Source organism: Arthrobacter horti, assembly GCF_030731045.1.
GTDB classification, from domain to species: Bacteria; Actinomycetota; Actinomycetes; order Actinomycetales; family Micrococcaceae; genus Arthrobacter_E; species Arthrobacter_E nanjingensis.
On the sequence record NZ_JAVALS010000003.1, the window covers coordinates 1 to 110101 of the forward strand.

Genomic DNA, 110101 nt, shown 5'->3' on the forward strand with positions numbered 1-110101 from the left:
GCGCCTCCACACCCGCACGCTGCTCACGGCGACGCGCCTCACGCGCCTGCTTATCGATCATGGTCATCAGTGTCTCCGATCAATCAGGAGCACCGCCCCTCACACAAACCATCTGACACCCTCGAAGTCACCACCACAGCTCATCCGTACGACTTCGGCACGGTCAACCTCACCACGTTTTACTGCGAACTGGTCTCCGGCGAACCGCAGCTCACGGAACACGCCGACGTCGTGTGGCTGTCACCCGACGAACTCGGGAGCCTCGACTGGGCACCGGCCGACATCCCAGCCGTGGAACTGATTCAGGGCGCCCTCGCCAGGAATGGCTGATTTCTACTGGCCGCCCGCGCCACCCGTTCTTGAACAAGACGTGCGGTTCGGGTACCTCGACCGCAGGCTCTCCGCGAGCAAACAATTCAACCCCGAAATTGTCTTCAATTCCGAGGGCAGCACCATGCTGCGCACCCTGCGTCAGAACCTGAGGACGTGCACATCGTTCACGTTCTCAGTGGCCTTCGTATCGCCTCGCGCGATCGCCCTCTTGAAGCAGGAACTCGCCGAGTTCTCAGGCAAGGGACGGATCATCACCTCCGACTACCTGGGCTTCAACTCACCTCACGCATTCTCGGAATTGCTCAATCTCGCCCAGCCGAATGCACTTTCGCAGGCATCGATCGATGTGCGGCTTCACCGCCGAACGGATTTTCATCCGAAGGGCTACATCTTTCATCACACGGAGAATGTGACGGCAGTCCTGGGCAGTTCGAACCTGACCGAGAATGCCTTGGTCCGGAATCACGAATGGAATCTGAAAGTCGCAGCTGGGCATGACAGCGACCTGGCGAGCCAAATTGAAGGCCTTCTCGACAGCGAACTTCACCAGTCTGATGCACTGACTGCTGAGTGGATCGAAGAGTACCGCAAGCACTACGTCCGGCCGCCAGCACGCTCAGGGGGAGGACGTCGTCGTGGACTCACTCCACGAATAGCGCCCCAGGAGGCTGCCTCCGAAGGCCTGCCCGAGGTCATCGAGCCGAATGCCATGCAGCGCACGGCCCTTGAGGCGATCCAAGCGATGCGGATGGATGGCAAGGACAAGGCACTCGTCATTTCGGCCACCGGGACGGGCAAGACGATCCTGTCTGCCTTGGACGTGAGACAGGTCAATCCCCGGCGCATGCTGTTCGTGGTCCACCGGGAACAGATTCTCGACAAAGCGATGTGTGAGTTTCAGCGGGTGCTGAATGTCGACGACGAGGCGCTGAGCAAGCTCGCTGGCAGCTCGAAGCAGTTTGATGCGAAGTACACCTTTGCCACTGTTCAGACGCTCTCGCAGCCGGACGTCCTTAGCCAGTTCGATCCGGACGAGTTCGACTACATCCTGATCGACGAAGTGCACCGAGCGGGCGCAGAGAGCTACCGAAGGGTCCTGGACCATTTCCGCCCGAACTTCCTGCTGGGAATTACGGCGACGCCAGAACGTACCGACGGCACGAACGTGTATGAGCTGTTTGACTTCAACGTGCCGTACGAGATTCGGCTGAATCACGCGCTCGAAGAAGGGATGCTCAGTCCGTTCCACTACTACGGGGTGGCCGATATTGAGCCTGTCGGCGATACGTCCTCAAATAACTTTGCCCAGCTCGCCCGGCTCACGAGCGATGAGCGTGTGGAGCACATTCTCAGTGCGATTTCGCTGTACGGGCAGGCCGGCATCGAGCCTCGAGGTCTGATCTTCTGCAGCCGCAAGGACGAGGCTGCTCGGTTGTCAGAGCTCCTCAATGAGAGATCGCTCCGGGGACGCCGGCTGAGGACGGTGGCGCTCACCGGTGACGACCCGATCGCCCGGCGGGAAGAGCAAGTCAAGCTCCTTGAAGCCGGCGAAATCGACTACATCCTGACTGTGGATATCTTCAATGAAGGTGTCGATATTCCGTCGATCAACCAGGTCATCATGCTGCGGCAGACTCAATCCGCCATTGTGTTCGTGCAGCAACTCGGACGAGGGCTGAGGAAGCACGACGACAAGGAATATGTCGTGGTGATCGACTTCATTGGGAACTACGCCAATAACTACCTGATCCCGATCGCGCTGTTCGGAGACGAATCGCTCAACAAGGAATCGCTGCGGCAGAATCTCATCGCCGCCGAGGAGAGCGGAGTGCTTCCGGGACTGTCGAGCATCCGCTTCGATCAGATCTCACAGGAGCGAGTGCTGCAGTCGATCGTCGATACCAAGCTCGACAAAATGCAGAATCTCAAGGCCGCGTTCGAGTCGATGCAGAACCGTCTCGGAGGTACACCGCGGCTGATGGATTTCTACCGCTTTGAGTCGGTGGATCCGGTGCTGATGGCGACGAAGGAAGAGAACTATCCGCGGCTCGTGGCGAAGATCGTCAAGGAGCCGAGCGGGCTCACCGAAGTGCAGGACCGGCTACTGACGTTGCTATCGAACGAAGTCCTGCCGGCGAAGCGCCTGCACGAGACGATGCTGCTGGAGGAACTGCTGCAGACCGGACGGCTTGAGCTCGCTGACATCCGCAGGCTGTTTGAGGTCGCGGGGATCGCTTCTGGTTCCGCGCATGTGGACAGTGCGATCCGCACACTGACGCTGGAATTCAATGTTGAAGGGGAACGAGACAAGTACCGATACCCGGCTGCGGTTCGTGTGGATGACGGCATCGAGCTGTCATCTGAGTTGGCTGGCAACTACCAGTCTTCGGAAGACTTCGCCGTCGAAGTGGACGATCTGCTCGCGACAGGCAAAACGCTCATCACTGACAAGTACTCAGAGGGCGATCCATTCGTTGTCGGCAAGCAGTACTCACGCAAGGACGCCTGTCGGCTCTTGAACTGGCAGAAGAACCAGATGGGCAACGTCTTCGGGTACAAGGTCGACATCCCTACGAAGAGTTGCCCGATTTTCGTGACCTATCAGAAGGCCGACGATGTCACCGCGAGCACCGACTACGGCGACGAACTGATCGACCCCTCGACGATGCATTGGTTCACTCGCAGCCGCCGCACCCTCAAGAGCGCAGAACTCGCGCCGATTCTCGCGAACGAAGTGGATCTCCACGTCTTCGTGAAGAAGGACGACAACCACGGCACCGACTTCTTCTACCTAGGGCGGGCGAAGTCCTGGGACGCTCGCGACGCACATATGGCCGGGGCCGAGGGGCTGCCAGTCGTCCGAATGAATCTCAATTTTATGAATCCAGTGCCCACAGGGTTCTTCGCCTACTTCTCCCAAAAATTCGATCACTAAAGATACGACGACGAGAACCAAATGATTTACCAGGATCGTGCACGAACTCTGCAACTACTGTCTGCACCTGGATCCTCCATCTCAGTCATCAACCACGCAGCCTAAGGTGCGACCGCGAGTCGGACACGTTTGGAGACTCAACCCGTACTCTGAGGCAAATTAAAGGGCTAGGAGCTCCTTGTTAGGCTCACTGAGCCTGCACAATCGACACGAGTTCCCTCGCAGTACTCATCACCTTTCCTGACGACTGCGAAAACTTCTGAGTGATCTTTACGATCACCTTTACAGACACATCGTTTCCAGCTTCTCGAAGCCTGCCAAGCCTAATAACATTCTGCAGCAAATCATTGGTCGGAACCAGAATGGGTAATGCACTAGCACGTCGCGCGTGATGCAGCCACATCCGAGATTCGGAAATCCGGTATCCGTCAAAGAGCCCTTCAAGAACCTCAGTCTGTTCGATGACACGAGCCGGCGATAAAACAGCCTTAAGTCGGTTTGCTCCACGCTTAGTCAGGCTGACAGGCCGCCGACCGATACCGCGCTGACGAACGGTCCCGCTAATCTCCCAATCTGCGGTGAGTGCAGTCTCAATGGCATTCTTAAGTGGCCTATGCGCACTTGAAGGTAACCGGTGCAGTGCATTCCCAAGAGCTTCGTCTCCAATGTCGTCCGCGTCAGACGCACCTGTGAGCGCGTACGCGACTTCACGGAGCGCGACGGAGTCTGAGGTGTCGCACCTTATGTCTTCGAACAGTGGCTTGGCGCCGATCATCTGGGTGGTTGGAACGAACGCATCTGCGGATTTCAGCACAACGCGGACAGACCCTGGCGATGCGCCCTCAATTAGAAGAGGAAGCCTTGATTTAGCATATCCTTGCACATGCTTACTCGCGGACGAGATCGCATGAACAAGGTTTGAGGTGAAGTCGAGGAAGTGCTTAGCGTCCGTGGTATGCCCGGCGACTCCGCCGCCCTCCAGGTGGAGGTCTAGTTCGGCTTGACGTGGGCCTTGATGGAGATCGAAGAGATCAACTAACTGAGGGTTGTCGCCGATAACGTGACTTCGAATTCGCTCAAATGTCCACAGCCCATCCGTTTCAACCAAAGCTGAAGTGAGAGTAATCCAGAGATCACTTCCTCCGTACGCTCGGAGAAAGTGATCACGGCCGATGTTCAGCATGTGTTGGCGCATGCTCCACGCGCCGAGACTGTCCAGGTCTTGGAGCGGGTCAGGGTATCCTTCGGCGTCATCTTCGTTCCACTCGTCCCAGAATGCGTCAAAGGCTGACCGCGTAGCCATCGAGCATCACCTCCAGGTAACCATGCCCGGGCAGCGCGTGCACAGGGTGAGGGTCTTCATTCTTGACGCTGTTTCTCTGCAGCCAATCGTCCCAATAACCTCGATGAATCAGATAACGGTGATGCAGATTGTTCTCCGGCTGGGTGATAGGGATCGCCTCCCAATCGAGAGTGTAGGAATCGATGCCGTATTTGAACAGGCTACCGTTCTTCCCACGTCCGAGAGAACGGAGCAACCGGACATGCTTCTCGTTGGTGATTGCTCTGGTAAAAGCCTTGTCGAGTACGAATACGCAGTCGATATCGTCGGGCTTACGCTTCCATGAGACGAATGAGCCTCCGATGTAGACAGAAGCTGCTGGCGTGATTCGTCGAACTTGAGTCACGAGCGAAGTGAAGTTGTTCCACAGCAACGCTCGTCGTGAATTGTCCCTGTAGATGGGTGCTTGCACATAGGTCCGGTGAACGTCAGAGAGACTGACCGTGTGACGCCCAAGGGTAGGTGCACCGCCCGAAATCTGCCGCGGAACGTGGGAGCGCTGCAATCCCGCGCAGCTGGCGTCGCTTTGCTCATAGAGCTCCTTAGTCCTCTCCACATCTACAGCAGGGAACACGTCAAGAGCCCGAGCTTCTTCAGTTATTTCCCCCATAGCCAACAAAACTGCTCCTTTGGCCGGCATTACATCTCTACTGGCTAGGTACATTATCGAACATTCTCGGTGCGCGCCCAGGCCGACGGCTAAATTCGTCACCGCCTCACCCCCTTCTCCGCGAGCACCTTCACCAGTTCCTCCCTACCCGCCTCGCGAATCACGTCCGGGTCGCCGACCAGCACCAGGAGGCTCCTCGCCCGGCTCATGCCGACGTACAGCAGCTCACGCGCCCGGTCCATGTCCTTGAACCCGTCCATGCACAGGATCACCACGCTGCGCTCCAGCCCCTTGATGCCCAGCACGTGCCCGTAGAACACCTTCCGGCCGTCGTGGAAATCCCGCCAGTACTCCGCAACGGCGGCGTCCCCGCCGTCGTACGCCTCCTGGTGCACCGGGTGCCGGTGTTTGGTGGTCAGCAGCGCGATCTGGTTTGCCGCCCAGCCCTCCTCCAGCAGGGGATCCACCAGGTCATCCGCCGCACCGATCTCCCCTCCCGCCGCGCAGGCCACGATCCGCACGGGCAGCCCCGTGTCCGTCCTCGGCGTGAACCCCTCCCCGGCGAAGCACGCGAAACTCTCCGCGATCCGTCGCGAATTCCTCAGATTCTCGTCCACATGGATCGGCGCGAACGTCACCACCTGATCGCCCACCGCCGCCACATCCGCCCCGTCCCAGCGCCGGTACACGTCCTGCCGGTCGTCCATGAACGCATATACCTCCGCCCGCGCGGGCTCCTTCACCCAGGACAGCAGCGCCTCCCACCAGGACGGCGCAAGGTCCTGCGCCTCATCCACCACGATCGCGTCGAACTTGTCCGCCGGATCCGCCCACACCCCCAGTTCGCTCAGCCTCCGGGGCATCTCCGCGTCGAAGTACTCCTGCCCCACGCCGGCCGGCACGCCCTGCTGGAGCGCGAACGCGTGGAACTCCCCCGTGAACACCGGCTTCCGGTGCCGCCAGCGGGCCACCTGCCTTGCCAGGTGCTGCCCCAGCCCCTTGTTGTAGCAGAACAGCCCCACCCGTTTGCCGGCCTTGGCCAGCCTCCGCGCCTTCTCCACCGCCAGCCACGTCTTGCCGCTCCCCGCGCCACCCACGAACCTCACGTGCTTGAGCGACCGCGTCGCCGTGAGCAGCAGCTGCTGCTTCTCCGTCAGCCTCTCCTGCGCATCCTCAGCCTCCGACGACGCCGAAGGGTCACCGCTCGCGAACGCCGCGCCGTCGTCGTCGGGCAGTCCGCCCGCGATGAACTGCTCCAGTCGCTCCGCATACGGCGGCGCGAGCGACGAGTGCCCCTTCGCCTCCGCGTGGATCGCCCCGCGGATCCGTTCGGCGAGCGCGTCCCCCGCCAGCTCCGCCTCGTCCAGGATCAGCGCCCGCGGCGTCCCGGCCATCTCCCAGCCCGGCGCCACCGCCGTGTACGGGAATGCCCCCAGGTAGATGATCCTGCTGGTCAGGGGCGTGCCGAGCCGCTGCGACACCATGTTGAGGAAGCCGTGCATCGCCGACTGCGCCTGCGCCACCGGACTCGCGATGCGGTGCTTCCCATTGCGGTCCGCCTGGAGCCACTGCCCGCCGTCGACGCTCACCCGGCCGCCTTTGACCTCCAGGCACGCGATCCCCACGCCCGGCCACAGCACCAGGAGGTCAATCTCGTGCTCCGCGGCGCCGTCGCGCACTTGCACGGAGTGGCAGACCACGACGTCGTCAGGCAGCTGCCGCAGCAGCGTCGCCCAGACGCGGCGCTCGGCGTCGCGCCCCTCGCCGAAGAGCGGTTCCTCCGGAACGGACCTGGCTATGTGTACCCCCTGTGTGACCGGCTCGGTGGTTCCAGTTCTACCGGGCGGGGCGGGCGTTGTCACCGGTGAATGCCGAAATCTGGTGACGCGACCACTGGACCCCTAGGATGGGCTCACACGCCTGGGGGAATTCATGAATCAGCAACAGCACGCTCAAGAGGCCAGACACGTCGCACCGGAGGTCCTCCTGGTGATCAACGACAAGGACGAGATCACTCACCTCGTCTGTTGCCGTGACAGGTCCTGGGAGATCGGCTTTTGCGGAGCCGAGACCGGCCACGTCAATCTGCACGCCGAGATCATCTGCTCCATGTGCATCGAAGTCGTCGGGCCGAAGGCCCTCGAGCAGAACATCTGCCCTGTCGATGATCGTCCATGCCCCGCCGGGGAAGAGTTTGATCGTTTGATCAGGGAGCGGACTTGGGGCTGACGTGATCGTCGACGTCAGTCCAAATTCATGCCGTCAGTCATCCAAGTAGCGCCCTCACCAGCTCCTCCGGCCTCGCCAGCGCCACCAGGTGCCCGCCGGGCACCGCCACCGGCTCCACGCCCACGCGTTCCAGCGCCACGCGACGCTGGAACTCCACCGGGAAGAAACGGTCGTCTGCGCCGCTGATCACCCGGGTCCGCCCCTCCGGCCACCCGCTGAACGAACAGACCGAGCCGAACACGGCCTCCGCCTCCGGTCTCTGGAACGGTTCGCCTTCCGCGGCGACCTCAGGCGCGACGTCGTGCAGGAAGTACTCCTCCAAGCTGAACTCCTCGGGGTACTCGCCGCCGTCGCGCGCGGCCCGCGAGCGCGCCTCCTCCCAGCCGACGTTCCCCCACCACGCACCTGCCGTCTCGCCGGGCTCCGGGATCATCGCGTTGACCAGCACGATCTCGGCCACGCCCGCCTTCTCCCACGCCGCGGCCGCCGTGAAGCCGCCCAGCGACTGCGCCACCAGCACCACGTCCCGCCGCTCCCCGATCGCCTCCAGCGTCAGCTCCACATACTCCGGCAGGCCCGCCGCCGGGTCGTCGCCCGGCAGGTCCACGGCCACCGCCTCATGCCCGGCCGCCTCCAGCAGCGGGATCACACGGCTCCAGTACCAAGACGTGCCACCGGCGCCGGGCAGCAGGATGAAAGAGGTCATGGCTCCATGATGGCCGCGAACGGCTGCCTCCGGAATAGGCGGCCTGCCCAGACAGCACGTCGCGAGGGTCATATCCGCCCAGCCGCGGGCGGACCTGCCATCATGAGCCTGTGACGGATGAAATTCGCATCAATGCCCTCGTGTTCCCGGATGTCACCCAGCTGGACCTGACCGGCCCGGTGCAGTTCCTGACAGGCATTCCCGGCGCCGTGGTGGACCTCGTTTGGCATTCCACCGATCCCGTTCCCACCGACTGCGGGTTCTCCATCCTGCCGACTACCACCTTCGCCGACGCGCGGCCGGCAGACGTCATCATGATCCCGGGCGGTCAAGGCGCCTTCAATCTCCTCGAGGACGCCGTCGCCCTGGACTTCGTCCGCGCCCAGGCCCGAGACGCCCGGTACATCACCAGCGTGTGCACCGGAGCATTCGTCCTCGGGGCGGCCGGCCTCCTGAAGGGCCGCCGCGTCACCACCCACTGGGCGTCCCACGCGATGCTCTCCCACTTCGGTGCGATTCCCGAGCAGGCCCGGGTGGTCCGGGACGGCAACCTCATCACCGGCGGCGGGGTGACCAGCGGCATCGACTTCGCCTTGACGCTCGCTGCCGAGATCGCGGGGCCCGACGTCGCTCGGCGGATCCAGCTCGCCCTGGAATACGATCCTCAACCTCCGTTCGACGCGGGAACCCCGGCCCGGCCGGAGGCCGACCAGGAGTTCGTCGCGTCCTTGATCGCCTCCAACCGGGAGCGTCGCGAAGGCCCGGTGCTCGCAGCCGCGGGACGCAACGCGGGGTCGGATATCGCCCGGTAATCGACCCATGGCAAAAACGCGCCCACCCGTCCTCGGCCCCACCGTGGATGACCAGACCCGCTGCATCCACTACCGGACCCCAGTGGACATCGTCGCCATCAAATTCTTCTGCTGCGGCGACTACTACCCCTGCCACCTCTGCCACGAGGAGACTGCGGACCACCCCACCCGCCAATGGCCCCGGGACCAGCGGGACTCCAACGCCATACTCTGCGGCGTCTGCGGCACCGAACTGACCATCAGCGCGTACCTCGCCACGGAAAGCTGCCCCTCCTGCAGCAGCCTGTTCAACGAACGCTGCCGCCTCCACACGCACCTGTACTTCGAGTGACCGGAACGCAGGGTCAGAACAGCCCAGACCAAACCCTCGCTTCTCACCTGCGACAACACCTATCCTGAGGGCGGGAACTCACTCGCACATCCCGGCCTCCGGGCCCACTCAAGAACAGGGACCATGAAGACTTCACTGGCCGCGGCCTCCGCCGTCGCACTGCTGAGCGCCGGCCTCCTGGTGGTGGCGCCCTCCGCCAACGCCGCCGCACCCACCGCCAAGGTGGCCGTCACAACGCAGCGCATGGCCAAGCCGACCCTCAACAGCACCCAGCTCGGCTGGTACAACGCCGGCCAGACCCTCACCCTCAGCTGCTACTCCCGCGGCCAGGCCGTCACCGGCTACTACAGCCCCTGGCTGCCCAACGGCGGCTTCGACGACTACTGGTACAAGACCAGCGACGGCGGGTTCGTCGCCGATGTGGACATCAACACCAATTCGAACTCCCCCATCACGCCCGCCTGCAACGACCCCTTCACCACGGCCCCCAACCCCAGCGTGACCGGCACCGCCGCCATCGGCCAGGTCCTCCGCGCCAACCCCGGCACCTGGGACCCCGCCGCCACCTTCAGCTACCAGTGGCTCCTGGCCGGTGCCCCCGTCACCGGCGCCACCGCCGCCACCTGGACCCCGCCCGCCACGGCCCTCGGCAAGGCCGTCTCGGTCCGCGTCACCGGAACCCGTCCCGGCTTCGCGGCCACCACCCGCACCTCCGCCGCCACCGCGGCCCTCGGCAAGGGCACCCTGGTCCCGGGCGTGCCCAGCATCGCCGGCACCCCGATCCCCGGCCAGACGCTCACCGCGAGCCCCGGCGCGTGGTCGCCCGCGGCGTCGTACACGTATCAGTGGCGGCGCAACGGCGCGCCGATCACCGGCGCCACCGCCGCCGGCTACCTCGTGGCCGCCGCCGACCTCAACACCGACCTCACCGTCCTGGTGACCGGCACGGCCACCGCCTACAACCCGGCGTCGGCCGTCAGTGCCGCGGTCCGCGTCGGCAAGCAGTTCACCGCCGCGCCCACGCCCGCCATCTCCGGAGGGCTCGACGTCGGCGCGCGCCTCACTGCGACGGTCGGCGCCTGGGCGCCCGCACCGCAGCTCGCCTTCCAGTGGCTGCGCAACGGCGCGCCGATCGCCGGCGCCACCGGCACCGCCTACGTCCTGACCACCGCCGACGCCGGCACCTCCATCACCTTCCGTGTCACCGGGTCCCTCGCCGGATACGCGACGGCGGTCCGCACCTCCACGGGCCTCACAACGCGCGCGCTGCTCAGCCCATCCCCCGTCCCCGTCATCCGCGGCTACATCGCCGCAGGTCAGACGGTCACGGCGATCGCTGGCACGTGGGGTCCGGGCGCCGTGACGCTCAGCTACCAATGGCTGCGGAACGGTGTGCCGATCGCCGGCGCCACCGGCCCCACCCTCGCCCTGAGCAGCGCCCACACCGGCGCACAGCTGTCCGTCCGGGTCGGCGGGACCGCTGCAGGATTCATCCCCGTGACGCGCACCTCGGCCGCGACCGTCGTCGCCGCGAACACGGTGGGGATGCACCCGTACAAGCTGCCGTTCCCGTTCGGGAAGTCCTACACGATCCTCCAGGGCCCGGCCGAGCACGCCCGCGGGCCGCTGCCCGAGTACAACAAGACGGCCGTCGACTTCGGCACCGGATACGGCGCGCCCATCGACGCCGCCGCGAGCGGGCTGGCGGTGTTCGCGGGCGTCGGCTACGGCGGGAACCTGCAGGTGCGGATCGACCACGGTGACAACCGCTGCACCGACTATTCGCACCTCAGCAGCACCACCGTCACGGCTGGGACCCCCATCGCGCAGGGCCAGCTCCTGGGCTACTCCGGCCAGAGCGGCATGGCCTCCGGCCCGCATCTGCACTGGAACGTGGTCTACTGCGATTCCCAGCTCAGCCGCGCTGTCCCGGACAGCCTGGAGATGGGGACCACGTACAGGGTCGGCGCCGTCGCGACAAGCCGGAACGGGTAGCGTTTCCCGGTCCCGCAGTCCGTGCCGCGAGCGTCGGCAGCGGTCAGGACCGTCATTCCGGAACCGTATCGCGTGACTTTCACCGAATCGCGTCACGATCAGCACCACCTGTGCACTTCATCAGTGGGGGTTAGTCCACTCACTGATGAAAGAGCTTCACATGCAGATCGAGCTGATCGATTCCCTTCTCTTCCTGGCCGTGGTCACTGCAGGCGCCCTCGCCATCCTCCTGGTGGTGGTGCTCGTGTACACGTTGACCGCCCTCGGCTATGCCGGCCACCGGGCCGTCGAGGCCGTCCGCCGCCGGACCACGACGACGCCGGCCGCCGCCCCGGCGTTGGACACCGACGCCGTCATGCGGCACGTCGTGGCGCGCTGAGCCCCGGACACCACAACGCGGGGTCACTCATCGCCCGATGAGTGACCCCGCGTTCCGGGGCGTTTCCGGCGGCCCTCCCCCAGGGGCCGGCCGGTCAGGGCAGGTACGCCACTCCGTCGATCTCCACCAGGAAATCGCCCAGGACGGAACCCACCGTGGTCCGGACCGGGAACGGAGCGGGCACCCGCGCCGCGTACACCCGGTTGAACCCGTCGAAGTCCCGTTCCGGGTACTTCAGGTGCACCGTGGTCTTCACCAGATGCCCCAGGTCCAGACCCCTCGCAGCCAGCACCGCCGCGAGGTTGTCCAGAGTCCGTTCCGTCTGCTCTTCGATGGTCTCTCCGACGCACTCGTCCGTCACGGCGTCATGGGCGGTCTGCCCGGCCGTGAAGTAGAAGCCGTTGGCCTCGATCCCCTGGGAGTACGGACCGGACGGCACGGGGGCCTGAGCGGTTGAGAACGACGTCTTCATCACAGCACCTTCGAGAGAAACGACTTGGTCCGTTCGTGGACCGGGGAACCGAGGACCTGCTCCGGAGGGCCGGACTCGACCACCACACCCTGGTCCATGAACACCACCTGATCGCTGACCTGGCGGGCGAACGCCAGCTCATGCGTGACCACCACCATGGTCATGCCCTCTTCGGCCAGGTCCTTCATGACATCCAGGACTTCACCCACCAGTTCCGGGTCCAGCGCGGACGTCGGCTCATCGAAGAGCATCAGCTTGGGCTTCATGGCCAGGGCCCGGGCGATCGCGATGCGTTGCTGCTGGCCCCCGGAGAGCTCCTGCGGGTAAGAATCCCCCCGGTGCCCCAGCCCCACCCGGTCCAGGAGCACCTGGGCCTCCTTGAGCACCTCGGCCCGCGGACGCTTCTGGACCCGGACCGGGGCCTCCAGGATGTTCTCCATCACCGTCATGTGAGGGAACAGGTTGAACCGCTGGAACACCATGCCCGCATCCAGCCGGGCCTGGGCCGTCTGGTCCTCCTTGAGCTCGTACAGCTTGCCGTTCCGCTCGGCGTAACCCACCAGGGAGCCATCCACCGAGAGCCGGCCGGCGTCCACCTTCTCCAGGTGGTTGATGCACCGCAGGAACGTGGTCTTCCCGGAACCCGACGGCCCGATCAGGCACGTCACAGACCCTTTCTCAACCCGCAGATCGATGCCCTTGAGGATCTCCACGGGACCGAAACTCTTCCGGACGCCCTGGGCCTCCACCATGGCGGTACTCATGCCGCACTCCTCTTCCTGCGCTTGCGGGTCTTCCCGGACGTCAGCTCGAAGCCCCGCCCGTAGCGCTTCTCCAGCTTGCCCTGGAAGTAGCTCAGGACGGTGGTCAGAGCCAGGTACCACAGGCTCGCCACGATCAGCAGGGCGATGGTCTGATAGTTGGTCGCGTAGATGATCTGCGCCGAGTAGAGCAGATCGGAGATGGCCAGGACGCTCACCAGGGACGTGCCCTTGAGCATGGAGACCACCTGATTGCCGGTGGGCGGCAGCACCACGCGCATGGCCTGCGGCAGGATGATCCGGCTCATCATGGTGGCACGCTTCATTCCGAGCGCCCGCGCCGCCTCATACTGGCCCTTGTCCACGGATCCGATGCCGCCACGGATGATCTCCGCCATGTAGGCCGCCTCGTTCAGGGACAGGCCCAGGATGGCCGCACCTAGCGGCGTGATGAGCACGTTCGCGGAACCGATCACCCAGGACGGGCCGCCGAACGGAAGGCCCAGGGCGATCACCGGATACAGCGCCGCAATGTTGTACCAGAAGATGAGCTGCACCAGCAGGGGGGTGCCACGGAAGAACCAGATGTAGCCGCGGCTGACCGTGCTCAGCACCGGATTCGCGGACAGCCGCATGACCGCGAGCGCCGTGCCGAGCAGGATGCCGGCCGTCATGGACACCACGGTGAGCAGGAGGGTCAGGCCCGCCCCTGAGAGGATCTGCGGGGCGAACAGGTAGCCCACCACCACGTCCCAGTGGTAGCGCTTGTTCAGCGCCACGTCCGCCGCGGCGAGCGCCGCCACCACCACCAGGATCACTGCCACGGTGATCCGGCCGGGGTAGCGCAGGGGGACCACCGGCATGGACACCTGGTGAGTGGCGGACGACGACGGCGTCTGGCCGGCGGAGGTGACGCCCAGCGCGGTGGCGCTGGCCGCCGTCGTCGGGGCCGCCGTCGTGCCGCTCACCATGGGCACGCCGTGCACGGCGTCTTTCAGCTGATCGCCGCTCATTGGAACTTGTTCACACTCGCTTCGGTCACGGCACCGCTCTGAAGGCCGTAGCGCTTCAGCACGGTGGCGTACGCGTCACTATGGATCACCGTGGCCATGGCCTTCGCCACGGCCTTCACCAGGCCCTGTTCCTTGGCCAGGCCGATCCCCACATCGGCCACGCCGTAGGTGGCCCCGATCTCGATGTCCGGGTTCTGGGTGGCGGCGTAGTTCACGATCGGCGAGTCGGCCAGCACCGCGTCCAGGCGGCCGCTGGCCAGGGCCGAGATGGCCTGGCGCGTGTCCTGGAACTCGCTGGTCTGGATCTTGTCCTTGCCGGCCGTCTGGCAGGCCTTGTCGAAGTCCGGAACGTCCGTGCGCAGCTGGTAGGAGGCGGTCAGGAACCCCACCTTCTTGCCGCACAGGGTCTTCTCCGTCAGGCCCAACGGATTGCCCTTGGCCACGGCCACGCCGCTGCCGAACTGCACGTAGTCCACGAAATCCAGGACCTTGCCACGCTCCGCCGTGGGGGACATGGAGGACACGGTGGCGTCATAGCGGCCGGCCGCGATGCCGGGGATGATGGCGTCGAAGTTGGCCACGGAGATCTCCACCTTCACACCCAGCGCCTCACCGAGGAGCCTGGCCATGTCCGGGTTGAGGCCCACCAGGTCCTGGGTGCCTTCCTGGTAGAACTGCGTGGGCGGTTCGTTGGTGGGGATGGCCACCTTCAGCACCTTGGAGCTCTGGATGGAGGCTGGGAGGAGCGCGGCGGCTGCGGCGTCCTGGGCCAGCGGCGGGACCTGCGTGCTGATCTTGCTGAGGTCCACCTGACCGGCGCCGGTGGCTGCCGGGGCAGGGGTCTGGCTGCAGGCTCCCAGGCTCACCACGAGTCCGAGTGCCACCGCCGCGGGGCCCGCGGCCCTGCGAATTGCTGTGGTCATGTCAGTTCCTTCTGTTCTTCAGCGGTCCGTGGCGGGCCGGAGTGCGGAGGAATCGCGTCCGAAGACGTCGTTCCGGTGGCGGATGAGGCCGGGGCCTTCGTGGCGGAGCTCTTCGATGCTGGAGACGCCCAGGAGGATCATGGTTCGTTCGATCTCCTCGGCGAACATGCCGATCACGTGACGCACGCCGGTCTCCCCGGCCGCGGCGAGACCATACAGGTACGGCCGCCCGATCGATGCCGCGGAGGCACCCAGCGCGAGCGCCTTGACGACGTCCACGCCGCGCCGCACGCCGCCGTCGACAATCAGCTCGAGCCGGCCGTCCGCGCGATGAGCCAGCTCCGGCAGGACGTCCATGGGCGAGGCCATGTGGTCCAGCTGCCGGCCGCCGTGGTTACTGACCTGAACGGCGTCCACGCCCAGCGAGGCCGCGCGGGCCACATCGTCCGGGTTGACGCAGCCCTTGAGCACCAGCTTGCCGTTCCAGCGCAGACGCAGGTCCTCGATATCGGCCCAGTCGGTGGGTTCGTAGCTTCCGGCCAGCAGGCTCTTCCACATGTCAGGGGTGCTGGCGAGCGGTCCGGCGGGGGCCTCGGCCTCCAAGTTGGGGAACGCGATGGCGTCATTGAGCAGGAAGCCCAGCGACCAGCGCGGATGCAGCGCGCCTTCCAGCACGGTGCGGGGCTTGATGGTGGGCGGCGCCGTGAAGCCGTTGCGGTAATCGCGCTCGCGGCGGCCGATGCCCCGGCAGTCCACGTTGACCAGCAAGGCCTCATACCCGGCCCGCGAGACGCGCTCCAGCACGCCGTCCAGCTCATCCTTGTCCACGATGGGTTCGATGTTGAACCACTTGCGCAGACGGGGCGCCGCCTCGGACACCGACTCCAAGGTGGTGGTGCTCAGGTGCGCCAAGCCGTACGGGATCCCGGCGGCCTGGGCCGCACGGGCCACCGCCAGTTCGCCCTGCGGGTGGAAAAGGCGGGTGCCGCCCGTGGGGGACAGCGTCAGCGGCAGGGCGCTCGGGCCGCCCAGCACCGTGGTGTCCGCATGGAGGCCGTCCACGCTGCCCCACTTCGGCAGGAAGCGCCAATCGGAGAAGGACTCGCGGTTCCGGCGCAGGGACGCCTCATCCTCACTGCCGCCGTCGATGTAGTCGAAGATGCTGCCGGGAAGGCGACGGCGGGCGATGCGGCGCATGTCATCCACGCTGAAGCAGCTCCGCGCCAGGCGCTCCTCGAGACTCTTCGCCGGTGCCGGCGCCGCCACCAGCCCGCGGATGTCCTTGACCTTCATGTTTGTGCCACTCCCCTCTTTGCTCCGGCATTCCCGGCGCTTCCCTTCCATGGTGATGCAGCTCACTCGATGGATATATGTGAGTTTTCATGAAGTATCAGGTGTCTGATTGTGGTAATTTCCAGACATGACGGGAGCGGACGACACCTCGGGCGCGGCGGCCGCTGCCGCCGTGACGCTCTACGACTGCCTGCAACTCCTGGGCCCCGGCGTGGTGCATCTGAACCCCGGCGAGCTACAGCTGCGCCGCCCCGTCCAGGACACCGTGATCCTGGACGCGCTGGCCACGCCGGCGTCGTGGGAGAGCCGCCTGGTGCTCGCCATCGGTCTCACACCGGAGGCCGGAGGCTTCCACGACCGCCTCCAGCGGCTTGCCGACGACGGCGCCGCGGCCGTCCTGCTGAAGGCGGCCGGAACTCCCCTGGAGGAGCTGCGGCGGCTGGGTTCCAGCCTGGATCTCGCGCTCCTGGTCATCCCCGACGACGGCGACTGGGCCCACTTCGTGTCCATGGCACGCGCCTCGGTGGCCGGCGCATCCGCCGGGGACACCGCATCCGGGGTACGGCTGGGAGACCTGTATGCCTTCGCGAACGCCCTCGCCTCGATCCTGGGCGGCGCAGTGAGCTTCGTGGACACCCTGGGGCGGATCCTGGCGTACTCCACCTTGGCGGGACAGCCCATCGATGAGATCCGCAGGACCACCACCCTGACCCTGAGGGAGCTGACACCGCCCGGCCTGGACGCCGATTTCCGGGCCGTCTATGGCGCCTCGGGTCCGGTGGAAGTCCCTTCGGAGGACGGGGGCCTGGGGCGCCTGGCGTTGGCCGTGCGGGCCGGAGGAGAGCTGCTGGGCACCGTCTGGATCATCGACCCTGGGCCATCCACCCGCGGCCCCGCCTTGAAGACGCTGGAGCGCATGAGCCCCCTGATCGGGCTGCACATGCTGCACGCCCGCACCGAATCCGACTTCGGAGAACGGCGCAACACGGACCTGATCCGCACCCTCATCGAAGACCCCGAGCACGCCTCTTACGCCGCGGCCCAATTGGGCGTCAGCGGCAGCCGCGGGCTGGCGGTGGGAGCATTCGTCTTCGCCCAGCCGGAACCCGGATCACTGGATTCGCTCCGGGCCGTCCGTCAGCTGGTCCACCTGGTCACCACCGTCTGCCGGATCCACTTCCAGGCCGGCCACGCCGCCGTGATCGACTCCGTGGTCTACGCGCTCCTGCCGGGGAGCGGTGAGTCCCAGCGTCAGACGCACCGGCGGGTGGCGGAGGAGGTGGTCCAGTACGCCCGGACCATCTCGGAGTCGCCGCTCCTGGCCGCGGCCGGGCCCGTGGCGGGGTCCCTCGAAGAGCTGGCGGCCTCACGCGCCGGCGCGGACCTGCTTCTCAGGCTCCTGGGGACCCGGGACGGGTCTGCCACGGCGGTTCCGGCCTCCCGGGCCGCCCTCACCGAGGACCACCAGGCGGAACTGGGCATCCTCCGGGTCGGTGAGTTCCTGGCAGGCTCCGGGCTCACCTCGGATGACCCGCTCAGCCGGATTCAGGCGCACGACGCGCGGCACGGGACCGAGTTCGCGGCCACCCTGTCCGCGTACTTCCAGTGCAACGGCAATATCGCCCGGATGGCGGAGTTGATGCATCTGCACAACAACACGGTCCGGTACCGGCTCAGCCGGCTGCCGGTGGAGGTGGGCGTCGATCTGGACCACGCCCCCACCCGGCTCTGGCTCGCCCTGCGCCTGGCCTGCGCCTGATCCTGATCCTGAATTCCGGCCTCACCCCATCCGGTTCTTGGTCTTGGCCGTTGCCACCGCGGTCCACGGGTCCTCCGGCCACGGATGCTTCGGGTACCGGCCACGCATCTCCGCCCTGACCTGCGCATACGGCCCGGACCAGAACGACGCCAGGTCCCCCGTGACCGCCAGCGGACGCCCCGCCGGGGACAGCAGGTGGAACAGCACCGGCACCCGCCCGTCCAGCAATCGCGGCGTCTCCGCCCAACCGAAGCACTCCTGCAGCTTGACCGCGATGACGGGCTGCTCGACGACGGCGGGGCGCCCGGCGCCGTCGTCCGTCCCACCGTCGGCGGCCGCCTCAGTGCTGCTCGCCGCGGCGCCGCTCACCTCCGACTCGACCGGCGGGTACTCGATCCGCACCCCGCGCCCGCTCGGGACCAGCAGCTCCGCGGGTGCCAGCTCGTCCAGTCGCACGGCCTCCGGCCATGGCAGCAGCCGGCGCAGCGGGTCCAGCAGCTCCACGTTCTTCACGGCCTTCCCGCCGGCCAGCGCCTCGAGCTCCGGCCCCAGCCACTCCTCGGCCCGGTCCAGCAGCGCGGTGTCGGACACGTCCGGCCACGGCTCCCCCAGCACCCGGTGCAGCAGCCCCAGCCTGCGGCGCAGCGCCTCCGCTCCCGGCGAGAACGTCAGGACACCGAGCCCCTCGGCCCGGAGGCCCGCGAGCACGGCGGCGCGCCCCTCCTCGACCGACGGCTTCACCGGCGTGCTCGCCAGGACAATCGCACCCAGCCGCCGGATCTTCCGGGCGGTGACCCGGCCGGCGTCGAACGCGGCCTCCACTGCGTCCGCGAGCAGGTGCCCGGCGGCGAACAGCGCCGTCTCTTCAGACAGTACTGCGGCGGCCCGGATGACGGCACCCGTCCCGGCGGCCTCACGGCCCTGCGCCCGGCCGGCCTCCGCCACCGCGAGCCACTCCTGCCCGGCCAACCCGCTGCCGGACGGCAGGGCGGCGCGGGTCCCCGAGGCCAGGAGGTACACGGGCGCATCACCCGGCACGCGCCGCGCCACCTGGGCCGGGAATGCGAGCGCGACGACGGCGCCCACCTCCTCGCCGCGCGGCACCTCGGCGTCGGCGGCAAAGACGCCGCCGGACACTCCGGCGCTGGCCAGGCGTTCGAAGCGCCGTGCTTCGTCCTTCCACGCGTGGGTATGCGGTTCGGATCCGGAACGGAGCCCGGAGAGGAGTCTTCCCAGGTCGGCGCCGGGCGCGCGGAACTCACGGGCCACGAGCGCGACGGCCTCGGCGGCCGCCCGCGGGCCCAGCAACGCGGCGCCTTCCAGCAATGCGCGGCCGAGCCGGGGATCGGCGGGGATCGCGGCCAGGAGGCGGCCCTCGGTGGTGGGGCGGCCGGCGACGTCGATGGCTCCCAGCGCGCGCAAGGCGCCTACGGCGTCCTTCAGTGCCGCGGCAGGCGGGGCGTCCGGGAGGGCGGTTGCGCCGTCGTCGGCCAGTACGGACGGCAGGGAGCCCCAGCAGGCGAGGACGAGCGCGGCCTCCGTGAGATCCGCGGTCTGGATCTCCGGTGTCGGCTGGGCCGGGGCCACGGCGAATGTGCGCTCGTCGCAGCACCGCACGGCGCGCCCGGGTCCCTGGCGGGCGGCACGGCCCGCACGCTGTTCGGCGCTGGCGCGCGATGCGGCCACCGTGACCAGGCCGTTCATACCGCGGGCGGCGTCGCGCCGGGGTTCTCGGCTGAGGCAGGAATCGATCACCAGGCGCACGCCGGGGACGGTCAGGGAGGATTCGGCGAGGGACGTGGAGACGACGACGCGCGGCCCCTCCCCTGGGCCCCGGCCGGATACGGCGCGGAGCTGCTCGGCCGGGGGTACCTGGCCGTGAAGTTCCAGCACAGTTGTGCCATATCCGCGGGAGCGCAGCCGCTCGGCCACGTGCCGGACTTCTCTGGCGCCCGGGACGAACACCAGCGCGTCGACGTCCCGGCCCGCATCAAGCAAGGCCCGGTGCTCCGCCGCGGCCGTGTCCGCCACATGGTCCAGGAAGCCGCGGGTCACGCCGCGTTCGTCCAGGCGCGGGACGGGCGACGGCGCCCAGGCCTTCTCCAGCGGGTGCAGGGCGGAGGGGCAGTCGATGACGGGCACCGGGCCCGCGTCGCCGCCGAGGAGCGTGGCGAAGCGGGCGGCGTCCAGAGTGGCGGACATGGCGACCACCCTCAGGTCCTCGCGGAGCTGCCGGAGTTCGGCGAGCATGGAGAAAAGGAGGTCGCTCTCCAGGGCGCGTTCGTGGACCTCGTCCAGGATCACGGCGTCCACCCCGGACAGTTCCGGGTCCTTCAGGAGGCGACGAAGCAGGATGCCGGGGGTCACGAACTCCACCACGGTGTCCCGGCCGGCCTGCCGCTCGCCGCGGACCGTGAAGCCGGACCTGGTCCCGAGCGGGCTGCCGTCCAGCGCGGCCAGACGCTGCGCCGCGGCCCGGGCGGCGACCCGACGCGGCTGGGTCACGACGACGCGCGGTGGGCGGGCGTCGTCGTTCTCGTCCGCGAGATCCGCCACCGCAAGATTCGCCACCAACGGCGCCACCAACGGCGGCACCAGCGTGGTCTTGCCAGTGCCCGGAGGCGCCTGGACGACGGCGGCGGGCCCGCCGCCATCCGCCGGCCCGGTGCTCAGCGCGGCGCGCAGCTCCGGCAGAGCCGCGGCGAACGGCAACCCCGCACCGATCACGTCGAGCTCGAACATCCGCTTCCCTTCATCACTTCCCTGCCGCGAAACGCCACTTAATCGCAGTGCTTCGCAACAACACTGTGCTCAAGTGGCGGCTCGTGTCGAATCCGGGCGGCGGACGGCCCCTCAGAGGAGGATGGAGAGCGGGTTCTCCACGCGCTGGGCGAAAGCCGCGAGGAAGCGGGCGCCGACGGCCCCGTCCACGCAGCGGTGGTCCGCGGAGAGCGTGACAGTCATCCGGGTGGCGACGGTCAGCCCCCCGTCCACCACCACGGCCCGCTGCTCGGCGGAGCCGACGGCCAGGATCCCGGCCTGCGGCGGGTTGATGATCGCGGCGAACTCGCGCACCCCGAACATGCCGAGGTTGCTGACCGTGAAGCTGCCGCCGCTGAGCTCGGCGGGCGCCAGCTTTCCGTCACGCGCCCGCTCGGCGTTGTCCGCCAGGGTGGCGCTGAGGGCCTCGATGGACAGCGACTCGGCACCGCGCAGCACCGGCGTGACCAGGCCGCCGTCGATCGCCACGGCCACCGAGACGTCCGACGCGCGGTACCGCACCACGTGGTCGCCGCCCCAGCTGACGTTCGCCTCCGGCACATCCTGCAGCGCGAGCGCCACGGCGCGGACCACCAGATCATTGACCGTCACCTTTCGGGATGCGGCCTCGTTGATCTGCCGCCGCAGCGCCAGCAGGGCGTCCATGGTCACGTCCCGGCTGAGGTAGAAGTGCGGGACGGTGCTCTTGGACTCGCTCAGGCGCCGCGCGATCGTGGCGCGCATCCGGCTGAGCGGGACGCGCTCGGCACCCTCGGGGAGTTCGGTGATAGCCGACGACGGCGCGGCCGCCGGGGCGGGCGCCTCGGCTACCGTCACGGGGGCCGGAGCAGTGGTCACCGGAGCCGGGGCCGCGCTTGCCGCGGCGAGGACATCGGAGCGGACGATCCGTCCGCCGGGTCCGCTGCCCTGCAGAGCGTCCACGGACAGGCCGTGTTCGCGGGCCAGGCGGCGTGCGAGCGGCGAGGCGAAGACGCGGGGCTCGTCGACTGCCGTGAGGGGCGCCGTGGTGACGGGTGCCGGAGCGGCGGGGGCCGCCGTCGTCGGCTCTGCCGCAGGAGCGGCCGCCTCACCCAGCACAGCGAGCAGCTCCGCCTCCGTCTCCTCCGCACCGCCCAGGATGGCGATCGGAGCGCCGACGGCCACGGTGGAGCCTTCCTCCACCAGGAGCCGGCGTAGGATCCCGGAGGCTTCCGCCTCCATCTCCACGCTGGCCTTCTCAGTCTCGATCTCGGCCAGGGCGTCGCCCGCGGACACCGTGTCCCCGGGCTTGCGCAGCCAGAGGGAGAGGACGGCGTCCGTTGAGTCCGCCACGATGGCGGGCATGGTGATCAGTGTCGCCATGGTCAGGTCCTTCCAGCTCAGGCGCCGAGAGCGGCGTCGAGGGCGGTCAGTGCGGCGGCGGCTTCCGCGCGTCCGGCAATGGCGGCGGCCTCCAGCACCTTGGAGATGCTCGGGGAGGCCTCACCGCCCGTGACGCGCTGGATCGGCTGGTCCAGCCAGTCGAAGAAGCGGCGCTGGATCTCATCGGCCAGCCAGGCGCCGTAGGACGTACCCACGGCGCCTTGCTCGGCGATCAGAACGCTGCCGGTCTTGCGGATCGACTCGCCGATGGTGTCCCAGTCCAGGGAGGCGCGGTCCAGCCAGCGCAGGTCGATGACCTCAGCGTCCACACCCGTCTCGTCCACAGCATCCAGCACGGGCTGCACCATGGCCAGGTAGGTCAGGACGGTGTGACGGGAGCCCTCACGGCGGACGGCGGCCTTACCGAAAGGGATCTGGTAGTCCAGGTCCCCGTCCGGGATGGTTCCCGTGGTTCCGTACAAGTCCACGTTCTCCAGCACCACCACGGGGTCCTCCAGGTCCAGGGCCGCGTTCATGAGACCGATGTAGTCGTGCGCGGTGGACGGGGCCACGATCCGCCAGCCGGGTTGGGTGGCGAAGATCCCGGCGGGGTCCATCGAGTGCTGGGATCCGTAGCCGGTTCCCATGGCCACCTTGGAACGCAGCACGAGCGGCATGGTCCCGTCCCCGCCGAACATGTGGCGGGCCTTGCCGATCTGGTTGAAGAGCTGGTCAGCGGCCACCCACATGAAGTCGGCGTACATGAACTCGACCACCGGCCGGAACCTGCCGTCCATGGCCAGGCCGCCGGCCAGGCCGGCGAACGCGTTTTCGCTGATCGGGGTGCCAAGGACGCGCTCCGGGAACGCACCTTTCAGGCCCCGGGTGGCGCCGTTGGTGCCACCCTTGAGCCGGTGGACATCCTCGCCCAGGACCACGACGCGCGGGTCCGTCTCCATGCGGCGGTGCAGAACGTCCGCGATGGCGTCCACGAAGCGGCGGGTGACGACCGGGCCGGCGTCCCCGGCCTCCAGCGTCCGCGCGTCCGCGAGTTCGGAGGCGTCGCCGCGGATCCCGACGTCCGCGAACGACGGCGCCGGCCACAGTTCGGGGCGGATGCTCCGGGCTCCCGGCTTGCCTGCCGGGTCGGTTTCGGTGAGGGCGTCCACGGCCTCCGCCATGGCGTCCCGGGCGGTCTGGGCGAGCTGCTCCAGCCCGGTCTGATCGATCAGGCCGCGAGCTTCCAGTTCGGTCCCCATGCGCAGCAGCGGGTCCCGGGCACGCCATTCGGCTTCTTCGGCCTTGGTCCGGTACCCGAAGGCGCTGCCGGGGAAGGGGCCGTTCTGATGGAAGAAGCGGTACACGTCGGCTTCGATCAGCACGGGGCCGTCTCCGGCGCGGAGTGCCTCGGCGGCTTCCTCCATGGCCAGATGGACGGCGAGTGGATCCATTCCGTCCACGTGCCAGGAACGGATGCCGAAACCCGGTCCGCGCGCGGAAAGCCGCGCCTCGCCGGTCACCTCGGCCACATGGGTGGACACCGCGTACTGGTTGTTCTCGATGAAGAAGCAGAGGGGCAGCTTCCACGCGGCGGCGAGGTTCATCGACTCCAGGACGGAGCCGATGTTCGTGGCACCGTCGCCGAAGTACGTGACCGTGAGGTCGCCGTCGCCGCTGTGCTTCTGCGCCCAGGCGTTGCCGGCGGCCAGCGGGGCTCCGCCGCCCACGATCGCGTTGGTGCCGATGGCGCCCGCCTCGTGCCACTGCAGATGCATGGACCCGCCGCGGCCGTGGCTGAAGCCCTGGTCCAGGCCCAGGATCTCCGCCAGGGTCTTCTGCAGCAGCGACTTCACCTCACCGCTGAGCGGAGCGGCCGGGTCGAAGCCGTCCGGCGAGACGTAGCCGAGGGTCTTGGCCAGGAACTGGTGGTGTCCGCGGTGCGTGCCGTTCACGCCGTCCGTGGCGCGCAGGCCGATGGCGGAACCGACCGCCCCGCCCTCCTGGCCGATGCTCGAATGGGCCGGCCCGTGGACCAGGCCCTGGGAGGCCAGGTCCAGGACGGTCTCCTCGAAGGACCGGATCACCTGGATCTGGACCAGCATGCTCTTCAGCAGCTTCGGATCAGCGGCTGCCCAGTCCTCCGGGGTGGTCCTCAGCTGCGTCCACGGCACCGAGGCGGTGAGGGGCGACGTCGTACTCATGCTTCTCTGCTCCTACGCGATTACTTGATGACCACGGGGTTGACCGGGGCGCCCGAGCCGTTGACGATCTTCAGCGGCGCCGCGGTGTAGAGGAAGGTCCACTGGCCGTCCCGGGCGCAGTCTTCGGCCAGTTCGTCCAGGGCGATGATTTCGGAGAACGCCACGCCCAGGTTCCTCATGAGCGCGTTGTGCAGGGGCAGATCCACGCCGGTGACCGGGTCACGGGTGACCTCATTGGCGATCGTGTCCGTGACGAGGTTGGGGATCTCCATGTCCTGGAACCACTGCACCAGTTCAGGGCTGTAGGTCAGGCCCGGTTCGATGAAGTCCCGGTAGAACTCGGATTCCGGGGTGCGGTAGTAGGAACCGATCCAGCCCGTGCGAACCAGGAGGACGTCCCGCTTCTGGATCTCGACGCCCTGTGCCTGGGCGGCCTCCATGAGGTCCTCATGGGTGAAGGTCTCGCCCCGGTCCAGGACGTCCTTGCCCCGGTGACGGGCCATGTCGATGAGGATGCCTCGGCCCACCACGCCCTTCTCCGCGATGGGGAAGATGCTGGCCTTCTTCACGGCGCTCGTGGTGGTGTCAGCGGAGTAGCCGTTGTAGATCTGGTCGCCGTACCAGACGTGTCCCAAAGCGTCGTACTGGCTGGAGCCCTGGAGGTACATGATGATCATGTCGTCGGCGTATTCCATGTCGCCGTTGTAGTGCGGGCCGTTCCCGGCGAGGTAGTCGCCGCGGTCCATCACGTTGATGCGCTGTGCGGTGCGCCGGCCCGGCCAGATCGGGTCGCCCTCCGGGTTGGCGATCGGGATGCCCAGGGTGAAGGACTTCCCCGAACGGATCTCGCGGACGCCCCGGAGAGCCTCCTCATCGGTCAGGTAGTTCAGGGACCCGACCTCGTCCTCCGGGCCCCACTTCCCCCAGTTCTTAGGGGAGTCCTTGAGCAGGTCCACGAACTTGGGGACCTCGGTGGATACGGCGTTCTGGGTGTTGTCGGACACGGCCCGGCTCCTTTGCTTGGCGATGGTTGTCTGTGCCGCGAGGCCTTCCTCAGAGGCCTCCGCGTGATGTCTGCCACATTCACGGTAAGTGTCAATTGGATCCAATGCAAGTGGATTTCTTCAAATATCCCTCTTGAATCCGCTCGAATGTATCCATTACAGTCCTTACTGAGATCCGAATCACATCAACACCAAGGAGTCCCCATGGTCCGGCCAACTCATCCCCGACGCATCGCCAGCGTCACCGGGGGCGCCTCCGGCATCGGCCTCGCGTTCGCCCAGCGCTGGGTCGACGACGGCGGTGCAGTCGTCCTGCTCGACCTGAACGCCGACGCGTTCGACGACGCCGTCGAGCATCTGGGCGGCCCCGACAAGGCGCGGGGCTGCACCGTCGACGTCACCGACGCGCGGAGCGTCGCCGCCGCCTTCGCAAGCATCGCCGAGCAGGAGGGACGGCTCGACGCCGCGGTGAACTGCGCCGGCATCGCCCGCCCCGCGCCGTCGTCGGAGGTGAGCGATAAGGACTTCGTGCGCCTGGTGGACATCCACCTCCACGGCACGATGCGCGCCTGTCAGGCCGCCTATCCGCTCCTGAAGGAGTCGAATGGATCCATCGTCAACATCTCCTCTGTGGCTGCCTCCTCCGGGATGCCGGCGCGAGCCAGCTACTGCGCGTCCAAGGCCGGCATCGAGGGCCTGACCAGGACTCTCGCCGTGGAATGGGCACCGGACTCCGTCCGCGTCAACGCCGTGGGGCCGGGCTACACGCGGACCGCTCTGACGGAGAAGCTCATGGCGGAAGGGAAGCTGGACGTCTCGCCGCTCGTGGCGCGCACACCGCTGGGCCGCCTCGCGGACCCGCGGGAGATCGCCGCGGCCATCAACTTCCTGGTCTCCGAGGACGCCTCCTACATCACGGGCCAGTCCCTCCTGGTGGACGGCGGCATGACCGTGGACGGGAACTGGTACTGATCATGACCGGAATCCCCGGGCTCGCCGGAACGGAACACATCGGATTCACGGTCCCCGATCTCGAAGAGGCCACCCGTTTCTTCGTGGACGTCATCGGATGCGAGCTGGTCTATTCCCTGGGCCCGTTCCGGGACGACGGGGACTGGATGCAGGAGCATCTCAACGTGCATCCGCGTGCCGTCATGAAGGAGCTCCGCTTCTTCCGGTGCAAGCACGGCCCCAATTTCGAAGTCTTCTCCTACACCTCACCGGACCAGGCCACCGTCCAGCCGCGCAATAGCGACGTCGGCGGTCATCACCTGGCGTTCTACGTGGACGATCTGGACGCAGCGGCCGAATACCTCAGAAGCCGCGGAGTCCGCGTCCTGGGTGAGCCCACGGCGAGCAGCGGGCCGAGTGCAGGACAGCGCTGGCTGTACTTCCTCTCGCCCTGGGGGATGCAGTTCGAGCTGGTCAGCTTCCCCGGCGGCAAGAAGTACGAAGCCACGAGCGAGGTCCTGCTCTGGGATCCCCGGGGCACCGCCTGATGACCGCGATACTGGGGGATGGACCTCCAGGGAGGAGGCCGTCTCACGGACCATGAATTGAGATGCCATGACCAGCCCTACCGTCGCGAGCGTCAGGATCGCTCAGGCCCTGCACGAGTCGATCCTCAGGGGCGAGCTCAAGCCCGGGGAGCGGATCCGGCAAGAGGAGATCGCGGCCGAGTTCGGCGCCAGCCGGCTCCCCGTCCGTGAGGCCCTCCGGCTTCTCGCCGCCGACGGCCTGGTCACCATGGTCGCCAACACCGGCGCCTGGGTCGCCCAGCTGAACCTCCGTGAGGCCACGGAGATCTACAAGATCCGCGAGCGCATCGAACCCCTCGCCCTCGCGGAGAGCATGCCTCGTCTCACCGAGGCCGACATTGACCAGATCTCGGGTCTCGCCGACGCCATCGACGGCGTGGAGGACACGGATTCCTTCCTCCGGTTGGACCGGGAATTCCACCTCGCCACGTACCGTCGGGCCGACATGCCCGCGCTCGAGGCCATGGTTCTGCGGTACTGGAACACCACCCAGCACTACCGCCGCGCCTACTACGAGCTCCCCGGCAGCGGGGGGCACTGGACCATTCACTACGAGCACAAGCTGCTTGTGGACGCCATCCGCAGACGCGACACCGACGAAGGTGAGCGCATCCTGCGCAGCCACATCCGGAGGACCAGGCTCGCCCTGGCCGAGCATCCGGAGATCTTCCCTAAGGATTGACAATGAACTTTGACTTCACCGGCCGTACGCTCCTGCTGACAGGTGCCGCGGGAGGCATCGGCCGTGAAATCGCCAAGCTGTTCCACACCGCAGGCGCCAACCTGGTCCTGGCGGACCTCAATGAGGACGCCCTGCAGGAAGTCGCGGCCGGGCTCGGCGAGGGCCCGGGGCGGATTCTCTGCCGCGCCACCAACGGCGCGGACCCGGAGGACATCGCCGCCACCGTCGGCGCCGCGGTGGACACCTTCGGCGGGCTGGACTTCGTGGTCCCCGCCGCCGGCATCTACCCTGAGCGCGATGTCGAAGACATGAGCGACGACGAGTGGCGGCTGGTGCAGTCCATCAACCTGGACGGTGTCTTCTACCTGCTCAAGCGTGTGATCCCGCACCTCGCCGACAACGCGGCGATCGTGAACTTCGCCTCCGTCGCCGGCCACCGTGGCAGCCGCAGCCACGCCCACTACGCGGCCAGCAAGGCGGGCATCATCGCCCTGACCCGCAGCCTGGCCATGGAGCTCGGCTCCCGCGCCCGCGTCAACGCCGTCTCCCCCGGCACCATCGAAACACCCATGACCATCGGCCTGATCCGCGACCGCGGTGAGTCGATGCTGGCCAACACCCCACTGGGCCGCAACGGCCGCCCGTCCGAAGTCGCGTCCGTCGTCGGCTTCCTCTGCTCCGACGCGGCGTCGTTCATCACGGGAGAGACCGTCCACGTCAACGGCGGGCTCTTCATGGCCGGCTGACCGCCCGCCGCCTTCCCACTTCTCACTTCCCACCGAGGGCACCGCCCTCCTCAGCTCCCGGTCATGCGTCCGGGGGCCATCCCACCACGCCTTCATCCGGCCCCTTCCGGCCGGAAACAAAGATAGAGAGTCATGTCCATGACCACCACCAACATCGCGGCGACCAAGCCGCGGGGATTCTTCAGCCGCATCGGAAACAAGCAATCCTGGATCGCCATGGGCCTGTTGTGGGGCCTGTTCGCCATGAACGGCAATATGCGCTCCTGGGCCATCGGCAGCCTGCAGCCGGCCATCGTCAAGGAATTCAACGTCGATCCCACCACCATCGGCCTGTTCGCCGGGTTCGTCACCCTGGCGCAGGGCCTGTTCGCGATTCCCATCGCGCACTGGTCCGACAAGGGCGGAGCCGGCTGGCGCAGGAAGTACCGGTACATCGCAGTGGTCCTCGCCTACGTGGTCCTGACCATCCTGACCGGCGTGAACATCTTCACCGTCAGTCTCCTGGCCGTCTTCATCCTGCAGTTCCTGCAGAAGGTGTTCAGCGGTGCCGGGGAGGCTCTGGAGGTGACCAATGTGACCGAGTGGTGGCCGGTGGAAAAGCGCGGCTTCGCACAGGGCCTGCACCACACTTCCTACCCGTGGGGCACGTTCATCGGCGGCCTGATCATCGCAGGCATGCTGAGCGCGTTCGGCCAGGATCAGTGGCGCATGGTGTTCCTCATCCTCCCGCTGATCAGCTTGCCGCTGCTCATGATGTTCTGGAAGTTCTCCAGCAAGAAGAACTACGACAAGTTCACCGCGGACACCCTGGCCCGTGGGCAGACGGTTCCGGTCGGTCACGGTGGGGCGGACAAGGTCCCGGCCGGCGCGCTCAAGCGGGCCTTGAAGAACCCGAACGTCATGATCACCTCTCTCATCATGGGCCTGGCGCTGGCGGTGTACACGGGCATCAGCTTCTGGCTGCCGCTCTACCTGGCCTTCGTGGCGAACTTCAACCTGGCGGACACGGCAGCGCTCAGCGTGGTCTTCACCATCACCGGCGGCGTCGGGCAGATCCTCTGGGGTTCGGTCTCCGACAAGCTCGGCCGGAAGCTCACCCTCATCGTCCTCTTCATCTGGCTCGCGATCGCCCTGGTTCTCATGCAGTACATCGGCCTCGGCATCATCGCCCTGGTGGGCCTGCAGCTGCTGCTCGGCCTCGCGACCAACGGCGTGTACCCCGTGCTCTACGCCATGGCCGCGGACTCGATCGAACCGGGCGCCGTGGGACTCGCCATGGGCTTCAACGTGGCGGGTCAGATGATCGCCGCGATCGGGCCCATCGCCGTGGGCGCCTTCATCGCCGCCGGAGGAGGATTCCACGACGCCTCCGGCTACATGGTGGGCCTGTACGTGATGGCCGCCGCGATGCTGCTCTGCGCGGTGCTGATGTTCCTCTTCACCCGCGAGACGATCGGCTGGTTCCGCAAGCGGGACCGCGCCCTGGTCTCCGAGACCAGCTGCCTCCAGGGCCCGCTGCACGCCGGAGCCGAGAGCTAAGCTCTCCCTTTCTCCTTCCGCGAACCGTCATTTTGTCGCAGTGTTTGTGTCAAACACTGCGATCAAGTGGCGGCTCGCGGAGGAGTGGGGGCGGAAGTCTGCGCCCGGCGGAGCGTGGTGGTGGACAGGACCACGATCTTCAGGCCCACCAGCACGCTGCGCAGGCCGAACGCGACCGCCAGCACCGCGGCACCGGATGCCGGGAGCACCGCGCAGAACACTGCGAGCGCCAGGTCCAGGACGCCGCGGAGCAGGTCCTGCCGTCGCGCCTCAGAATGCCCGCGCGCCACCTCCACCAAGCGCGTCGCCCCGCTGGACAGGAACACGAGCGCGGTCAGATACACCAGCACCTCCGCGGGCAGCGGCACGGCGAGCACGACGACGCCGGCCACCACCCAGCAGACGCCCAGCAGCATGGGCCAGAGGCGCCGTCGTCGTGGATCAGCTGAGCGCGCCTCCTGCGCTCTGCCGTCTGAACGCGCCTCCTGCGCGGCGTCCGCGACGTCGTCGAGCCCGGACAGCACGAACCCCACCCCCGCGTACACCTCGATGCGAGTCAGCGCGCTGAGCGGATGGACGAAGAGCCACACACCACCGGCGAGCGAGAGCAGCCCCACCAGGAACACCACCCACCAGGGCAGCCGGCCGACGTGCTTGCGCATCACCCCGGGCAGGGCCCAGAAACGCCGGTGCAGGGAACTCATGGCCCTATCTTCCCCGCGAGAAGACAAAAGTTGCCGCTCACCGTGACGGCAAGCGGCAACTTTTGCGCTCTCGCGGGGAGGAGAGATCAGTCCTCGAAGTACTCGATCCGGGCGCCGATGGAGTTCAGGCGGTCCGCCAGCTCCGCGTAGCCGCGCTCGATCACGTAGATGTTCCGCAGCGTGGACGTCCCGCGGGCCGCCAGCATGGCCAGCAGGATGCAGGCGGCGGGGCGCAGGGCCGGCGGGCAGCCGATCTCCGCGGCACGCCACTTGGTGGGGCCGTTCACGTACAGCCGGTGCGGGTCCAGGAGCTGGACGTTGGCACCCAGGCGGTTGAGCTCCGTCAGGTAGATGGCACGGTTCTCGTAGACCCAGTCGTGGATCATGGTCTGGCCCTGCGCGTTCGCCGCGATGACGGCGAAGAACGGCAGATTGTCGATGTTCATGCCCGGGAACGGCATGGGGTGGATCTTGTCCACGGACGCGTGCAGCGTGCTCGGCTTGGTGGTCACGTCCACCAGGCGGGTGTGGCCGTTGTGCGCCACGTACTCGCCGGAGATCTCCAGCTCCTGGCCCATGTGCTGCAGGAATGCCAGTTCGATCTCCATGAACTCGATCGGCACGCGGCGCACGGTCACCTCGGAATTGGTGACGATGCCCGCGGTGATCAGGCTCATGGCCTCAATGGGGTCTTCGGAGGGGTAGTACTCGATGTCCGCGTTGATGTTGGTGCGGCCTGTGATGCGCAGCGTGGTGGTGCCGATGCCCTCGATGGTCACGCCGAGCATCTGCAGGTAGAAGCACAGGTCCTGGACCATGTAGTTGGGGCTGGCGTTACGGATCACGGTGGTGCCGGTGCGGTGCGCGGCCGCCATGATGGCGTTCTCCGTGACGGTGTCGCCGCGCTCGGTGAGCACGAAGGTGCGGTCCTTGGTGTCCGCGGCGGGCGCCTGCACGGAGTAGAAGCCGGACTTGGCCTCCACGCTGAGCCCGAACTGGCGCAGCGCCTGCATGTGCGGCTCCACGGTGCGGGTGCCGAGGTCACAGCCGCCTGCGTAGGGCAGCTGGTACTCCTCGCGCTCGTCCAGGAGCGGGCCGAGCAGCATGATGACGCTGCGGGTGCGCCGCGCGGCGTCGACGTCCATGGCGTCCAGGTCCAGGACGGCGGGGCGGCGGACGCGCAGGTCGTTGTCGTTCAGCCAGGTGCACTCGACGCCGATCGACGCCAGCACCTCCACGATTCGGTTCACCTCCTCGATGCGCGCCAGGCGGCGCAGCGTGGTGGTGCCGCGGTTGATCAGGCTGGCGAGCAGAAGCGCGACGCCGGCGTTCTTGCTGCTGTTGACGTCCACCGCGCCGCTGAGCTGCTGTCCGCCCTGCACCCGCAGGTGCGTCTGGCGCGGCCTCGCGGGGGTGACGAGCGTGGCTTCGAAGAGGTCCTCGAGCCGGCGGATCATGCGCAGGCTCAGGTTCTGCTTGCCGGTCTCCATGCGGGCCACGGCGCTCTGGCTGGTTCCCAGCTCCTCCGCCAGCTTGCCCTGCGTCCAGCCCTTGTCGCTGCGCGCGTCGCGGAGCCAGGAGGCCAGGTGATCCATCGTCTCAGTCATGGGCTCGAATATATCAGATATGAGTTACGCACCTCGCTTAGCCGTCATACCGGCGCGCCCTCGTGGGAAATTTGGGATACCTGAGTCGATTCGCGCATATTCTGCACCCCCGCCGACGCGCCACACGAAACCATCGCAGGAAACACCGGGGGCCGGTGGGAGACCCCCGTCTCCCACCGGCCCCCGGCTCGCCTCAGGCGTGCTGTGCGCTCAGGCGCTCAGGCGTTCAGCGCGGTGTAGTACGCCGCGGCTTCCTCGCCCAGGACACCACGCTCGATGGTGACCTCATCGCGCAGACCCACCAGGTCCAGCAGCTTCTCCACACTGTAGCCACCGGGCGCCTCGATGCCGGGCACGGACTGCACGGCGATGACGAAGTGCCGGATTCCGGCGTTCAGCAGCGCACCGGCGCACATGGCACACGGCTCGAAGCTGGTGATCAGCGTGGAGTCGGACAGGTCCAGGCCCCACTGCGCGTTCGCGGCACGGACGGCGGCCAGCTCGGCGTGAGCCGTGACGTCCTGCGTGCTCTCCACCGAGTTGCGCACCACGACGGTCCCGCGCGGGCCCGTGATGACGGAGCCGTAGGGGTGATCCCCGGCGGCCTCGGCGATCCGGGCCTGCTCAAGGGCCTGGCGTACGTGCTCTTCGTGGTTGGTCATATCTCTCCTTGGGGTGCGTGTGATGAATCAGGCTGCGACGGCGCGGTCGAGGCGACCGCGCGAGATGATCGCGATCTGGCCGAGCGCAGCCTGCAGCTCTGCCTCGGTATCGGCGCTGATCCGGCGCTCGAACTCCGCGAAGATCGAGTCCTTGGTGTGGCCGCGGACGGCGATCACGAACGGGAAGCCGTGACGCGCCTGGTAGTCGCGGTTCAGCGTGGACATCCGGGCGAACTCCTCCGGGCTGAGGGAGTCGAGACCGGCACTGGACTGCTCACCGACCGACTCCACCGTCATCTCGCCGGCCTGGGCCTCCTTGCCCGCCAGGGCGGGGTGGCCGTTGAGGAAGTCGAGCACCTTCTGGCGGTCCGCGGACTCGACGACGGCGAACATCGCGCGGTGCAGCGCGTCGACGTCGGCGAACGGCCGGGAGTCCCAGGCCGCCTCGGCGACCCACGGGGAGTTCTCGAAGATGGGGCCGAGGACGGCGACGAACGCCTCCCGGTCCATCGCATTGACGTCGTTCAGGGTGGTCTCGGTCATGAGTTCGTCTCAGCTTTCTTGGTGTCGGAGTTACCGCCCCGCCGGCTCTTCGACGGGGATGGAGTCGGCGCCGGCCTTCGGTGCCTCACGGAACTTGGGGACCAGCAGCAGAATCAGGATCGTGGCGCAGATCTCCACGCCGGCGACGATGAGAAGACCCGGGGCCAGGCTACCGGTGGAGTCCTTCAGCGAGCCGAGCATGTACGGCGCGCCGAAACCGGCGAGGTTGGCGATCGAGTTGATCAGGGCGACACCACCGGCGGCCGCAGCCCCGGCGAAGAAGCGGTTGGGCATCTGCCAGAAGACCGGGATGGCGGACATGGTGCCGACCAGTGCCAGGGCGAGGCAGGCGATGGCGCCGAGCGGGCTGACGGTGATCAGCAGGGCCGCACCGGCCAGACCGAGAGCGCCAAGAGCTGCGGAAACGGAGGTCTGGACCCGGGATTCGCCCGTGCGGTCCGAGATGAACCCGGCGCAGATCATGCCGGCGGCGCCCAGCAGGTTGATGCCCGCCATGATCCAGCCGACCACCAGCGGGTCCTTGAAGCCGACCGTGGCGACCAACGAGGGACCGTAGAACGTCAGCGAGGAGTTGGCGGCGATGATGCAGAAGAAGATGAGGATGAAGAGCCAGATGGTCTTGCCCTTGAGCGCGGCGAGCATGCCGTGCTGGCGACCCTCGGCGTGCTCTTCCTTGTCCAGTTCACCCTGCACGAAGTCACGCTCGGCCTGGGTCAGCCACTTGGCGTGATGCGGGCGGTCCGTCAGGTAGAAGAGGGTGGCGATGCCCAGGATGATCGACGGGATGCCTTCGATGATGAAGACCCACTGCCATTCGGCCAGGCCGGCCACGCCGCCCATGCTGGTCATGATCCAGCCGGCGAGCGGGCCGCCGACGACGCCGGCGAACGCGGAGGCGGACATGAACATGCCGAACGCCTTGGCCCGGCGGTTGGCCGGGAACCAATAGGTCAGGTACAGGATGATGCCGGGATAGAAGCCGGCTTCGAAGACACCGAGCAGGAAGCGCAGGCCGTAGAAGATCTCCGGCGTGGTGGCGAACATCATCAGGATGCTGACGACGCCCCAGCCGAGCGTGATACGCATGATCGTCTTCTTGGCGCCGATCCTCTGCAGGAGCAGATTGCTCGGGACCTCGAAGAGGAAGTAGCCGATGAAGAAGATGCCGGCGCCCAGGCCGTAGATGGCCTCGCTCCAGCCGAGGTCGTCCAGCATGCGGAGCTTGACGAAGCCGATGTTGACGCGGTCGATCCAGGCGACGATCCAGAGCAGCATCAGGAACGGCACCAGCCGGAAGAAGACCTTCCGGTAGATGCTCTCAGCGAGCGCGGGAGTGACCGCCGCGGTCTGAGGTGTGGACATGGAAATCTCCTTTGATTTCCCGGGACGCCTCCGCGTCTCGGTTCGGAGCAGGCGCACCCACCAGGCGCCCACTTTCACGATCCGAAATATAAATTCCAGAAGCGCGAGTGATACCGGAAATCTACAAGGAGGTGGAAAATGAATTCAAGTTACCTGTGTCACATTCAGCGCCGGGTATACCAACCGGACGCCTCGATCAGCGCCCTGACCAGCGGAATCACAAGGTTCCGCGCCCGCAACATGGCATACCATCTGAGCGCCGTCACAGACGGCCGTTGACCCCGGAGGGACCCCGGGGAGAGCCCCGCGGGGGCCGAAACCGGCAGGCGGCGTGCCGTCAGTACACCACGTGCCAGGCGCCGGTGAGCAGCGAGGTGCCCACGGCGAGGCCCGCCAGCAGGACCGCCCCGAGCAGCACCCAGGCGTCCGCCCGGACCATCCTCGACGGCCGGGCCCAGCTCCGGGGGCCGGCACCGAAGCCGCGGGCCTCCATGGTCACGGCCAAGCGGGACGCCCGGCGGATCGACTGGACCAGGAGCCCGAAGCTCTGACCCAGCTTGGCCCCGATCCCGGCCAGGAAGCCACCCGAAGACCCGACACCACGGGCCCGGCGCGCCATGCCGATGGTCTGCCACTCCTCCACCATGAGCCCCACCAGGCGCAGCGCAGCCAGGGTCCCCAGGACGAAGCGGTGCGGAAGGCGGGCCAGCTGCGCCAACGCATCGGCCAGCTCGGTCGGTTCCGTGCAGGCCATCATGATGACGGCGGGAAGCGCGATCGCCAGACCACGCAGCGCGAAGCCCACGCCCAGCAGCAGCGAGTGCTCGCCCATGGTCCAGATCCCCACACTGAAGATCAGCGGCCCCTTGTCCGGCGCCAGGACGGCCGTGCTCCAGCCGCCCAGTAGGGCTCCGCAGACCAGTGGCCAGGCACGCAGCCACAGCGTTCGGAGGTTGAGTCCCGCCAGCGGCAGCACCAGCAGCTCGCCGAGCACGGCGATCCCGGCGGACAGCCAGTCGATGGACCACACCAGCGCCACCGTGATGACCACCAGCGCACCGAGCTTGGCGAGCGGGTTCACCCGGCCGAGCAGCGGCTGAGCCGCGCGCGCGGAGGCATACGGGTCGACGGCGGCCGCCGTCGTCGTCGGTGCGGATACGGCACTCATGCGCCTTCCTTTCCCACGGTGACGGACCGCTCAGCCGTGGCGGGGGAACCCGCAGCGAACTCGGAGGCGCCGAGCGCGCGGGTGAAGTCGGCGTCGTGCGTAACGGACAGGACCGCGACGCCGTCGGCGAGCAGCTCCAGCAGCAGCGAGCCGAGCTCCGCCCAGGTGTTGGCGTCCTGCCCGAAGGTCGGCTCGTCCAGGATCAGCAGCCGCGGGTGGGCGGCCAGGACGGTGGCCACGGAGAGCCGGCGCTTCTCGCCGCCGGAGAGCGTGTACGGATTGGCGTCCACCAGGTTTTCGAGACGGAGGCGCTGCAGGAGCTCGTCCACGCGGTCCTCGCCGCGGCCCAGCTGCCGTGGCCCGAAGCGCAACTCGTCCAGGACGGTGCCGGTGACGAACTGGTGCTCCGGTTCCTGGAACACGGTGCCGATCCGGGTGATGAGCTCCTTGGCCCTCCAGCGGTGCGGTTCGGGGTGCCGGGGCACTGAACCGCCCGCGGCCAGCAGCGCCTGAGAGCCGACGACGGCGCCACGCACCGGGGCGAGCAGGCCCGCCAGGGTGAGGGCCAGGGTCGATTTGCCCGCCCCATTGGGGCCGGTCACGGAGAGCGCCCGGCCAGATTCGAGGGTCAGGGAGACGTCGCTCAGCACCGGGGCGGGAGCCTTGGAACCGAAGCCCCGGCGCATGGCGGCGGCACGGCTCACCGCCAGGTGCCGGGCGTCGAGGAGCGTTTCGCCGGCGCCACGTGGCGCGGTGCCTTTCAGGGCCGGCACCCGGCCGGGCACCCAGACACCCTGGGCCGCGAGGGAATCCCCCCGCGCGTCCAGCACGGCGGACGGAGGCCCGGAAGCAACGACGCCGGACGGACCGGCACCCGTGGAACCCTGACGCCCTGAACCCAGCACCACCACACGGTCCACCACGTCCTTCCAGACCTCCACGCGGTGCTCCACCACCAGGAGCGTGGCCCCCGTGGCGGCGACGGCGCGGATCACGGCGTCGCGGACCTCCAGGACGCCGGCGGGGTCCAGATTGGCGGTCGGTTCGTCCAGCAGGACCAGGCCGGGCCGCATGGCCAGGACGCCGGCGAGCGCCAGCCGCTGCTTCTGACCGCCGGAGAGCGCGTGGGTGGGGTGGTCGAGCGGCAGGGAACCCAGCCCGACGTCGTCGAGCGCCTGCCGGACACGGCCCCAGATCTCCGCCGGCGCAACGGCGAGGTTTTCGGCGCCGAAGGCGACGTCGTCGCCCACCCGGCCCAGGATCACCTGGGTCTCCGGGTCCTGCTGCACCAGCCCGGCGCGGCCGCGGGCTTCCCGCGGCGAGCGGCCGTCCACCAGCAGCGCGCCGGTCTCATCGGCGTCGTCGTCCTCGGAAGAGCCCAGCACCCCCGCCAGGGCGTGCAGCAGCGTGGACTTGCCCGCGCCGGACGGACCGAGCAGGAGGACCTTCTCCCCCGGCTCGATGTCCAGGTCCAGGCCCGCGACGGCGGCGCGGCCGCGGCCGCCGTGCCGCCAGCCCCAGCCGCGGGCGGTGACCCTGGCGGGCCGGACTTCCGTGGACGTCATCGGATCAGCGGAAGGCGGGCTCGGAGCCGGCCTTGCGTGACGCGAAGGCGGACAGCGCGCCGGTCTTCGCCAGGCCGCGGGTGGCCAGCCAGGACAGGGCGCCGGCGATCACGGCGCCGGAGAGGATGCAGAACACGGTGTAGAGGGCCTTGGAACCGCCGTCCCACTCGATGTTCCAGCCCCACGGCATGAAGTTGTCGTTGATGGAGCAGCCCAGGCCGGCCAGCGCGCCGGAGAGGATCCCGACGGGCAGGTTGAACTTGCGGTAGAGGAAGATCGCCAGGGCGATCTCCGCGCCGAGGCCCTGGATGGCGCCGGAGGCGAGAACGGTGAGGCCGTACTGGGAGCCCATGACGAGCTCGGAGCAGGCCGCGATGACCTCCACGAACAGGGCCGCGCCCGGCTTGCGGATGATGAGTCCGGCGAGGACGCCGGGCAGCAGCCAGCCACCGACGTAGAGGCCCCCGCCGGGAGGGAAGGCCGTGGTGAAGGCGGTGATCAGGTTGGCGCCCTGGTCCCACGCCCAGAAGATCACACCGCCGGCGACGGCGATCAGGGCCGCCACCACGATGTCCACCACGCGCCAGTTGCGGCGCGTCGCGATTGCCTGAGTAGTCATGTCATCCTCCTGGGATTTCAGGAGGGGAGGTGCCTGGCGGCACGTTCTGAGATGCTCGACTCCCTATCGCCGGTACTAACCGGATCAGGTTCGAGGGTCTGCGGTTGTTCCGCACTCTCAGCGCCCACTCACCTTGCGGCGGCGGCGCTCCCCTGTCGTTTCTGGTGCAGCCCAGTTTATACCCGCGCCCGGGTCCGCGGCGGGGCCTGGGCGTCACAATCCGCGGGGCGGGGCTGGGGCGCCGCGGGGCGCCGAGTCAGGAACCGGAAGAGATTCGCTGCCGCAGCGGGGCGGACCGGGCTTCCTGGAATCCGGCGAGCACCATGACGGCCACCGTGCCGGTCCCCCAGACGGCGATCACGAGCCCGGGCGGCACCGAGTCGCCGCCGTCCCCGGCCGCGAGCGCGCAGGCGACAGCCACCGCCCCCAGGCACTGCCACAGGACCATGACCATGAGCGGGATCCGGGACACCACTTTCGACGCCGAAGCCGCCTCCCGGTCCGTGATGCCCGGCGCCTCTGCGGCCGCGTCCTCCCGGGTCCAGCGCCTCAGCCGTCTGGCCGCCAGAACGGACATCACCGTCAGCGCGGCCAGGACGATGCACAGACCCAGGGCGGACAGGGACAGCCCCCAGACGAACTGCCCGTGCAGGGACGCCTCCTTGCCGGGTGAGAACGTCAGCGTCTGCGCGGCCGCGCCGCGGCCCGGCTTCCTGATGATCAGTCCGGCCACGGTCAGCAGGCCGCCCAGGCAGGCCACGACGACGCCGGACATCGCCACCCTGCCCGACATCCGGATCCCGGCCCGCCGTTCAGTGGGGCGACCGGGGCCTGCGCTCGCGTGCGGACGGTCCGCTGCGGCGTCGTCGGCGGCGGCACTGTGGTCGGCTGCGGCGTCGTCGGCGGTGCTCGCAAGGGAGGCCTTCGAGCGCGCCCGATCCGGTCTCCGCGCAAGCCCGGCTGCGATGAAGAACAGCAGGGAGGCCGGGGGCAGAAGCAGCGTGAAGATTCCCATCAGCGCACGGACTCCCGCCGCTACGGTCTCTGCCGGTCCTGTCCGGAAGAACTCGTCCGCCAGGACCTGGCTCGTGACCATGGCGCACAGCGTCAGCGGAGCCGTGAGGAGAAGCCCCATCGCCAGGGTCTTCAGCGCCGCGGACATCAGGCGGGAGAACGGGACCCGTGGCTCCACGGCGGCGTCGGTCATGAGACAAAACTACAACGACAGGACGAACCCGGGCCGCCGACGTCTGCGCGACGACCGGAGGCGCCGCGTCCGGAGTTCCAGGTTTGGGATCCCATATGAGAACGATTATTAACAGTCGGTTATTACAGTTGCTATGTTCACCATTCTTTGACCGTGCCCCAGGTCACTTCCTACAGTTTCAGCACCTCGCATATTCATTTCTCGGACCGTGACCCGGGCGGCTGGCAGCACGACGATCTTGAGGCGTCACCCACCCGGTTCCGAGCCGCGCACAGTGTTCCGCGGCTTTTCGAGAAATCCCCTCTCACTTCCCTGAAGCAGCCCGGTATGCCGGGCCACAACCCGGAGTCAACCATGTCCTCTTCCGTGGAATCCCCACAACCCTCGGCCGCCGCGTTCCGGCCCGAGGAACGCGACCGCACCTTCCGCAAGGTGATCTTCCGCCTGGTCCCGTTCCTGACCCTCGTCTGGTTCCTGGCGTGGATCGACCGCGTGAACGTCGGCTTCGCCAAACTGACCATGATCGATGACCTGCACTGGTCCGAGGCCATCTACGGGGCCGGCGCCGGAATCTTCTTCCTCGGCTACTTCTTCTTCGAGGTGCCCAGTAATCTGCTGCTCCAGAAGATCGGCGCCCCGAAGACCATCATGCGGATCGCCCTGGGCTGGGGCGTGGTCTCCGTGCTCATGGCCTTTGTTCACGACCCGTGGCAGTTCTACGTCCTGCGCTTCCTGCAGGGCGCCTTCGAGGCCGGCCTGCAGCCCGGCGTCATCCTGTTCCTCACGTACTGGCTGCCCGCACACCGCCGCGGCAAGGCCATGGCGTTCTTCATGTCCGCCTCGGCCATGTCCCTCATGATCGGAAGCCCGCTGGCCGGTTTCCTCATGAACGCCTTCAACAATGTGGGCGGCCTGGCCAACTGGCAGTGGCTGTTCATCGTGGAGGGCATCCCCTCCGTGATCGTCGGCATCCTCGCCGTGTTCGTCCTGACCAACAAGCCCGCCCAGGCCAAGTGGCTGAGCGAGACGGAGAAGGAGCACATCGCCGCCGAGCTCGCTCAGGAGGCCGAGGTCCTGGGGCACCGCGAGCACAAGTTCTGGAGCTCTCTGCGCAAGCCCAGCTCCTGGGTCCTGATCCTCACTTTCTTCTGCATCGTGGCCGGCAACGCCACCCTGACCTTCTACGGCCCCAGCCTGGTCCAGGCCGTGGGCGTCAAGGACGTCACCACGCTCGGCTGGCTCATGTCCGTGGTCTACGCGTTCGGCTGGCTCGGCATGATCGGCAACGGCTGGCTGTCCGACCGCAAGCGTGAATCCCGCTGGCACACCGCCGTCGCGGCCGGCCTGGGCGCTCTCGGCCTCCTGCTGGCCTCCGTGTTCCTGGGCCAGCACAGCCTGTTCGGCGTGGTCGCCGCGCTGTCACTCTCCGCCGCCGGCACCATGGGAGCCATCCCGGTGTTCTGGAACCTGCCCGCCAAGTTCATGAGCGGCACGGCCCTGGTGGCCGGCGTGGCCGTCATCAACTCCGTGGCCAACCTGGCCGGCTACTTCGCCCCGCAGCTGCTGGGCACCCTGAAGTCCACCACCGGCGCCTACACGGGCGGCCTGGCCATGATCGCCGCCGTGGAAGCCGTGGCCGTCCTCCTGGTCCTGCTCTGCATCCGCAAGGACCAGACCGCCGCCCCGGTCCAGGACCTCGAGGCCGCCGACGTCCACTGACACCGGTTCGCCCGCCCCGGCCACGGCACCCCGGCCCCCCGCACAGGGGAGCCGGGGCGTTGTGCGTTCACCGCCGCGCCGCTGCGCCGCTGAAACAGCTGGTTTCCGCTGAGACAGTGGGTTTAAACCACTGTTTCAGCGGAAACCAGCTGTTTCGCCGGACCAGGGCCGAGCGGGTGCCTCAATCGAAACGGACGGCGTTCCACTCCAGCAGGCGCGGAGAGGCCAGACCCTCGAGGACGAACGGGTCACCCGCGATGAACCGCTCCGCGTCCTCCCGGGTGGTGAAGACACCCATGGATCCGCCGGCACGGTCCGGGGTGAGGAACGGCCCGAGCGCGATGAGCCCACCGCCCGCGGCCTGGAAGTCCCGGTAGTAGGCCTGGTGCCGCGGGAAGACGTCCAGGACACGGGCCCGGTCCGCGCCCTCGCGCAGGGTGTACAGCACGACGATCTCCATGGGCGGATCGTACCAACCGGCACCGCCGTCGTCGCCCTCTTGCCGAAACAGCGGGTTTCCGCTGAAACAGTGGGTTTAGACCACTGTTTCAGCGGAAACCCGCTGTTTCAGCAGGGCCACGAAGGCCGGCAGAGCCACGAGAGCCGCGAGCGCCCGGAGGGCCGGTTCCAGGGACGGTCAAGAGCCGGCCACGCATGCCCCATTCTCAGCATTTTCTGAGACTTTCTTCACTCAATGCAAGATTGCACTCCGTGCACCATGGCGCGTAGCATGGAACCATGAGTTCCACCACCCCCGACGCGGCCTTCGTGCGCGCCGGGACCCCCGTGGAGGACCGGGAAGAGAAGACCTCCCGGCGTGAGCTGAACAAACTGGCCACGCGCGCCGCCATCATCGAGGCGGCCGTGAACCTGCTTTCCGAGCACGGACTCGGCGGATTCACGGCGGAGGACCTGGCGGACGCCGCCGGCATCTCCCGCCGGACCTTCTTCAACTACTTCCCCAGCCCGGAGGCCGCCCTGGCCGCCACGGTCCAGATCTTCCTGGACGGCGCCATCGAGGAGTTCCGGAACCGCCCCCACCAGGAAAGCGTCCTGGACTCCGCCATCGCCGCCGTCACGGCCCTCGTGGAGCCGGGCGCCCTGTCCCGGATGGCCCGCGTCTGCCTCCTGACGGAGAACCAGCCCCAGGTCCAGCGCTGGCAGCTCATGGCGTGGGACGAGGCCACCGGCAAACTCAGCGCGGCCGCCGTCGAACGTCTGGGAACCGAAGCGGACCCCTTCTTCGTCAGAACCATGGTGGGCGCCATCATCGGCGCCGGGAAAGCCGCCATGGAGTTCTGGCTGGAGCACGAGGCACCCCGCAACGGTGAGGTGACCGACGCCCACAGCGCAGCCCTCAGACGGCTCATCACGCAGGCCCTGCAACACCTCCGCAACGGCTTCGCCTGAGCACCCCTGACCACCCATCCTGCCCACCGGCACCAACGGCATCGACAAAGGCATCAGACCATGGCACTCCTGCTCTACAGGCTCGGCAAGTTCTCCTACCGGCACCGCTGGTGGGTCCTTTCGTTCTGGCTTGTCGCCTTGCTGGCCGTGGGCGGCTCCGCTCTGGCCTTCCACGGCAAGCTCACCAACGACTTCAAGATCCCCGGCACCGAGACCCAGCGCGTCCTGGACCACCTCAAGGACGCCCTGCCCGAGGCGTCGGGCGGCACGGGCTCCGTCGTCTTCCAGACCTCGGACGGCAAGGCGTTCACGGATGACCAGAAGAAGGCCGTCGAGGACGCCCTGACCGGTCTCAACGGCAAGAACCAGGTGCAGTCCAGCGTGGACCCGTTCGCCACCCAGGCCCAGGTGGACGCCGGCCCCGGCAAGCTCGCCGACGCCAAGAAGCAGCTCGACGCGGGCAAGGCGCAGCTGGACGCCACCAACGCCCAGCTGGATGACGCCAAGAAGCAGCTGGACACGGCGAAGCAGCAGCAGGCCGCCGCGCAGGCCTCGGGCGCGAACATCCCGGCCGCTCAGGCCGCCGCCGCGGCCGCGCAGATCGCCGCGGCGCAGAAGGCGTACGACGACGGCCGGGCCAAGGCCGACGCCGCCGGCAAGGAACTGGCCTCCCACCAGGCCGAACTGGACGTGGCCCAGCGCAAGGCGTCCGCGGCGCAGGGCATCCGCTTCGTCTCCAAGGACGGCGCCACGGCCGTGGCCCAGGTGTCCTTCAAGGTCGCCCTCTCCGCGCTCTCCACGGAGGACCGCGACCAGGTGGTCAGCACCCTGGAGGCCACCCAGTCCAAGGGCCTGAACGTCTACCCCAGCAAGGAACTCTCCGAGGACCTCGGCAGCCTGGCCGGCCCCGGCGAGATCATCGGCCTGTGCGTGGCCGTCCTGGTCCTGATCATCATGCTCGGCACCCTCGTGGCGGCCGGCCTCCCGCTCCTCATGGCCATCGCGGGTGTGGGCGTGGGCGTGGGCGGCACCTTCGCCCTCTCCGGCGCCATCCAGATGAACAGCATGACCCCCATCCTGGCCCTCATGCTCGGCCTGGCCGTGGGCATCGACTACTCCCTGTTCATCGTCAACCGGCACCGCGGCCAGCTGCTGGCCGGCATGGAACTGGAGGAGTCCATCGGCCGCGCCACGGGCACCAGCGGCAACGCCGTGTTCTTCGCCGGCGTCACCGTGGTCATCACCCTCGCGGCCCTGGCCGTCCCGGGGCTGCCGTTCCTGACGCTGATGGGCCTGGCCGCCGCGGCCACCGTGGCCGTCGCGGTCCTGGTGTCCCTGACCCTGACGCCCGCCATGCTGGGCTTCCTCGGCCGCCGGGTCGCCACCAAGCGCGCCTGGGCGCGCGCCGCCGCCTCGGAGGCGGACCCGGACGCCCACACCCTGAAAGAGAACGACGCCGCCGGCCGCGGCTGGGGCGCGTGGGTCACCAAGTGGCCGTGGCTGGCCGTGCTGCTGGCCGTCGTCGTGCTCGGCACCGTGGCGCTGCCCGCGAAGGACCTCCACCTGGCACTGCCCGACGGTGGCTCCGAGCCCGCCGACTCCGCCGCGTACAAGGCGTACGCCGCGATCGGCCAGTCGTTCGGCGACGGCATGAACGGGCCGATCGTGGTGGTGGGCGAGTTCCCGGCCGGGCTGAGCGACCAGGACGCCGCCCTCAAGCAGCTTGACGTGGCGGACAAGCTCCGCTCCGTGCCCGGCGTGGTGGCGGCCGTGCCGGCCCTGCTCAGCGACGACCACCAGACCGCCCTGTTCCAGGTCATCCCGTCCAAGGGCCCGGCCGATCCGGACACCGTCAAGGTGGTCTCGGACCTGCGGGCCGAGGGCGCGCAGATCCAGAAGGACCTGGGCGTCACCATCGGCCTGACCGGGCAGACCACGGCCAACATCGACGTGTCCAACAAGCTCGTCGAGGCCATGCCGGTGTACCTGGCGATCGTGGTGGGGCTGTCCCTGATCCTGCTGCTCCTGGTGTTCCGGTCCGTCTGGGTGCCGGTCCTGGCAACGCTGGGCTTCCTGCTCTCGCTGGCCGCGTCCTTCGGCGCCGTGGTGGCCGTGTACCAGTGGGGCTGGCTGGGCGCCGTGTTCGACGTCAGCCACCCGGGACCGGTGCTGAGCATGCTCCCCATCATCCTGATCGGCGTGCTGTTCGGCCTGGCCATGGACTACCAGGTGTTCATCGGCTCCGGCATGCGGGAGGCGTACGCCCACGGCGCCGAGGCGAAGAACGCCGTGCGGATCGGCTTCCGGCACGCCGCAGTGGTGGTCACCGCCGCCGCGATCATCATGACCAGCGTGTTCGCGGGCTTCATCTTCAACCACCTGACCATGGTCCGGCCGCTCGGCTTCTCCCTGGCGTTCGGTGTGCTGCTGGACGCGTTCGTGGTCCGCATGACCCTGGTCCCGGCCGCCATGCGGCTGCTCGGCGCGCGCGCCTGGTGGCTTCCGGGCTGGCTGGAGCGGATCCTGCCCGACGTCGATGTGGAGGGCGCTCGCCTGAACCAGGCGGCCGTCGTGGCGGTGGCCGCCGAGGCCGGCGCCGGCGTCGTCGTGGACTCCGGGGAGGACGACGCGCCGTCCGCCGGCGGCAAGCGCGCCGCCGTGGAGGAGCCGGAGGAACCTGCGGCGCTGACCGGTTCCCACGCGCTCATCCAGGCGCCCGACGCCACCCCCACGGAGCTCGGTTCGCCCATGCCGGGCGGCCGGCGCGAGGCCCGGCAGCGGGAGCGCCTGATCGAGACCGGCATGATCCCGGTGGTGTCCGCCCCGGAGCCGTCCGAGGAGGACGAGGAATCGGACTCCGTCGGCGCCGGACGCTGACGATCCCGTGGGGCCCTGCCGGATGCGGCGGGGCCCCACGGTTTTGACGGAGCGATGCCCCGCGCCTTGTAGGCTGGGGCAGGAACGTCAGCCACTCCCTGAGGAGACAGCATGCAGCTTCTGTTCAAATTGCTCGGCACGGCCGTCAGCATCGGCGCGGGCCTCCTCGGTTCCAAGCTGGTGAACGCCGGCTGGGAGAAGGCCACGGGCAACAAGCCTCCGCAGAAGGGCGACGACGCCGAGGCCAGCCTGCGCGGCGCCCTCGCCTTCGCGATCATCTCGGCCACGGTCAGCGCGGCCATCCAGGTGCTCACCAGCCGCGGCACCCAGCGGGCGATCGCCAAGTTCAACAAGACCCGGGACATGGTCTAGCCGCACCTTCGCCCGCCCCCCTGGTTTAGTGCGCCCCGTCTCCGTGCGCTGAGCAGTGCTGCTGGCCGCCGTAGACCGGGACCGGAGCGGCGTCGACGGAGGCGTCATGGACCACCTCGCCGCCCACCAGGGTGAGGTCCGCACGCTGCTCCAGGAGGGCGGCCGGGTCCTGCTCGTGTTCGTAAAGGTTGGAGCTCCAGGCCACCAGGTCCGCCTGCGCACCGGCCTTGATGACGCCGAGCTCGTTCTCCGAGTGCCACGCCCAGGCGCCCTCGGCGGTGTAGCCCCGCAGGGCCTGGTCCAGGGTGAGACGCTCCGCCGGGGTCCAGGCGTCCGAACCGTCCAGGCCGGCCCGGGTCAGCGCCGAGTAGAAGCCCACCAGCGGGTCCATCTCCCCCACCTGCCAGTCGCTGGACAGTGCCACGTGGGCGCCGGATTCCACGAGGGAACGGAACCGCCAGGCGCGGTCCCAGCGCTGCTCGCCCACGTTCTCCATCCAGGTGCCCGCCACCAGGTCCGGCGAGCAGTGCCGCGGCTGCATGGCCGCCGTGACGCCGAGCTCCCGGAAGCGCGGCAGATCGGCCGGGTCCAGGCATTCGACGTGTACGATCCCGTGCCGGCGGTCGCTCGTCCCGTTGGCGCGTGCGGCGTGCTCGATCGCGTCGAGCGCCAGGCGGATTCCACCGTCGCCGGTCGCATGCGTGTGGGTCTGGAAGCCGAGCCGGTCCAGCTCGGTGACGATCCTGGTCAGCTCGCCGAGGGCCGCCGAGGGGTGGCCGCGATGACCGGGGCGGTTGGCGTAGTCGTCCAGCATCCAGGCGGTGTGGGGCTCGATCACGTCGTCCGCGTAGAGCTTGATGGGGCCCAGGCGAAGGCGGTCATGGGACGGCCCGTGATCCACGGCGTCGCGGAGCTCACGGCGGAAGGCGTCATCGGCGTCGACGGGGTGGAAGAGCGCCGCGATCACGCGGGAGGACAGCTTGCCCTCGCGGATGGCGCGGTCCAGGAGGGGCACCTCGGCGAGCGGGACCTGCGGCTCCACCACGGTGGTGATGCCGGTGGCGGTGGCCATTTCCAGGCTGGAGAGGAACTTCCGGTAGCGGCGGTCCGGGGAGTACATGGGGATGTCCCGCTGCAGCCCGGCCAGGCCGGCCGTGGTCATGGCGCTCGTGTAGAAGTCGGTGACCCAACCGGTGGGACGGCCGTCGGCGTCACGCTCTGGATTGCCCCAGGGGATGTCCCCGCCATCGCCGATGCCCAGCACGCGCAGTGCCGCCTCGTTGAGCCAGACGGAGTGCTGGTCGTAGGTGGTGACGAACACCGGGCGGTCCGTCAGCCCGGCCAGATCCCGGGCGTTCGGGCGGCGACCAGAGACCACGGAGTAGACCGCGTTCTCTGCGCAGATCCAGTCCAGTTCGGGGCGGCGGTCGGCCAGTTCCTTGATGCGGCGGCGGACTTCTTCGAGCGTCTCGGCACCTTCGAGGCTCACGGCATCAGCGTCGAAACCGAGCAGGAGGTGGTTGTGCGAGTCGATGACGCCGGGGGTGAGCAGCGCGCCGTCGAGGTCTCTGGTGTGCCGGGCGGCAGGGGCGTCAGCGGCGCTGCCGACGTAGCTGATCCGGCCGTCCGTGACCCCGACGGCCTCGGCCCAGGGCTGGGCGGGGTCGAAGGTGCGGACGGTGGCACGGGTGAGGAGCAGGTCGAGCATGGGAGTCCCGTCAGGAGGTCGAAGGAGTTTTTTGACGCTATTGTCAAAGAACTCCTCCAGTGGAACATCACCGCTCTGCTAACGTCAAGGCATGGCCCGGCCCAGCACCCAGACAGCGCGACGCGAAAAGCTCGTGGCGGCCGCCCTGGACGCGGCCTCGGAGCGCGGTCTGCGCTCCATCTCGATGACCGACGTCGCGGCGAAAGCCGGGCTGACCAGGGGCGCCGTCCTCTACTACTACGAAGACCTGGATGAGCTGCTGGTGGAGGCGCACCGCGCCGGCGTCGCGCGCTTCTGCGACGCGAGAGACGACGCCGTCGCCACCGTTCCGGACCCGGCCTGGCAGCTCGCGGAGGCCATCCGCCGCGGCCTGCCGAGCGGCCCGGACGACGCCCTGATGCGCCTGCTCTACGAATTCGACGTGCTGGCCGGCAATTCGTCCCTCCACCACGAGCTGGTGGAGGGCATGTACCTCCGGCAGCTCGCCACCTACCGCGGTATCCTGGAACGCGGCATCGCCAGCGGTGACTTCACGCTGCGGCTGCCGGCGGACACGCTCGCCATGAACCTCGTGGCACTCGAGGACGCGTACGGCCTGCACATCACCGCCGGGAACAGCCTCATCACCGTGGCGTCGGCGGAACAGGCCATGCGCGACGCCGCGGCCGCCCTGGGCGCGGCGCCTAGGATGCTGGAATGAACGAACTCGTGCTGACGGTCGTCTTCGGGGCGATCTTCCTGTATCTCCTGTACTTCACCATCAGGGCGGGCGTCCGCGACGGGATCAAGCAGGCCCGCCGGGACGACCGCGACGCGGACTCGGTGCTCTGACACCGTCACCTCGGCGCCCCGCCCCGCTCCCTTTCGCGAGACGGCACTTAATCGCAGTGTTTGCGCCAAACACTGCGATTAAATGGCGTTTCGCGGGGGCGTGGGAGAGGCCTACTCCGCCGTCTTCTTCTCACCGGCCTTGGCGACGACGGCGGCCAGCTCGTCTTCGCTGAGCAGCTCCGGGTGCCGGTGCTTGGTGCGGTAGCCGGCGCGGCTGATCATGTGCGCGGAGATGGGCACGGTGAGCAGCTGGAACAGCCAGGCCAGCAGCAGTACCGGCCACACCACCCAGGTGCGCAGCTGCAGCCCAAGCGCCACCAGGACCAGGAACATGCCCAGGACCTGCGGCTTGGAGGCGGCGTGCATGCGGCTCATGAGGTCCGGGAACCGCACCATGCCGATCGCGGCGCCCAGGCTCAGCAGGGCGCCCGCGGCCAGGAGGATCCCACTGGCCACGTCCACCACGGAATCCCAGTTCTCAGCGGTCATCCTCAGTCTCCCTCCGCCCGGTGCCGTCGTCCGGCACACTCCGGTCCTGCACGAACCGCGCCACGGTCACGGACCCGATGAAACCCACCACGGCCAGCGAGATCACCAGAACCAGGTTGTTCAGGTTCCTGTTGACCGCCATGTCCAGGAGCAGTGCCGTCACCACGATGCTCAGCAGCACATCGGAAGCCAGCATGCGGTCCAGGAGGGACGGCCCCTTGGCGATCCGGTAGATGGCGGCCGCGGCGGCCAGGCCCAGTGCCACCTCCGCCACGGTCACGAACACGGGGTTGATCATGCCTGCACCTTCCCGGCCTGTTCCGCCTTCTCCGCCTTGAGCCGCAGCACTTCGGCCTTGGACCCCATGATCAGGATGAGCTTGGCCTCGATCCGCCGCACATCGGCCCTGACCTTCGCAGCGTCCTGGGGCGTGTGCACATTGAGCGCGTGCAGGTAGAGGGTGGAGGTGGAACGGTCCACGTCCACCACCATGGACCCGGGGATCCAGGAGCTGACGTGCCCCACGGCCGTGAGGATCAGGTCCGAATGGCTGCGCAGCGGAACACGCAACACGGCATTGCGCACCTTCGGCCCCTGAACCAGCGCCACCCAGGTGACCTGCAACGATGCCCACGCCGTCCGGCTCAGGACCTCCAGCGTGAACAGCGCCGCGCGAGGCACGTTGAATCTGCCGGACAGCTGCACGGGCGGCAGATAGAACACGCGCGTCACGGCGAGCGCCAGGAGCGCCCCGAAAAGCAGCGTCCCCGGGCTGAAGTCCTGCCACAGCACGGCCCACACCAGCACCAGCCAGATGAGGAGCGGGATCTCCTGCAGGAGGCGGATCTTGCGGCGGTGCGGGCTCATCGGGCACCTCCTTCAGCGGCCGGCGCTCCAGGAACTGCCGGCACCACCGCCTGCTGGCCCAGCACGGCGTGGATGTACGCGTCCCGGTTGAGCATCTGCGCGGCCGAGCGGTCGGCGACGCCGAACAGCGGCCCCGCGAACACGGTGAGCGCGACGCCGAAGACCACCAGGGCCGCTGTCGGCGCCACCATGCCGCGCGGCATGAGGCGGCGCGCTGCCGCACCCGTGGCGAGGAGCTCCGGGGCCGGGTCCTCGGCGTCGTCCGTGGTGCGCCAGAAGGCCCGGTTCCACACACGGGCGATCGCCAGCAGCGTCAGCAGGGAGGCGAGGACGCCGCCCACCACCAGCACCATCGCCAGCCCGGTCCCCTGGGCCACACCGGCCTGCAGGAGGCCCAGCTTGCCCAGGAAGCCGGAGAACGGCGGGATGCCGGCCAGGTTCATGGCGGGCACGAAGAACAGCACCGCCAGGAGCGGCGAGAGCTTGCCCAGCCCGCCCAGACGGTCCAGCGAGGAGCTTCCGGCCCGCAGTTCTATCAGGCCCGCCACCAGGAACAACGAGGTCTGGATGGTGATGTGGTGCGCCACGTAGAACACGGCCGCCCCGAGCCCGGCCGCGGAGCCGAGCGCCAGCCCGAACACCATGTAGCCGATGTGGCTGACCAGGGTGAAGGAGAGCAGACGCTTGATGTCGTTCTGGGCGACGGCGCCGAGGATGCCCACCACCATGGTCAGCAGCGCCACGATCATGAGCGGCTGGTTCAGGGTGTCACCGGGGAACAGGAGGGTCTCCGTCCGGACCATCGCGTACACGCCCACCTTGGTCAGCAGGCCCGCGAACACGGCGGTGACGGGCGCGGGTGCGGTCGGGTAGGAGTCCGGCAGCCAGAAGGACAGCGGGAACACGGCGGCCTTGATGCCGAACGCCACCAGCAGCATGACGTGCAGAAGCGTCTGGATACCGGGGTCCAGCTGGGCCAGCTTCCCGGCCAGATCGGCCATGTTCACGGTGCCCGTGGAGGCGTAGATCATGGCGATGGCGATCAGGAACAGCAACGAGGACACCACGGACACCACCACGTACGTCACGCCGGCCCGGATGCGCTGCTCAGTGCCGCCGAGCGTCATGAGGACATAGCTGGCGGTCAGCAGGATCTCGAAACCCACGTACAGGTTGAAGAGGTCGCCGGAGAGGAACGCGTTGGAGACGCCCGCGATCAGGATGAGATAGCTCGGATGGAAGATCGAGACCGGGCCGTCATAGCCGGACTCGCTGGCACCCTGGGCCGAGGCGTAGATCAGCACGCACAGGCTCACGGCGGATGACACCACCAGCATGAGCGAGGAGAACGCGTCCACCACCATGACGATCCCGAACGGCGGGAACCAGGCGCCCAGCCGGACGGCGGTGGTGCCGCCGTCCCAGCTGGAGGCCAGGAGGAGCGATTCCAGCGTCAGCGTCAGGGACAGCACGGTCACGCTCACCGCGCGCTGCGCCCGCGGGTGCCGGATGAGGGTGAACGCCAGCGCCGCGCCCAGGATGGGCAACAGGACGGCCAGCGGGGCGAGGTGCGCGAGGTTCATGCCCGGCCCCCGTCCACGCCGCGGCTTCCGCCCTCAGGGGGCGCGACGACGCCGCCCGCCCCCTTGGAGGGCACTGCGTCGCTGGAGGGCACGACGGCGGCCGCCGCGGCGCCGTCGTCGGCCATGCCGCCGTCGTGCGCGTCACCGCGGCCATCCGCGCCGCTGCCGAGCGGGAACTCGGTGGTCTCGTCCGGGATGGGGGCGTCATCCTCGGCGTCGAAGCTGGGGGTGTTGGCCACTTTCCGGTCTTCCGTGTCGTCCGCGATGACGTCCTGGCGGCCCAGGATCCAGGTGCGGTAGATGATGCCGAGCATGAACGCCGTGACCGCGAAACTGATGACGATCGAGGTCAGGATCAGGGCCTGCGGGAGGGGGTCGTTGTAGTCCTTGGGGTCCGTGCCCTTGGTGAAGAGCGGGGCGAGCCCGGCGTAGCCGCCCGTGACCAGGATCAGGAGGTTGGTGGCGTTGGCCAGGAGCATGAGCCCCAGGGTGACGCGGGTGAGGCTGCGTTCCAGCAGGAGGTAGATCCCACAGGCGTAGAGCACGCCCATGATCAGCAGGAGGGTCATATTGGCACTCAGGCCCGTCTCAGCGCTCATCGTGCGGCCACCTCGCTTTCCTCCTCGAGTTCCACATCGATCTGGGCCCCGAAACCGCGGAGCACGTCCAGGACCAGGCCGATCACCACCAGGTAGACCCCTATGTCGAAGAAAGTGCTGGTCACGAACTTCACGTCGCCGAACACCGGCAGGGTGAAGTGCAGGATGGCCGCTTGGAACACGTTCCCGCCCAGCAGGAACGGCGCCAGTCCGGAGACGGCGGCGAGGGCCAGGCCGAGGCCCAGGACCAGGCCGGGGCTCATCCGCAGCGCCTCCGCGAGCTCGAAGCGGCCACCGGCCAGGTACCGGATGGTCAGCGCCATGCCCGCCATGAGGCCGCCCGCGAAGCCGCCGCCGGGCAGATTGTGGCCGGCGAAGAGCAGGTACACGGAGAACACCACCATGGTGTGGAAGATCAGCCGCGTGACCACCTCGAAGAGGATGGAACGGCGCTCGGGCGCCAAGGTGCGGCCGGCCACGAGCCACGGGTTCCGCCGCACGCCACCCACCGTGCTCGGCGAGGCGCCGAAGCGGCGGGCCGTGGCCAGTGCCGCGGCGGCCAGTGAACCCGTCGGCTGCTTGGCCACACGGCCCACACTGCCGGTCTCCACCCCGGCGCTGCGGCCCAGGCTGTGCCCGATCGAACGGACGAAGATGAGGCTGGCCACGCCCGTGGCGGCCAGGGCCAGCACGGAGATCTCGCCGAAGGTGTCCCAGGCCCGCAGATCCACCAGGGTCACGTTGACCACGTTCAGGCCGCCGCCCTGCTCGTAGGCGAGCTTGGGGAAGTCCAGGGAGATGGGAGTGGCCACGCGGGCGTCCGCGGCGAACAGCGCGAACACCACCATGGCCGCGCCGAACGCCAGGCCCAGGACCACGCGGATCACCCGGTACCGGCCGCCCGTGCGGTCCCGCAGTTCAGGGGGAAGGCGGCGCATGGCCAGCACGAACGCCACCAGCGCCACGGTCTCCACGAGCATCTGGGTCAGGGCCAGGTCCGGCGCGCTCTGCAGGGCGAAGATGAGGGCCATGCCGTAGCCGGTGACGGAGACGAACAGGACGGCCATGAAACGCTTGTTGGCCTTGACCGCGCCGAACGCGCCCACCACGATGCCGAGGCCGATCAGCCACTGCAGCGGCGAGCCCGGGTCGATCCAATAGAGCTTTGACGGGATGGGCTTCCCGTTCCAGAGCAGCACCCCAACGGGTACGGCCACGGCGACGGCGAGGATCACCACGAGGTAGAAGAACAGGGAACCGCGCTGCGTGCGGCCCGTGACCCAGACGGCCACATCGTCCAGGGCGCCGATGACGTTCTGGTAGGCCTTGTCCGCCTCCGGGATTTTCGGCAGTGACGACTGGAACCGGCTCACCGCGTCCCGGCCCCAGACCAGCAATGAACCCACCAGGAAGGTCACGGCGGTCAGGCCCAGGGCCGGCGTGACGCCGTGCCAGAGTTCCAGGTGGCCGGCGGAGGTTCCCCCGTGACCACCGGCGTCACCCGGCGCGCCCGCTGCGAAGAGCGCGGCGTACGGCTGGATCCAGGAATCCACCGGTGCCGGCCAGACGCCGTAGACCACGCTGAGAACGGCCAGAAGGGCGGGTGCGGCCAGGAAGGAGAAGCGGATCGGCTTGAACGGGGTGGGCGGAACGCCCGGTTTCATGGCGAACGCGCCCCATATGAACCGCGCGGAATATGCGAACGTGAGTATGGATCCGAGCACCATGCCCGCCAGGACCACCGGCCCCCACGGCGCATGGCCGGCTTCTCCGGCCCACTCCACGAACGCCGTGAACACGCTCTCCTTCGCCACGAACCCCGCCAGCGGCGGGATGCCCGCCATGGACGCCGCGGCGACCACGGCCACCACGCCCAGCGCCCGGGAGGAGCGGAAGACGCCGGAGAGCTTGCCGACGTCGCGCGTTCCGGTCTGATGGTCGATGATGCCCACCACCAGGAACAACGCCGCCTTGAACAGGCCGTGGGCGAGCAGGAGCCCCAGCCCTGCGAGTGCCGCCTCCGGCGTTCCCAGGCCCACCACCATGGTCAGGAAGCCCAGCTGGGACACGGTGCCGAACGCCAGGATGAGCTTGATGTCCTTCTGCCGCAGGGCGCGGTAGCCGCCCACCAGCATGGTCGCCAGGCCGAGCGTCAGGATCACCGGCAGCCAGCTGTCCGCGCCGGACAGCCCGGGAGCCAGGCGCGCCACCAGGTAGATGCCCGCCTTCACCATCGCGGCGGCGTGCAGATACGCGCTCACGGGGGTGGGCGCGGCCATCGCGCCCGGCAGCCAGAAGTGGAAGGGGACCAGCGCGCTCTTGGTGATGGCCCCCACCAGCACCAGCACGACGGCGACATTCAGCGCCGCCATCGCGGCGCCGTCGTGTGCGGCCAGCAAAGCCGGCGCCCGCTCGAGGAGGCCGGAGACGCGGCTGGTGCCCGTGAGCTGGGCGAGCATGATGAGCCCGATCAGCATGGTCAGGCCGCCGGCCGTGGTCACGATCAGCGCCGTGAGGGCCGAGCGGCGGGCGGAGATCCTGGCGCGCGCGTAGCCGATGAGCAGGTAGGACAGGATGGTGGTCAGTTCCCAGAAGACGAACATCAGGATGAGGTCGTCCGCGGTGACCAGGCCGAACATGGCGCCCGCGAAGGCCAGCAGCTGGGCGCCGAAGCTCCCCAGGTTCGCGTCCTTGTCCTTGAAATACCGGGCGCAGTAGGCCAGGACCAGCGCACCGACACCTAAGACCAGCAGGCACATGACCCAGGAGAGCGGGTCCATCCGGAACGTCAGATCCAACTGGAGCTCCGGGATCCAGTCCACATGTTCCGTCAGGCCCTGGCCGTAGGCGGCGGGGTACTGGAAGATCAGCCACACGAACGCGGCGGCCGGTGCGGCGGCCAGCACGTAAAACGCGTTCCTGCCCATCCCTGCGAAGAAGACGGGCGCCAATGCGGCGACCGCGAAGAGGGAACAGAGGACAAGAATCACGTGGTCTTCACCTTCCGGTGTCGCCGGCCGCGGGCAGTCCTGTCGTCCGGAATGATTCCTTGAACAGGTGTCTTTCCATTTTATCAAGTGGATGGTTTCGAAATGATTTCGTCGCCTTTCCGACCCGATGGACCGCTACCATTCGTCCTATGAGCGCCGATGCCCTCCCGCCCGCCCTGAGCGACACCGCCGTCCTGGAACCCCGCAGGCAGCGCAGCATGGTGCTGGCCTGGGCCTCGTGGGACTGGGGCTCCGCCTCCTTCAACGCCGTGATGACCACCTTCGTCTTCACGGTCTACCTGACGTCCTCAGCGTTCGGCGGGCAGGACCACGCCTCCGGCGTGCTGTCCGCCGGCTTCGGCTTCGCCGGGCTCGCCATCGCCCTGCTGGCGCCCGTCACAGGTCAGAGGGCCGACGCCGGAGGGCGGAGGAAGCTCTGGCTGGGTGTCTACAGCGGGGTGGTGGTGCTGCTCATGGCGCTCTGCTTCTTCGTCCGGCCCCAGCCGGAGTACCTGCTGTTCGGCGTCATCCTCATGAGCGTGGGGCACGTGTTCTTCGAGCTGGCGGGCGTGAACTACAACGCCATGCTCACGCAGATCTCGACGCCGGCCACCATCGGCCGCGTGTCAGGGATCGGCTGGGCGGCGGGCTACGTGGGCGGGATCGTGGCGCTGCTGCTGGTGCTGCAGCTCTTCATCCAGCCGGCCTTCCACTGGTTCGGCGCCAGCACGGACGATTCGCTCAACATCCGGCTCGTGGCCCTGTTCTCCGCCGTGTGGTTCGGGCTGTTCGCACTGCCCGTGTTCTTCCGGATCCCCGAGCCGCCCAAGGTGCCGGCGGAGGCCCGGATCGGCTTCCTGCAGTCCTACGTCCTGCTGTTCCGGCGGATCAAGGCCCTGTATCGCAAGGCGCCGCACACCATTTATTTCCTGCTGGCCAGTGCGGTGTTCCGTGACGGCCTGGCGGCGGTGTTCACCTTCGGCGGCGTGATCGCGGCCGGGACCTTCGGGTTCCAGCTCAAGGAGGTCATCTTCTTCGCCGTCTTCGGGAACGTGGTCGCCGCCGTTGGCGCGATCCTGGGCGGGTTCCTGGACGACCGGATCGGGCCGAAGCGCGTGATCGTCCTGTCCCTGCTGGGGCTCCTGGTGGCCGGGACCGCCATCCTGGTGCTCGGCAACGAGACGTATTCCCTGGGCGGCATGCAGTGGCACGGAACCCTGACGTTCTGGGTGTTCGGCCTGCTCCTGTGCCTGTTCGTCGGCCCGGCCCAGGCCTCCGCCCGGGCATTCCTGGGACGCCTGGCACCCGACGGCGAGGTCGGCGAGCTCTTCGGCCTCTACGCCACCACCGGCCGGGCGGTCTCCTTCCTGGCGCCGATGCTTTTCAGCATCTCGATCGCCATCGCCTCCCAGCTGGTCCCGGCCGGGCAGGCACAGCGCTGGGGCATCCTCGGCATCATGGTGGTGCTCCTGGCCGGCCTCCTGGTCCTGCTCCCGGTCAAGGCTCCGTCTTCCTCCCGTTGAGTGCTCAGTTGTGGCGGCTTAAAGCGGTCAAATCCCGCCACAACTGAGCAGTCAACACGGGTGCCGGGCCAGATTCTCCACATGCCGGAAGTCTCGAGGGATCTCGCACCGCCCAAGCTGGTCCCATGGCCGGATGAGAGCGCACCGACTGCCCGAACAATTCCGGTCCGGATCCTTCACCACCGTCGAGGCGGACGGCGCGGGCCTGTCCCGGAGCCGTCTGCGGGCGAGCGACCTGGACGCCCCGTCACGGGGTATCCGCGTGCCGCTGCGCGACGATTCATCATTGCTTCAGCGCCTCCGGGGCTACACCGCGCTGGATGACGCCTCGGTCGTCTCCGAGCTGACAGCGGCACGCGCGAGAGGTATCTCGCTTCCCCCTTGGGTGGACGACACCATCCATCTCTCACGCACCAAGGGAGGAACGCACCCTCGCCGCGCCGGCGTCGTCGGGCACCGAACCCTGCTTCTGCCGGACGAGGTGGAGCACCTCGACGGCGTAAGGATCACGTCGCCGGCCCGGACCTGGCTGGATCTGGCGCACCATCTGCCACTCTGGGATCTCGTGGCGGCCGGAGACCATCTGGTGAACGAGCATGGCCCGGACCATCCGCATCCGCGCGAAGCGATCTGCACCCTGGAACAGCTCCGCCGCACCACGATGGCTCACCCGAAGAAGAAGGGCAAGCGCAACGCACTGGCTGCACTGGACCTGATTCGCGTCGGTGCGGACTCGCCGAAAGAGACCGAGATGCGCCGGGTCCTCATGGATCACGGGATGCCCGAACCGACGCTCAACGTCGTCCTGTACGGGGAGTGGAGCAGGCCTGTCGTATGGCCCGACGTCGCTTACCCCGAGTTCCGGATCAGTCTCCAGTACGACGGCAAGGTCCACGGCGAGGAGCAGCAGTACGAAAGGGACATCCGACGGGCAGCCCTTACCGCGGAACTCGGCTGGGAGGAGGTCCGTGTGAGCGCTGGGGACCTTCGGGGAAAGTGGCCCTCCATGATGCCAAAGGTCCGCCGGGCGCTCCTCCGCGCAGGATGGACGGAATGAGCCGGTTGAGTGCTCAGTAGTGGCGACTTGTGGGGCGCCGAAGCCGCCACAACTGAGCACTCAACGTCGGGTGGAGAGGACTAGGCTGGAGTCATGCACGTGGAAGAAACCGAACTCCCCGGCCTCGGGGTGCGGAAAGACTTCATGACCGCCAGCGGACGCAGGATCGGCGTGGTGGTCCACCGTGATGGCACCACGGAATTCATCCTCTCCACCTGGGACGACCCGGACACCTGCCAGGCCTCCATCCCGCTGACCAGCCAGGAGACCACCACCCTGGCCCAGCTGCTGGGCGGCCAGCTGATCGTCAACCAGCTCACGGAGGAGCACCGTGACGTCCCGGGCATCGTGACACGCCAGTTCTCCATCCTGCACGAGTCCCCCTTCCGCGACCGCCCCATGGGCACCGCGTCGATCCGCACGCGCAGCGGCGTGTCGATCGTGGCGATCATGCGGGAAGGCGAGGTGATCCCGTCCCCGGGCCCCGACGTCGTTCTCCACGCCAGTGACCTCCTGGTCGCGGTGGGCACTCTCGAAGGCCTGGACAAGGCCGCCGAGATCCTCCGCAAGGGGTAGGAGTGGACCAGCTCGCCCTGACCCTGATCGAGCTGGGAGGCGTGGTCTTCGTCCTCGGCCTCCTGGCCCGCCTCGCCGGGCGCATCGGCATGTCCCCCATCCCGTTCTACCTGCTGGGCGGCCTGGGCTTCGGCGCAGGCGGCGTGATCCAGCTGGGCGGCATCCGCGATTTCAGCCACCTCTCCGGAGAGATCGGCGTGATCCTCCTGCTGCTGATGCTCGGTCTGGAATATACGGCGGACGAGCTCTTCACGGGCTTGAAGAAGTCCTGGAAAGCCGGTGTGATGGACGCCGTCCTGAACGCCATCCCGGGCGCCGCCGTCGCTCTCCTGCTCGGCTGGGGCCCCGTGGGCGCGCTGGTGATGGCGGGCGTCACCTACATCTCGTCCTCCGGCATCGCCGCCAAGACCCTGACGGACCTGGGCCGCCTCGGCAACCGGGAGACGCCCACGGTCCTCTCCGTCCTGGTGTTCGAAGACCTGGCCATGGCCGTCTACCTGCCCATCCTGACCGCCACACTGGCCGGCGTCGGGTTCTTCGGCGGGCTGCAGGCCGTGGCGATCGCGCTGGCCGTGATCAGCGTGGTGCTCCTGGTCGCCATGAAGCACGGCCACCGGGTCTCCGCGATCGTGCACAGCGAGAACGCGGAAGTGTTCCTCTTGACCGTCCTGGGCGCGGCCCTCCTGGTGGCAGGCATCGCCTCCGCCCTGCAGGTGTCCGCCGCGGTGGGCGCGTTCATGCTGGGCATCGCGATCTCCGGCGCCACGGCGCACAACGCCACCCGGATGCTGGAACCGCTGCGGGACCTGTTCGCGGCCATCTTCTTCGTGGCGTTCGGCCTGAGCACGGACGCCACCACCATCCCGCCGGTGCTCGGCTGGGCACTCCTGCTGGCCCTGGTCACCACGCTCACCAAGATGGTGACGGGGTGGTGGGCCGCGGGGCGTGCCGGGATCGGCAAGCCGGGCAAGGTGCGCGCCGGGGCGGCGTTGGTGGCCCGTGGCGAGTTCTCGATCGTCATCGCGGGCCTCGCCGTCACCTCCGGTGCGGTGCCGGCGCAGCTCGCCGCCCTGGCCTCGTCCTACGTGCTCATCATGGCCGTCCTGGGGCCGCTCATCGCCCGCTACATCGAGACCTGGGCCAAGCCGTTCATCCGCCCGCGCAAGGCGGCCGTGGCGAACGCGGGTGGAGCCACCTGAGCCTCAGGCGGTGACCGCGTCCCGCCCGGTGGAAGGCGCGACGGCGGCCGGGCCGGCGGCGTCGTCCATCACCGTCGACTTCCCGCGCAGCAGCCCGCGGATGCGCCAGGCGGCCACGATCGCGAGCACGCTGAACGCCAGGTGCATGCCGAGGAACACGTCGCCCAGGCCGGAACCGAGCAGCAGACCCGCGATGAGCGGGCCGGCGGCGGAGAACGCCGTCTGCAGCGCACCGACCACGCCGAGCGTCTGCCCCACCATGCCCGCGGGTGCCAGCGACGCCGTCAGCGGGCTGAGCACCGGGCTGTAGACAGTCTCACCCACAGCGAACACGCCGTATGTCAACACGAACAGCGCGGGCGCCACACCCGGCAGGAACTGCGCCGTGGACAGGATCAGCCACGACAGGACCCACACGCCGCCCACGGCCATGAGCAGGACGGGCGCGGAACGCTTGGCGGTCAGGCGCACGACGACGAGCTGCAGCGCCACGATGACCAGGCAGTTCACCGCGGCGGCCGTGCCGATCACGGACGGTTCGGCGTGCAGCACCGTGAGGGCGTAGGCGGGGAGGCCCGATTCGAACTGGGCGTAGAAGCCCAGTGCCAGGGCGATGGTCAGTACGGCGGTCCAGCGCATCGCCGGGGTGGCGAAGATGGTCCTCAGAGCACCGCGGCCGCTGCCGGGGGCCTCGTCCGGGAAGTCCGGGCTCTCCAGCTCCGCGCCGGCGGCCACCTGCGCCGGGAGCCATCCCGCGACGGCGATGAGCGCCGAGGAGATGACGAAACCGGCGCCCGCCATGAGGAAGCCGGCGGCCAGACCGTCGGGACGCCCCAGGTCCACCACCAGGCCGGCCAGGAAGGCGCCCGCGGCCATGCCGAGGGACTCACCGGTGAACTTGTAGGCGAAGACCTTGCGGCGGTCGCCGCTGGAGGACCACTGCAGCGCCAGGACCTGCTTGGCCGGCACGGACGCGGACAGCCCGAGTCCGAAGGCGAGCATGCCGAGCAGGAACGGCACGGGGCTCTGGACGAACATGAGTGATCCGACCGCGACGGCGCCGAACAGCTGTGCGACGACGGTCACCGCCACCGGGTTGAAGCGGTCCGCCAGTCGTCCGGCCAGGGGCGAGGCGACGAGCGCGCCGAGGGAGAAGAGCGAGGAGGCACCGGCTGCGGTCAGAGCGCCCCAGCCGCGCGTGTCCGCAGCGTACGCGTACTGGTACGGAAGCACGGCTCCCCAGCCGAGCGAACCGATGGCGGACGCGAGAATGAGCAGTTTCGCGCGCATGAGGGCACCCCCTTGGATCCGGTGGACGACGCCTGCTGAACGAAGTGCGGCCACCCTCCCCGGTCAGGATGAGAGCGGCATCACTTCTATTTCGACGTCTAATATTTCGATGTCGAAATATTATCAGATGGAAGAACCGTGGGAGGATGATTTTCATGCCCGCACAGCAGTCCAGCGCCCAGGAAGAGCACCGCAAGAGCGTCGCGGCGTACGTCTCCGCGGGCGGCGAGGAGACCGTGCAGCGGGTCATCACGGCCGTGCAGTCTCTCAGCCGGAAGCTGGACCAGTGGTACGCCCGGCAGCTTGCGGACCTGGACCTCTCCGCCGGCGAGTGGGGCGTGATGACGGCCCTCGTCAAGGCGAAGGAGCCCCTCACGCCCACGCAGCTGGCGGATCTGGGCAATGTGGCACCGTCCTCCATGACGCACCGCCTGGACAAGCTGGCGGAGCGGGGGTTGATCGAGCGCACCCCGGATCAGAGCAAGCGGACCCGTGTGTTCGTGAGCCTGACGGAGGAGGGCCGGCAGCTGTTCACCCTGGCCATCCAGGGCTCCAATGTGGTGGAATCGGACGTCCTGAAGGACCTCAGCCGGCCCGAGGTGACCGAGCTCGCCCGCCTCCTGGAGGTCGTGATCGCCCGCCTGGACGACGTCGACGCCTGAGGTTCCGCGCGCCGTCGTACGCCCCAGGGCAGCGCTCTCAGTCCTCACCGCGCGAGGCCGCCACGGTGGACGGCAGTTCCAGCAGGACCACCAGCAGGACCATGACGACGGCGGCCGCGACGGTGGCGCCCACCGTCGTCTCGCCGGGGACCAGGGCGCACGCGGCGAGCGCGGCGGTCAGGCCCAGGAAAGCGACGCTGAGGTTCCGGGGCAGCGACTTGCGCAGCGTGATGAACCACGTGGTGGCGAGGAAGAGCGCCACGGGGACGGTCAGGGTGGCCGCGGCCGCCGCGGTGCTCAGCGCGGACTCCCCTGAGACGACGTCGATGGCCACCTCGATGCCCGCGGAGAAGGACGCCGCCACGGCGAAGATCACGTAGTGCCCGTAGCCGAACATCAACCCGTCCCGCATGTTCCCGAAGTGCTCGTGATGCTCGCGGGAGAAGTAGACCCACCACATACCGGCGGCCAGGACCAGGGCACAGCCGGCCAGCGGGAGCAGCGCTTCCGAGCGGTTCTGGTGACCCGCGGCGTCGATGACCGCCGTGGTGGAGGCCAGGATCGACTCGCCGAGCACGATCAGGGTGAAACAGCCGTACCGTTCCGCGATGTGCTGCGGGTGCCACGGGGTGTTCCGGGACAGCTCGGCCAGCACGGGCACCATGACCTCGGCGGCCATCAGGATCAGGAAGACCGGGATCCCGCCCTGGCCCGGAAGCGCCAGGCGGGCCACCCAGAAGACCTGGACCAGCGTGATGCCGCCCGCGTACCGCAGGGCGGTGGACCGCAGCGCCGGGTCGGAGAACGCGGCCCGGAGCCACTGCAGCACCATGGAGATGCGCATGATGACGTAGCCGAGGGTCATCACCAGGAAGTCCTGGTGCTCCATGGCCTGGGCGATGCCCGCCGTCATCACCAGGGCCCCGCCCATCTGGAGGATGGTCAGGACGCGGTAGAGCCAGTCATCCGTGTCGAAGGAGGTGGCGAACCAGGTGAAGTTCATCCACGCCCACCAGATGCCGCAGAAGACCATGGCATAGACGCCCACCCCGGCCGCCGCCTCACCGGCGGCATAGAAGTGGTGCAGCTGCCCGGAGACCGTGGACACCGCCACCACGAAGACCAGGTCGAAGAACAGTTCCAGCGGGCTGGCGGCCCGGAACGCCTCCCGGGGATCGCGGGCGCGCATGGGCCGCAGGCCGAGCTGTTCCGCGGTCATCGCTTCTCCTCAGATTCAGTGGTCACGGGCGCGAGTATTCCACCTGGCGCCCCGCGGGAGAAGCCCGGCCGTAGGAGGGCATACGTAGGCCGTGGTCCCCGCCACGCACGGTGGGAACCACGGCCGGTGGCTTTTCAGGCGAAATTCCCCAGCTCCAGCACCAGCCCGCCGGGCGTGCGCACGAAGGCCGCCCGCTGGCCCCATTCGCGGTCGGCCGGCTCGCGCAGCGTCTCGGCACCCGCGGTGACGGCCTGCTGGAAGGCCGCGTCGACGTCGTCGGCCACGAAACTGAGCACACCGGTGATGCGGTCCGCCTCCGCGGCCGCCAGCGGCTGGCCGGGCAGGTGATTCCCGGCGGCCTCGAGGGTGCCGAAGGCCAGTTTGGTGTCGCCCGTGGCGACTTCCGCATAGCCTTCCCCGTACACCTGTGCTTTCAACCCGAAGGCGGCGGTGAAGAACTCGGCGACGTCCTTGGCGTTGGAGACGTAGAACATGCTCTTGGCGTAGCGCATTGGAAACTCCTTGAAACCGATACGGGCGTTTCCCGCATTCACCCTCTTGACGCCGGTGCCGCCGCGAATGTGACATGGCCACGGGGATTGTTCCGAAAAGTGCGGTCACATCGGCGTGCGCTGAAACGTCAGAAGGGCATGAACACCATGGAGAACGAGCTGGAGCTCGCCACGCGTTTTGAGCACGAGCGGCCCCGCCTGATCGGGATCGCCTCACGGATCCTCGGGGCATCCGGGCCCCTCGGCGCCGAGGACGCCGTCCAGGAGGCCTGGTTCCGGCTGGCCCGCACGGCGGAGCCGGAGATCGAGAGCCTGCCCGCCTGGCTGACCACCGTGGTCAGCCGGATCTGCCTGGACGCGCTGCGCTCCCAGGCACGGCGCGATTCGCTCGCCGAGCAGCTCGCCGACCGTCTGGACGAGGCCATTCCGGGTCCGGAGGAACAGGCCCAGCTGGACGATTCCCTCAGCGTCGCACTGCTGGTGGTTCTGGACACGCTGAGCCCGGCCGAGCGGGTGGCGTTCGTCCTGCACGACCTGTTCGGCGCCCCCTTCGAGGACGTCGCGGCCGCCACGGGCCGCACCTCCGCCGCGGCGCGGCAGCTGGCCAGCCGTGCCCGACGGCGCGTGCGCGGGCAGGCGCCCATGGTCACCACGGAGGCGGACGACGACGCCGGCGACGCCACCGCGCGGGCCCCGCGCGACGTCGTGCTCGCCTTCATGGAGGCCTCCAAGGGCGGCGACCTCGCCACCCTGGTGAAGCTCCTGGACCCCGAGGTGGTCATGACCTCGGACGACGCGGCCGCCGCGATGGGCTCCCCCGCCCTCAAGCTGGGCCGCGACGAGGTGTCCGGATTCTTCAACGGCAAGGCCAAGGCCGCGCGCTTCGCGATGCTGGGCGGCGAGCCGGGCCTGGTGTGGCAGTACCGCGGCGTGGTCCAGGTGGCGTTCACGTTCCAGCTGCGTGGCGGCGTCATCCACGCCGTCCGCCTGATCGGGGACCGGGAGGAATTGGACCGCCTGACGGCCTGACTGCGCGTTGACTGCTCAGTTGTGGTGGCTTCCAGGCGGTATATCCCGCCACAACTGAGCACTCAACGGAGAAGGTCAGCGCGTCGCGCGGGCGAGCAGCTCCAGGATGTGGCGGTACGGGCGGCCCGTGGCGCGGGTGAGGCCGATTTCGCAGGTCCGGTTGGAGGAGACGTATTCGGTGAACGGCCGGCCCCGTTCCCGTTCCGCCGCCTCGATCCCGGCGGCCTCCGGAACGGTGGCCGCGGCGGTCAGCTCGGGGTGCAGCAGGCCGCGGTCACCGGCGAAGGCGCAGCATCCGGCGTCGAGTGGGGTGAAGACGTCCCCCGAAACGTGCCGGGCGATCGCCTGCAGCTGCGCCGTGGTCCCGGCGACGGTCCCGGAACACGTCGGGTGCAGCGCCACGGACTCCACGGGCGTGCGCACCGGCAGCCGCGGCAGAAGCCCCGCCGCGAACTCCACCGCGTCCACCACGCGCAGCCCCTCCCCCTCCGCGGCGGAACGCAGCATGACGGTCAGCCCCTCCGCGCAGGAGGACGCGTCGACGACGACGGGCAGCCTGCCCCCGTCGGCGGCCTTCAGGAGCGCCGGGATGACCAGGGAGCGCATGTGCTCCCAGCCGGCCGTCATGCCCTTGGACTTCCAGGGGGTGCCGCAGCAGAGCGAGCCGAGCCCCTCCGGCGTCCTCAGCGGGACACCCGCCCGTTCGCAGAGCTCCAGGAACGCACCCGACGCGCCCCCGGTGTGGCCGCCCTCCTCCGGGCCGAACATCGTGCCGATGCAAGCGGAGAACAGCACCGCCTCCGCCCGGTTGTCGTCCCGCACGGGACGCCGCGCACCGCCGCCCGGCAGGCCGCCGTCGTACGCCGGGATGCCGTCGCCCAGCAGCTTCCGGGCCACCACCGTGGCACCTTCGACGGGCGCCGCGGGCAGGGCCTTCGCCACACTGAGAGCCGCGCCGCCCGCGCGGCTTGCGGCGCCCCAGGCGTGCGCGGCACCGTTCCAGGCTGCGGATTCGACGGCGCCCGCCTCCTGGGCGCGCAGGCGGCGGACCAGATCGCCCGTGTTGATGCCCACGGGGCAGGCCGTGCCGCACATCCCGTCCGCGGCGCAGGTGGAGACGCCGCTGTAGTCGTAGCCGTCCATGATGGCCCGGGCGAGGTCCTCGTCCCCGGCGGCGCGGGGTGAGGGTCAGGGTGCGGGAGGGGCAGACCGGCTCGCAGTAGCCGCACTCCACGCAGCGGTCCACTTCCTCCTCCACCGTGGGCGCCGTCTTGAGGTGGTCCAGGTAGGAGCGCGGGTCGTCGGAGAGGACGGCGCCCGGGTTCAGGATGCCGTGCGGGTCCGCGAGCCGCTTGATCTCCTGCATCACCTGGTACAGCTCGTCCCCGAATTGACGCCGCACGTACGGCGCCATGATGCGGCCCGTGCCGTGCTCGGCCTTGAGAGTGCCGCCCGCGCCGAGCACCAGATCCACCAGGTCCTCCGTGAACTCCTCGTAGCGGCCGGTGTCCGTGCCGCCGCCGAAGTCCTCGTTGAGCATGAAGTGCAGATTGCCGTCCTTGGCGTGGCCGAAGATCACGGGCTCCCGGTAATGGTGCCGGGCCAGGAGCGCGCCCAGGTCCTCCGTGGTCCGGGCCAGGCGATCCACGGGGACGGCCACATCTTCCAGGAGCTGGTTGGTGCCGGAGGGCCGGGCGCTGGCCACGGTGGAGTACAGGCCCTTGCGGACCTTCCACAGGGCGGCGCGTTCGCCCGCGTGCTGGGTCATGCGGACGGGACGGACCAGCCCCAGGCCTGCGAAGAGGCCTTCCGCGTCGCGTTCCCGCTGGTCCAGCTCCTCCGGGCCGTCCGCCGCGAACTCGACCAGGAGCGCGGCGGGGTTCTGGCGGGGCGAACTCAGGTCCAGCGACGTGATCTCCTCCGGGCAGCCCGGCAGGCGGGAGGAGACCCGCAGGGAGACGGTGTCCAGGAGCTCGGCGGTGTCCGTGCCGGCGGCCACGAGCCCCGGCACGGCGCCCGCGGCGTCCCGGACGCCCGGGAACACCAGCAGGCCCGTGGTGACGTGCGTCTTGACGGGGACGGTGCCCAACACGGCCTCGGCCACGAACGCCAGGGTTCCCTCGGAGCCGATGACCAGGTGGGTGAAGATGTCCAGCGGATCCTCGAAGTCCAGGAAGGCATTGATCCCGTACCCCATGGTGTTCTTCATGGAGAACTGGTGCCGGATGGTGGCCACGGAGTCCGCGGAGGCGTGGATCCGGCGGCGCAGGCGCAACAGGCCCTCGTGGAGGTCCGGCTCGCGGAGCGCGAATTCGGCCCTGGCCGTCGGCAGGGCAGAGTCGATCATGGTGCCGGACGCCAGGACGAAGCGCATCGAGCGCAGCGTCCGGTACGTGTTGGCCTCCGTGCCACAGTGCATGCCGGAGGAGTTGTTGGCCACCACGCCGCCGACGGTGCAGGCGATCTCGCTGGCCGGGTCCGGCCCGAGCGCCCTGCCGAAGCGGGCGAGACGTGCGTTGACCGCGCGCACCGTGGCTCCGGGCTGGACGCGGACCGCTGCGCCGTTCTCCAGCACCTCGATGGCGCCGAAGTTCCGGCGGGTGTCCGCCAGCACGCCGTCTGTGATGGCCTGACCGGAGAGGCTGGTGCCGCCGGAGCGGAAGGTGACGGGCGCGCCCCGGCGGGCACAGGCGGCCAGGAGGCCCGCGATCTGCGCGTCGCTGGAAGGCGTGACGACGACGTCGGGCACCAGCAGGTAGTGCGAGGCGTCATGGGCGCGGGCGTACCTGTCCAGTGGCCGGGTGCTGACGGCCTGCTCGCCCAGGAGGGTGGCCAACTCAGCGGCGAGGCCGGGCGGCGGCGCGGTGGCACTCCGGGGTGCTTTCCAGGGTCGGCTCATGGACGGCGTCCTTCCACTCGCGGGGCGGGGAAACGGCGCGGCACGCCGACCACCCTGTGGTCTGACCATAGTAAGGTCGGGCCTCCTTCCGCTCTTCCACCCCTCCGCCCCGTTGAGTGCTCAGTCGTGACGGGATGATCCGGCCGGAAGCCACCACTACTGAGCACTCAACGGCCGCCGGAGGGGCTACCGTCAGTGCTATGGAGAACACCTCGCCTTCGGGCACCACCCCGGACCATTCACCCCGCAGCGTCCGGCCCATCGAGGAGACGGTGCACACCGACTTCCGGCATTCGATGTCCTACGGCAGCTACCTGGACCTTCCGCGGCTGCTCAGCTCACAGCACCCCGTCAGTGTGCCGGAGCATCACGACGAGCTGCTGTTCATCATCCAGCACCAGACCAGCGAGCTCTGGCTCAAACTGGTCCTGCACGAGCTACTGGAGGCCCGGCGGCTCTTCGGCGAGGACAGCCTGGGCAAGGCCCTGAAGTGCATCGCCCGGGTCAAGGCCATCCAGCGCACCATGACGGAGCAGTGGAGCGTGCTGGGAACCCTGACGCCCCGCGAATACGCCCAGTTCCGTGGCTTCCTGGGGAACTCCTCCGGTTTCCAGTCGCACCAGTACCGTGCCGTGGAGTTCCTCCTGGGCAACAAGAACCGCGGGATGCTCAAGGTCTTCGAAAGCGATCCGGAGGCGCACGCCCTGCTCAGCGGGCTCCTGGCCGAGCCCACGCTCTACGACGCGTTCCTGGCCCTCGTGGCCCGCGCCGGCTACGCGATCCCGCTGGACATCCTGGACCGTGACGTCAGCGAGCCCTGGGTCTTCCGCAAGGACCTGGTGCCCGTGTTCCAGAAGATCTATGAGGCCGAGGACACCCCGTGGGGCCTGTACGAGGCGTGCGAGGACCTGGTGGACGTGGAGGACAACTTCCAGGCCTGGCGCTTCCGCCACCTGCGCACGGTCCAGCGGACCATCGGCTTCAAGGTGGGCACGGGCGGCTCCTCCGGCGTGGACTTCCTCAAGCGCGCCCTGGACCTGACGTTCTTCCCGGAGCTGTACGCGGTCCGGACCGAGATCGGTTCCTGAGACCGGAAGGCCGGGTAAACGGAAGGCCTCAGCCCAGGCGGTCCCGGAGCGCCTCCAGGTGCTCCGGGCCGATGCCGCAGCAGCCGCCGATCAGCCCGGCGCCCTGCTCCTGCCAGCGTTCCGCCCAGGCCAGGTACCCCACCGGGTCCAGGTCCTCGCGGAGCTCGTCCAGCCCGTCGTTCGCGGTGGCGTCCTCGGGCTGGGGCGGGAAGGCGTTGGCATAGACGCCCAGCTCCAGCTGCGCCCCGAGCCGTTCGACGGCGGTCCGGGCCTCGGTCAGGGCCGCGCCCATGACCTCGGGCCGGCTGCAGTTGAACAGCAGGGCGGCGGCACCGAGTTCGACGGCGGCCACGGCGGCGTCCGCCACGCTCTCACCGGAGCGGAGGACGGCGGGTCCGCCGGCGTCGTCGTCGCGGAGGGTGAAGGACAGCCAGAAGGGCTTGCCGTCCAGGGGAAGCCCGGCCCGGATGGTGCGGGCCTCCACGATCGAGCTTTGAGTCTCCGCGAGCCAGACGTCCACATGCTCGGCCAGCCCGGCGACCAGTGGCGCAAGCACCTCCTGTGCCCGGGCGGCGTCGAACAGATCCGGCCGGTAGGAGCCGAACAGCGGCGGCAGGGAGCCTGCCACGCGGACGCCGGCCACGCCGGCGTCGTGCGCTGCCGTGGCGGCGGCGCGCGCCAGACGGCCGGCCCGTGCGGCGAGCGTCCCGGCGTCGGCGGCGAAGCGCTCCTCGCCCAGGTGGAAAGGCACCAGCGCATAGCTGTTGGTGGTCACCACGCGCGCACCGGCGCGGATGAAGTCGCGGTGGACGGCCTGGACGTGCTCCGGGGCCTCGATGAGGGCCAGGGCGGACCACTCGGGCTGCCGGAACGGGGCGCCGCGGCGCGCCAGTTCGCGGCCCATGCCGCCGTCCAGGAGGGTGACGGTCATGCTCAGATGTCCGTGCGGTGGAAGTTCAGGTGGCTGCGGCTGGGGGTCGGACCGCGCTGGCCCTGGTACCGGTTGCCGTACTCCTGGGAGCCGTAGGGGTGCTCCGCGGCGGAGGTCAGGCGGAAGAAGCAGAGCTGGCCGATCTTCATGCCGGGCCAGAGCTTGATGGGCAGGGTGGCGACGTTGGAGAGTTCCAGAGTCACGTGGCCGGAGAAGCCGGGGTCGATGAAGCCGGCCGTGGAGTGGGTCAGCAGTCCGAGACGGCCCAGGGAGGACTTGCCCTCCAGGCGGGCGGCGATGTCGTCCGGCAACGTGACCGTCTCATAGGTGGAGCCGAGCACGAACTCGCCCGGGTGCAGGATGAACGGCTCGTCCCGGTCCACCTCCACCAGGCGGGTCAGCTCGGGCTGCTCCAGCGCCGGGTCGATGTGCGCGTACTTGTGGTTGTCGAACAGCCGGAAGAACTTGTCCAGCCGCACGTCCACGCTGGACGGCTGCACCATGGAGGCGTCGAAGGGGTCCAGGGAGATCCGCCCGGACGAGAGTTCGGTCCGGATGTCGCGGTCAGAGATCAGCACAGGGTCAAAAATACCGTACGGGGCCGCGGCGGACGAAAGGCGGGAGGGTCAGGCGACCTGCTGGGACGGGGTGTCCAGGACGGCCTTGAGGCGCTCCACCTGGAAGACCTCCTGCTCCAGGAGACGGTGGGAATCGCGCCAGTAGAAGCGGCGCAGACCGCGCGGGGTGAAGTCGAGGGCATAGCGGACGCGGGTCGAGTCGCCCTCGGTGCTCAGGTAGAAACCGCCACGAGCGCCCACCGGGCCGTACAGCACGGAGAACTCCAGCTCGGCGCCGCTGCGCGAGTTGGTGATGCGGTAGGTGCCGGGGATGATGCTGCTCTGGCCGGGGTAGTACGACTGCTGGTAGACCGCGCCGACCTTGCCGGGCGCCCCGCCTCGCAGGACCACGGAACGCAGCCCCTCGCGCCACAGCCGGTTGTTGGCGCCGTCGGCCAGGAAGTCGAACACCGTGAGGGCATCACAGTGGACCAGCACGTCGCGCGAAGCGTGAACCACGGCCGGTCCCCTTTCCTGTTGAGCCAGCTTTCCTGTTGAGCCATCGCGAACCGTGAAAACAGGTCGCGAGCACAAAAAGACTACGGTTCACTTTCAGCTTCAACCAGCTTTGGCGGGCAGGTGTGACCGAATGGTTATGAGGTGAAGGGCCGACGGCGGGGGCGCGGGTGCGGATTCGCACAGGCCGGGATGCTGCGCTAAGCTGGCTTCCGTCTCACCCCCTAATACGGGTGAAGCGACGCGGGCGTAGCTCAATGGTAGAGCGCTAGCTTCCCAAGCTTGATACGCGGGTTCGATTCCCGTCGCCCGCTCCGATGGAAGGCCTTCACTCACCGGGTGGGGGCCTTTTCGCATTCCCGGCCGCGCGCCGTCGTCGTGCGTTGAGTGCTCAGTTGTGGCGGCATTTTCGCCCTCGAACCCACCACAACTGAGCACTCAACGTGGAGAACAGACACGAAAAGGCCCCCTCCTCGCGGAGGGGGCCTTTTCAGCCTCAGGCAAGCAGACCCTCAGAGGGTCACGGTCTTACCAGGAAGACTTGGTGATGCCCGGCAGCTCGCCCTTGTGGGCCATGTCGCGGAAGCGGACACGGGAGATGCCGAACTTCTGGAAGGTGCCACGCGGGCGGCCGTCGATGGCGTCGCGGTTGCGGACGCGGATCGGGGAGGCGTTGCGGGGCAGCTTCTGCAGGCCCAGGCGGGCCTCTTCGCGGGCCTCATCGGTGGCGTTCGGGTCGACCAGGGTCTTCTTGAGCTCGAGGCGCTTGGCCGCGTAACGCTCAACGATCACCTTGCGCTGCTCGTTGCGAGCGATCTTGGACTTCTTAGCCATTTTTAGCGCTCCTCTCGGAATTCAACGTGCTGACGGACAACCGGGTCGTACTTCTTCAGGACCAGACGGTCCGGGTCGTTACGACGGTTCTTGCGGGTGACGTAGGTGTAACCCGTGCCGGCCGTGGACTTCAGCTTGATGATCGGACGTACGTCCTTGTCCTTCTTTGCCATTAGAGCTTCACCCCACGAGCCAGAATCTGAGCGACGACAGCATCGATGCCGCGCTGGTCGATGACCTTGATGCCCTTGGCGGACACCTGAAGGGTGACGTTACGGCGCAGGGACGGAACCCAGTAGCGCTTCTTCTGGATGTTCGGGTCGAACCGACGCTTGTTGCGGCGGTGCGAGTGCGAAATGCTGTGCCCGAAGCCCGGCTCGGCCCCAGTCACCTGGCAGTGTGCTGCCATGATCGACTCCTCGATGTTTTGCGAACACGGGACGGTGTTCCATCCCGGGCGCCGCCGCTGCGTCCGCACACACGTCCCCGTAAGGGACGTATCCGGCGAAAAGAGAAATGGCTGACTTGAGCCCCTAACTACCGGCGAGCTAGACCGTTAGGTCCGCTGCAAGCCGGAGCAATCAGGCACACTTCACACAACTGAGCGCCTATCAAGTCTACCGACGCCCGTCAATTAAGGCCAATCGGCGTGTTGGAACCGGTTCAAGCGCACGACGACGGCGGCCCGGGCCGCGCTTTTCACTCACCCAGCGTCGGATCAGCCCAGCGTCGCGGCGTCCACCAGCTGCGGGTAGCGCGGGCTGAGCCCGTCACCGGAGGAGGTGCCGGTCAGCCGGCGCTTGATCCAGGGGAGCGCTTCGGCGCGCGTCCACTCCGCGTTCGCCTTGAGCTGGTCCAGGCGCGGCACCGGAGGAAGGGCCGGGAGCTCCGGCGCCTGGAAGCGGCCCGCGGTGGCGGAGGGCACCTGGCGCCCCGTCAGCCGGTGGAACACGCGCTCCGCCATATTGCCGTGGCCCAGGGCGGACATGTGCATGCGGTCCTCACCCCAGAACCGCCAGTCGTGGTATTCGTCGAAGCGCCAGTAATCCACCACGCGCGCACCCAGGTCCTCGGCGATGCCCCGGACCAGTTCGTTGTACACCGCGGTGCGGCCGCGCATGGTCCCGAACACCTTGGAGGAGCGGGCGTCGAAGCCTGTGAAGAGCAGCACTTCGGCCCCGGAGTCCCGCAGCCGGGCTACGGCCCGCCGGTATTCGGCCAGGAGCGCGTCCACGTCGATGCGCGGGCGGAGGATGTCGTTCGCTCCGGCGTACAGGGTCACCAGGGTGGGCTTCAGCGCGAGCGCCGGCTCGATCTGCTCGGCCAGGATGCCTCGCATCTTCCGCCCCCGGATGGCCAGGTTCGCATAGCCGACCGCGCTGGAAGCCGCAGCGTCCCCGGCAGCGGCGGTGCCGCCGTCGTCGCTCATGGACTCCTGGGCGAGCAGCAGCGCCAGGCGGTCGGCCCAGCCGCGCACGCCGTTGGGCCGCGCGGGGTCGACGTCCCCCACGCCCTCCGTGAAGGAATCGCCCAGGGCGACGTAACGGGTGGTGAAGTCAGGCATGCCGCCCCTCTCCGTCCGGGGAGCGCAGATCGTGGTTCTCACGCAGGATCCAGTGCTCATCGTTCAGCCGCGCCACGATCCGCTCGCCGATGCGCGCCAGATCCTCCACGTCCTGCTCGTCCAGGGCGTCGAACACCAGCTCGCGCACCACGCCCACGTGCTCGGGGGCCAGGCGTTCCAGCGTGGCGAGCCCCTCATCCGTCAGGTGCGCGACGGTCACGCGGGCGTCCTGCGGATGCTGTTCGCGCTCCACCCAGCCCCTGCCCTGCAGCTTGGTCACCACATGGGACAGCCGGGAGAGGGACGCCGAGGTGCGTGCGGCGAGTTCGCTCATGGGAAGGTACCGGCCCGGCGATTCGGAGAGCATTGCCAGCACGTTGTAGTCGAAGAGGGAAAGCCGGCCCCGGCCGTTCAGATCCGTGTCCAGGGCGGCGGGGAGCAGCGTGCTCATGCTCACCAGGGCAAGCCAGGCACGCCGTTCGGCAGGATTCAGCCACCGCACGTCCGTCATACAGGAGAGTTTAGTCCGGCGCGCGGACAGTGTTCGGCCTACCCTGGAGGCATGATCGTGGTGTCTCTGAGCTACAAAGTCCCGCTTGACGTGGTGGAATTCCACAGCCCGGCCCACATGGAGTGGGTGAACGACGGCTACGCGAAGGGCCTGTTCGTGGCCTCCGGCCGGAAATCCCCGCGCACCGGCGGCATCCTCCTGTCCACCGCCACCCTGGAGGAGGTCCAGGCCGCCGTGGAGCGCGACCCCTTCAACGTCAACGGCGTGGCCGCCTTCGACATCGAAGAGTTCGTGCCCACCCGCGTCGCCGAGGGGTACGAGGCGCTGTTGCCCGTCACCGAGTAGGCGAAGCGTTCCTCCGCCGGCAGGCCCGTCTCCGGGTCCACCCGGCTGAGATGCGGCCAGCGGGCCTGGAGCGCATCGCCGCTGGAGACTCCCCGCACCTTGCGCAGCAGCCACGGCGAGAAATCACGGCGCAGCCACGCGGCGTCGTCCCTCAGGCGTGCGCCCAGGCGCGGGATGTCCCGCGGCACCGGGCCGGGTTCCGCCGCCGGCCCGGGCACACCCAGCACCTCCAGGACCTTCGCGGCCATGTATTCGTGGCCGGCCGGGGACATGTGCAGCCGGTCCGGGGCCCATAACGCGCGGTCCTGGAACCGTTCGAAACACCAGTAGTCCACCAGCGGGCAGTCCAGCTCCCGGGCGATCCTCCGGACCCGCGTGTTGTAGACGGCGTTGCGCAGCTTGAGCGGCTCCAGCAGCGGCGAGAGGGGCACGTTGTAGCCCGTGAACAGCAGCACCTGCGTGCCGGACTCCCGCAGACGCACGACGGCGCGTTCCAGCCTGTGCAGGAGGGCCGGCAGGTCCAGCCGGGCCATGAGAAGGTCGTTGCCACCGGCGTAGAAGCTCACCAGGGTGGGGTTCATGGCGAGCGCCGCATCCACTTGATCCGCGATGATGCGGTCCAGGCGGCGGCCGCGGACGGCCAGATTGGCGTAACGCGTGGCCGGATCGAGGCGGCTGAGCTCCTGCGCCGTGCGGTCCGCCCAGCCGCGGACGCCGTGCGGGCGTCCGGGTGCCGTGTCGCCGACGCCTTCCGTGAAGGAATCGCCCAGGGCCACGAATCGCACCGGAGAGGCGGAGTCCAGGATCATCCCGCGTCCCGCTCCCCCGGCTCCAGTCCCGGCGCTGCGGCGAGCCCGCGCTTCTCGGCCTCCAGCCGGCGTCGTACCAGCTTGCGCAGACCTCCCTTGCGCGGCACCTTCACCGGTTCCGGGAAGCGCGGCTGCAGCGTGTCGCCCAAGGTGACGCCGCGGAGCTTGCGGCGGAAGAGCGGCAGGACCCAGTCGTGGACCCAACGCCGCTGCGCGGCCTCCCACTCGCGGAGGCTGCGGCGGCTCAAAGGGTCCCAGTCCTTCTCCTTGATGCGGTGCGGGACGCCGAGCTGCTCCAGGACGCGGGCGGCGAGGTACTTGTGGCCGGCCTTGGACATGTGGAGGCGGTCCGTGTCCCACATGCGGGGGTCCGCGTAGGCGTCGAAGCACCAGTAGTCCACCAGGACGGCGCCGAACTCCTCGGCGATCTCGCGGACGCGCTGGTTGTAGTACGTGTTGCGCTTCTTGAGGGGTTCCAGGAGGGCGGAGACCTTGACGTCGTAGCCGGTGAAGAGAATGAGCCGGGCGCCGGTGCCCGCGAGTTCCTCCACCAGGTCCCGGTACTCCTCCAGGAGCCGGTCCATGTCCGTGCCGAGGTCCAGGATGTCGTTCCCGCCGGCGTAGAGGCTGATCAGGGTGGGTTTCATGGCGAGGGCGGGTTCCAGCTGCTCGTCCACGATGTGCCGCAGGCGCTTGCTGCGGATGGCCAGATTGGCGTACTCCCAGCCCGGTTCGGCCTTGGCCAGCTTCTCCGCGACGCGGTCCGCCCAGCCACGGACGCCGTTGGGCATGAAGGGGTGGCGGTCCCCCACGCCCTCGGTGAAGGAATCCCCCAGGGCGAGGTACCGGCGCACGGTCTTCCGCTCGGTCACAGTGGCAGGCTAGTCCGTTTGAAGAACGGGGACGGAACGCGGGTGGAACCGGAGGGTGAATTCGCGGAGGGCAAGAACTGCGCGCAGACACGGCGGCCCCCTCCGGTGAAACAGTGGGTTTCCGCTGAAACAGTGGGTTTAAGCCACTGTTTCAGCGGAAACCCACTGTCTCAGCAGGACACCCTTGACGGTTCGGGACCTCGGCTCGGCCGGCTGGCAGTCCCAGGAGCATCGTCGCTCTCCTAGATTGAAGACCAGCGGTCCGATACTTCGCGGGCCAGAAACCACCAAGAAAGGCAGCCCCATGGAGAAGAAGATCGCACTCGTCACCGGAGCGTCCTCCGGCATCGGCGAAGCCACGGCGCACAGCCTGCGGAAGGCCGGCTTCACCGTCTACGCGGCCGCCCGGCGCGTCGACCGGATGACAGCGCTGGCGGACGACGGCGTGAAGACTGTCTCGCTGGACGTCACCGACGATGGGTCCGCGCGCGCCGTCGTCGAGCAGATCATCGCGGTGGAAGGCCGCCTCGACGTCTTGGTCAACAACGCCGGCTACGGATCCTACGGCGCCCTGGAAGAAGTTCCGCTGAGCGAGGCGCAGGCGCAGCTGGACGTCAACGTCCTCGGCCTGGCCCGGATGACGCAATTGGTGCTGCCGCAGATGCGCGCCCAGCGCTCGGGCCGGATCATCAACATCAGCTCCATGGGCGGGCGTTTCGCCGCCCCGTTGGGTGCCTGGTACCACGCGAGCAAGTTCGCCGTGGAGGCGCTGAGCGATGCGCTGCGCATCGAAGTGGCGCCGTTCGGAATCGACGTGGTGGTCATCGAGCCGGGTTCCATCCGGACCGAATGGGGGGCGATCGCCGCGGGCAATCTGCAGGCCGTCTCCAGCGACGGCCCGTACAGCGCCCTGGCGGCCGCTGTGGGGACCACCCTGGCCAATACCTCCCGGCCCGGCGCCCGCATGACCTCCGGCCCCGGCGTCGTCGCCCGCGCCGTGGCGAAGGCGGCCACCACACGCCGCCCACGCACCCGGTACCTGATCGGCTTCGGGGCCAAGCCGGTGGCGGTGCTCCGCAGGCTGCTGCCGGACCGCGCGTTCGACGCCGTCATCACCCGGGCCTTCGGCGTGGGCGTGTGAGGGGAACCGCCGGGGCGGCGAGGGGCCGGTCCGTCTCAGTCGAGCACCTTGCCGTGCCGCCAGTAGCCCATGAACGCCACCTGCTTGCGGTCCAGGCCGACGTCGCGGACCAGGTACCGGCGGATCTCCTTGACCACGCCGGCCTCGCCCGCCACCCAGGCGTAGAACGGCAGCGCACCGGACGGGGCGCCCGGGACGCGAGTCGCCTTCACCTCGGCCGGGTCCAGGAGCTGGGGCGTGTCCCACAGGATCTGGGTGTCCACGTCCACCTCGGCGGGCTCGGCGCCTGCACCGGCCCGTGCCGCGTCCGGACCGCCGAACAAGCTGTGCCCGGGCAATGGCACCGCCCGTCGCACCGCCTCCTGCAGGACTTCGCCGTGCGGCCGCGCCCGGCCCCGGGACGCACCCCGCGCCAGCCACGTGATCTCCACGTCGGCGTCCGTCCGCACATCCTGGAAGTCCCCGGCCTCCGGCACCTCCAGGAACGCCTGCCCGCTCAGATATGCCGGCAAAGACTCGAGAATGGCGCAGATCGCCGGCACCGCGGTCTCGTCGCCCGCCAGCAGGATCCGCTGCGCCAGACCCGGCCGCCACTCGATCCCGCCGTACGTCTGGGCCGTGATGCAGTGCGCCGCGCGGTTGTTCGGCCCGATCACGGTCATCCGGTCCCCCACCTGCGCCTCCGCTGCCCAGGCGGCCGCGGGCCCGGCCGCGCCGTGCACGCTCGCACCGTACCCCCCGCCGTCACGCCCCGCGCCGTCGTCCCTCACCCCGTGCAGCACGAAGTCCACATCGATCTCCGGGTACGCCGCATCCAGCCGCGCCGCCCGCACCGAGTAGGTCCTCATGGACCCGCGCACGTCCTCCGGCAAGGCCAGCCATTGCCGGTACCAGCCGTCATCCACGGCGTCGATCACCACCGGCTCACCCCATCCCCCGTCCACGCGCGGCGGGATGATGAGCTTGATGCGCGTGTCCAGCAGCTCACCGTGCACGCCGAACTGCCGCAGGCTGTAGCCGCCGAAGGTGATGCGCCGGTAGTCGACACCCACCTCCCGCACCGCCGTCACCCGGACCGGGAATGCGATGGCCATGGGCTCGACGGCGGCAATGCCGGCCGCACTCTGGGTGCCGCTCATGCGGGAACCTCCTGAGGGTTGAGACTGTGATGCCGGCCGATCGGGACGATCAGCGGCGTGCCGGACACGGGGTCCACCAGGACCTGCGAGGACAGCCCGAACACCTCGGACACCAGCTCCGGCGTGAACACCTCACGGGACGGACCCTGCGCCACGATCCGCCCCGCCTTCATCGCCACCACATGATGGGCGTAGCGGGCGGCCAGGTTCAGGTCGTGCAGGACGATCGCCACCGTGGTCCCGCGCCGCTGGTTCAGCTCGGTCACCACGTCCAGCACCTCCACCTGGTGCGCCAGGTCCAGATACGTGGTGGGCTCGTCCAGCAGGAGCACGTCCGTCTCCTGGGCCAGCGCCATCGCGATCCACACCCGCTGCCGCTGCCCGCCGGACAGCTCACTGACCGGCCGCTCCGCCAGCTCCGCAGTCCCGGTGACGTCCAGCGCGCGCTGCACCGCGGCGTCGTCGTCCGCGTCCGCCCCGCGGAAGAAGCCCTGGTGCGGGTAGCGGCCGCGGCCCACCAGCTCGCGGACCGTGATGGCGTCCGGGGCGAGCGGGTGCTGCGGCAGCAGGCCGAGCTCCCGCGCCAGCTCCCGGGCCGGCCGGGCGTGGATGTCCTTGCCGTCCAGGCTGACCACGCCGTTCGCAGGCTTGAGCAGCCGGGACAGGCCGCGGAGCAGGGTCGACTTCCCGCACGCGTTGGCGCCCACGATCATGGTGATCCGCCCCTCCGGCAGGGTCAGGTGCAGGTTCTGGACGATCGCCCGGTCCTGGTACTGGAGCGTCAGGCCCCGGGCGTTCAGCTGCGGCATCATGCCACCTTTCGTCGGGTGCGGCCCGCCGGAGAGACCAGGAGCCAGAGCAGGAAGGGGGCGCCGAGCGCGCCGGTGACGATGCCCACCGGCAGCACCGAGCCGCCCAGGAGCAGCGGCGCGACGTTCGCGCCCACGAAGTCGGCAACGAGGACGACGACGGCGCCGCTCAGTGCCGCCGCCAGCAGGCCTGCGCGGGGGTCCAGCTGGCGGGCGAGCGGCAGGGCGAGGAACGCCACGAACGCGAGCGGTCCCGCCGCAGCGGTGCCGAAGGCCGCGAGCGCGACCGCCACCACGAGGAGGCCGAGCCGCACCCGGGAGACGTTCACGCCCAGGCCGGCCGCGGCGTCGTCGCCCAGTTCCAGCACCCGCAGCGGGCGGGCCAGGAGGGCCAGCGCCGGGACCAGGGCGAGCATCGCGACGAACAGAACCGTGATGCGGTCGCCGGAGGCGGGGTTGAGGGAACCGGAGACCCAGAGGAGGACGTCGGAGGCGGTGCGGATGTCCGTGCGGGACATGAGGAACTGGACCACGGCCTGGAGCGCCGCGCCCACCCCGATGCCGGCCAGGATGAGGCGGAGACCGGCACTTCCTTCACCCCGGGACAGCGAGTGGATCAGCAGCGCCACCAGCAGCGCGCCCACCAGGGCGGAGAGGGACGCTGTGATGCCCCTCGCGCCGAAAAGCACGATGGCTGCGACCGCACCGGCGCTCGCCCCGGAACTGACGCCGATGACGTCGGGACTGGCCAGGGGGTTGCGCAGAAGGGTCTGGAAGGTGCCGCCGGACAGCCCGAACGCCGCGCCGGCGAACGCCGCGAGGACGGCCCGCGGGATCTTGGTGTCCAGGACGATGAAGCTGGCCCCGGGGATGCCGCGTTCGCCGTTGAGGTGGCGGGAGACGATCGTGATCAGGTCCGGGACCGTCACCACGTAGGAGCCGAGCAGGACGGACGCGAACACCAGGAGCGGCACCAATGCCGCGAGTGTGAGGGTCAGGGGACGGATCCGCATCAGACGCCCACCCCCTTGCCGCGACGGAGCAGGGCCACGAAGACGGGCGCGCCCACCAGCGCGGTGAGGACTCCGGCCGGGATCTCGCCCGGCAGCAGGATCACGCGGCCCAGGACGTCCGCCACCAGGACCAGCGCGGGCGCGGCCAGGAGCGTGGAGACCAGGAGGCGGCGGTGGTCCGGTCCCGTGAAACGGCGCAGCGCATGCGGCACCACCAGGCCCACGAAGCCGACCGGCCCCGCGATCGCCGTGGACGCGCCGCACAGCAGCACCACCGCGACGCCGGCCGCCACCCGCGTGAGCCCGACGCGCTGGCCGAGGGCGCGCGCGGCGTCGTCGCCCATCGCCAGCCCGTCCAGCGGGCGGGCCAGGCCGAACGCCAGGAGGACCCCGGCGGCCAGGAAGGGCAGAGCCGGGAGGACGGTGTCCCATTCGCGCGCGGCCACGCTGCCCAGTTGCCAGAAGCGGAACCGGTCCAGGGTGTCCTGGTGGGTCACGAGCGCCGCGTTCATCAGGGAGTACAGCCCGGCGGAGAGCGCCGCACCGGACAGGGCCAGGGCCAGCGGCGTGGGGCCGGAGGCGCCTTGGGCCCGGCTCGCGACGCCGGCCAGCACGTACACCAGGACCATGCCGGCGGCCGCGCCCAGGAACGCCACCCACAGATACGCGCCCACGGACGCCAGGCCCAGGAACTGGATCCCGAACACGACGGCGCACGCCGCCCCGGCGTTCACACCCAGGATGCCGGGGTCGGCGAGGGGGTTGCGGGTCACACCCTGCATGAGCACACCGGACAGGCCGAGCGCGGCCCCGACGACGACGGCCAGCACCGTGCGGGGCATGCGGGACAGGACCACGGCCTCGTCCCCCGTGCCGCCGGCCGGGGCCCCAGGTGCCGCCGGGGCGCCGCTCAGCGCCCGGCCGAGGGTGTCCAGGACGTCGGGCAGCGGCACCGCGCGGGCGCCCACCGCCAGCGACGCGAACGCCGCCGCCAGCAGGACCGCACCCAGGATCAGCGGGAGCAGGATGGCCCGCCCGGCGGAGGCACCCCGCCGTCGTCGCACATTCCGGCCTCCCCCCGGCCCGCGAAGTAGCAGCTGACGCCCTGAAAAGCCCGTTTTAAGGGCGTCAGCTGCTACCTCGCGAGGGGCGTGGGGAACCCGCTGCTCCTGGGTGAGGGACATGGGTTACTTGCCGGCCTTCTGCGCCGCGGCGGCGAGCTGGTCCAGCACGTTGTCCAGGGCCCAGGGCAGGCTGAGCGGCGAGGACGCGGAGAGGGAGAGGGTGACGGTCTTGTCCGCGAAGGCGACGAGGGCGTCGTTCTTGATGGCCGGGATCTGGCCGAGCAGCGGATCCTTCTTGATGGCGTCCGTGGTCTTGTCATCCGGGACCCAGGTGACGAAGACGTCGCTGACCAGCTCGTTCGCCTTCTCCGCGGACCACGGGATGAAGAACTCCTTGCTGCCCTTGGCCTTGTCCGCCACCACGGGCGCCAGCGTCATGCCCGTGGCGGTGAGGAAGCGCGGGCGGTTGTCGCTGGCGGTGTAGACGTTGACGCCGTCGCCCTTGCCGGGCTCCAGGTTGCCGAAGATGAAGCTCTTGCCGGCGATGGCCGAGTGGGCGGCAGCCTTGTCCTTGATCTGGGACTCCACGCTCTTCACGAGCCCGGCGGCCTCGGTCTCCTTGCCCATCGCCTTGCCGATCAGGGCGGTGGCCTCCTGCCACGGGGTGCCCCAGGCGAGTTCCGGGTAGGCGATGACGGGGGCGATCTTGGAGAGCTTGTCGTAGTCCTCGCGGCTCAGGCCCGAGTAGGCGGCCAGGATGACGTCCGGGCTGGTCTTGGCCACCTCGGTGAAGTTGATGCCGTCCGCCTCGGAGTACTGGGCGGGGGCCTTGGCGGAGCCGAAGGAGGCGCCGAGCTTCTCCAGGGCGGCGTCCTTCCACGGGCTGGAACCCTTGTCATTGCCGCCCCATTCGATCTTCGGCAGACCCACGGGGACCACGCCCAGGGCGATCGCGATGTCGTCGTTCACCCACGCCACGGTGGCGACCCGCTGCGGCTGCTTCTGAATGACCGTCTCGCCGAAGGCGTGCTTGACGGTCACGGGGAAAGTGCCGCCGCTCACGGCCGGAGTCCCGGCGGCGTCACCGTTCGCGGTCCCCGTGCTGCAGGCGGCGAGCACGACGGCGGACAGCGCCGCCGCTCCGAGGCCGGCCCCCGTGCGGAGCAGGGTGCGGCGGCTGGGCTGGGTGAAGTCGGTGGACATGGGTCTCCTCATGGCGCGGCGTGACGTACTTAGGCAAGGCTAAGCTACTTTCTGGTGAAATACGTTAAGGTTTTATCACCTAATGCCAGGAGTGGTGCAAGTCGGGCCGGGCGACTCCGCGGTTCGAGCTCCCGCGCAATCTCTTGCTGAGACAGCGGGTTTCCGCTGAAACAGTGGGCTTAAACCACTGTTTCAGCGGAAACCCGCTGTTTCGGCGGGGGTGGGCCGCGGGGGCCACGGTCTCAGCGGACGGGTCACGGAGGCGAGGGCTCCGGGCCGAGCGCGCGACACCCGCGCTACACTGGGAAAGTCGGAAATGACACTTTCACGCCCCGGAGACCGGGCCTTTGAGGAGGCGAGCATGCGTACCAGCACCGTGCCGTGCGCCGCGGATCGCGGGGTGGCCGTTCTGGCCTGCTGCGCACCCGGGTCCTCCCTCACCCTTCACTGAACCGCCGTCACGGTTCCCTCCCGGGCATTCGTGCGCCTACAGCAGCGCGCCCGGCAACATCATCCCGCGGCGGTTCCTCACCGACTCGTGAAAGTACCCACAACCATGCAGCAACTCAGCGCCCAGAAGATCCGCGCGTCGTTCATCAACGCCAGCCGCTCCGAGACCTCCAAACTCAACCTCCCCAAGGATTTCGACTCCCTGGACTGGGAAAACCTGGACGTCCTCGGTTGGCGGGACCCCAAGATGCCCCTGCGCGGGTACCTGGTGTTCCCCTCCGGTGACGGCCTAGTCACCTCCGTTCTGCTCCGCGCACCCGAGGGCGGCGCCCGGAAGAACCGCTCCGTCCTGTGCGAACTGTGCCGCGCCGTGCACGCCAAGAACGACGTGTTCCTCTGGGTGGCGCGCCGCGCGGGTCAGTCAGGCCGTGACGGCAACACCGTGGGGACGCTGATCTGCGCCGATTTCGTGTGCAGCGCCAACGTCCGCGTGGAGCCGCCGAAGAATGAGATCAATCCGGACCCGGCGGTCGTGGTCCTGGACCGCATCGCCGGCCTGAAGGAACGCGCCCGGCTGTTCCTGGACCGGGTGCAGGGCCTCTAACCGGCAAACGCCCCGGCCAGGACGCTGAAACAGTGGGTTTCCGTTGAAACAGTGGTCTAAACCCACTGTTTCAACGGAAACCCGCTGTTTCAGCGGAGGAACCCGTCAGGCGCAGGTCCGGCAGGCGCAGGCCAGGCGGGATCCCGGGAAACGGGGTCCCCGTTCAGCGCGTCGCGAGCCGCCGGAACACCGCCGGCGCCAGCACCACCAGCAGGCCCACCGCGGCTCCGATGACGGTGTCGATGAACCGGTCGTGCAGGAGCGTGGCCGGTTCCACGCGCGCCATCAGCAGGGAGGACAGCAGAGCCAGCGGCGTCACGCAGACCTGTGCCAGGAAGTACTGCCGTGCGATCAGCAGCTCGGCCCCGAACTGGCAGATCGCGATCAGGATGACCATCACCCACGCCTCCGGGCGCACGGCCACGATCACCCAGAGCAGTCCCAGCCCCACCACGGTGCCCAGCACACGTTGCAGGCCCCGGGTCACGCGGTGCCGGGTGGAGTGACCCACCAATGGCACCACGGCGGCCACCATGGCCCAGTAGTTGTGCCCAAAGCCCATCGCCTGGCCCACGGACGTCGCCGCCCAGCCGGCCAGGGCGGGCGCCACGAGGTACCCGATGGACTCCACCCACACCATCCGCCGCTCAGCCGGCGCCACCCGGATCCGCCGCACCCGGGCCAGTTCCTTCCAGCTCAGCGGCGTCCGGTGGGAGGCCCTGACCCGGGACAGGACCCCGATCCCCAGACACAGGGCGATGACCAGCACGGAGGTGAGCATGGCCTCCCACAGCGGCGGCTGATGCGGCACGGACGCCACCGCGGCGAAGGCGAAGATGTAGAACAGGGAGCCGGCTGGCCGCAGATGCCAGAGACCGGCGATGATCGAACACGCCCACGCCACCACGCTGGTCGCGGCCACGCTCATCCACGGGTCCAGGGCGCCTCCGGGACTCAGCCGCGCCACCAGGGTGGCCGCCAGGAGCACGGCGAACATGAGCAGCCCGGCCCTGGCCTGGGTCACCAAGCGCATGCGATGCGGCTCGTTGCGCCCGTAGATCCCGGTGAACGCGGAGAAGTTGGCGAAGATCGCCAGGTCCAGCCGGCCCGTCAGCGTCAGGATCAGGAGCGGCAGGAACAGCCCCAGCGCCACGCGCGCGGCGGGCAGGTGGTCACGCCGCGCGGGGCCGATGCTGAACAGCGTCTCCCGGAGGAAGCCGACGACGGCGGCACCCGCACCGTCCGCACGAGGGCGGCGGGCGCCGTCGTACGCTCCGTCCGGGGCGGCACCGCGCGTCACGAAAGGCCTATTCCGCCGCGGCGAGCTGCCCGCAGGCGCCGTCGATCTCCTTGCCACGGGTGTCCCGCAGCGTGGTCGGCACACCGGCGGCACGCAGGGTCTCGACGAACTGGTCCTGGATCTCCGGCTCGGAGGCGGTCCAGATGGAACCGGGCGTCGGGTTGAGCGGGATGGGGTTCACGTGGACCCAGCCGCGGCCACGCTGGTTGAGCTTCTTGGCCAGTAGGGCGGCGCGCCAGGCGTGGTCGTTCATGTCCTTGATGAGCGCGTATTCGATGCTCACACGGCGACCGGTCTTGCGGAAGTAGTCGTAGGCGGCGTCCAGGGCTTCGTCAACGTTCCAGCGGCTGTTGACGGGGATGAGTTCGTCGCGCAGTTCGTCGTCCGGGGCGTGGAGGGACAGCGCGAAGGTCACGGGGACCTCCTCGTCCGCGAGCTTGCGGATGGCCGGGACCAGCCCGACCGTGGAGACCGTGATGTTGCGGGCGCTCATGCCCAGGCCCTGCGGGACCGGGTCGGCGAAGCGGTGCACGGCGGCCATGACGCGCTTGTAATTGGCCAGCGGCTCACCCATGCCCATGAACACGATGTTGGTGACGCGCTCCTCGTCGTGCTCCTTCTCGCCCAGCGCACCCTCGGCGATGACGCGGTTGGCGGCCACCACCTGGTCCACGATCTCCGCCGTCGACATATTGCGCGTCAGGCCCGCCTGACCGGTGGCGCAGAACGGGCAGTTCATCCCGCAGCCGGCCTGCGAGGAGACGCAGAGGGTGATGCGGCCGGGGTAGCGCATCAGGACGGACTCCACGAGCGCGCCGTCGAACAGCCGCCAGAGGAACTTGATGGTGTTGCCGTCGTCCGTGCGGAGGCGGCGGACCTCGGTGAGCAGCGGCGGGAACAGCTCCGAGACCAGGTCCTCGCGGCCGGCCTTGGGGAGGTCACTCATGTGCTCGGGGTCGGTGGTCCAGTGCTGGAAGTAGTGCGTGGAGAGCTGCTTGGCGCGGAATGCGGGCAGGCCGAGCTCCTTGAGCTTCGTTGCGCGCTCGTCCAGGGTCAGGTCCGCGAGGTGCTGCGGCGGCTGCTTCACGCGCGGCGACGCGAACTGCAGCAGCGGGCGGCCCTCCGTGGTGCGGGCCTGCTCCCAGCCCTCCGCGGCGGGGCGGACCTGCGGGCGGCTCTCCGTCATGGCCATCTTGGCGACGGCCTCGCCATGAGCGTTCCCGGCCGTCTTTTCGCGTACGACGACGCCGCGCGGCGGCTGCGCGGAGGCCTTGCCGTTGCTGGGGGAATCTGAGCCGGGGGTACGAGGAGAGGAAGCCATCACCTTCCATTGTCCCATGGGACGGCAAGGCCCTGAGGTGAGATCGGCCACCGCCGTCGACCTCTCATCCGGAGGTGCACCCCAGGCACCGGATCCCGCGAAACAGTGGGTTTCCGTTGAAACAGTGGGCTTAAACCACTGTTTCAGAGGAAACCCACTGTTTCGGCGGAGGGGCCTTCAGCGGAGAAGCCCGCCGGGGACAAGCCCCAGCGAAGCCGCTCTACCCCAGCCGGATGTCCACGGGGTTCGCCTCGCTCCGGGGCTCGCCGGGCGCGGCCTTGCCTCCGAGCGGGAGCACTCCGGAGCGGTTGGTGCGGCGGTCCCGCAGGATCTCCGTGACGGAGCCCAGGTGACGGGACAGGTCGATCACGTTCTCCGGCGCGGCCAGGAGCAGCTGGAAGCCGAACTCGTGCAGCGCGGCGATCCCCTGGCCGGCGAACTCCTCGCTGGCCAGCACGAACGCCTCGTCCATCATCACGGTGCCGTAGCTGGTGAACCCCTGCTCCGCGATGCCCAGCTGGTAGCTCAGGGCGGCGGCCATGATGAACGCCGTGAACCGCTGACGCTCACCGCCGGACATGGAGCCCGTGTCCGAGTGCATGAACACCTCGGCCCGCGGCGCCCCGCCGTCCACGCGCACCGTCCGGTGCTCCTTGCATGCGATGAACAGGTGCCCACGCACGTCCAGCACCTCGGCGCGCCAGCGCCGGTCCTCGGGCGCCTGGGAGGAGAGCCGGGTGACCAGGTTCTCCAGCGTCTTGTAGCGGATGGTGAGTTCGTCCTCACCACCGGCCGCGGCGCCGTCGTGCGCTTCCGAGGACACCGCCGCGCGCCCGGCCCGCACGCGCAGGGCCCGCGAGATCGCGTCCTTGAACGCTTTGGCGCTGGCGGGGACGGTCTGCTTGATGTCCAGTTCCAGATGGCTGCCCTCGTGGAACTCGACGCCGGACAGGATGCCGTTCAGGGGCAGGATGCGGCTGGTGATGGCGCGCCGTTCCTCGTCCAGGAGGTGCAGGAGCGTGGAGAAGGACTCGTGGGTGCGCTGGTTGAAGAACGCCCGGAACTCCTCCTCCTGGGCGGGAAGGCCGTCGCGCACGATCGCGTGGTACCGCTGTTCGTATTCCGGCGCCGCGCCGATCCCGGTGCCGTGGTCCACGGACACCGTCCCACCCCAGGCCCGGCTGAACACGTCGAAGATCCTGGTCAGCGTCTCCGCGGTGCTCTGCGCCAGGCTCTCAGCCCGGTGCAGCTCGTCCTGCAGCTGCGCGCGCACCTGGACGGCGGCGAGGTCCAGGCCGGACATGTCCAGGAATTCACCCATCGCCTCGAACCGCGGGGCCAGGGCCTCCACCGTGGACGGGGCCGGCGGGTTCTCCTCCACGCGCTTGAGCGCGGCGCCCAGGGCCTTGTCCGCGGCGACCAGCTGGACGTCCAGGGCCTTGTACTCGTTCTGGAGCACGGCCGCGGCCTCGGTGCTCGCCTGGTGCTGTCCGCGGGTCTGCTCCAGGCGGGCGCGCAGCGGTTCCAGATCGGCCTGCGCGGCCAGGGCATCGGCCAGGCGCCGCTCCAGACGGGCCACCTCCTCGGCGGCGACCTGCGCGGACACCTCGGTCCACTCACGATGATCGGAGGCCACACGGCGCAGTGCCTCGAGCTGCCGGGCCACGCCCTGGTGCGAGTCCTCGCGGTCCTGGGCTTCGGTCTCGGCGGCCTTCAGGGACGCCTTCAGCTCGGTGATCCGCTCCTGGACCATGAGGACCTTGCTGGCGTTGTCGAAGCCGAGGACGAAGTCTCGGCGCGCGGCGAAGCGGTCGTCCTTCTCCACGGTGTGGCTGTTGCGCTTGACCACGCCGCCCAGGGACAGGCCTCGCTCCAGCCCGGCCAGCCGCGCCGGGTCCTCCACGCACGGGTACGCGTAGTCCAGCGCGATCCGGGACCGCAGCCACTCCACGGCGGACTCCCGCGCGGGCGTCAGGGAGCCGGAGAGGAACTGCAGCTTGGTCAGCAGATCCCCGTCCTCCACGGAAGCCAGGGCTCCGGACGCGCCGGGCAGCACGCGGGACACGTCCACGGCACGGATGGCTCCGCGCACGGTGGTTCCGTCCAGGAACTCGGTGACGGCCCCGAACAAGGACCCCGGGACCAGCAGCGTGGTGGCCAGGTTCCGCAGCGCGCGCTCCGCCGCGGGCCGCCAGGCGTCCTCCGCCGGAAGAAGGTCCATCAGCTCGCCGGCGAACGGCAGCTCGGACGCCTCCACATCCAGCGCGGCGGCGATCGCGGCCCGGTTCTCCAGCGCGGCCTGCGGCATCAGCGACGTCCCGGACTGCAGGGACGTCAGCTCCCGTGACGCCTCCTCCAGTTCGCGCTTGGCCGCGGCGTGTGCGTCGAACGCCTCGAAGCGCAGCGCCTTGAGGGATTCCGCGTCCCCGGTGAGCTCCGCGGCCCGTTGCTCCGCCTGCTGGTGCGCCTGCGCCCATCCGGCGGCCGACCACTCAAGGTCCAGGCCGGCGTCGCGCAATTGCTTCTGCACGCCGGCTTCCAGGTCGCGCCGCAGCCGCTGCGCCAGGCGGGCGTTCTCCAGGCCCGCCTCGATCGACGCGATCGCGTTGCCGCCCTGGTTGTTGTAGTCCAGCTCCAGCTCGCGCAGCTGGGCGGCGAGAGCGTCGCGGCTCATCCGCTCGGCCTTGAGGGCCTGCGCCTTGTCCACCGCGAGCGCCTTGAGCCGCGCCACGGTGCCTTCATGCACGACGACGGCGAGCGCCTGCCGCTGTGCGTCGAACTCGGTGCCGGCCAGGGTGCGGAGGCGGTTGGCCTCCAGCAAATGCTGGGCGTAGTCCTTGTTGAGCTGGGGCACGGGCGCCAGGGCGTCGCGCTGCTTGCGGACGTCCTCCAGGCGCTGGCGGATGGAGATCAGATTACTGAACTCCTCCACCACGGCGTCCGCGGCGTCCAGCGTGGCGGGCGGGTCCAGGACCTGGTCCCGGAAGAAGGTGTTGACGCTGCCGCCCAGGCCCTTGCCGGCCTGGATGACGCGCAACAGGGGCAGGGCTTGGTCGCTGCCGATGCCCAGGATGCGGCGGAAGCGTTCGGCGAAGTTCCGGTGCACGTCGAACACCTGGGAGCCGGGGAACGCATCCTCCAGGGCGGCCCGCGTGAAACGCTTGTGGGCCAGGGATTCCAGGACGTCCAGGTCCAGCGGCCTGGCGTCGATCATGTAGTGCCGGCCCACATTGCCCTCGGTGCCGTTCTTCGGCAGGTCGAAGAGGGCGGAGAGGGTGACCGCGGTACCGGCGGCATTGTCGAAGGTCAGCGCGACGGCGGACCAGGTGGCCCCGGGGCGCTGGAAGGCACTCGTGGCACCGTCGGAGGTGGCCCGGTCGCCGACCTTGCCGCGCATGTAGGTGTAGGTGGTGCGCCGGTCGTCCACGGAGCCGCCCATCCGCGCGGCGGCGGCCTCATTGGAGCGGGGGCGGGCGTCGAAAACGCGGAGCATGGCGTCGAAGAGGGTGGACTTGCCGACGCCGGAGTTGCCGGTCAGGAGGGTGCCGCGGCGGTCCACGTGCATGACGTGGGCGCCGTGGAAGGTGCCCCAGTTGACCAGATGCACGCGGGCCAGGCGCATCTGGCCGGGGTTGACCTCGTCGCCGATCGGCAGCAGGACGGGGATGCTCATGCGCGCTCCTCCTCGGTCTCCTCAGCGGCGGCGTCTTCAGCGGCACGCACGACGGCGGCACTCGCCTCGGCGTCGTCCGTCTCCTCGTCGCCGCTGTCGTCGACGTCCAGCAGCGCCTGTGTGCCGACGGCGTCCTCCGTGGCATGTTTGAGGCGCTCCAGCTGGGCGGTGATCTCCACAATGGAGTCGAAGGGCAGGGCGAGCGGGAGGGCCCCGCTGATGCCGTAGACGTTCTCCAGGCCCGTGGGAAGCAGGAGCTGGCGGGCACGGAGCTTCTCCACCGCGGCCTGGACGGTCTTGGCGTCCCGGTAGGCGTCCTGTTCCGCGGCGGGCTGGTAGTGCGCCACGATCTCCGCGATCTCCTCCTGGGTCACGGTGGGCTCCGTCTGGGCCTCGGTGTGACGGTCCAGGAGGAGGCGCAGGCGCAGCACGATGATGGTCTCCACGCGGCTGAGGGCCCGCTGCTGGCGCAGGAGGCTGGACCGGGCGTTGGCTCCGAGGAGTTCCGGGTCCACGGGACGCAGGAGCGCGATCTTCCGTTCGTGGTCCAGGTGGAGGCTGAGGAACATCTCGGACAGGCGGGAGCGCAGGATCTGCTGGTGATCCGTGAGGGTGGTCCACAGCTTCTCGTCCCGGCCGCCGTCCACATAGGGGCCCTTGAGGAGGCGGACCAGGGCCTGGCGGAGGCGCAGGGGCAGGACCCCGGTGTCGCCGGGGTACAGCTCCGCGCCGTCCACGAAGGTGTCCCGGGCGTCCACGCCGTGGATCTGCTCGCTCATTCCATATCCTCTCCGTGCTGAGTGCTCACTTGTGGTGGGTTGCGCGCCTCGTAAGTCACCACTACTGAGCACTCAGCGGTTTCGGCAGGGTGACCAGCGGCAGGGTCGCACCGCGCAGGCTGCCGTCGACTTGTTCGAACTCCAGCCGTTCCTGGCCGTCGGCGGCGAACACGGCCCCGGAGTTCAGGGCCTCCGCCAGCAACGCGCGGATCGAGTTGAGGTGGCGTTCCTGCGGCGGGAGCGCGTCCCAGGCCCCGCCCACGGTGTCCGCACCGGCGAGCGCCGCCCGGACCAGGGCCGGCTTGGCCTTCGGGGTCCGCGGCGCGCGGGCACGGGCGTCCTGCGCGAAGTCGATGGGGTCCGCCAGGCGCGGCGGCTCCTCGAACTCGTCCGGGTCGAACAGCTGCACCATGGACACGGACTCGAACACCCCGCCGAACAACTCCGGCGCCGCGGCGAATCCGGGCCGGTCCCGCTCGTAGGGCAGCACGCGGATGGCCTGTTCGGCCTCGCGCAGGGCCTTCCGCAGCCGGAGGGAGTGACGGAAGTCGTCGCTCTGGACGTAGGTGTTCAGGCTCTCGGAGAGCTTGCCGTAGATCCGCTGGATCTGGCCGTGCTGGGTGCGCAGCTCCGCCACCAGGTTCTTCAGGGTTTCCCGGTCGTCCGCGGCGAGCACGTCCGCGAACTGGCGGCTCAGGACCTCGGCGATGGCCGAACGGAAGCGCAACTGCTGCTGCGGGTCCTCCAGGAATGCCGTGAAGGAGCGGAAGGTGCGGCCTTCCGGGCTCTGCCGCAGTACCTTGTCCTGCTCCAGCACCTGCGCCATGGTGGCGCCCTTGCTCAGGGACTCCTCGATGATCTGGTTGCGGAGCTTGCCCACCAGTTCCTCGATGCTGTCACGCATTTTCTTGTAGTCGGCGGGCAGGCCGGCGGCCAGGTCCAGGATGTTCTCCGCGGCCTCCACCGCCTCATCCTCGTCCAGGAGCCCGTCCAGGTCGCCGGAGGTGATGCCCTGGATGAGCTCCTCGCGTTCGCGGATCTCCTCCCGCAGGGAGTCCAGGCGGGCGGTCTGGTCCGGGTTGGTTTCATGGGCCAGCTTCTCCACGTCGCCCAGCAGGGTGCCCAGGCGGGATCCGGTCAGGGTGGAGCGGGGCGAGCTGAGGCTCTCCAGGAAGGCGAGCACGCGGGACGCGGCCTCGGTGAGTTCGTAGATGATCCGGCCGGAGTGGTGACGCCGGGTGATGAACTTCCGTCGGGTCCACTCATCCGCCACGGTCCGGCCGGTGTTGGAGCCGCCCAGCGTGGGGTCGGCGGTCCGGAGCTGTTCCAGGGCCAGGTCCAGTTCGGCGTGGAACTCCTCCAGGACCACGCCGGGCCGGGTGCGGGTGAAGGTGGACTGCAGGACGGCGATCACCCAAGGGGCGGAGCGGGTCAGTGCCCAGGCGGGCCCCTTGGTCAGGGTCTCCAGGGTGCCCAGACGCCGCGTGAGGTCCGTTGCGTCCACCCGTGCGCACCCCGTTTCCCTGTTGGTCCGGCGGGCCGGCGCCCGTCCACTGCTCGAAAATGGCCAGCTTTAAGGGTACGCGTGACACGGAACGGCTTCCGCCGCGCGCCTTTCATCACGAACCAACTACGATTCCGCAACACTGCGGGCGGATCTTCCCCACCGGAGCCTCCGGTGGTTAGCGTGGAAGCCAGAGTTTCCGCCGGGGGCCATCGGCCGCCGGTTTTCGTGAATGGACAAACGCCTCAAGGGGATGATGGCGCATGACTTCTGATACCACTCTGGTCCTGAACCTGACGTTCCTGGGGACCATGATCATCGGCGGCCTGCTGGCCTCGGTGGTCCTGTTCTTCGCGTGCGTGGCTCTTGCGGTCACGGGTCTGGGCCGGCTTGTCTATGTGGGCGGGGAGCGCCTCGTCCGCCTTGTGGTGCCCGGTCTCCACCGCGACGACGACGCCGCGGAACACGCGCCGGCCGCCCTGGTCGAGCTCGCGGCCGCCTCAGCCGCGCGGCCTTCCACGCGGACCGCGCCTGCCGTACGGAAGGCCCCGGCCTCCGATGCGAAGCCGCGACTCGTGCGTGAGACTCCTCCGTCCCGCGAGAAGCCCAAGCCCGTCATGAACACCGGCTGGCAGCAGGCCGTCCGCGAGGCGGACGCGCGTGCCCTGGCCAAGGCCACCGACTCCGGTCTCCTCCCCACCGTGGCCAAGGTCAGCAACCCCTCTCCCACCGCGGACGTGAAGGCCCAGGAACTCCTCAGCACCCAGGACCGGCCCGCGGCGAAGCCCACCGCGATCCACGCTGCCGGCGAGGCTCCCCGGCTGAGCCTGAAGCCGGGACGCCAGGACGGGATCGCCCGCAAGAACATGCCTGGGCTGCTGCGCCCGGCCCGGGACGATGAGGAACAGCACGCCAAGGGAGCATAATCAGTACCCATGGCAGCACAGCCCGGTTCCTCACTCTCCAAATCCCAGCCGAACGCCGTCCGCGTGGACGCGTGGCTGTGGGCCGTCCGTGCGTATAAGACCCGTTCCGCGGCCACCGCGGCCTGCCGGGCCGGGCACGTACGCCTGAACGGCAACCCGGTGAAGGCTGCGCAGATCGTCATCCCCGGTGACGAAGTCAAGATCAGGATGCCCGGCTACGAGCGCATCCTTGAGGTCCGCCAGCTGATCGCCAAGCGCGTGGGTGCTGAAGCGGCATCGCACGCGTTCACGGACCGTACCCCGCCGCGGCCGGTGGCGCCCATGCTCGGCATTCCGGTCCGGGATCGCGGCACGGGCCGCCCCACCAAGAAGGACCGCCGGGAGATGGACCGACTGCGGGGGCAGTGAGCGCACGTCACGGTGCCGTGTCACACGGCGCAATTGTGAACCAGTCACATTTCCGCCCAGTGCCCATCACCCGGACACTGGTGAAATGAGCCTCAAATTCGCCCGTTTTGGAGCCCCTGGAACCGAAGAACCCGTGGTCATCGTCGACGACGCCGACGGCCACGCTCAGTACTTCAGCCTCCTGCCCCTGACCCGTGATATCGACTCGGCCTTCCTGTCCGGTGACTTCGTCGCCGCCACGCAGGCCGCCCTGGACGCCGGCGACCTGCCGCGCGTCGTGCCTTCGGGCCGCGTCGGATCGCCGCTGGCCCGCCCCGCCAACCTCGTCGGCATCGGCCTGAACTACGCGGCCCACGCCGCCGAGTCCGGCCTGGAACCGCCGGCGTCGCCCGTCGTCTTCCTCAAGCCGTCCAACTCGGTGGCCGGTCCCTACGATGAGTTCCCGGGTCTGCCCGGCGCCGGCAAGCTCGACTGGGAGGTGGAACTCGGCCTGGTGATCGGCCTTCACGCCCACCTGCTGGCCGACGAGCAGGAGGCCCAGGCGGCCATCGCCGGGTACGTCCTGGCCAACGACCTCTCCGAGCGCGAACTGCAGCTCGGCGGCGCCGGCGGCCAGTGGACCAAGGGCAAGTCCCTGCCCGGTTCCACCCCGCTGGGCCCGTGGCTGGTCCCGGCCGTCGCCCCGGACGGTTCCCACTTCGACGTCGACTCGCTGCCGCTGTCCACGCGCGTCAACGGCGTGGAGTGCCAGCGTTCGACGACGGCGGACATGGTCTTCCGCGCCGCTCACCTGGTGCACCACGTCAGCCAGTTCATGGCGCTGGAGCCGGGCGATGTCATCATCACCGGCACCCCGGAAGGTGTGGCCATGTCCGGCCGCTTCGAGTACCTCAAGTCCGGCGACGTCGTGGAGATCGAGGCGCCCGGTCTCGGCGCCCAGCGCATCGTCTGCGCCTGACGTCCCCTTCCCCGTCCGCGAGACGGCAGCAGATCGCAGCGTCCGCCCGCAACACTGCGATCTGCTGCCGTCTCGCGGCGTTTAGCATGAGGGCATCACCCTGGATCTCGTCACCGGCCGAGGAGTGGGGCGGGTGCCAGCCGCTCAGCCCAGCAGGATCCCGGCCCAGGCGGCCAGCAGGCACACTCCCGCCCCGCCGATCCCGTAGAGCACGGCGCGCAGCGGCTCACGGTTGTGCAGGAGCCTGACCGTCTCCAGGCTGGCCGTGCTGAAGGTCGTGTATCCGCCCAGGAATCCGGTGCCGGCGATCAGCAGCGCCTCCGGCCCGAGATGATGCGCGGCCACCGCACCGGCCAGCAGTCCCAGCGCGAAGGATCCGGTGACGTTGATCAGCAGCGTCGCGAAGGGGAAGTCGGTGGGCCAGCGGCGCCTCACCGCGCCGTCGAGCATGAAACGCGCGACGGCGCCCACACCGCCCGCGAGCGCCAGCCACAGCCCGATCACCGACGGCCGCCCGGCGCGCGGTGCTCTTCGGCGCTCACCCGGTGCGCCACCTCGGCCACCCAGATGCCGAGGGCGGTGGCCGCACCCCCGAGCAGGAGGGTGGCTGCCACGTAACCGAGCGCCTCCATGGCGCGGCCGGCGCTCAGGAGGTGGACGGCGTCGACGGCGAAGGTGCTGTAGGTGGTGAAGGCGCCCAGGAATCCGGTGCCGCCGAGCAGGCGGAAGCGGCGCGCCCAGCCGACGTCAGGGCCCCGCCGGGCCAGGCTGTCCAGGAGCAGGCCGAGCAGGAAGGCACCCACGACGTTGATGACGACGGTGGCCAGCGGCCAGCCGCCGACGGCCGGGATCGCGAGACCCAGACCGTAGCGCGCCAGCGCCCCGAACACCCCGCCTCCGAACACCCAGGCGATCGCCCTCGGGTCCAGGTGCAGGGGGGCCATCCGGCCGTGGGCCGTGGTTCTGGAGGGCGCGCGCATCATGCCTGAGGTCGCTTCAGGGGCTGGACCGGCCTCAGTACTCACCCTTGATGACGAAGAAGGAGCCGCGGATCTCGCCGGCCAGCTTGGACTTCTGGCGGGCGAACTTGAAGCGGCTCGCGAGCTCCTCCGGGACCTCCATGCCCATGGAGAGCTTGAAGCCCACCGCACGCTTGCCGGAGTCGGCCAGGGTGTACATGACGTTGATGGACAGGCCGGACTCGTAGAAGACGTAGTCCATGCGGATGCCTTCCACCTCGAAGGAGGACACCTCCAGCGGTGTGGACGCGATGACGATCTCGCGCTCGGCAGCCAGGATGTGGTGGATCCGCTCGAGGATCTCCGGCGCTTCGGCAACGGGCACCGTGGTGAACACGTGGTCGTACTTGTTCTTGAAGTAGCGTGCCTCATTGGCGCGCAGCCCGGCGAGGGCCTCGGCTACGGGGGACGACTCCAACCCTGCAGTGGAGACGTTCACGAAATCCACGACGTACGGCATGCGCTCTCCTTCAATTCGGGTGATCGAGTCGAGCATAGCGAAGCAGGCGGTGTCGCCTGGCCGGCGCTCCGGCAGAAGGCCTCACAGAGGGCTCTCGCCGCGCCGCGGGCGCACGATTTTATATCTAGTTTGACTAACTAATCAAGACCTTTTGTTTCGGTGCCCGGTCTGCTGAAGTGGAACGGTACCGTCGGTACGGCGGGCATCCCCTCTTCAACCGCAGGGCTCCCGGGCGTCCCCGGGAAGATGCAGGAAAGGAGTTTTCATGCCGAAAATCCAGGAGGGCATCGACGTCGATGTCCCGTTTTGGGCGGCTTACGAACAATGGACGCGGCCGGACCACTTCCCCGAGTTCCTCGGCCACGTCCTGGCCGCGAACCGGATCGATGAGGATCAGGTCCGCTTCGTCACCAAGACCGGCGCCATGCGCCGGGAATTCATCGTGCGGATGCTTGAGGAACGGCCGGACCGCGCCATCAGCTGGAGCAGCACGGTTGGCTCCACGTTCTGCGAAGTCACTCTCGAATCGCTGTCGCACGATCGAAGCCACGTGGAGATGTCCGTCTACTGGGACGGCACCGCGCAGTCACAGCACTCGGGATCCCTGTTCCGGCAGGAGGCCGAGGGCATCCGCCAGGACCTCGCCTCCTTCAAGGAGCACATGGAACTCCGGCTCTGGGACACCCGGGTCGATCGCGGCGGCCACGCCGCGCCGAGCCCGGCATGACCCGGCGGGCCACCCGCCACACCGCCGCGTACTGCCGGGAGTCCTGGGGAAAAACCGTCAGATCTTCAGGGCCTCGATCACGGCGGTGAGGAACCGTTCCACCGTGGCCAGCTCGTCGTCGTCGAAGTCCCCGGCCGCGGTCAGAAGCGCGCCGACCTGGCGCTGCAGGCTGGAGTCGAGCAATTCGACGGCCCTCTGGGTCGCGGTCAGCACCACCGCGCGCCGATCGCGCGGATCCGGCTCCCGCACGAGATACCCGGCCGCGACCATCCGATTGACCAGCGCCGTGGTGGAGGCCGAGGTGATGCCGAGATGACGGCCCAGCATGAGCGCGCCCACGGGGCCGTCGGCGGACGCCTCCCGGATGAAGCGCAGGGCCGAGAGATCGTTGTTGTTGATCTTCAGGTCTGATCTGAGGCTTTCCCGGGTTCCCCGCTCCGCCAATCGGAACTCGCGCAAAAGGTGCAACGCGGAGAGCGCACGGTCTTCGCGATCGCTTTCAAGCCAGCTTTTGTTGATCAATTCAAGCGCCATACCTGAGCCCTGTCCGTCGTTGCTGAGTCCTGCCAGGCAAACCAGTGGGCCCCCACTGCCCCGATTCTATGACCTCCCGTTACCCGGCAGTAGCCCCATCCGCCGCGCTCTTCCTCTCGACAGGAGGAACAACCCCTTGCCACAGTGGTCCCATGACCACCGTGGAACCGCAAGAACCCCGGAACGCCATCAAGACCGCACCCGCCCACTGGGAGGAGGTGGCACGCCTCTTCAGCCTGGGCGGCGACGCCGCGGGCTGCTGGTGCCAGTGGTTCAGGCTCACCTCGCCCGAATGGCGAGCCATGAAAGTCCCCCAGCGCAAAGACCTGATGCGCCGCCAGTTCGCCGAGGAGGAACGGCCTCCCGGCCTGCTCGCCTTCGTGGACGGCCAGGCGGTGGGCTGGGCCGCCGTCGCGCCTCAGGACTGTTACCCGCGGCTGGACCATCTGCAGCTGGTGCAGCGGAGCCGGAAGCACGCGCCCACCCCGGAGGGCGAGCTCTGGGCGGTGACCTGCTTCGTGGTCGCCAGGACCCACCGCCGCCAGGGCGTGGCCGGCACGCTGCTGGATGCGGCGGTCGGCTTCGCCCGGGAGCACGGCGCCGACTGGGTGGACGGCTACCCCGTGGACGTCGCGGCGCGGCCGAAGGCCACGTCGTCCGGTCTGTTCCACGGCACGGTGTCCCTGTTCGAGCAGGGCGGCTTCGAGCACGTGTACGACGGCGTGCCGGGCCGCGCGCTCATGCGCCGGCGGGCGTGAACGCGCCGCCTCAGTAGTGGTAGCGGGCCTGAAGCACCGTCACGTGGGTGGCATCAGCCAGGTAGACGAGCTTGTTGCTCTCGTCGATCCGGCGGGACCATGCACCGGCCAGGGCGTGCTTGAGTGGCTCCGGCTTACCGATGCCTTCGAACGGATCATCCCTGAGGATGTCCGCAATGATCAGATTGATGCGCCGCGGCGTCTTCCGGTCCTGGCTGTGCCAGTACAGATAGTCTTCCCAGGCCTCGTCGGTCCAGGCGAGCTTCCGCCCTGTCACGGCTCCAGGAGCTCCCGCTCTTCGGCAGTGCCTTTGCGAGCGCTTTCAAGCGAGGACAGCAGTCTGCGGGCATTCTCCGGAGAGCGCAGCAGATAACTCGTCTCCACGAGGGAGTCATACTCGTCCTTCGACATCAGGACAGCCGAGCCCCGGCGCGACGTGATCTCGATTTCCGTGTGGTCCAGATTGACGCGTTCAATCAGCCCGAACAAGTCTCTGCGAGCTTCACTGGTGGTGATTGCCATGTCCTCAGCACCTCCTCAAGTGGTACCACTTATTGTACCGCTCGAATATCCCTGCCGGAAAGGTTCTGGATCCGCACTCCATCCACTCATCCATCGCCGCCCCTCTTCCGGCGGCTGAGCCGCTTCATCGTCGTGTCGAACTCCCGGTGGGCCTCGCGTTCCGCCTTGCGCTCAGTGGCCCGCTGCTTCGCCTCCACCCGCTTGATGCCGCCGCGCCGGAGACTCTTCACCCCGCCGTCGAGCATCAGCAGCGCCTGTTCCGTGAGCGCGGCATTGCGCAGCTGCAGCGCCGTCCCCTTGCGCCGCTGGATCTCGCCGAGCGTGGACTGGGCGTCCGTGAGCCGCCCGGTCTGGCGCTGAGCCCGGGCGCGCAGGAGCAGGAGGCCAGCACTCAGGTCCTCGCCGTTGCGCACCCCCTCGCTGAGACCGATCACGGAGGCGTAGTCCTCCCGCAGGCCCGCCAGATGGGCCAGCGCGAGCGCCTTGGCCGGGGACGACGGCACCGCATCCAGCTGCACGACGGCGGCCGGCAGGTCACCGATCTCGCGCAGCGCGTGCGCGGTGGCGTAGCGGAGGGCCTCGTCGGAGTAGAGGATGCGGGCTGCGACCCCGTCACCGAGCTCCACCTCCACCACCAGGCCCATCAGATGGCGCTCCATGAAGCGGTGCGCGGCGTCGTCAACCAGGGTCTCCCGGCCCCGCCGCAACAGCTCGGCGGCCTGCGGATACTGACGGCCCTGGTACGCCCGCAGACCGGCCAGGACGAAGCAGAGCCCGGCGAAGCCACTGTGGCCGTGGGCCAGGCGGAGGAAGCGTTCGGGCCCGCCACCCGCCGTCAGTTCGGCGTGCAACGCTTTGGCGAATTTGCTCGAGAACCCGGGCAGCCGGCCCGGCCCCTCCCGGAAGCTGAAGCGATGGACCGGGTCCAGCCCGCGGGAGGCCCGGACGCGTTCGCCCAGGCCACTGGCCAGTTTCCGCACGGACACCTGGAACACCACGCCCACGAACGGCGTGATGTCCCGGGCGTCCTGGTGGATGGGCGGCGACGGAGCCATGGGTCAGGCGACGCCCTTGATCCGCACCACGAACACCGCACCCAGCAGACCGATCACCGCCGCCGCGACATAGAGGGAGAGGTAGCCGCCCCAGAGGGTTACGAACGGCCAGGCGATGGCCGGCGCGATGACCTGGGGCAGCGAGTTGGCGATGTTGATGACTCCCAGGTCCTTGCCGCGGTCCTCAGGATTGGGCAGGACCTGGGTGATGAGGGCGAAGTCCACCGCCAGGTAGGCGCCGAAGCCGATGCCCAGCACGGACGCGCCCACCAGGCCACCCACCCAGGTGGGCGAGAACGCGAGGATGAGGGCCGACGTCGCGATGATCGCGGAGGAGAGGATGACCATGGGCTTGCGGCGGCCCATGCGGTCGCTGATCCGCCCGCCGATCACGCTGGTGACGATCACGAACACGGCGTACAGGCCGGTCAGGATGAGGACGCCGGTCTCCGCCGCGATGCCCTCGGTCTCCTTCAGACGGACGGCGTCGGTGAGGAAGAACAGCAGGTACAGGGTGATCATGTGGTTGCCGATGTTCACCAGCAGGCGCGTGATCCAGGCCCAGCGGAAGTCGGGATGCGCCAGCGGCCGCACGAAGCCCAGGAGGAACGGGCCCCAGGCCAAGGGCGGGACATCGCCACGGTGGATGGGCCGGTCGTCGGAGCGCAGGGCGAAAAGGACCACGCCGAGCACCAGCGCCAGGGCGGCCAGGCCGTAGCCGAGCCACAGATTGCCGCTGACCACGGCGGCGATCACGGCGCCCAGGAGGATGCCGACGGTCTGGCCCATCGCGGCCAGGCCGCCCACCGTGCCGCGCCGGGCCACGGGCACCTTGTCCGGGATGGCGGCCGTGATGGCGGCGTAGGCGCCGTTGCAGCCGGCCTGCACCAGGCACCAGGCGAGCGTCATGAGCGCGACGTCCGGGACGCCCGCAAGCGCGATGAGCCCCAGCGCACCGACGACGGCGCCGCCCACCACCCACGGCACGCGGCGGCCGAAGCGGCTGGCGGTGCGGTCGCTGAAGGCGCCGAAGATGGGATTGGCCACCAGGGAGACGGCGGCGCCGGCCCCCGTGACGAGGGCCAGGATGCCCTCCTTCTGCCCAGGGTCCAGAACCGCGGCCTGAAGGCCGAGCAGCACCTGCAGCGGGGCGAAGAACGCGGCGTTGATCCCCAGGTTCACCAGCACCACGCCGGTGATCCACAGCGGCGTGACGGGACGGGTTGGCTCCTGGCCGGCTTCGCCGGTGGCCGGTCCCTGGTGCGCGACGGACATTCGACTCCTCGATCCCCGCAAGGTGGCTCGCCCAGCGCGCCCGCGCGCAAGGCCGTACGAGGCTCATCCTATGCCGGGCCAAACACGTTGAGTGCTCAGTTGTGGCGGGATTTCGAGCGGGGAAATCACCACAACTGAGCACTCAACCGGAGGAAGAGACTCAGACGATGTGCGGCTCGTGGGCGTTGAGGTACTTGCGGCCGGTGAAGATCGCCACGATGGAGAGGACCATGATCACGGCCGCCACGAAGAACGGCACCTGAGCCCCGAAGTGCTCGCCGAGCTGGGCCGCGATGAACGGGGCCAGCGCACCGCCCATCCAGCGGACGAAGTTGTAGCCGGCGGAGGCCACGGGCCGCGGGGAGTCGGAGACCTCCATGGCCAGCTCCGTGAAGAGGGTGTTGTTGATGCCCAGCAGCGCACCGGAGACGATCACCAGGACCACCACCGTGACCACCGAGTGCAGCAGGGCCGCCACGCCAAGGCCCCCCAGGACCACCATCAGGCCGGCCAGTGCGGTCATGACGCTGTTCGTGGTGCCGAAGCGGCGCTGCATGATGGGGGCCACGAAGATCGAGAACACCGCCAGGGCCACGCCCCAGCCGAAGAACACCGCGCCGATTCCGTAGGCGTTCATGTGCAGGATGAACGGGGTGAAGGCCAGGACGGTGAAGAAGCCGAAGTTGTAGAACAGGCCCGCGATGGCCGTGGTGCGCAGCCCGGCGTGGCCGAGTGCGAGGATCGGGTCCTTCAGCTGCACCTTCTTGGCCGGTTTGGGCAAGGTGGGCAGCATGAAGAAGAGGGCGATGAACGCGGCGGCCATGAGGGCAGCGGTGCCGAAGAACGGGGCGCGCCATTGCCAGCCGCCCAGGAGGGCGCCCAGGAGCGGGCCGAGGGAGATGCCCAGGCCCAGGGCCGCCTCGTAGAGGATGATCGCCACGCCGGAGCCGCCGGAGGCGACGCCCACGATCACCGCGAGCGCGGTGGCCACAAACAGCGCGTTGCCCAGGCCCCAGCCGGCGCGGAAGCCCACCAATTGCTCAACGGAGCCGGAAAGGCCGGAAAGGGAGGCGAAGACGGCGATGAGCGCCAGGCCGATCAGCAGGGTCTTCTTGCCGCCGATGCGGGAGGAGACGTAACCGGTGATGAGCATGGCCACGGCCGTGACCAGGAAGTAGCTGGTGAACAGCAGGGACACCTGGCTGGGGCTCGCGTTCAGGTTCTCCGCGATGGCGGGGAGGATGGGGTCCACCAGGCCGATCCCCATGAAGGAGAACACGGCGGCGAGGGCGGTGGCCCACACGGCCTTCGGCTGGCGGAAGAAGGAGGCCTTCTCCTCTTCCAGAACGGTGTGACTGCTGTGGATGGACTCATCCAGCTGGCTGCTCATGCTCGCTTCTCTCCTGTGGAGGGTGCCGGGGCGGTCCCGGTCACTCCTCGCGCAAACGGTCGTAAATGCTGGTCAGAACGGGAATGGCGGACTCGAGGGCGGTGCGGTCCGCGGGTTCCAGGCGCTCGATCACCGCGGCGATGGCGCGGTTGCGGCGGAGGTTCACCCGCTCCACGGCCTCCCAGCCGCCGTCCGTGAGGCGGACGACGACGGCGCGCGAGTCGTCCGGGTCGCTCTCCCGGCGTACGTAACCGCGGCCTTCCAGGCGGGTGATCTGCTCGGTGGCGGTGGGGGTCCGCACGCCCAGACTGCGGGCGACGTCGCTGACGCGGGCACCGCCGTCGGCCAGGAGGGTGAGCAGACTCAGCTGCGTGCCGGTCAGCTCGGTCTCCCCGACGTCCAGGCGGCGCGTCACGTAGACGGCCTGGCGCAGGGCCTCGCGGAAACTGCGGGCCAGCTCGAGCGCCTCATCCGTTTCCTTGTTCATAATTAGGCATCCTAACAGTTAGGTTGCCTAATTACAAAGTTCTCCGGCGGATGCCGTACGAAGATCGACACTTCACGCCCTGGACCACTCAAGCGTTCGACATTTGTTTATCCAGCCCGGATCTCATTCGCGCTACGCTGTGAGCGGCCAAATGTTAGCCAGCTCACTTTGGCGACAATGCGAACGAAGGGTCCAGTATGAGCAATCAGCAACCGACCGCTCCTGCGAGCAGCACGGCCCCGGAGGCCGGGGTCTCCAGCGAACCACATCTGGAACGCGCCCTCAGCAACCGGCACATCCAGCTCCTTGCGATCGGCGGCGCCATCGGCACCGGGCTGTTCATGGGCAGCGGCAAGACCATCTCCGTGGCCGGGCCGTCCGTGATCTTCGTGTACATGATCATCGGCTTCATGCTGTTCTTCGTCATGCGCGCCATGGGTGAACTGCTGCTCTCCAATCTGCACTACAAGTCCTTCAGCGACTTCGCGGGCGATCTCCTGGGCCCCTGGGCCGGCTTCTTCACCGGCTGGACCTACTGGTTCTGCTGGGTGGTCACGGGCGTGGCGGACGTGGTGGCCATCGCCGGGTACGCCAAGGAGCTGGTCCCGGGCATCCCGCTCTGGATCCCGGGCCTGGTGACCATCGGTATCCTGCTGGCCCTGAACCTGCCCACCGTGAAGGCCTTCGGTGAGACCGAGTTCTGGTTCGCCCTCATCAAGATCGTGGCCATCGTGGCCCTGATCATCACCGGCCTGATCCTGATCTTCACCGGCTTCCAGTCCCCCGCGGGCACCGCCTCCTTCACGAATCTGTGGAGCCACGGCGGGTTCTTCCCCAAGGAGTTCATGGGCTTCGTGGCCGGCTTCCAGATCGCCGTGTTCGCCTTCGTGGGCATTGAGCTCGTGGGCACCGCCGCCGCGGAGACCAAGAACCCGGAGCACAACCTGCCGCGGGCCATCAACGCCATCCCGGTCCGCGTCATGCTCTTCTACGTGGGCGCCCTGATCATCCTCATGTCCGTCACCCCGTGGACCGAGTTCATGGCCGGCCACAGCCCCTTCATCGGCATGTTCTCCCTGGCGGGCCTCGGCATCGCCGCCACCGTGGTCAACCTGGTGGTCCTGACCTCCGCCATGTCCAGCGCCAACTCCGGCATCTACTCCACCTCCCGCATGGTGTTCGGCCTGGCCCAGGACGGCGACGCGCCGGCCGTGTTCGGCAAGCTGTCCCGACGCAAGGTGCCCCAGAACGCCCTGTTCCTCTCCTGCGTCCTGCTGCTGGGCGGCGTCGTGCTCCTCTACGCGGGCAAGGACATCGGCGCCGCGTTCGACATGGTGACCACCGTGTCCGCCGTCTGCTTCATGTTCGTCTGGACCATCATCCTGCTCAGCTACCTGGCCTACCGCCGCAAGCGCCCGGAACTGGCCGCGCAGAGCAAGTACAAGATGCCCGGCGGCGTGGCGATGGTGTACGTGGTCTTCGCCTTCTTCCTGTTCCTGATCTGGGCCCTCACCACCCAGCCCGACACCCTGACGGCGCTGCTCGTGACGCCGATCTGGTTCGTGATCCTGGTGATCGCCTGGCTCTACGTGAGGCGCTCACCGCACCACAAAGCCAGGCATGAAGCCTGGACACAAAGCATGAAGTAAACGTCTTTTTGTGGGCGGGCCCCAGGCCCGCCCACTACCATTTCCAGCATGTTTCCCGCACTTGAATCGTGTGAGCCTAAGGAGTTCCGCCCATGACCTTCCAGGGAGTCGGGGTCAACCCCGGCCGCGTGATCGCAACTGTCAAGCACATGCCGGAGCCGCTCGCCGAGCCGCCCGCAGGAGAGACCCTGCCGGCCGGAACGGACCCGGCCGAAGCCATCGCGGGTCTGAAGTCCGCGGCCGCGGCCGTGCATGACGAGCTCAAGGAGCGGGCCACGAGGGCCCGGGAGGACGGCAAGGCCGTCCTGGAGGCCACGGCGCTGATGGCCAAGGACACCATGCTGCTCAAGGCGGCGGGAAAGCTCATCACGGCGGGCACCGGCGTGGAACGCGCCGTCTGGGAGGCCGCCGACGGTGTGGCCGCCCAGCTCAAAGCGGTGGGCGGCTACATGGCCGAACGCGCCACGGACGTGCTGGACGTGCGCGCCCGCATCGTCGCGCAGCTGCGCGGCGTCCCGGCACCGGGCATCCCCAGCTCGGACACCCCCTTCATCCTCCTGGCCGAGGACCTCGCCCCGGCGGACACCGCCACCCTGGACACCTCCGTGGTCCTGGCCCTGGCCACCTCCGGCGGCGGCCCGCAGTCCCACACCGCCATCATCGCCCGCTCCCTGGGCCTGCCCGCCGTCGTCGCGGCAGCGGGCATCGAGGCGATCGCGGAAGGCAGCGAAGTGTATGTGGACGGCGCGGCCGGCGTCGTCGTCGACGCTCCCGGAGACGCCGAGCGCGAGGCCGCGGCCAAGTGGGCCACGAGCGCCGCGACGCTGGCCTCCTTCGACGGCACGGGCACGACGGCGGACGGTCACCTGGTGCCGCTGCTGGCCAATGTGGGCAACGCCAAGGACGCCGAGGCGGCCGCCGCGCTCGGCGCACAGGGTGTGGGCCTGTTCCGCACCGAATTCTGCTTCCTGGAGCGCGACACCGAGCCGACCGTGGACGAGCAGGCTGCCGCCTACCGGGCCGTGTTCGCCGCGTTCCCGGGGCGAAAGGTGGTGGTCCGGACCCTGGACGCGGGCGCGGACAAGCCCCTGCCGTTCCTCACGGACGCCACCGAGCCGAACCCGGCCCTGGGCGTGCGCGGCTACCGCACCGACTGGACCACCCCGGGCGTGCTGGAGCGCCAGCTCTCCGCGATCGCCCAGGCCACCGAGGACTCCGAGGCGGACGTGTGGGTCATGGCCCCCATGATCGCCACCCGGCCGGAGGCCGCCCACTTCGCCGGTCTGTGCGCCGCGGCGGGGCTGAAGACCCCGGGCGTCATGGTGGAGGTCCCGTCCGTGGCCCTGACCGCGGGCAGCGTCCTGCAGGAGGTCGACTTCGCCTCACTCGGCACCAACGACCTCACCCAGTACGCCATGGCCGCGGACCGCATGCTCGGCCCGCTTGCCGGCCTCAACGACCCGTGGCAGCCGGCCGTGCTGCGCCTGGTGCAGCTGACCGTGGAGGGCGCCAAGGCGGCCGGGGACAAGGCAGTGGGCGTGTGCGGTGAGTCCGCCGCGGACCCGGCACTCGCCGTCGTCCTCACCGGCCTGGGCGTGAACACGCTGTCCATGACCGCCCGCTCGCTCGCCGCCGTCGGCACCGTGCTCAAGTCGGTGTCCCTGCCCGAGGCACAGGAGCTCGCGGCGCTGGCCGTGAACGCGCCCACCGCAGCCGAGGGCCGCGAGGCCGTCCGCTCCCGCCTGCCGATGCTCGCCGAGCTCGGGCTCTAAGCTTTCACCAGACCTACTTTTTCGAAGGAGAACCCCATGCCCGAACGCAAAGCAGTCGTCGCCAGCGCCTCCGGCCTGCACGCCCGCCCCGCCGCGCTCTTCGCCGAGGCCGCAGGAGACCTGGACGTCGAGGTGACGATCGCCCTGGACGGCACCCCCGAGGACGAGGCCATGGACGCCTCCAGCATCCTCTCCCTCATGACCCTGGGCGCCGGCAATGGTGACACCGTGGTGCTGCGCGCCGAAGGCCCCGGCGCCGACGAGGCCCTGGACAAGCTCGCCGCCCTGGTCGAGACGGACCTGGACGCCGTCTGAGTAGACTGTCCTTTCATCGATTGCCCCGTAGGTGTCGTTTTGAGCGCTCAGAACGACACCTACGGTGGGCCCCCGCCGCCGAGGGACCCGAACCGAGCTTGCGAGGTTGGGGAGGCGGCGGGGACAATCGATGTTTAAGCTGTGGTCATGACCGCGCCACACACCACTGAACCCCTCCCCCACGACGCCGCAGCCGGGCTTCGGCGGGCGCTGGACGGCGGGCAGGACGTCACCGTCTTCGTGGACGGCACGGTCTTCAGACTGCCCGACGGCGCGCGGGACGCCGTGCTGGACCTGCTGTCCCGCCTGGCGCAGGGCGAGGCGGTCACGGTGAGCACCGTGGACGGTGCCGCGGGCGCCGGCCAGGAGGAGCCGGGTGCGGACGAACTCCTGAACACGGGCCAGGCGGCGGCGCTGGCCGGCATCTCCCACACCTTTCTGCGGAACATGACGGACCGGGGCGAGATCCCCGTCCAGTACCGCGGCACGCACCGGCGGATCCGGCGCGGTGACATCCTCGCCTGGCTGGCCGCGCAAAAGACGGCCGTGCAAAAGAAGAGTGACGCGGCGGCAGCCGCAGACCCCGCCGCGGACTAGGCTGGAACCGTGCCCAAACTCATCGGTCTTCACACCCTGTTCGGCGTCCTCGCGGCGGTGCTGGTCGGCGCCGTCCTGGGGCTGCTGGGGATCAGCGGGGTGATTCAGGTCGCCTTCGTGATCGTGGCGTACGTGGCCGGTGCCGTGATCGCGGCCGAGTTCCTCAAGAAGCGCCATGCCGGCACGGGGGATCCGGGCGATCCGGAGGACGACGGACCCCGTTTCCACCACTTCGATTCCCGTGCTCTGGAGCGTCTCGAGGAGGAGCGCAAGGAGTCCCGGCGCCGGGACGCAGGAACGCCCGAGGACTGATCCCCGGCGCCCGGCCAGGCGGCGAGAGGGCGTTAAGATCGCGTTAAGATCCGCCGTCCGGGCCGGATTCCCCACATAGCATCGGGACAACAGGTGCTGCAGGAGCCCGGACGTCATCACGTTCCACCGTCAGCGGATCCCCCGATCCGCACCCCCGGACGGCGGAGCGACGCCCACGGTTCCAGGAGGACGGACGTTTCCCGGGCACCTGACGCTTCCGGAGGAGGCGTGCGCGCCACGAGCCGGCTGCGCACCGCTTCACCCCCAACTCTGAGGCGGTCTCCTCCGGCTCGATGTGTTTGAGCGCCTCCCCATACGCAGCCCGAACGGCCCACCGGCCGTTCGGGCCACGCGTCGTTGTGGGGCCGTTCCTAGATCCGCGGCCGCTCGTGCCAGCGGGCCGCCTTGAGCGCCGCGTGCAGCTCCAGCCGGACGGACCCCTTCAGCGGATCCGCGCCGATGATCTGCCGGACCTTGGCCAAGCGGTTGTAGACGGTGCTCCGGTGCAGGTGCAGCTGGTCCGCCACATCCTGGACGGTCCCGCCGGTGTCATAGATCATCTCCAGCACCGGCCGCAGCTCGTGATTCTTGTCCCCGGCCTCCAGGGCCGTGAAGTTCAGCGAACTCGCCCCGCCCCAGTCCATGGGCCCCTGCGCCGCCGTCGCGAAGAACTGGTAGATGCCGGTGTCGCGGCAGTCCACCAGCTCACCCAGAGAGGGCTCGACGACGCCGGCCAGAGCCGCCGTCCGCGACTCGCCGTACGCACGGGGCAGCCTGCGGATCTCAGCGAACGCCTCGCTGATCCCCAGCACGATCCGGGGTCTTCCTTGCCCGGACCGCTTGGCCAGTTCCAGCTGGTAATGAACCAGCACTTGGGCGTGCACCGCACGGCCCTGCGAGGAACGGAACAGCAGGACGGAGTGGCTGGGGCGGCCCGCGCTGAACAGCGCCTCGGCGACGCCGACGGTGGACTGCAGCGCCGCCGAACGGTGGGTGAGCGACGCGGCGAGGGGGTCTTCCGGCTCGTGGCGCGCGCCGGCGTCGAGCACGGTCACAATCTGCCACGGCCCTTTGCCATGCACCTCCGGCCAATTGGCCAGAGCGCCGAGCGCGTTGCGGTCTCCCGCGCACGCCGTGAGGAACTCGGCTTCGCGGCGCTTGCGCTGCTCCGACTCGGCGGCGTTGGACTCCAGGAGCAGGGAGGCCAGGAGCTCCATCTCGTGCCGCACCTCGGAGAGTTCCCCCAGGAGCGGCGCGGCGCTGGTCTCCTCCGGCCCCATCTGCACCCAGAGGTATCCGACGCGGAAACCGCGGACCAGCATGGGCACGCAGACGCGTCCCAGCATGCCCAGATCCTCATTCGCGGGGACCACCACGGGCCGCACGGCGTTGGCGATGCCATGTGACAGCTGCCAGGCGCTCACATCCGGCGGAACGCGCTTGGTGAGCAGGAAATTCACCCGCACCCTGTCGCTCTGGTCTTGGTTGGAGCTGTAGGCCACCAGGAGTCCGTCCAGGTCCTCCAGGGAGAGGCCACGCCCCAGCCTGGCGGCGAGTTGCTCCACGAGCTGTTCCACATCGGGTTGCTGCATGCACACCAGAGTACTCGAGTCAAACCCTACAGCAGGCGACACATGCCGCCATGGGCTTGGACAAATGTAGACTATTGCCCGTCGTGATCCCCGGAATTCCGCGGAAGCCCGCCGTCCGGCCCGAAGGCGCTTCTGTCGGCTGGCTCACACCGGACCTATGCTTTTTTGCACAGAGAACTTCCCCGCCCGGCCGGGTCTCACCAGGCCCAGGGCACGACCTCTATGGAGTCCCCCATGATCATCGGCGTCCCCAAGGAAATCAAGAACAACGAGTTCCGCGTGGCCATCACGGCCGCCGGCGTCCACGAGCTGCGCAACCACGGCCACGAGGTCCTGATCGAACAGGGCGCGGGCGTGGGTTCCGGCATCACGGACGTCGAGTACAAGGAGGCCGGCGCCACCCTGCTGGCCGACGCCGATGAGGTCTGGGCCCGCGCCGACATGGTCATGAAGGTCAAGGAGCCCATCGCCGCGGAGTACCACCGTTTCCGCCAGGGCCTGATCCTCTTCACCTACCTGCACCTGGCCGCCGAACCGGAACTGACCACTCGACTCGTGGAGTCCGGCGTCACGGCCATCGCGTACGAGACCGTCCAGGAAGGCCGCGCCCTGCCGCTCCTGGCCCCCATGTCCGAGGTCGCCGGCCGCTTGTCCGTGCAGGTGGGCGCCGCATCCCTCCTGGCCCCGAACGGCGGCAAGGGCATCCTCCTGGGCGGCGTTCCGGGTGTCCGCCCGGCGAACGTCGTCGTCCTCGGCGCAGGTGTGGCCGGCACCAACGCGGCCGTCATGGCCATGGGCGCCGGTGCCGATGTCACCATCCTGGACATCAACATCAACCGCCTGCGCGAGCTGGACGCCCTCTACGGCGGCCGCCTGAAGACCGTGGCCTCCAACTCCTTCGAGATCGAGCGCGCCCTGGTGGCGGCCGACCTGGTCATCGGCTCCGTCCTGATCCCGGGCGCCAAGGCCCCCAAGCTCGTCACCAACGCGCTCGTGGCCAAGATGAAGCCGGGCTCCGTCCTGGTTGACATCGCCGTGGACCAGGGTGGTTGCTTCGAGGACACCCACCCCACCACGCACGAGAACCCCACCTTCAAGGTGCATGACTCGATCTTCTACTGCGTGGCCAACATGCCGGGTGCCGTGCCGAACACGTCCACCTACGCCCTGACCAACGTCACGCTCCGCTACGCGGTGGCCCTGGCGAACCTGGGCGTCCGTGCCGCCTTCGAGCGCGACGCCGCCCTGGCCGCCGGCCTCAACGTCGCCGCCGGCAAGGTGGCGCACCACTCGGTCTCTGACGCCTCCGGTCTGGAGCTGTCCGACTGGCGCGATCTGGTCTAGTCCGCCCCTCGCCCCCTGTCCAACTGGTCGGGTCTATCTGTCGCTTCAACTGTGGTCAAGCGACAGATAGACCCGACCAGTTGGTCTTCAGCCGACTCTCGCGCCGCCCACCCACGAAACCCGCGCCCCGCCGTCGCGCACTTAAACTGAAACAATGGCCCATATCGACGTCGCCGGAATCGACTACTTCCTCTCGGACGGCACCCAGCTCCTCAACAGCGTGACCTTCAAGGTCCCGGACGGCACCAAGACGGCCCTGATCGGGCCCAACGGCACCGGCAAGACCACGCTGTTCAAGATCATCTCCGGTGACCTCAAGGCGGACGAAGGCGTCATCGGCCGCTCTGGCGGCATGGGCATCATGCGGCAGTTCGTGGGCCAGGTCCGGGACGAGTCCACCGTCCGAGATCTCCTCCTGACCACTGCCACGCCCGCCCTCGCGGCCGCCGGCAAGGCGGTGGAGGACGCGGAGAAGGCCATGCTGGAGCACGACGACGAGCCCACCCAGATGCGGTACGCGCAGGCGATCGTCGACTGGGGCGATGTGGGCGGCTACGAGCTGGAGACCGTCTGGGATGAGGTCTGCATGGCCGCGCTCGGGGTGACGTTCGACAAGGCGGCGCACCGCGCGGCGTCGACCCTGTCCGGCGGCGAGCAGAAGCGCCTGGTGCTGGAGGCCCTGTTCTCCGGCCCCGATGAGCTGCTGCTCCTGGACGAACCGGACAACTACCTGGACGTCCCCGGCAAGCGCTGGCTGGAGGAGAAGCTTCAGGAGTCCAAGAAGACGGTGTTCTTCATCAGCCACGACCGTGAACTGCTGAACAACGGTGCGGACCGCATCGTGACCCTGGAGCCGGGTATCAACGGCGCCGGCGCCTGGGTGCACGGCGGCGGCTTCGGCTCCTACGTGCAGGCCCGCGCGGACCGCAACGCCCGCTTCGAGGAGCTCCGCAAGCGCTGGGATGAGGAGCACGTAAAGCTCAAGGAACTGGTCAACATGTACAAGACCAAGGCCGCGTTCCGCTCCGACATGGCCAACAAGTACCAGGCCGCCCAGACTCGTCTGGCGAAGTTCCTGGAGGCCGGTCCGCCGGAGGCGCTGCCCCTGGAACAGAATGTCCAGATGCGGCTGCGCGGCGGCCGCACGGGCAAGCGTGCCGTGGTGGCGGAGAAGCTGGAGCTGACGGGCCTGATGAAGCCGTTCTCCACGGAGATCTGGTTCGGCGACCGCGTCGGCGTCCTCGGCTCCAACGGTTCCGGCAAGAGCCACTTCCTGCGGCTGCTCGCCGCGGGCGGCACGGACCCGGACCGGGAACACCTGCCGGTCTCGGACATCCAGATCCGCGAGGTCCCGCACGAGGGCACCGTGAAGCTCGGCGC

General features: G+C 68.9%; 105 protein-coding genes, 1 tRNA gene, 1 pseudogene and 1 riboswitch (1 of these 108 cut by a window edge). Of the genes and pseudogenes, 42 read left to right on the forward strand and 65 right to left on the reverse strand.

All coding sequences use genetic code 11. The annotated features are described in order from the left end of the window. Positions 1-330 (forward strand): NUDIX hydrolase (locus Q9R02_RS06020; protein ID WP_496196391.1); only part of this gene is annotated, 330 nt, incomplete at its 5' end. Further along, positions 323-3268: a DEAD/DEAH box helicase gene (locus Q9R02_RS06025; protein WP_305995762.1), complete on the forward strand. Its 2946-nt coding sequence runs from the start codon at positions 323-325 to the stop codon at positions 3266-3268. The genes Q9R02_RS06020 and Q9R02_RS06025, both read left to right, overlap by 8 nt. Before the next feature lie 187 nt (positions 3269-3455). Here Q9R02_RS06025 and Q9R02_RS06030 read toward each other — a convergent pair whose 3' ends face one another. The 3 genes from Q9R02_RS06030 to Q9R02_RS06040 form a co-directional block, all read right to left on the reverse strand. Continuing rightward, positions 3456-4571: a hypothetical protein gene (locus Q9R02_RS06030; protein WP_305995763.1), complete on the reverse strand. Its 1116-nt coding sequence runs from the start codon at positions 4569-4571 to the stop codon at positions 3456-3458. Beyond that, complete coding sequence (locus Q9R02_RS06035; protein WP_305995764.1) at positions 4549-5250, reverse strand: DUF6932 family protein; 702 nt, start codon at positions 5248-5250, stop codon at positions 4549-4551. The genes Q9R02_RS06030 and Q9R02_RS06035 overlap by 23 nt, the downstream gene beginning before the upstream one ends. Before the next feature lie 68 nt (positions 5251-5318). Further along, complete coding sequence (locus Q9R02_RS06040) at positions 5319-7082, reverse strand: nuclease-related domain-containing DEAD/DEAH box helicase (protein WP_305995765.1); 1764 nt, start codon at positions 7080-7082, stop codon at positions 5319-5321. A 70-nt stretch (positions 7083-7152) separates the two neighbouring features. Between Q9R02_RS06040 and Q9R02_RS06045 the strand changes: the two genes are divergently transcribed. Then, positions 7153-7449, forward strand: coding sequence for a hypothetical protein (locus tag Q9R02_RS06045; protein WP_305995766.1), 297 nt, complete (start codon positions 7153-7155; stop codon positions 7447-7449). 37 nt (positions 7450-7486) lie between these two features. Here Q9R02_RS06045 and Q9R02_RS06050 read toward each other — a convergent pair whose 3' ends face one another. After that, positions 7487-8155: an alpha/beta fold hydrolase gene (locus tag Q9R02_RS06050; protein WP_305995767.1), complete on the reverse strand. Its 669-nt coding sequence runs from the start codon at positions 8153-8155 to the stop codon at positions 7487-7489. A 110-nt stretch (positions 8156-8265) separates the two neighbouring features. Between Q9R02_RS06050 and Q9R02_RS06055 the strand changes: the two genes are divergently transcribed. The 4 genes from Q9R02_RS06055 to Q9R02_RS06070 all read left to right on the forward strand — a co-directional run bounded on the left by Q9R02_RS06055 (position 8266) and on the right by Q9R02_RS06070 (position 11672). Beyond that, a complete protein-coding gene (locus Q9R02_RS06055) occupies positions 8266-8967 on the forward strand; it encodes a DJ-1/PfpI family protein (RefSeq protein ID WP_305995768.1) in 702 nt (233 codons plus the stop codon). Positions 8968-8974: 7 nt separating this feature from the next. Next, the gene (locus tag Q9R02_RS06060; RefSeq protein WP_305995769.1) at positions 8975-9298 is read left to right on the forward strand and encodes a CHY zinc finger protein; all 324 of its coding nucleotides are present in this window, start codon (positions 8975-8977) and stop codon (positions 9296-9298) included. A 123-nt stretch (positions 9299-9421) separates the two neighbouring features. Then, complete coding sequence (locus tag Q9R02_RS06065; RefSeq protein WP_305995770.1) at positions 9422-11293, forward strand: peptidoglycan DD-metalloendopeptidase family protein; 1872 nt, start codon at positions 9422-9424, stop codon at positions 11291-11293. 160 nt (positions 11294-11453) lie between these two features. Continuing rightward, the gene (locus Q9R02_RS06070) at positions 11454-11672 is read left to right on the forward strand and encodes a hypothetical protein (protein WP_305995771.1); all 219 of its coding nucleotides are present in this window, start codon (positions 11454-11456) and stop codon (positions 11670-11672) included. Positions 11673-11766: 94 nt separating this feature from the next. Here Q9R02_RS06070 and Q9R02_RS06075 read toward each other — a convergent pair whose 3' ends face one another. The 5 genes from Q9R02_RS06075 to Q9R02_RS06095 are packed head-to-tail and all read right to left on the reverse strand — an operon-like array spanning position 11767 to position 16134. Beyond that, complete coding sequence (locus Q9R02_RS06075; RefSeq protein WP_305995772.1) at positions 11767-12144, reverse strand: RidA family protein; 378 nt, start codon at positions 12142-12144, stop codon at positions 11767-11769. Beyond that, the gene (locus Q9R02_RS06080; protein WP_305995773.1) at positions 12144-12908 is read right to left on the reverse strand and encodes an amino acid ABC transporter ATP-binding protein; all 765 of its coding nucleotides are present in this window, start codon (positions 12906-12908) and stop codon (positions 12144-12146) included. The genes Q9R02_RS06075 and Q9R02_RS06080 overlap by 1 nt, the downstream gene beginning before the upstream one ends. Beyond that, positions 12905-13918 (reverse strand): amino acid ABC transporter permease, encoded by a 1014-nt coding sequence (locus Q9R02_RS06085; RefSeq protein WP_305995774.1) that lies wholly within the window; start codon positions 13916-13918, stop codon positions 12905-12907. The genes Q9R02_RS06080 and Q9R02_RS06085 overlap by 4 nt, the downstream gene beginning before the upstream one ends. Beyond that, the gene (locus tag Q9R02_RS06090; RefSeq protein ID WP_305995775.1) at positions 13915-14841 is read right to left on the reverse strand and encodes a transporter substrate-binding domain-containing protein; all 927 of its coding nucleotides are present in this window, start codon (positions 14839-14841) and stop codon (positions 13915-13917) included. The genes Q9R02_RS06085 and Q9R02_RS06090 overlap by 4 nt, the downstream gene beginning before the upstream one ends. Before the next feature lie 18 nt (positions 14842-14859). Further along, entirely contained in the window at positions 14860-16134 is a 1275-nt protein-coding gene (locus tag Q9R02_RS06095) for an alpha-hydroxy acid oxidase (RefSeq protein ID WP_305995776.1), read from the reverse strand. A gap of 127 nt (positions 16135-16261) precedes the next feature. Between Q9R02_RS06095 and Q9R02_RS06100 the strand changes: the two genes are divergently transcribed. Further along, positions 16262-17893 carry a PucR family transcriptional regulator gene (locus Q9R02_RS06100; protein WP_305995777.1) on the forward strand — a complete coding sequence of 544 codons (1632 nt, stop codon included), beginning with the start codon at positions 16262-16264 and terminating at the stop codon, positions 17891-17893. Between the two features lie 21 nt (positions 17894-17914). Here the strand turns inward: Q9R02_RS06100 and hrpB are convergent, their stop codons facing one another. The 4 genes from hrpB to Q9R02_RS06120 form a co-directional block, all read right to left on the reverse strand. Then, positions 17915-20635 (reverse strand): ATP-dependent helicase HrpB, encoded by a 2721-nt coding sequence (hrpB, locus tag Q9R02_RS06105; RefSeq protein WP_305995778.1) that lies wholly within the window; start codon positions 20633-20635, stop codon positions 17915-17917. 111 nt (positions 20636-20746) lie between these two features. Beyond that, on the reverse strand, positions 20747-22015 hold the full coding sequence (locus tag Q9R02_RS06110; RefSeq protein ID WP_305995779.1) for a dihydrolipoamide acetyltransferase family protein: 1269 nt from the start codon (positions 22013-22015) through the stop codon (positions 20747-20749). 17 nt (positions 22016-22032) lie between these two features. Further along, complete coding sequence (locus Q9R02_RS06115; protein ID WP_305995780.1) at positions 22033-24216, reverse strand: alpha-ketoacid dehydrogenase subunit alpha/beta; 2184 nt, start codon at positions 24214-24216, stop codon at positions 22033-22035. A gap of 20 nt (positions 24217-24236) precedes the next feature. After that, positions 24237-25220, reverse strand: coding sequence for a cyclase family protein (locus tag Q9R02_RS06120; protein WP_305995781.1), 984 nt, complete (start codon positions 25218-25220; stop codon positions 24237-24239). 204 nt (positions 25221-25424) lie between these two features. Between Q9R02_RS06120 and Q9R02_RS06125 the strand changes: the two genes are divergently transcribed. The 5 genes from Q9R02_RS06125 to Q9R02_RS06145 all read left to right on the forward strand — a co-directional run bounded on the left by Q9R02_RS06125 (position 25425) and on the right by Q9R02_RS06145 (position 29725). Then, positions 25425-26192, forward strand: coding sequence for an SDR family NAD(P)-dependent oxidoreductase (locus tag Q9R02_RS06125; RefSeq protein ID WP_305995782.1), 768 nt, complete (start codon positions 25425-25427; stop codon positions 26190-26192). A gap of 2 nt (positions 26193-26194) precedes the next feature. Continuing rightward, on the forward strand, positions 26195-26719 hold the full coding sequence (locus Q9R02_RS06130; protein WP_305995783.1) for a VOC family protein: 525 nt from the start codon (positions 26195-26197) through the stop codon (positions 26717-26719). A gap of 67 nt (positions 26720-26786) precedes the next feature. After that, positions 26787-27440 (forward strand): GntR family transcriptional regulator, encoded by a 654-nt coding sequence (locus Q9R02_RS06135; protein WP_305995784.1) that lies wholly within the window; start codon positions 26787-26789, stop codon positions 27438-27440. A gap of 2 nt (positions 27441-27442) precedes the next feature. Continuing rightward, a complete protein-coding gene (locus Q9R02_RS06140; RefSeq protein ID WP_305995785.1) occupies positions 27443-28186 on the forward strand; it encodes an SDR family NAD(P)-dependent oxidoreductase in 744 nt (247 codons plus the stop codon). Between the two features lie 138 nt (positions 28187-28324). Continuing rightward, the gene (locus tag Q9R02_RS06145) at positions 28325-29725 is read left to right on the forward strand and encodes an MFS transporter (protein ID WP_305995786.1); all 1401 of its coding nucleotides are present in this window, start codon (positions 28325-28327) and stop codon (positions 29723-29725) included. A 62-nt stretch (positions 29726-29787) separates the two neighbouring features. On the opposite strand, the gene Q9R02_RS06150 is transcribed toward Q9R02_RS06145, so the two are convergent. From Q9R02_RS06150 to Q9R02_RS06190, 9 genes are all read right to left on the reverse strand, one after another. Continuing rightward, positions 29788-30429 carry an HdeD family acid-resistance protein gene (locus Q9R02_RS06150; protein WP_305995787.1) on the reverse strand — a complete coding sequence of 214 codons (642 nt, stop codon included), beginning with the start codon at positions 30427-30429 and terminating at the stop codon, positions 29788-29790. Between the two features lie 86 nt (positions 30430-30515). Then, positions 30516-32036 carry a UDP-N-acetylglucosamine 1-carboxyvinyltransferase gene (locus tag Q9R02_RS06155; protein WP_305995788.1) on the reverse strand — a complete coding sequence of 507 codons (1521 nt, stop codon included), beginning with the start codon at positions 32034-32036 and terminating at the stop codon, positions 30516-30518. A gap of 218 nt (positions 32037-32254) precedes the next feature. Beyond that, positions 32255-32698, reverse strand: coding sequence for a nucleoside deaminase (locus Q9R02_RS06160; protein ID WP_305995789.1), 444 nt, complete (start codon positions 32696-32698; stop codon positions 32255-32257). Between the two features lie 27 nt (positions 32699-32725). Next, a complete protein-coding gene (gene uraD, locus Q9R02_RS06165; RefSeq protein WP_305995790.1) occupies positions 32726-33241 on the reverse strand; it encodes a 2-oxo-4-hydroxy-4-carboxy-5-ureidoimidazoline decarboxylase in 516 nt (171 codons plus the stop codon). A 30-nt stretch (positions 33242-33271) separates the two neighbouring features. Next, positions 33272-34624, reverse strand: a complete 1353-nt coding sequence (locus tag Q9R02_RS06170) for an MFS transporter (protein WP_305995791.1) — start codon at positions 34622-34624, stop codon at positions 33272-33274. 337 nt (positions 34625-34961) lie between these two features. Further along, positions 34962-35792 carry an energy-coupling factor transporter transmembrane component T family protein gene (locus Q9R02_RS06175; RefSeq protein ID WP_305995792.1) on the reverse strand — a complete coding sequence of 277 codons (831 nt, stop codon included), beginning with the start codon at positions 35790-35792 and terminating at the stop codon, positions 34962-34964. Next, positions 35789-37357, reverse strand: coding sequence for an ABC transporter ATP-binding protein (locus tag Q9R02_RS06180; protein ID WP_305995793.1), 1569 nt, complete (start codon positions 37355-37357; stop codon positions 35789-35791). Before Q9R02_RS06180 ends, Q9R02_RS06175 begins: the two co-directional genes overlap by 4 nt. 4 nt (positions 37358-37361) lie before the next feature. Beyond that, positions 37362-37976, reverse strand: coding sequence for an ECF transporter S component (locus tag Q9R02_RS06185; protein ID WP_305995794.1), 615 nt, complete (start codon positions 37974-37976; stop codon positions 37362-37364). A gap of 43 nt (positions 37977-38019) precedes the next feature. Beyond that, positions 38020-38140, reverse strand: a riboswitch (TPP riboswitch). 92 nt (positions 38141-38232) lie between these two features. Then, positions 38233-39183 (reverse strand): hypothetical protein, encoded by a 951-nt coding sequence (locus Q9R02_RS06190; RefSeq protein ID WP_305995795.1) that lies wholly within the window; start codon positions 39181-39183, stop codon positions 38233-38235. 366 nt (positions 39184-39549) lie between these two features. Here Q9R02_RS06190 and Q9R02_RS06195 point away from each other — a divergent pair, with 366 nt between their 5' ends. Beyond that, a complete protein-coding gene (locus tag Q9R02_RS06195; RefSeq protein WP_305995796.1) occupies positions 39550-40902 on the forward strand; it encodes an MFS transporter in 1353 nt (450 codons plus the stop codon). Between the two features lie 181 nt (positions 40903-41083). Here the strand turns inward: Q9R02_RS06195 and Q9R02_RS06200 are convergent, their stop codons facing one another. Continuing rightward, entirely contained in the window at positions 41084-41362 is a 279-nt protein-coding gene (locus Q9R02_RS06200) for a YciI family protein (protein ID WP_305995797.1), read from the reverse strand. Between the two features lie 278 nt (positions 41363-41640). On the opposite strand from Q9R02_RS06200, the gene Q9R02_RS06205 reads away from it, so the two are divergent. The 3 genes from Q9R02_RS06205 to Q9R02_RS06215 all read left to right on the forward strand — a co-directional run bounded on the left by Q9R02_RS06205 (position 41641) and on the right by Q9R02_RS06215 (position 45561). Beyond that, positions 41641-42312 (forward strand): TetR family transcriptional regulator, encoded by a 672-nt coding sequence (locus Q9R02_RS06205; RefSeq protein WP_305995798.1) that lies wholly within the window; start codon positions 41641-41643, stop codon positions 42310-42312. Positions 42313-42372: 60 nt separating this feature from the next. Further along, the gene (locus Q9R02_RS06210) at positions 42373-45189 is read left to right on the forward strand and encodes an MMPL family transporter (protein ID WP_305995799.1); all 2817 of its coding nucleotides are present in this window, start codon (positions 42373-42375) and stop codon (positions 45187-45189) included. A gap of 111 nt (positions 45190-45300) precedes the next feature. Beyond that, positions 45301-45561 carry a DUF4235 domain-containing protein gene (locus Q9R02_RS06215; RefSeq protein WP_305995800.1) on the forward strand — a complete coding sequence of 87 codons (261 nt, stop codon included), beginning with the start codon at positions 45301-45303 and terminating at the stop codon, positions 45559-45561. A 25-nt stretch (positions 45562-45586) separates the two neighbouring features. Here Q9R02_RS06215 and Q9R02_RS06220 read toward each other — a convergent pair whose 3' ends face one another. Continuing rightward, positions 45587-47269, reverse strand: a complete 1683-nt coding sequence (locus tag Q9R02_RS06220; protein WP_305995801.1) for an amidohydrolase — start codon at positions 47267-47269, stop codon at positions 45587-45589. Positions 47270-47360: 91 nt separating this feature from the next. On the opposite strand from Q9R02_RS06220, the gene Q9R02_RS06225 reads away from it, so the two are divergent. Together Q9R02_RS06225 and Q9R02_RS06230 are read left to right on the forward strand one after the other, a co-directional pair. Next, on the forward strand, positions 47361-47969 hold the full coding sequence (locus Q9R02_RS06225; protein ID WP_305995802.1) for a TetR/AcrR family transcriptional regulator: 609 nt from the start codon (positions 47361-47363) through the stop codon (positions 47967-47969). Continuing rightward, positions 47966-48100, forward strand: coding sequence for a hypothetical protein (locus tag Q9R02_RS06230; protein WP_305995803.1), 135 nt, complete (start codon positions 47966-47968; stop codon positions 48098-48100). Before Q9R02_RS06225 ends, Q9R02_RS06230 begins: the two co-directional genes overlap by 4 nt. Positions 48101-48211: 111 nt before the next feature. Here the strand turns inward: Q9R02_RS06230 and mnhG are convergent, their stop codons facing one another. The 6 genes from mnhG to Q9R02_RS06260 are packed head-to-tail and all read right to left on the reverse strand — an operon-like array spanning position 48212 to position 54628. Beyond that, the gene (mnhG, locus tag Q9R02_RS06235) at positions 48212-48589 is read right to left on the reverse strand and encodes a monovalent cation/H(+) antiporter subunit G (protein ID WP_305995804.1); all 378 of its coding nucleotides are present in this window, start codon (positions 48587-48589) and stop codon (positions 48212-48214) included. Beyond that, the gene (locus Q9R02_RS06240; RefSeq protein ID WP_305995805.1) at positions 48579-48887 is read right to left on the reverse strand and encodes an MrpF/PhaF family protein; all 309 of its coding nucleotides are present in this window, start codon (positions 48885-48887) and stop codon (positions 48579-48581) included. Before Q9R02_RS06240 ends, mnhG begins: the two co-directional genes overlap by 11 nt. Then, positions 48884-49456: a Na+/H+ antiporter subunit E gene (locus Q9R02_RS06245; RefSeq protein ID WP_305995806.1), complete on the reverse strand. Its 573-nt coding sequence runs from the start codon at positions 49454-49456 to the stop codon at positions 48884-48886. The genes Q9R02_RS06240 and Q9R02_RS06245 overlap by 4 nt, the downstream gene beginning before the upstream one ends. Continuing rightward, a complete protein-coding gene (locus tag Q9R02_RS06250; protein WP_305995807.1) occupies positions 49453-51039 on the reverse strand; it encodes a Na+/H+ antiporter subunit D in 1587 nt (528 codons plus the stop codon). The genes Q9R02_RS06245 and Q9R02_RS06250 overlap by 4 nt, the downstream gene beginning before the upstream one ends. Continuing rightward, a complete protein-coding gene (locus Q9R02_RS06255) occupies positions 51036-51620 on the reverse strand; it encodes a Na(+)/H(+) antiporter subunit C (protein ID WP_305996082.1) in 585 nt (194 codons plus the stop codon). Before Q9R02_RS06255 ends, Q9R02_RS06250 begins: the two co-directional genes overlap by 4 nt. Positions 51621-51634: 14 nt before the next feature. After that, a complete protein-coding gene (locus Q9R02_RS06260; RefSeq protein ID WP_305995808.1) occupies positions 51635-54628 on the reverse strand; it encodes a Na+/H+ antiporter subunit A in 2994 nt (997 codons plus the stop codon). A 149-nt stretch (positions 54629-54777) separates the two neighbouring features. On the opposite strand from Q9R02_RS06260, the gene Q9R02_RS06265 reads away from it, so the two are divergent. From Q9R02_RS06265 to Q9R02_RS06280, 4 genes are all read left to right on the forward strand, one after another. After that, complete coding sequence (locus Q9R02_RS06265; RefSeq protein WP_305995809.1) at positions 54778-56151, forward strand: MFS transporter; 1374 nt, start codon at positions 54778-54780, stop codon at positions 56149-56151. Positions 56152-56284: 133 nt separating this feature from the next. Beyond that, entirely contained in the window at positions 56285-57208 is a 924-nt protein-coding gene (locus Q9R02_RS06270) for a putative endonuclease domain-containing protein (protein WP_305995810.1), read from the forward strand. A 93-nt stretch (positions 57209-57301) separates the two neighbouring features. Further along, on the forward strand, positions 57302-57784 hold the full coding sequence (locus Q9R02_RS06275) for a cation:proton antiporter regulatory subunit (protein WP_305995811.1): 483 nt from the start codon (positions 57302-57304) through the stop codon (positions 57782-57784). A gap of 2 nt (positions 57785-57786) precedes the next feature. Continuing rightward, entirely contained in the window at positions 57787-58983 is a 1197-nt protein-coding gene (locus tag Q9R02_RS06280) for a cation:proton antiporter (protein ID WP_305995812.1), read from the forward strand. 3 nt (positions 58984-58986) lie between these two features. On the opposite strand, the gene Q9R02_RS06285 is transcribed toward Q9R02_RS06280, so the two are convergent. Beyond that, positions 58987-60273, reverse strand: a complete 1287-nt coding sequence (locus tag Q9R02_RS06285) for an MFS transporter (RefSeq protein ID WP_305995813.1) — start codon at positions 60271-60273, stop codon at positions 58987-58989. 155 nt (positions 60274-60428) lie between these two features. On the opposite strand from Q9R02_RS06285, the gene Q9R02_RS06290 reads away from it, so the two are divergent. Beyond that, on the forward strand, positions 60429-60935 hold the full coding sequence (locus Q9R02_RS06290) for a MarR family winged helix-turn-helix transcriptional regulator (protein WP_305995815.1): 507 nt from the start codon (positions 60429-60431) through the stop codon (positions 60933-60935). Between the two features lie 37 nt (positions 60936-60972). Here the strand turns inward: Q9R02_RS06290 and Q9R02_RS06295 are convergent, their stop codons facing one another. Both Q9R02_RS06295 and Q9R02_RS06300 read right to left on the reverse strand, forming a co-directional pair. Next, positions 60973-62154, reverse strand: coding sequence for a low temperature requirement protein A (locus Q9R02_RS06295; protein WP_305995816.1), 1182 nt, complete (start codon positions 62152-62154; stop codon positions 60973-60975). A 134-nt stretch (positions 62155-62288) separates the two neighbouring features. Next, positions 62289-62666: a VOC family protein gene (locus Q9R02_RS06300; protein WP_305995818.1), complete on the reverse strand. Its 378-nt coding sequence runs from the start codon at positions 62664-62666 to the stop codon at positions 62289-62291. A 138-nt stretch (positions 62667-62804) separates the two neighbouring features. On the opposite strand from Q9R02_RS06300, the gene Q9R02_RS06305 reads away from it, so the two are divergent. Then, positions 62805-63695, forward strand: coding sequence for a sigma-70 family RNA polymerase sigma factor (locus Q9R02_RS06305; protein WP_305995819.1), 891 nt, complete (start codon positions 62805-62807; stop codon positions 63693-63695). A 274-nt stretch (positions 63696-63969) separates the two neighbouring features. Here the strand turns inward: Q9R02_RS06305 and Q9R02_RS06310 are convergent, their stop codons facing one another. Continuing rightward, positions 63970-66594 carry an FAD-linked oxidase C-terminal domain-containing protein gene (locus tag Q9R02_RS06310; protein WP_342006894.1) on the reverse strand — a complete coding sequence of 875 codons (2625 nt, stop codon included), beginning with the start codon at positions 66592-66594 and terminating at the stop codon, positions 63970-63972. A 200-nt stretch (positions 66595-66794) separates the two neighbouring features. Between Q9R02_RS06310 and kynA the strand changes: the two genes are divergently transcribed. After that, positions 66795-67682 (forward strand): tryptophan 2,3-dioxygenase, encoded by an 888-nt coding sequence (gene kynA / locus Q9R02_RS06315; protein WP_305995820.1) that lies wholly within the window; start codon positions 66795-66797, stop codon positions 67680-67682. A gap of 28 nt (positions 67683-67710) precedes the next feature. On the opposite strand, the gene Q9R02_RS06320 is transcribed toward kynA, so the two are convergent. The 3 genes from Q9R02_RS06320 to Q9R02_RS06330 are packed head-to-tail and all read right to left on the reverse strand — an operon-like array spanning position 67711 to position 69689. Further along, positions 67711-68613, reverse strand: coding sequence for a homocysteine S-methyltransferase family protein (locus Q9R02_RS06320; protein WP_305995821.1), 903 nt, complete (start codon positions 68611-68613; stop codon positions 67711-67713). A gap of 2 nt (positions 68614-68615) precedes the next feature. After that, positions 68616-69191 carry a dCTP deaminase gene (gene dcd / locus Q9R02_RS06325; RefSeq protein ID WP_305995822.1) on the reverse strand — a complete coding sequence of 192 codons (576 nt, stop codon included), beginning with the start codon at positions 69189-69191 and terminating at the stop codon, positions 68616-68618. Between the two features lie 48 nt (positions 69192-69239). Beyond that, the gene (locus Q9R02_RS06330) at positions 69240-69689 is read right to left on the reverse strand and encodes an SRPBCC family protein (RefSeq protein WP_305995823.1); all 450 of its coding nucleotides are present in this window, start codon (positions 69687-69689) and stop codon (positions 69240-69242) included. 240 nt (positions 69690-69929) lie between these two features. On the opposite strand from Q9R02_RS06330, the gene Q9R02_RS06335 reads away from it, so the two are divergent. Further along, positions 69930-70000 (forward strand) — tRNA-Gly (locus Q9R02_RS06335). A gap of 214 nt (positions 70001-70214) precedes the next feature. On the opposite strand, the gene rpsN is transcribed toward Q9R02_RS06335, so the two are convergent. The 5 genes from rpsN to Q9R02_RS06360 all read right to left on the reverse strand — a co-directional run bounded on the left by rpsN (position 70215) and on the right by Q9R02_RS06360 (position 72595). After that, a complete protein-coding gene (rpsN, locus tag Q9R02_RS06340) occupies positions 70215-70520 on the reverse strand; it encodes a 30S ribosomal protein S14 (RefSeq protein ID WP_305995824.1) in 306 nt (101 codons plus the stop codon). Between the two features lie 2 nt (positions 70521-70522). Beyond that, positions 70523-70693, reverse strand: a complete 171-nt coding sequence (gene rpmG, locus Q9R02_RS06345; RefSeq protein WP_066213893.1) for a 50S ribosomal protein L33 — start codon at positions 70691-70693, stop codon at positions 70523-70525. After that, positions 70693-70929 carry a 50S ribosomal protein L28 gene (gene rpmB / locus Q9R02_RS06350; protein ID WP_305995825.1) on the reverse strand — a complete coding sequence of 79 codons (237 nt, stop codon included), beginning with the start codon at positions 70927-70929 and terminating at the stop codon, positions 70693-70695. Before rpmB ends, rpmG begins: the two co-directional genes overlap by 1 nt. Before the next feature lie 309 nt (positions 70930-71238). Next, positions 71239-72084 (reverse strand): SGNH/GDSL hydrolase family protein, encoded by an 846-nt coding sequence (locus Q9R02_RS06355; protein ID WP_305995826.1) that lies wholly within the window; start codon positions 72082-72084, stop codon positions 71239-71241. Then, positions 72077-72595 (reverse strand): MarR family winged helix-turn-helix transcriptional regulator, encoded by a 519-nt coding sequence (locus Q9R02_RS06360; protein ID WP_305995827.1) that lies wholly within the window; start codon positions 72593-72595, stop codon positions 72077-72079. Before Q9R02_RS06360 ends, Q9R02_RS06355 begins: the two co-directional genes overlap by 8 nt. A gap of 51 nt (positions 72596-72646) precedes the next feature. Here Q9R02_RS06360 and Q9R02_RS06365 point away from each other — a divergent pair, with 51 nt between their 5' ends. Then, a complete protein-coding gene (locus Q9R02_RS06365; RefSeq protein WP_305995828.1) occupies positions 72647-72940 on the forward strand; it encodes a YciI family protein in 294 nt (97 codons plus the stop codon). A 248-nt stretch (positions 72941-73188) separates the two neighbouring features. On the opposite strand, the pseudogene Q9R02_RS06370 reads toward Q9R02_RS06365, so the two are convergent. Then, positions 73189-73749 (reverse strand): annotated as a pseudogene (locus tag Q9R02_RS06370) (SGNH/GDSL hydrolase family protein); the annotation flags it as partial. Then, on the reverse strand, positions 73746-74621 hold the full coding sequence (locus tag Q9R02_RS06375; protein WP_305995829.1) for an SGNH/GDSL hydrolase family protein: 876 nt from the start codon (positions 74619-74621) through the stop codon (positions 73746-73748). The pseudogene Q9R02_RS06370 and the gene Q9R02_RS06375, both read right to left, overlap by 4 nt. Before the next feature lie 304 nt (positions 74622-74925). Between Q9R02_RS06375 and Q9R02_RS06380 the strand changes: the two genes are divergently transcribed. Beyond that, positions 74926-75762: an oxidoreductase gene (locus tag Q9R02_RS06380; RefSeq protein ID WP_305995830.1), complete on the forward strand. Its 837-nt coding sequence runs from the start codon at positions 74926-74928 to the stop codon at positions 75760-75762. A gap of 35 nt (positions 75763-75797) precedes the next feature. On the opposite strand, the gene Q9R02_RS06385 is transcribed toward Q9R02_RS06380, so the two are convergent. From Q9R02_RS06385 to Q9R02_RS06405, 5 genes are all read right to left on the reverse strand, one after another. Then, the gene (locus tag Q9R02_RS06385) at positions 75798-76901 is read right to left on the reverse strand and encodes a siderophore-interacting protein (protein ID WP_305995831.1); all 1104 of its coding nucleotides are present in this window, start codon (positions 76899-76901) and stop codon (positions 75798-75800) included. Then, the gene (locus tag Q9R02_RS06390) at positions 76898-77710 is read right to left on the reverse strand and encodes an ABC transporter ATP-binding protein (protein ID WP_305996083.1); all 813 of its coding nucleotides are present in this window, start codon (positions 77708-77710) and stop codon (positions 76898-76900) included. The genes Q9R02_RS06385 and Q9R02_RS06390 overlap by 4 nt, the downstream gene beginning before the upstream one ends. Then, on the reverse strand, positions 77710-78723 hold the full coding sequence (locus Q9R02_RS06395; protein WP_305995832.1) for a FecCD family ABC transporter permease: 1014 nt from the start codon (positions 78721-78723) through the stop codon (positions 77710-77712). Before Q9R02_RS06395 ends, Q9R02_RS06390 begins: the two co-directional genes overlap by 1 nt. Further along, positions 78723-79787, reverse strand: a complete 1065-nt coding sequence (locus Q9R02_RS06400) for a FecCD family ABC transporter permease (RefSeq protein WP_305995833.1) — start codon at positions 79785-79787, stop codon at positions 78723-78725. The genes Q9R02_RS06395 and Q9R02_RS06400 overlap by 1 nt, the downstream gene beginning before the upstream one ends. Positions 79788-79910: 123 nt before the next feature. Continuing rightward, the gene (locus Q9R02_RS06405) at positions 79911-80990 is read right to left on the reverse strand and encodes an ABC transporter substrate-binding protein (protein ID WP_425279233.1); all 1080 of its coding nucleotides are present in this window, start codon (positions 80988-80990) and stop codon (positions 79911-79913) included. 556 nt (positions 80991-81546) lie between these two features. On the opposite strand from Q9R02_RS06405, the gene Q9R02_RS06410 reads away from it, so the two are divergent. Beyond that, positions 81547-82044 carry an FBP domain-containing protein gene (locus tag Q9R02_RS06410; RefSeq protein WP_305995835.1) on the forward strand — a complete coding sequence of 166 codons (498 nt, stop codon included), beginning with the start codon at positions 81547-81549 and terminating at the stop codon, positions 82042-82044. A 163-nt stretch (positions 82045-82207) separates the two neighbouring features. Here the strand turns inward: Q9R02_RS06410 and Q9R02_RS06415 are convergent, their stop codons facing one another. From Q9R02_RS06415 to Q9R02_RS06435, 5 genes are all read right to left on the reverse strand, one after another. Beyond that, positions 82208-83344, reverse strand: a complete 1137-nt coding sequence (locus tag Q9R02_RS06415) for an FUSC family protein (RefSeq protein WP_342006893.1) — start codon at positions 83342-83344, stop codon at positions 82208-82210. Between the two features lie 7 nt (positions 83345-83351). Beyond that, positions 83352-84536 (reverse strand): dual-specificity RNA methyltransferase RlmN, encoded by a 1185-nt coding sequence (rlmN, locus tag Q9R02_RS06420; RefSeq protein WP_305996085.1) that lies wholly within the window; start codon positions 84534-84536, stop codon positions 83352-83354. 349 nt (positions 84537-84885) lie between these two features. Beyond that, positions 84886-88338 carry an ATP-binding protein gene (locus Q9R02_RS06425; protein ID WP_305995836.1) on the reverse strand — a complete coding sequence of 1151 codons (3453 nt, stop codon included), beginning with the start codon at positions 88336-88338 and terminating at the stop codon, positions 84886-84888. Then, the gene (locus tag Q9R02_RS06430; protein WP_305995837.1) at positions 88335-89117 is read right to left on the reverse strand and encodes a DUF4194 domain-containing protein; all 783 of its coding nucleotides are present in this window, start codon (positions 89115-89117) and stop codon (positions 88335-88337) included. Before Q9R02_RS06430 ends, Q9R02_RS06425 begins: the two co-directional genes overlap by 4 nt. A 61-nt stretch (positions 89118-89178) precedes the next feature. Then, a complete protein-coding gene (locus Q9R02_RS06435) occupies positions 89179-90621 on the reverse strand; it encodes a DUF3375 family protein (protein ID WP_305995838.1) in 1443 nt (480 codons plus the stop codon). Positions 90622-90884: 263 nt separating this feature from the next. On the opposite strand from Q9R02_RS06435, the gene Q9R02_RS06440 reads away from it, so the two are divergent. The 3 genes from Q9R02_RS06440 (at position 90885) to Q9R02_RS06450 (ending at position 92913) form a co-directional block, all read left to right on the forward strand. Further along, positions 90885-91547, forward strand: a complete 663-nt coding sequence (locus Q9R02_RS06440; protein ID WP_305995839.1) for a hypothetical protein — start codon at positions 90885-90887, stop codon at positions 91545-91547. 9 nt (positions 91548-91556) lie between these two features. Beyond that, the gene (locus Q9R02_RS06445; protein ID WP_305995840.1) at positions 91557-91955 is read left to right on the forward strand and encodes an RNA-binding S4 domain-containing protein; all 399 of its coding nucleotides are present in this window, start codon (positions 91557-91559) and stop codon (positions 91953-91955) included. Positions 91956-92040: 85 nt separating this feature from the next. Further along, the gene (locus Q9R02_RS06450; RefSeq protein ID WP_305995841.1) at positions 92041-92913 is read left to right on the forward strand and encodes a fumarylacetoacetate hydrolase family protein; all 873 of its coding nucleotides are present in this window, start codon (positions 92041-92043) and stop codon (positions 92911-92913) included. Positions 92914-93057: 144 nt separating this feature from the next. Here the strand turns inward: Q9R02_RS06450 and crcB are convergent, their stop codons facing one another. The 3 genes from crcB to Q9R02_RS06465 are packed head-to-tail and all read right to left on the reverse strand — an operon-like array spanning position 93058 to position 94392. Then, positions 93058-93417 carry a fluoride efflux transporter CrcB gene (gene crcB / locus Q9R02_RS06455; protein ID WP_305995842.1) on the reverse strand — a complete coding sequence of 120 codons (360 nt, stop codon included), beginning with the start codon at positions 93415-93417 and terminating at the stop codon, positions 93058-93060. Then, the gene (locus Q9R02_RS06460; RefSeq protein WP_305995843.1) at positions 93414-93896 is read right to left on the reverse strand and encodes a fluoride efflux transporter FluC; all 483 of its coding nucleotides are present in this window, start codon (positions 93894-93896) and stop codon (positions 93414-93416) included. The genes crcB and Q9R02_RS06460 overlap by 4 nt, the downstream gene beginning before the upstream one ends. A gap of 31 nt (positions 93897-93927) precedes the next feature. Then, the gene (locus tag Q9R02_RS06465; protein WP_305995844.1) at positions 93928-94392 is read right to left on the reverse strand and encodes a DUF8821 family protein; all 465 of its coding nucleotides are present in this window, start codon (positions 94390-94392) and stop codon (positions 93928-93930) included. Positions 94393-94657: 265 nt separating this feature from the next. On the opposite strand from Q9R02_RS06465, the gene Q9R02_RS06470 reads away from it, so the two are divergent. Then, positions 94658-95119 (forward strand): SRPBCC family protein, encoded by a 462-nt coding sequence (locus Q9R02_RS06470; RefSeq protein WP_305995845.1) that lies wholly within the window; start codon positions 94658-94660, stop codon positions 95117-95119. 57 nt (positions 95120-95176) lie between these two features. On the opposite strand, the gene Q9R02_RS06475 is transcribed toward Q9R02_RS06470, so the two are convergent. Further along, the gene (locus Q9R02_RS06475; protein ID WP_305995846.1) at positions 95177-95653 is read right to left on the reverse strand and encodes a MarR family winged helix-turn-helix transcriptional regulator; all 477 of its coding nucleotides are present in this window, start codon (positions 95651-95653) and stop codon (positions 95177-95179) included. Positions 95654-95805: 152 nt separating this feature from the next. Between Q9R02_RS06475 and Q9R02_RS06480 the strand changes: the two genes are divergently transcribed. Further along, positions 95806-96411: a GNAT family N-acetyltransferase gene (locus Q9R02_RS06480; protein WP_305995847.1), complete on the forward strand. Its 606-nt coding sequence runs from the start codon at positions 95806-95808 to the stop codon at positions 96409-96411. Positions 96412-96421: 10 nt separating this feature from the next. Here Q9R02_RS06480 and Q9R02_RS06485 read toward each other — a convergent pair whose 3' ends face one another. The 6 genes from Q9R02_RS06485 to Q9R02_RS06510 form a co-directional block, all read right to left on the reverse strand. Continuing rightward, positions 96422-96688 (reverse strand): Txe/YoeB family addiction module toxin, encoded by a 267-nt coding sequence (locus tag Q9R02_RS06485; RefSeq protein ID WP_305995848.1) that lies wholly within the window; start codon positions 96686-96688, stop codon positions 96422-96424. Further along, the gene (locus tag Q9R02_RS06490; RefSeq protein ID WP_305995849.1) at positions 96685-96933 is read right to left on the reverse strand and encodes a type II toxin-antitoxin system Phd/YefM family antitoxin; all 249 of its coding nucleotides are present in this window, start codon (positions 96931-96933) and stop codon (positions 96685-96687) included. Before Q9R02_RS06490 ends, Q9R02_RS06485 begins: the two co-directional genes overlap by 4 nt. Positions 96934-97019: 86 nt before the next feature. Next, a complete protein-coding gene (locus Q9R02_RS06495) occupies positions 97020-97988 on the reverse strand; it encodes a hypothetical protein (protein ID WP_305995850.1) in 969 nt (322 codons plus the stop codon). A gap of 3 nt (positions 97989-97991) precedes the next feature. Next, a complete protein-coding gene (locus Q9R02_RS06500) occupies positions 97992-99263 on the reverse strand; it encodes an MFS transporter (RefSeq protein ID WP_305995851.1) in 1272 nt (423 codons plus the stop codon). A gap of 160 nt (positions 99264-99423) precedes the next feature. Continuing rightward, positions 99424-100653, reverse strand: coding sequence for an MFS transporter (locus Q9R02_RS06505; protein WP_305995852.1), 1230 nt, complete (start codon positions 100651-100653; stop codon positions 99424-99426). A gap of 40 nt (positions 100654-100693) precedes the next feature. Then, the gene (locus Q9R02_RS06510; RefSeq protein WP_305995853.1) at positions 100694-101140 is read right to left on the reverse strand and encodes a MarR family winged helix-turn-helix transcriptional regulator; all 447 of its coding nucleotides are present in this window, start codon (positions 101138-101140) and stop codon (positions 100694-100696) included. A gap of 197 nt (positions 101141-101337) precedes the next feature. Here Q9R02_RS06510 and cycA point away from each other — a divergent pair, with 197 nt between their 5' ends. The 5 genes from cycA (at position 101338) to Q9R02_RS06535 (ending at position 105785) form a co-directional block, all read left to right on the forward strand. Next, positions 101338-102789 carry a D-serine/D-alanine/glycine transporter gene (gene cycA, locus Q9R02_RS06515; RefSeq protein WP_305995854.1) on the forward strand — a complete coding sequence of 484 codons (1452 nt, stop codon included), beginning with the start codon at positions 101338-101340 and terminating at the stop codon, positions 102787-102789. 92 nt (positions 102790-102881) lie between these two features. Next, positions 102882-104561 carry a phosphoenolpyruvate--protein phosphotransferase gene (gene ptsP, locus Q9R02_RS06520; protein ID WP_305995855.1) on the forward strand — a complete coding sequence of 560 codons (1680 nt, stop codon included), beginning with the start codon at positions 102882-102884 and terminating at the stop codon, positions 104559-104561. A 36-nt stretch (positions 104562-104597) separates the two neighbouring features. Beyond that, positions 104598-104876: an HPr family phosphocarrier protein gene (locus tag Q9R02_RS06525; protein ID WP_305995856.1), complete on the forward strand. Its 279-nt coding sequence runs from the start codon at positions 104598-104600 to the stop codon at positions 104874-104876. A 141-nt stretch (positions 104877-105017) separates the two neighbouring features. Then, positions 105018-105473, forward strand: coding sequence for a helix-turn-helix domain-containing protein (locus Q9R02_RS06530; RefSeq protein WP_425279231.1), 456 nt, complete (start codon positions 105018-105020; stop codon positions 105471-105473). A 9-nt stretch (positions 105474-105482) separates the two neighbouring features. Further along, entirely contained in the window at positions 105483-105785 is a 303-nt protein-coding gene (locus Q9R02_RS06535; protein ID WP_305995858.1) for a hypothetical protein, read from the forward strand. Between the two features lie 371 nt (positions 105786-106156). Here the strand turns inward: Q9R02_RS06535 and Q9R02_RS06540 are convergent, their stop codons facing one another. Further along, positions 106157-107377, reverse strand: a complete 1221-nt coding sequence (locus Q9R02_RS06540) for a PucR family transcriptional regulator (RefSeq protein ID WP_305995859.1) — start codon at positions 107375-107377, stop codon at positions 106157-106159. 234 nt (positions 107378-107611) lie between these two features. Here Q9R02_RS06540 and ald point away from each other — a divergent pair, with 234 nt between their 5' ends. Beyond that, the gene (ald, locus tag Q9R02_RS06545; protein WP_305995860.1) at positions 107612-108721 is read left to right on the forward strand and encodes an alanine dehydrogenase; all 1110 of its coding nucleotides are present in this window, start codon (positions 107612-107614) and stop codon (positions 108719-108721) included. A gap of 154 nt (positions 108722-108875) precedes the next feature. Further along, positions 108876-110101: the 5' portion of an ABC-F family ATP-binding cassette domain-containing protein gene (locus Q9R02_RS06550; RefSeq protein ID WP_305995861.1), read on the forward strand. 457 nt of this gene lie beyond the right edge of the window; the window shows 1226 of its 1683 coding nt (coding positions 1-1226); its start codon is at positions 108876-108878; its stop codon lies beyond the right edge, outside the window.

What these genes read in the sequence shown, in the direction of transcription:
- Q9R02_RS06480 (WP_305995847.1), top strand. Translation starts at nt 95,806, where the DNA reads ATGACCACCGTGGAACCGCAAGAACCCCGGAACGCCATCAAGACCGCA.
- Q9R02_RS06390 (WP_305996083.1), bottom strand. Translation starts at nt 77,710, where the DNA reads ATGCCGCAGCTGAACGCCCGGGGCCTGACGCTCCAGTACCAGGACCGG.
- Q9R02_RS06210 (WP_305995799.1), top strand. Translation starts at nt 42,373, where the DNA reads ATGGCACTCCTGCTCTACAGGCTCGGCAAGTTCTCCTACCGGCACCGC.
- Q9R02_RS06320 (WP_305995821.1), bottom strand. Translation starts at nt 68,613, where the DNA reads ATGACCGTCACCCTCCTGGACGGCGGCATGGGCCGCGAACTGGCGCGC.
- Q9R02_RS06270 (WP_305995810.1), top strand. Translation starts at nt 56,285, where the DNA reads ATGAGAGCGCACCGACTGCCCGAACAATTCCGGTCCGGATCCTTCACC.
- Q9R02_RS06170 (WP_305995791.1), bottom strand. Translation starts at nt 34,624, where the DNA reads ATGTCCACACCTCAGACCGCGGCGGTCACTCCCGCGCTCGCTGAGAGC.
- Q9R02_RS06475 (WP_305995846.1), bottom strand. Translation starts at nt 95,653, where the DNA reads ATGGCGCTTGAATTGATCAACAAAAGCTGGCTTGAAAGCGATCGCGAA.
- Q9R02_RS06225 (WP_305995802.1), top strand. Translation starts at nt 47,361, where the DNA reads ATGGCCCGGCCCAGCACCCAGACAGCGCGACGCGAAAAGCTCGTGGCG.
- Q9R02_RS06115 (WP_305995780.1), bottom strand. Translation starts at nt 24,216, where the DNA reads ATGAGTACGACGTCGCCCCTCACCGCCTCGGTGCCGTGGACGCAGCTG.
- Q9R02_RS06445 (WP_305995840.1), top strand. Translation starts at nt 91,557, where the DNA reads ATGGCAGCACAGCCCGGTTCCTCACTCTCCAAATCCCAGCCGAACGCC.
- Q9R02_RS06525 (WP_305995856.1), top strand. Translation starts at nt 104,598, where the DNA reads ATGCCCGAACGCAAAGCAGTCGTCGCCAGCGCCTCCGGCCTGCACGCC.
- mnhG (WP_305995804.1), bottom strand. Translation starts at nt 48,589, where the DNA reads ATGACCGCTGAGAACTGGGATTCCGTGGTGGACGTGGCCAGTGGGATC.
- Q9R02_RS06380 (WP_305995830.1), top strand. Translation starts at nt 74,926, where the DNA reads ATGGAGAAGAAGATCGCACTCGTCACCGGAGCGTCCTCCGGCATCGGC.
- Q9R02_RS06460 (WP_305995843.1), bottom strand. Translation starts at nt 93,896, where the DNA reads ATGATGCGCGCGCCCTCCAGAACCACGGCCCACGGCCGGATGGCCCCC.
- Q9R02_RS06385 (WP_305995831.1), bottom strand. Translation starts at nt 76,901, where the DNA reads ATGAGCGGCACCCAGAGTGCGGCCGGCATTGCCGCCGTCGAGCCCATG.
- Q9R02_RS06050 (WP_305995767.1), bottom strand. Translation starts at nt 8,155, where the DNA reads ATGACCTCTTTCATCCTGCTGCCCGGCGCCGGTGGCACGTCTTGGTAC.
- Q9R02_RS06240 (WP_305995805.1), bottom strand. Translation starts at nt 48,887, where the DNA reads ATGATCAACCCCGTGTTCGTGACCGTGGCGGAGGTGGCACTGGGCCTG.
- Q9R02_RS06030 (WP_305995763.1), bottom strand. Translation starts at nt 4,571, where the DNA reads ATGGCTACGCGGTCAGCCTTTGACGCATTCTGGGACGAGTGGAACGAA.
- Q9R02_RS06505 (WP_305995852.1), bottom strand. Translation starts at nt 100,653, where the DNA reads ATGAGCAGCCAGCTGGATGAGTCCATCCACAGCAGTCACACCGTTCTG.
- Q9R02_RS06080 (WP_305995773.1), bottom strand. Translation starts at nt 12,908, where the DNA reads ATGAGTACCGCCATGGTGGAGGCCCAGGGCGTCCGGAAGAGTTTCGGT.
- Q9R02_RS06295 (WP_305995816.1), bottom strand. Translation starts at nt 62,154, where the DNA reads ATGACCGCGGAACAGCTCGGCCTGCGGCCCATGCGCGCCCGCGATCCC.
- Q9R02_RS06430 (WP_305995837.1), bottom strand. Translation starts at nt 89,117, where the DNA reads ATGAGCGAGCAGATCCACGGCGTGGACGCCCGGGACACCTTCGTGGAC.
- Q9R02_RS06125 (WP_305995782.1), top strand. Translation starts at nt 25,425, where the DNA reads ATGGTCCGGCCAACTCATCCCCGACGCATCGCCAGCGTCACCGGGGGC.
- Q9R02_RS06145 (WP_305995786.1), top strand. Translation starts at nt 28,325, where the DNA reads ATGACCACCACCAACATCGCGGCGACCAAGCCGCGGGGATTCTTCAGC.
- Q9R02_RS06285 (WP_305995813.1), bottom strand. Translation starts at nt 60,273, where the DNA reads ATGCGCGCGAAACTGCTCATTCTCGCGTCCGCCATCGGTTCGCTCGGC.
- Q9R02_RS06500 (WP_305995851.1), bottom strand. Translation starts at nt 99,263, where the DNA reads ATGTCCGTCGCGCACCAGGGACCGGCCACCGGCGAAGCCGGCCAGGAG.
- Q9R02_RS06510 (WP_305995853.1), bottom strand. Translation starts at nt 101,140, where the DNA reads ATGAACAAGGAAACGGATGAGGCGCTCGAGCTGGCCCGCAGTTTCCGC.
- Q9R02_RS06175 (WP_305995792.1), bottom strand. Translation starts at nt 35,792, where the DNA reads ATGAGTGCCGTATCCGCACCGACGACGACGGCGGCCGCCGTCGACCCG.
- Q9R02_RS06245 (WP_305995806.1), bottom strand. Translation starts at nt 49,456, where the DNA reads ATGAGCCCGCACCGCCGCAAGATCCGCCTCCTGCAGGAGATCCCGCTC.
- Q9R02_RS06155 (WP_305995788.1), bottom strand. Translation starts at nt 32,036, where the DNA reads ATGACTGAGACGATGGATCACCTGGCCTCCTGGCTCCGCGACGCGCGC.
- Q9R02_RS06495 (WP_305995850.1), bottom strand. Translation starts at nt 97,988, where the DNA reads ATGGCTCCGTCGCCGCCCATCCACCAGGACGCCCGGGACATCACGCCG.
- Q9R02_RS06310 (WP_342006894.1), bottom strand. Translation starts at nt 66,594, where the DNA reads ATGAGCCGACCCTGGAAAGCACCCCGGAGTGCCACCGCGCCGCCGCCC.
- Q9R02_RS06110 (WP_305995779.1), bottom strand. Translation starts at nt 22,015, where the DNA reads ATGGCGACACTGATCACCATGCCCGCCATCGTGGCGGACTCAACGGAC.
- Q9R02_RS06070 (WP_305995771.1), top strand. Translation starts at nt 11,454, where the DNA reads ATGCAGATCGAGCTGATCGATTCCCTTCTCTTCCTGGCCGTGGTCACT.
- rlmN (WP_305996085.1), bottom strand. Translation starts at nt 84,536, where the DNA reads ATGGCCATGACGGAGAGCCGCCCGCAGGTCCGCCCCGCCGCGGAGGGC.
- Q9R02_RS06090 (WP_305995775.1), bottom strand. Translation starts at nt 14,841, where the DNA reads ATGACCACAGCAATTCGCAGGGCCGCGGGCCCCGCGGCGGTGGCACTC.
- Q9R02_RS06360 (WP_305995827.1), bottom strand. Translation starts at nt 72,595, where the DNA reads ATGACGGACGTGCGGTGGCTGAATCCTGCCGAACGGCGTGCCTGGCTT.
- Q9R02_RS06440 (WP_305995839.1), top strand. Translation starts at nt 90,885, where the DNA reads ATGACTTCTGATACCACTCTGGTCCTGAACCTGACGTTCCTGGGGACC.
- Q9R02_RS06140 (WP_305995785.1), top strand. Translation starts at nt 27,443, where the DNA reads ATGAACTTTGACTTCACCGGCCGTACGCTCCTGCTGACAGGTGCCGCG.
- Q9R02_RS06405 (WP_425279233.1), bottom strand. Translation starts at nt 80,990, where the DNA reads ATGTCCACCGACTTCACCCAGCCCAGCCGCCGCACCCTGCTCCGCACG.
- Q9R02_RS06205 (WP_305995798.1), top strand. Translation starts at nt 41,641, where the DNA reads ATGAGTTCCACCACCCCCGACGCGGCCTTCGTGCGCGCCGGGACCCCC.
- Q9R02_RS06100 (WP_305995777.1), top strand. Translation starts at nt 16,262, where the DNA reads ATGACGGGAGCGGACGACACCTCGGGCGCGGCGGCCGCTGCCGCCGTG.
- Q9R02_RS06185 (WP_305995794.1), bottom strand. Translation starts at nt 37,976, where the DNA reads ATGACTACTCAGGCAATCGCGACGCGCCGCAACTGGCGCGTGGTGGAC.
- Q9R02_RS06290 (WP_305995815.1), top strand. Translation starts at nt 60,429, where the DNA reads ATGCCCGCACAGCAGTCCAGCGCCCAGGAAGAGCACCGCAAGAGCGTC.
- Q9R02_RS06160 (WP_305995789.1), bottom strand. Translation starts at nt 32,698, where the DNA reads ATGACCAACCACGAAGAGCACGTACGCCAGGCCCTTGAGCAGGCCCGG.
- Q9R02_RS06035 (WP_305995764.1), bottom strand. Translation starts at nt 5,250, where the DNA reads ATGCCGGCCAAAGGAGCAGTTTTGTTGGCTATGGGGGAAATAACTGAA.
- Q9R02_RS06045 (WP_305995766.1), top strand. Translation starts at nt 7,153, where the DNA reads ATGAATCAGCAACAGCACGCTCAAGAGGCCAGACACGTCGCACCGGAG.
- Q9R02_RS06025 (WP_305995762.1), top strand. Translation starts at nt 323, where the DNA reads ATGGCTGATTTCTACTGGCCGCCCGCGCCACCCGTTCTTGAACAAGAC.
- cycA (WP_305995854.1), top strand. Translation starts at nt 101,338, where the DNA reads ATGAGCAATCAGCAACCGACCGCTCCTGCGAGCAGCACGGCCCCGGAG.
- Q9R02_RS06395 (WP_305995832.1), bottom strand. Translation starts at nt 78,723, where the DNA reads ATGCGGATCCGTCCCCTGACCCTCACACTCGCGGCATTGGTGCCGCTC.
- Q9R02_RS06300 (WP_305995818.1), bottom strand. Translation starts at nt 62,666, where the DNA reads ATGCGCTACGCCAAGAGCATGTTCTACGTCTCCAACGCCAAGGACGTC.
- Q9R02_RS06085 (WP_305995774.1), bottom strand. Translation starts at nt 13,918, where the DNA reads ATGAGCGGCGATCAGCTGAAAGACGCCGTGCACGGCGTGCCCATGGTG.
- Q9R02_RS06130 (WP_305995783.1), top strand. Translation starts at nt 26,195, where the DNA reads ATGACCGGAATCCCCGGGCTCGCCGGAACGGAACACATCGGATTCACG.
- Q9R02_RS06305 (WP_305995819.1), top strand. Translation starts at nt 62,805, where the DNA reads ATGAACACCATGGAGAACGAGCTGGAGCTCGCCACGCGTTTTGAGCAC.
- Q9R02_RS06355 (WP_305995826.1), bottom strand. Translation starts at nt 72,084, where the DNA reads ATGCCTGACTTCACCACCCGTTACGTCGCCCTGGGCGATTCCTTCACG.
- Q9R02_RS06135 (WP_305995784.1), top strand. Translation starts at nt 26,787, where the DNA reads ATGACCAGCCCTACCGTCGCGAGCGTCAGGATCGCTCAGGCCCTGCAC.
- Q9R02_RS06410 (WP_305995835.1), top strand. Translation starts at nt 81,547, where the DNA reads ATGCAGCAACTCAGCGCCCAGAAGATCCGCGCGTCGTTCATCAACGCC.
- Q9R02_RS06060 (WP_305995769.1), top strand. Translation starts at nt 8,975, where the DNA reads ATGGCAAAAACGCGCCCACCCGTCCTCGGCCCCACCGTGGATGACCAG.
- Q9R02_RS06250 (WP_305995807.1), bottom strand. Translation starts at nt 51,039, where the DNA reads ATGAACCTCGCGCACCTCGCCCCGCTGGCCGTCCTGTTGCCCATCCTG.
- rpsN (WP_305995824.1), bottom strand. Translation starts at nt 70,520, where the DNA reads ATGGCTAAGAAGTCCAAGATCGCTCGCAACGAGCAGCGCAAGGTGATC.
- Q9R02_RS06275 (WP_305995811.1), top strand. Translation starts at nt 57,302, where the DNA reads ATGCACGTGGAAGAAACCGAACTCCCCGGCCTCGGGGTGCGGAAAGAC.
- Q9R02_RS06220 (WP_305995801.1), bottom strand. Translation starts at nt 47,269, where the DNA reads ATGCTCGACCTGCTCCTCACCCGTGCCACCGTCCGCACCTTCGACCCC.
- rpmB (WP_305995825.1), bottom strand. Translation starts at nt 70,929, where the DNA reads ATGGCAGCACACTGCCAGGTGACTGGGGCCGAGCCGGGCTTCGGGCAC.
- hrpB (WP_305995778.1), bottom strand. Translation starts at nt 20,635, where the DNA reads ATGTTCGAGCTCGACGTGATCGGTGCGGGGTTGCCGTTCGCCGCGGCT.
- Q9R02_RS06490 (WP_305995849.1), bottom strand. Translation starts at nt 96,933, where the DNA reads ATGGCAATCACCACCAGTGAAGCTCGCAGAGACTTGTTCGGGCTGATT.
- ptsP (WP_305995855.1), top strand. Translation starts at nt 102,882, where the DNA reads ATGACCTTCCAGGGAGTCGGGGTCAACCCCGGCCGCGTGATCGCAACT.
- Q9R02_RS06180 (WP_305995793.1), bottom strand. Translation starts at nt 37,357, where the DNA reads ATGACGTCCACGGAAGTCCGGCCCGCCAGGGTCACCGCCCGCGGCTGG.
- Q9R02_RS06465 (WP_305995844.1), bottom strand. Translation starts at nt 94,392, where the DNA reads ATGCCGTACGTCGTGGATTTCGTGAACGTCTCCACTGCAGGGTTGGAG.
- Q9R02_RS06065 (WP_305995770.1), top strand. Translation starts at nt 9,422, where the DNA reads ATGAAGACTTCACTGGCCGCGGCCTCCGCCGTCGCACTGCTGAGCGCC.
- Q9R02_RS06190 (WP_305995795.1), bottom strand. Translation starts at nt 39,183, where the DNA reads ATGACCGACGCCGCCGTGGAGCCACGGGTCCCGTTCTCCCGCCTGATG.
- rpmG (WP_066213893.1), bottom strand. Translation starts at nt 70,693, where the DNA reads ATGGCAAAGAAGGACAAGGACGTACGTCCGATCATCAAGCTGAAGTCC.
- Q9R02_RS06150 (WP_305995787.1), bottom strand. Translation starts at nt 30,429, where the DNA reads ATGAGTTCCCTGCACCGGCGTTTCTGGGCCCTGCCCGGGGTGATGCGC.
- ald (WP_305995860.1), top strand. Translation starts at nt 107,612, where the DNA reads ATGATCATCGGCGTCCCCAAGGAAATCAAGAACAACGAGTTCCGCGTG.
- Q9R02_RS06540 (WP_305995859.1), bottom strand. Translation starts at nt 107,377, where the DNA reads ATGCAGCAACCCGATGTGGAACAGCTCGTGGAGCAACTCGCCGCCAGG.
- kynA (WP_305995820.1), top strand. Translation starts at nt 66,795, where the DNA reads ATGGAGAACACCTCGCCTTCGGGCACCACCCCGGACCATTCACCCCGC.
- Q9R02_RS06215 (WP_305995800.1), top strand. Translation starts at nt 45,301, where the DNA reads ATGCAGCTTCTGTTCAAATTGCTCGGCACGGCCGTCAGCATCGGCGCG.
- Q9R02_RS06265 (WP_305995809.1), top strand. Translation starts at nt 54,778, where the DNA reads ATGAGCGCCGATGCCCTCCCGCCCGCCCTGAGCGACACCGCCGTCCTG.
- Q9R02_RS06425 (WP_305995836.1), bottom strand. Translation starts at nt 88,338, where the DNA reads ATGAGCATCCCCGTCCTGCTGCCGATCGGCGACGAGGTCAACCCCGGC.
- Q9R02_RS06075 (WP_305995772.1), bottom strand. Translation starts at nt 12,144, where the DNA reads ATGAAGACGTCGTTCTCAACCGCTCAGGCCCCCGTGCCGTCCGGTCCG.
- Q9R02_RS06450 (WP_305995841.1), top strand. Translation starts at nt 92,041, where the DNA reads ATGAGCCTCAAATTCGCCCGTTTTGGAGCCCCTGGAACCGAAGAACCC.
- Q9R02_RS06200 (WP_305995797.1), bottom strand. Translation starts at nt 41,362, where the DNA reads ATGGAGATCGTCGTGCTGTACACCCTGCGCGAGGGCGCGGACCGGGCC.
- uraD (WP_305995790.1), bottom strand. Translation starts at nt 33,241, where the DNA reads ATGACCGAGACCACCCTGAACGACGTCAATGCGATGGACCGGGAGGCG.
- Q9R02_RS06230 (WP_305995803.1), top strand. Translation starts at nt 47,966, where the DNA reads ATGAACGAACTCGTGCTGACGGTCGTCTTCGGGGCGATCTTCCTGTAT.
- Q9R02_RS06095 (WP_305995776.1), bottom strand. Translation starts at nt 16,134, where the DNA reads ATGAAGGTCAAGGACATCCGCGGGCTGGTGGCGGCGCCGGCACCGGCG.
- Q9R02_RS06365 (WP_305995828.1), top strand. Translation starts at nt 72,647, where the DNA reads ATGATCGTGGTGTCTCTGAGCTACAAAGTCCCGCTTGACGTGGTGGAA.
- Q9R02_RS06470 (WP_305995845.1), top strand. Translation starts at nt 94,658, where the DNA reads ATGCCGAAAATCCAGGAGGGCATCGACGTCGATGTCCCGTTTTGGGCG.